This is a genomic window from Geodermatophilus amargosae (assembly GCF_900116515.1).
Lineage (GTDB): Bacteria > Actinomycetota > Actinomycetes > Mycobacteriales > Geodermatophilaceae > Geodermatophilus > Geodermatophilus amargosae.
Map to the genome: position 1 here is coordinate 57,488 of NZ_FPBA01000010.1, position 115,343 is coordinate 172,830.

The 115,343-nt window shown below is 76.2% G+C and carries 107 protein-coding genes and 2 riboswitches (2 of these 109 running past the window's edge); of the genes, 70 read left to right on the plus strand and 37 right to left on the minus strand.

Annotated features, from left to right (window positions below; translation table 11 throughout):
* The 5 genes from BM414_RS14495 to BM414_RS14515 form a co-directional block, all read left to right on the plus strand.
* Positions 1-972: the 3' portion of an NlpC/P60 family protein gene (locus BM414_RS14495; protein WP_139245852.1), read on the plus strand. 771 nt of this gene lie to the left of the window's left edge; 972 of the gene's 1,743 nt are visible here — the last part of the coding sequence; the start codon falls outside the window, past its left edge; the stop codon is at positions 970-972.
* Between the two features lie 111 nt (positions 973-1,083).
* On the plus strand, positions 1,084-1,371 hold the full coding sequence (locus BM414_RS14500) for a hypothetical protein (protein WP_093580239.1): 288 nt from the start codon (positions 1,084-1,086) through the stop codon (positions 1,369-1,371).
* A 161-nt stretch (positions 1,372-1,532) separates the two neighbouring features.
* Positions 1,533-1,713, plus strand: a riboswitch (cyclic di-AMP (ydaO/yuaA leader).
* 17 nt (positions 1,714-1,730) lie between these two features.
* Positions 1,731-3,008, plus strand: a complete 1,278-nt coding sequence (locus tag BM414_RS14505) for a C40 family peptidase (protein ID WP_245784730.1) — start codon at positions 1,731-1,733, stop codon at positions 3,006-3,008.
* 103 nt (positions 3,009-3,111) lie between these two features.
* Positions 3,112-4,377 carry a M48 family metallopeptidase gene (locus tag BM414_RS14510; RefSeq protein WP_093580241.1) on the plus strand — a complete coding sequence of 422 codons (1,266 nt, stop codon included), beginning with the start codon at positions 3,112-3,114 and terminating at the stop codon, positions 4,375-4,377.
* Complete coding sequence (locus BM414_RS14515; RefSeq protein WP_093580243.1) at positions 4,374-5,513, plus strand: glycosyltransferase family 4 protein; 1,140 nt, start codon at positions 4,374-4,376, stop codon at positions 5,511-5,513. The genes BM414_RS14510 and BM414_RS14515 overlap by 4 nt, the downstream gene beginning before the upstream one ends.
* Before the next feature lie 42 nt (positions 5,514-5,555).
* Here BM414_RS14515 and BM414_RS14520 read toward each other — a convergent pair whose 3' ends face one another.
* Positions 5,556-7,355, minus strand: a complete 1,800-nt coding sequence (locus BM414_RS14520) for an AMP-dependent synthetase/ligase (RefSeq protein WP_093580245.1) — start codon at positions 7,353-7,355, stop codon at positions 5,556-5,558.
* Between the two features lie 156 nt (positions 7,356-7,511).
* Here BM414_RS14520 and BM414_RS14525 point away from each other — a divergent pair, with 156 nt between their 5' ends.
* From BM414_RS14525 to BM414_RS14540, 4 genes are read left to right on the plus strand one after another with little or no spacing between them, the layout of a single operon-like run.
* Positions 7,512-7,943 carry an SRPBCC family protein gene (locus BM414_RS14525; RefSeq protein ID WP_093580247.1) on the plus strand — a complete coding sequence of 144 codons (432 nt, stop codon included), beginning with the start codon at positions 7,512-7,514 and terminating at the stop codon, positions 7,941-7,943.
* 5 nt (positions 7,944-7,948) lie between these two features.
* Positions 7,949-9,190: an ArsA family ATPase gene (locus BM414_RS14530; protein ID WP_175551596.1), complete on the plus strand. Its 1,242-nt coding sequence runs from the start codon at positions 7,949-7,951 to the stop codon at positions 9,188-9,190.
* A complete protein-coding gene (locus BM414_RS14535; protein WP_093580249.1) occupies positions 9,187-9,501 on the plus strand; it encodes a hypothetical protein in 315 nt (104 codons plus the stop codon). Before BM414_RS14530 ends, BM414_RS14535 begins: the two co-directional genes overlap by 4 nt.
* The gene (locus BM414_RS14540) at positions 9,502-10,503 is read left to right on the plus strand and encodes an ROK family glucokinase (protein WP_093580251.1); all 1,002 of its coding nucleotides are present in this window, start codon (positions 9,502-9,504) and stop codon (positions 10,501-10,503) included. It abuts the gene before it with no gap.
* A 20-nt stretch (positions 10,504-10,523) separates the two neighbouring features.
* Here the strand turns inward: BM414_RS14540 and BM414_RS14545 are convergent, their stop codons facing one another.
* Positions 10,524-11,228, minus strand: coding sequence for a hypothetical protein (locus tag BM414_RS14545; RefSeq protein WP_093580253.1), 705 nt, complete (start codon positions 11,226-11,228; stop codon positions 10,524-10,526).
* A 159-nt stretch (positions 11,229-11,387) separates the two neighbouring features.
* On the opposite strand from BM414_RS14545, the gene BM414_RS14550 reads away from it, so the two are divergent.
* Positions 11,388-12,149 carry a lysophospholipid acyltransferase family protein gene (locus BM414_RS14550; protein WP_245784731.1) on the plus strand — a complete coding sequence of 254 codons (762 nt, stop codon included), beginning with the start codon at positions 11,388-11,390 and terminating at the stop codon, positions 12,147-12,149.
* On the opposite strand, the gene BM414_RS29430 is transcribed toward BM414_RS14550, so the two are convergent.
* On the minus strand, positions 12,146-12,316 hold the full coding sequence (locus BM414_RS29430) for a hypothetical protein (RefSeq protein WP_175551597.1): 171 nt from the start codon (positions 12,314-12,316) through the stop codon (positions 12,146-12,148). The genes BM414_RS14550 and BM414_RS29430 overlap by 4 nt on opposite strands.
* Here BM414_RS29430 and BM414_RS14555 point away from each other — a divergent pair.
* From BM414_RS14555 to BM414_RS14565, 3 genes are all read left to right on the plus strand, one after another.
* The gene (locus tag BM414_RS14555; protein ID WP_093580255.1) at positions 12,309-12,587 is read left to right on the plus strand and encodes an SDR family oxidoreductase; all 279 of its coding nucleotides are present in this window, start codon (positions 12,309-12,311) and stop codon (positions 12,585-12,587) included. The genes BM414_RS29430 and BM414_RS14555 overlap by 8 nt on opposite strands.
* A 154-nt stretch (positions 12,588-12,741) precedes the next feature.
* On the plus strand, positions 12,742-14,037 hold the full coding sequence (locus BM414_RS14560) for a cation:proton antiporter domain-containing protein (protein WP_217644729.1): 1,296 nt from the start codon (positions 12,742-12,744) through the stop codon (positions 14,035-14,037).
* Between the two features lie 26 nt (positions 14,038-14,063).
* A complete protein-coding gene (locus tag BM414_RS14565; protein ID WP_139245854.1) occupies positions 14,064-14,549 on the plus strand; it encodes a polyadenylate-specific 3'-exoribonuclease AS in 486 nt (161 codons plus the stop codon).
* A gap of 7 nt (positions 14,550-14,556) precedes the next feature.
* Here the strand turns inward: BM414_RS14565 and BM414_RS14570 are convergent, their stop codons facing one another.
* Entirely contained in the window at positions 14,557-16,734 is a 2,178-nt protein-coding gene (locus BM414_RS14570; protein ID WP_245784732.1) for a methyl-accepting chemotaxis protein, read from the minus strand.
* Positions 16,735-16,812: 78 nt separating this feature from the next.
* Positions 16,813-17,208, minus strand: a complete 396-nt coding sequence (locus BM414_RS14575) for a PaaI family thioesterase (RefSeq protein WP_093580415.1) — start codon at positions 17,206-17,208, stop codon at positions 16,813-16,815.
* 98 nt (positions 17,209-17,306) lie between these two features.
* Between BM414_RS14575 and BM414_RS14580 the strand changes: the two genes are divergently transcribed.
* The 3 genes from BM414_RS14580 to BM414_RS14590 are packed head-to-tail and all read left to right on the plus strand — an operon-like array spanning position 17,307 to position 20,762.
* Positions 17,307-18,329 carry a 6-phosphofructokinase gene (locus BM414_RS14580; RefSeq protein ID WP_093580259.1) on the plus strand — a complete coding sequence of 341 codons (1,023 nt, stop codon included), beginning with the start codon at positions 17,307-17,309 and terminating at the stop codon, positions 18,327-18,329.
* Positions 18,330-18,356: 27 nt separating this feature from the next.
* Positions 18,357-19,694, plus strand: coding sequence for a class II 3-deoxy-7-phosphoheptulonate synthase (locus BM414_RS14585; protein ID WP_093580261.1), 1,338 nt, complete (start codon positions 18,357-18,359; stop codon positions 19,692-19,694).
* Positions 19,695-19,751: 57 nt separating this feature from the next.
* Positions 19,752-20,762: a threonine aldolase family protein gene (locus tag BM414_RS14590; protein ID WP_245784733.1), complete on the plus strand. Its 1,011-nt coding sequence runs from the start codon at positions 19,752-19,754 to the stop codon at positions 20,760-20,762.
* Positions 20,763-20,822: 60 nt separating this feature from the next.
* Here the strand turns inward: BM414_RS14590 and BM414_RS14595 are convergent, their stop codons facing one another.
* The 4 genes from BM414_RS14595 to BM414_RS14610 all read right to left on the minus strand — a co-directional run bounded on the left by BM414_RS14595 (position 20,823) and on the right by BM414_RS14610 (position 27,087).
* Positions 20,823-21,713: a deoxyribonuclease IV gene (locus tag BM414_RS14595; protein ID WP_093580265.1), complete on the minus strand. Its 891-nt coding sequence runs from the start codon at positions 21,711-21,713 to the stop codon at positions 20,823-20,825.
* A complete protein-coding gene (gene pknB, locus BM414_RS14600) occupies positions 21,710-23,695 on the minus strand; it encodes a Stk1 family PASTA domain-containing Ser/Thr kinase (RefSeq protein WP_093580267.1) in 1,986 nt (661 codons plus the stop codon). Before pknB ends, BM414_RS14595 begins: the two co-directional genes overlap by 4 nt.
* A gap of 143 nt (positions 23,696-23,838) precedes the next feature.
* Entirely contained in the window at positions 23,839-25,293 is a 1,455-nt protein-coding gene (locus BM414_RS14605; RefSeq protein ID WP_175551598.1) for a glycine hydroxymethyltransferase, read from the minus strand.
* A gap of 25 nt (positions 25,294-25,318) precedes the next feature.
* A riboswitch (ZMP/ZTP riboswitch) is annotated at positions 25,319-25,402 on the minus strand.
* Positions 25,403-25,437: 35 nt separating this feature from the next.
* Positions 25,438-27,087, minus strand: a complete 1,650-nt coding sequence (locus tag BM414_RS14610; RefSeq protein ID WP_093580268.1) for an amidohydrolase — start codon at positions 27,085-27,087, stop codon at positions 25,438-25,440.
* Between the two features lie 205 nt (positions 27,088-27,292).
* Here BM414_RS14610 and BM414_RS14615 point away from each other — a divergent pair, with 205 nt between their 5' ends.
* Positions 27,293-27,616, plus strand: coding sequence for an Rv2175c family DNA-binding protein (locus BM414_RS14615; protein WP_093580419.1), 324 nt, complete (start codon positions 27,293-27,295; stop codon positions 27,614-27,616).
* A gap of 9 nt (positions 27,617-27,625) precedes the next feature.
* Here BM414_RS14615 and BM414_RS14620 read toward each other — a convergent pair whose 3' ends face one another.
* From BM414_RS14620 to BM414_RS14630, 3 genes are read right to left on the minus strand one after another with little or no spacing between them, the layout of a single operon-like run.
* Entirely contained in the window at positions 27,626-28,549 is a 924-nt protein-coding gene (locus BM414_RS14620) for a phytoene/squalene synthase family protein (RefSeq protein WP_093580270.1), read from the minus strand.
* The gene (gene crtI / locus BM414_RS14625; protein ID WP_093580272.1) at positions 28,546-30,033 is read right to left on the minus strand and encodes a phytoene desaturase family protein; all 1,488 of its coding nucleotides are present in this window, start codon (positions 30,031-30,033) and stop codon (positions 28,546-28,548) included. The genes BM414_RS14620 and crtI overlap by 4 nt, the downstream gene beginning before the upstream one ends.
* 2 nt (positions 30,034-30,035) lie before the next feature.
* Positions 30,036-31,169 (minus strand): polyprenyl synthetase family protein, encoded by a 1,134-nt coding sequence (locus tag BM414_RS14630; RefSeq protein ID WP_245784734.1) that lies wholly within the window; start codon positions 31,167-31,169, stop codon positions 30,036-30,038.
* A gap of 159 nt (positions 31,170-31,328) precedes the next feature.
* Here BM414_RS14630 and metF point away from each other — a divergent pair, with 159 nt between their 5' ends.
* Positions 31,329-32,261, plus strand: a complete 933-nt coding sequence (gene metF / locus BM414_RS14635) for a methylenetetrahydrofolate reductase [NAD(P)H] (protein WP_093580274.1) — start codon at positions 31,329-31,331, stop codon at positions 32,259-32,261.
* Here the strand turns inward: metF and BM414_RS14640 are convergent.
* Entirely contained in the window at positions 32,258-32,899 is a 642-nt protein-coding gene (locus tag BM414_RS14640) for a hypothetical protein (protein WP_093580423.1), read from the minus strand. The genes metF and BM414_RS14640 overlap by 4 nt on opposite strands.
* 131 nt (positions 32,900-33,030) lie before the next feature.
* Here BM414_RS14640 and BM414_RS14645 point away from each other — a divergent pair, with 131 nt between their 5' ends.
* The 3 genes from BM414_RS14645 to BM414_RS14655 are packed head-to-tail and all read left to right on the plus strand — an operon-like array spanning position 33,031 to position 35,893.
* Positions 33,031-34,155, plus strand: coding sequence for a transcriptional regulator (locus BM414_RS14645; RefSeq protein WP_245784735.1), 1,125 nt, complete (start codon positions 33,031-33,033; stop codon positions 34,153-34,155).
* Entirely contained in the window at positions 34,152-35,069 is a 918-nt protein-coding gene (locus BM414_RS14650; RefSeq protein ID WP_093580275.1) for an ABC transporter ATP-binding protein, read from the plus strand. Before BM414_RS14645 ends, BM414_RS14650 begins: the two co-directional genes overlap by 4 nt.
* Complete coding sequence (locus BM414_RS14655) at positions 35,066-35,893, plus strand: ABC transporter permease (protein WP_093580277.1); 828 nt, start codon at positions 35,066-35,068, stop codon at positions 35,891-35,893. Before BM414_RS14650 ends, BM414_RS14655 begins: the two co-directional genes overlap by 4 nt.
* On the opposite strand, the gene BM414_RS14660 is transcribed toward BM414_RS14655, so the two are convergent.
* Positions 35,883-36,731 (minus strand): helix-turn-helix transcriptional regulator, encoded by an 849-nt coding sequence (locus BM414_RS14660; RefSeq protein ID WP_425432355.1) that lies wholly within the window; start codon positions 36,729-36,731, stop codon positions 35,883-35,885. The genes BM414_RS14655 and BM414_RS14660 overlap by 11 nt on opposite strands.
* A 114-nt stretch (positions 36,732-36,845) precedes the next feature.
* On the opposite strand from BM414_RS14660, the gene BM414_RS14665 reads away from it, so the two are divergent.
* Entirely contained in the window at positions 36,846-37,595 is a 750-nt protein-coding gene (locus BM414_RS14665; RefSeq protein ID WP_093580281.1) for an SDR family oxidoreductase, read from the plus strand.
* Here the strand turns inward: BM414_RS14665 and BM414_RS14670 are convergent.
* From BM414_RS14670 to BM414_RS14680, 3 genes are all read right to left on the minus strand, one after another.
* Entirely contained in the window at positions 37,576-38,169 is a 594-nt protein-coding gene (locus tag BM414_RS14670) for a maleylpyruvate isomerase family mycothiol-dependent enzyme (RefSeq protein WP_093580283.1), read from the minus strand. The two genes, BM414_RS14665 and BM414_RS14670, sit on opposite strands and share 20 nt — an antisense overlap.
* Positions 38,145-39,026 (minus strand): ArsR/SmtB family transcription factor, encoded by an 882-nt coding sequence (locus BM414_RS14675; protein WP_245784736.1) that lies wholly within the window; start codon positions 39,024-39,026, stop codon positions 38,145-38,147. Before BM414_RS14675 ends, BM414_RS14670 begins: the two co-directional genes overlap by 25 nt.
* A 69-nt stretch (positions 39,027-39,095) precedes the next feature.
* Complete coding sequence (locus BM414_RS14680; protein WP_093580286.1) at positions 39,096-39,905, minus strand: lipase family alpha/beta hydrolase; 810 nt, start codon at positions 39,903-39,905, stop codon at positions 39,096-39,098.
* A 68-nt stretch (positions 39,906-39,973) separates the two neighbouring features.
* On the opposite strand from BM414_RS14680, the gene BM414_RS14685 reads away from it, so the two are divergent.
* On the plus strand, positions 39,974-40,681 hold the full coding sequence (locus BM414_RS14685; protein ID WP_093580288.1) for a CDP-alcohol phosphatidyltransferase family protein: 708 nt from the start codon (positions 39,974-39,976) through the stop codon (positions 40,679-40,681).
* 90 nt (positions 40,682-40,771) lie between these two features.
* Entirely contained in the window at positions 40,772-41,749 is a 978-nt protein-coding gene (locus BM414_RS14690) for a carbohydrate kinase family protein (protein ID WP_093580290.1), read from the plus strand.
* Between the two features lie 122 nt (positions 41,750-41,871).
* On the opposite strand, the gene BM414_RS14695 is transcribed toward BM414_RS14690, so the two are convergent.
* The 6 genes from BM414_RS14695 to BM414_RS14720 are packed head-to-tail and all read right to left on the minus strand — an operon-like array spanning position 41,872 to position 47,279.
* The gene (locus tag BM414_RS14695) at positions 41,872-42,546 is read right to left on the minus strand and encodes a flavin reductase family protein (protein WP_245784737.1); all 675 of its coding nucleotides are present in this window, start codon (positions 42,544-42,546) and stop codon (positions 41,872-41,874) included.
* Between the two features lie 18 nt (positions 42,547-42,564).
* Positions 42,565-43,665, minus strand: coding sequence for a glycosyltransferase family 2 protein (locus tag BM414_RS14700; RefSeq protein ID WP_093580292.1), 1,101 nt, complete (start codon positions 43,663-43,665; stop codon positions 42,565-42,567).
* Positions 43,662-44,483: a carotenoid biosynthesis protein gene (locus BM414_RS14705; RefSeq protein WP_245784738.1), complete on the minus strand. Its 822-nt coding sequence runs from the start codon at positions 44,481-44,483 to the stop codon at positions 43,662-43,664. The genes BM414_RS14700 and BM414_RS14705 overlap by 4 nt, the downstream gene beginning before the upstream one ends.
* Positions 44,480-46,126, minus strand: coding sequence for a phytoene desaturase family protein (locus tag BM414_RS14710; RefSeq protein WP_093580296.1), 1,647 nt, complete (start codon positions 46,124-46,126; stop codon positions 44,480-44,482). Before BM414_RS14710 ends, BM414_RS14705 begins: the two co-directional genes overlap by 4 nt.
* On the minus strand, positions 46,123-46,719 hold the full coding sequence (locus BM414_RS14715; RefSeq protein WP_245784739.1) for a GNAT family N-acetyltransferase: 597 nt from the start codon (positions 46,717-46,719) through the stop codon (positions 46,123-46,125). Before BM414_RS14715 ends, BM414_RS14710 begins: the two co-directional genes overlap by 4 nt.
* Positions 46,716-47,279: a YbaK/EbsC family protein gene (locus tag BM414_RS14720; RefSeq protein WP_093580300.1), complete on the minus strand. Its 564-nt coding sequence runs from the start codon at positions 47,277-47,279 to the stop codon at positions 46,716-46,718. The genes BM414_RS14715 and BM414_RS14720 overlap by 4 nt, the downstream gene beginning before the upstream one ends.
* 233 nt (positions 47,280-47,512) lie before the next feature.
* On the opposite strand from BM414_RS14720, the gene BM414_RS14725 reads away from it, so the two are divergent.
* From BM414_RS14725 to BM414_RS14750, 6 genes are all read left to right on the plus strand, one after another.
* Positions 47,513-47,830: a DUF6504 family protein gene (locus tag BM414_RS14725; RefSeq protein WP_093580301.1), complete on the plus strand. Its 318-nt coding sequence runs from the start codon at positions 47,513-47,515 to the stop codon at positions 47,828-47,830.
* The gene (locus BM414_RS14730; protein ID WP_093580303.1) at positions 47,830-48,342 is read left to right on the plus strand and encodes an SAV_6107 family HEPN domain-containing protein; all 513 of its coding nucleotides are present in this window, start codon (positions 47,830-47,832) and stop codon (positions 48,340-48,342) included. Before BM414_RS14725 ends, BM414_RS14730 begins: the two co-directional genes overlap by 1 nt.
* Positions 48,339-52,109, plus strand: a complete 3,771-nt coding sequence (locus tag BM414_RS14735) for a DNA polymerase III subunit alpha (RefSeq protein WP_093580304.1) — start codon at positions 48,339-48,341, stop codon at positions 52,107-52,109. The genes BM414_RS14730 and BM414_RS14735 overlap by 4 nt, the downstream gene beginning before the upstream one ends.
* A gap of 222 nt (positions 52,110-52,331) precedes the next feature.
* Positions 52,332-52,814: a VOC family protein gene (locus BM414_RS14740; protein ID WP_093580306.1), complete on the plus strand. Its 483-nt coding sequence runs from the start codon at positions 52,332-52,334 to the stop codon at positions 52,812-52,814.
* Positions 52,815-52,871: 57 nt separating this feature from the next.
* A complete protein-coding gene (locus tag BM414_RS14745; protein WP_093580308.1) occupies positions 52,872-53,621 on the plus strand; it encodes a class I SAM-dependent methyltransferase in 750 nt (249 codons plus the stop codon).
* Entirely contained in the window at positions 53,618-54,805 is a 1,188-nt protein-coding gene (locus BM414_RS14750; RefSeq protein ID WP_093580310.1) for an alkaline phosphatase family protein, read from the plus strand. Before BM414_RS14745 ends, BM414_RS14750 begins: the two co-directional genes overlap by 4 nt.
* A gap of 12 nt (positions 54,806-54,817) precedes the next feature.
* Here BM414_RS14750 and BM414_RS14755 read toward each other — a convergent pair whose 3' ends face one another.
* The 3 genes from BM414_RS14755 to BM414_RS14765 all read right to left on the minus strand — a co-directional run bounded on the left by BM414_RS14755 (position 54,818) and on the right by BM414_RS14765 (position 57,526).
* Entirely contained in the window at positions 54,818-55,663 is an 846-nt protein-coding gene (locus tag BM414_RS14755) for a ferredoxin family protein (protein WP_245784740.1), read from the minus strand.
* Positions 55,664-55,802: 139 nt separating this feature from the next.
* Positions 55,803-56,927, minus strand: coding sequence for a cupin domain-containing protein (locus tag BM414_RS14760; protein WP_342716188.1), 1,125 nt, complete (start codon positions 56,925-56,927; stop codon positions 55,803-55,805).
* Between the two features lie 287 nt (positions 56,928-57,214).
* A complete protein-coding gene (locus BM414_RS14765; protein ID WP_093580431.1) occupies positions 57,215-57,526 on the minus strand; it encodes a BatC protein in 312 nt (103 codons plus the stop codon).
* Between the two features lie 254 nt (positions 57,527-57,780).
* Between BM414_RS14765 and dinB the strand changes: the two genes are divergently transcribed.
* Both dinB and BM414_RS14775 read left to right on the plus strand, forming a co-directional pair.
* Positions 57,781-58,953, plus strand: a complete 1,173-nt coding sequence (dinB, locus tag BM414_RS14770; RefSeq protein WP_245784741.1) for a DNA polymerase IV — start codon at positions 57,781-57,783, stop codon at positions 58,951-58,953.
* A gap of 169 nt (positions 58,954-59,122) precedes the next feature.
* Positions 59,123-59,533 carry a DUF3040 domain-containing protein gene (locus tag BM414_RS14775; RefSeq protein WP_093580316.1) on the plus strand — a complete coding sequence of 137 codons (411 nt, stop codon included), beginning with the start codon at positions 59,123-59,125 and terminating at the stop codon, positions 59,531-59,533.
* A gap of 111 nt (positions 59,534-59,644) precedes the next feature.
* Here BM414_RS14775 and BM414_RS14780 read toward each other — a convergent pair whose 3' ends face one another.
* Genes BM414_RS14780 through BM414_RS14790 form a run of 3 tightly spaced genes read right to left on the minus strand, consistent with a single transcriptional unit; the run spans position 59,645 to position 64,478 of the window.
* Entirely contained in the window at positions 59,645-62,083 is a 2,439-nt protein-coding gene (locus BM414_RS14780; RefSeq protein ID WP_245784742.1) for a transglutaminase TgpA family protein, read from the minus strand.
* Positions 62,080-63,489, minus strand: a complete 1,410-nt coding sequence (locus tag BM414_RS14785; RefSeq protein ID WP_093580318.1) for a DUF58 domain-containing protein — start codon at positions 63,487-63,489, stop codon at positions 62,080-62,082. Before BM414_RS14785 ends, BM414_RS14780 begins: the two co-directional genes overlap by 4 nt.
* 5 nt (positions 63,490-63,494) lie before the next feature.
* Positions 63,495-64,478 carry an AAA family ATPase gene (locus BM414_RS14790; protein ID WP_245784743.1) on the minus strand — a complete coding sequence of 328 codons (984 nt, stop codon included), beginning with the start codon at positions 64,476-64,478 and terminating at the stop codon, positions 63,495-63,497.
* A gap of 326 nt (positions 64,479-64,804) precedes the next feature.
* Between BM414_RS14790 and mraZ the strand changes: the two genes are divergently transcribed.
* The 18 genes from mraZ (at position 64,805) to BM414_RS14880 (ending at position 84,761) form a co-directional block, all read left to right on the plus strand.
* A complete protein-coding gene (mraZ, locus tag BM414_RS14795) occupies positions 64,805-65,239 on the plus strand; it encodes a division/cell wall cluster transcriptional repressor MraZ (RefSeq protein WP_093580320.1) in 435 nt (144 codons plus the stop codon).
* Between the two features lie 402 nt (positions 65,240-65,641).
* A complete protein-coding gene (gene rsmH, locus BM414_RS14800; protein WP_093580322.1) occupies positions 65,642-66,604 on the plus strand; it encodes a 16S rRNA (cytosine(1402)-N(4))-methyltransferase RsmH in 963 nt (320 codons plus the stop codon).
* A 73-nt stretch (positions 66,605-66,677) separates the two neighbouring features.
* Positions 66,678-67,265 (plus strand): cell division protein FtsL, encoded by a 588-nt coding sequence (ftsL, locus tag BM414_RS14805; protein WP_093580324.1) that lies wholly within the window; start codon positions 66,678-66,680, stop codon positions 67,263-67,265.
* 1 nt (position 67,266) lies between these two features.
* Positions 67,267-69,228, plus strand: coding sequence for a peptidoglycan D,D-transpeptidase FtsI family protein (locus BM414_RS14810; RefSeq protein WP_245784744.1), 1,962 nt, complete (start codon positions 67,267-67,269; stop codon positions 69,226-69,228).
* Between the two features lie 69 nt (positions 69,229-69,297).
* Entirely contained in the window at positions 69,298-70,869 is a 1,572-nt protein-coding gene (locus BM414_RS14815) for a UDP-N-acetylmuramoyl-L-alanyl-D-glutamate--2,6-diaminopimelate ligase (RefSeq protein ID WP_093580326.1), read from the plus strand.
* Complete coding sequence (locus BM414_RS14820) at positions 70,866-72,362, plus strand: UDP-N-acetylmuramoyl-tripeptide--D-alanyl-D-alanine ligase (protein ID WP_093580328.1); 1,497 nt, start codon at positions 70,866-70,868, stop codon at positions 72,360-72,362. Before BM414_RS14815 ends, BM414_RS14820 begins: the two co-directional genes overlap by 4 nt.
* A complete protein-coding gene (mraY, locus tag BM414_RS14825) occupies positions 72,359-73,438 on the plus strand; it encodes a phospho-N-acetylmuramoyl-pentapeptide-transferase (RefSeq protein WP_093580330.1) in 1,080 nt (359 codons plus the stop codon). The genes BM414_RS14820 and mraY overlap by 4 nt, the downstream gene beginning before the upstream one ends.
* Positions 73,439-73,533: 95 nt before the next feature.
* Complete coding sequence (ftsW, locus tag BM414_RS14830; RefSeq protein ID WP_245784745.1) at positions 73,534-75,042, plus strand: putative lipid II flippase FtsW; 1,509 nt, start codon at positions 73,534-73,536, stop codon at positions 75,040-75,042.
* Entirely contained in the window at positions 75,039-76,154 is a 1,116-nt protein-coding gene (gene murG, locus BM414_RS14835; RefSeq protein ID WP_245784746.1) for an undecaprenyldiphospho-muramoylpentapeptide beta-N-acetylglucosaminyltransferase, read from the plus strand. Before ftsW ends, murG begins: the two co-directional genes overlap by 4 nt.
* Positions 76,144-77,709 carry a UDP-N-acetylmuramate--L-alanine ligase gene (gene murC / locus BM414_RS14840; RefSeq protein ID WP_139245856.1) on the plus strand — a complete coding sequence of 522 codons (1,566 nt, stop codon included), beginning with the start codon at positions 76,144-76,146 and terminating at the stop codon, positions 77,707-77,709. The genes murG and murC overlap by 11 nt, the downstream gene beginning before the upstream one ends.
* Complete coding sequence (locus BM414_RS14845) at positions 77,706-78,503, plus strand: cell division protein FtsQ/DivIB (protein WP_175551600.1); 798 nt, start codon at positions 77,706-77,708, stop codon at positions 78,501-78,503. The genes murC and BM414_RS14845 overlap by 4 nt, the downstream gene beginning before the upstream one ends.
* Positions 78,504-78,865: 362 nt before the next feature.
* Complete coding sequence (gene ftsZ / locus BM414_RS14850) at positions 78,866-80,155, plus strand: cell division protein FtsZ (protein WP_093580332.1); 1,290 nt, start codon at positions 78,866-78,868, stop codon at positions 80,153-80,155.
* A gap of 115 nt (positions 80,156-80,270) precedes the next feature.
* Positions 80,271-81,002 (plus strand): peptidoglycan editing factor PgeF, encoded by a 732-nt coding sequence (pgeF, locus tag BM414_RS14855; RefSeq protein WP_217644730.1) that lies wholly within the window; start codon positions 80,271-80,273, stop codon positions 81,000-81,002.
* Between the two features lie 91 nt (positions 81,003-81,093).
* Positions 81,094-81,843: a YggS family pyridoxal phosphate-dependent enzyme gene (locus BM414_RS14860; RefSeq protein ID WP_093580336.1), complete on the plus strand. Its 750-nt coding sequence runs from the start codon at positions 81,094-81,096 to the stop codon at positions 81,841-81,843.
* Positions 81,843-82,706: a cell division protein SepF gene (locus BM414_RS14865; RefSeq protein ID WP_093580338.1), complete on the plus strand. Its 864-nt coding sequence runs from the start codon at positions 81,843-81,845 to the stop codon at positions 82,704-82,706. The genes BM414_RS14860 and BM414_RS14865 overlap by 1 nt, the downstream gene beginning before the upstream one ends.
* Positions 82,707-82,775: 69 nt before the next feature.
* On the plus strand, positions 82,776-83,072 hold the full coding sequence (locus BM414_RS14870) for a YggT family protein (protein WP_093580340.1): 297 nt from the start codon (positions 82,776-82,778) through the stop codon (positions 83,070-83,072).
* A gap of 61 nt (positions 83,073-83,133) precedes the next feature.
* A complete protein-coding gene (wag31, locus tag BM414_RS14875; protein WP_281246732.1) occupies positions 83,134-83,865 on the plus strand; it encodes a DivIVA-like cell division protein Wag31 in 732 nt (243 codons plus the stop codon).
* A 104-nt stretch (positions 83,866-83,969) separates the two neighbouring features.
* On the plus strand, positions 83,970-84,761 hold the full coding sequence (locus BM414_RS14880) for a hypothetical protein (protein WP_093580344.1): 792 nt from the start codon (positions 83,970-83,972) through the stop codon (positions 84,759-84,761).
* Here the strand turns inward: BM414_RS14880 and ileS are convergent.
* Positions 84,758-87,943: an isoleucine--tRNA ligase gene (gene ileS / locus BM414_RS14885; protein WP_093580346.1), complete on the minus strand. Its 3,186-nt coding sequence runs from the start codon at positions 87,941-87,943 to the stop codon at positions 84,758-84,760. The genes BM414_RS14880 and ileS overlap by 4 nt on opposite strands.
* Positions 87,944-88,038: 95 nt before the next feature.
* On the opposite strand from ileS, the gene BM414_RS14890 reads away from it, so the two are divergent.
* Positions 88,039-89,550 (plus strand): potassium/proton antiporter, encoded by a 1,512-nt coding sequence (locus tag BM414_RS14890; RefSeq protein WP_093580348.1) that lies wholly within the window; start codon positions 88,039-88,041, stop codon positions 89,548-89,550.
* Positions 89,551-89,655: 105 nt separating this feature from the next.
* Here the strand turns inward: BM414_RS14890 and mqo are convergent, their stop codons facing one another.
* A complete protein-coding gene (gene mqo, locus BM414_RS14895) occupies positions 89,656-91,149 on the minus strand; it encodes a malate dehydrogenase (quinone) (protein ID WP_093580349.1) in 1,494 nt (497 codons plus the stop codon).
* A 104-nt stretch (positions 91,150-91,253) separates the two neighbouring features.
* On the opposite strand from mqo, the gene lspA reads away from it, so the two are divergent.
* From lspA to BM414_RS14925, 6 genes are all read left to right on the plus strand, one after another.
* A complete protein-coding gene (gene lspA, locus BM414_RS14900) occupies positions 91,254-91,973 on the plus strand; it encodes a signal peptidase II (RefSeq protein WP_245784747.1) in 720 nt (239 codons plus the stop codon).
* A 26-nt stretch (positions 91,974-91,999) separates the two neighbouring features.
* Positions 92,000-92,935, plus strand: coding sequence for an RluA family pseudouridine synthase (locus BM414_RS14905; protein WP_217644731.1), 936 nt, complete (start codon positions 92,000-92,002; stop codon positions 92,933-92,935).
* Between the two features lie 29 nt (positions 92,936-92,964).
* Entirely contained in the window at positions 92,965-93,771 is an 807-nt protein-coding gene (locus BM414_RS14910; protein ID WP_093580351.1) for a CPBP family intramembrane glutamic endopeptidase, read from the plus strand.
* A complete protein-coding gene (locus BM414_RS14915; protein WP_093580353.1) occupies positions 93,768-94,220 on the plus strand; it encodes a GNAT family N-acetyltransferase in 453 nt (150 codons plus the stop codon). Before BM414_RS14910 ends, BM414_RS14915 begins: the two co-directional genes overlap by 4 nt.
* A 215-nt stretch (positions 94,221-94,435) precedes the next feature.
* Positions 94,436-97,996, plus strand: coding sequence for a DNA polymerase III subunit alpha (gene dnaE, locus BM414_RS14920; RefSeq protein WP_217644732.1), 3,561 nt, complete (start codon positions 94,436-94,438; stop codon positions 97,994-97,996).
* 35 nt (positions 97,997-98,031) lie between these two features.
* Positions 98,032-98,664, plus strand: a complete 633-nt coding sequence (locus BM414_RS14925; protein WP_093580355.1) for a DUF2567 domain-containing protein — start codon at positions 98,032-98,034, stop codon at positions 98,662-98,664.
* Here the strand turns inward: BM414_RS14925 and BM414_RS14930 are convergent.
* Entirely contained in the window at positions 98,661-99,506 is an 846-nt protein-coding gene (locus BM414_RS14930; protein ID WP_093580357.1) for an LON peptidase substrate-binding domain-containing protein, read from the minus strand. The genes BM414_RS14925 and BM414_RS14930 overlap by 4 nt on opposite strands.
* Before the next feature lie 116 nt (positions 99,507-99,622).
* On the opposite strand from BM414_RS14930, the gene hisD reads away from it, so the two are divergent.
* From hisD to hisH, 6 genes are read left to right on the plus strand one after another with little or no spacing between them, the layout of a single operon-like run.
* A complete protein-coding gene (gene hisD, locus BM414_RS14935) occupies positions 99,623-100,927 on the plus strand; it encodes a histidinol dehydrogenase (RefSeq protein WP_093580359.1) in 1,305 nt (434 codons plus the stop codon).
* The gene (locus BM414_RS14940; protein WP_093580361.1) at positions 100,924-102,027 is read left to right on the plus strand and encodes a histidinol-phosphate transaminase; all 1,104 of its coding nucleotides are present in this window, start codon (positions 100,924-100,926) and stop codon (positions 102,025-102,027) included. Before hisD ends, BM414_RS14940 begins: the two co-directional genes overlap by 4 nt.
* A 5-nt stretch (positions 102,028-102,032) precedes the next feature.
* Positions 102,033-102,644 (plus strand): imidazoleglycerol-phosphate dehydratase HisB, encoded by a 612-nt coding sequence (gene hisB / locus BM414_RS14945; protein ID WP_093580363.1) that lies wholly within the window; start codon positions 102,033-102,035, stop codon positions 102,642-102,644.
* Between the two features lie 4 nt (positions 102,645-102,648).
* Complete coding sequence (locus BM414_RS29435; protein ID WP_175551601.1) at positions 102,649-102,825, plus strand: hypothetical protein; 177 nt, start codon at positions 102,649-102,651, stop codon at positions 102,823-102,825.
* Positions 102,822-103,394: a nucleotidyltransferase family protein gene (locus BM414_RS14950; protein WP_175551595.1), complete on the plus strand. Its 573-nt coding sequence runs from the start codon at positions 102,822-102,824 to the stop codon at positions 103,392-103,394. The genes BM414_RS29435 and BM414_RS14950 overlap by 4 nt, the downstream gene beginning before the upstream one ends.
* 49 nt (positions 103,395-103,443) lie before the next feature.
* A complete protein-coding gene (gene hisH / locus BM414_RS14955) occupies positions 103,444-104,079 on the plus strand; it encodes an imidazole glycerol phosphate synthase subunit HisH (protein WP_093580453.1) in 636 nt (211 codons plus the stop codon).
* 1 nt (position 104,080) lies between these two features.
* On the opposite strand, the gene BM414_RS14960 is transcribed toward hisH, so the two are convergent.
* On the minus strand, positions 104,081-105,115 hold the full coding sequence (locus BM414_RS14960; protein ID WP_093580365.1) for a molybdopterin-dependent oxidoreductase: 1,035 nt from the start codon (positions 105,113-105,115) through the stop codon (positions 104,081-104,083).
* Positions 105,116-105,179: 64 nt separating this feature from the next.
* Here BM414_RS14960 and BM414_RS14965 point away from each other — a divergent pair, with 64 nt between their 5' ends.
* Together BM414_RS14965 and BM414_RS14970 are read left to right on the plus strand one after the other, a co-directional pair.
* Positions 105,180-107,495, plus strand: a complete 2,316-nt coding sequence (locus tag BM414_RS14965) for a M20/M25/M40 family metallo-hydrolase (RefSeq protein ID WP_093580367.1) — start codon at positions 105,180-105,182, stop codon at positions 107,493-107,495.
* A gap of 324 nt (positions 107,496-107,819) precedes the next feature.
* Entirely contained in the window at positions 107,820-109,307 is a 1,488-nt protein-coding gene (locus tag BM414_RS14970) for an HNH endonuclease signature motif containing protein (protein WP_139245858.1), read from the plus strand.
* A 21-nt stretch (positions 109,308-109,328) separates the two neighbouring features.
* Here the strand turns inward: BM414_RS14970 and BM414_RS14975 are convergent, their stop codons facing one another.
* Positions 109,329-110,276, minus strand: a complete 948-nt coding sequence (locus BM414_RS14975) for a helix-turn-helix transcriptional regulator (protein ID WP_093580371.1) — start codon at positions 110,274-110,276, stop codon at positions 109,329-109,331.
* Between the two features lie 107 nt (positions 110,277-110,383).
* Between BM414_RS14975 and BM414_RS14980 the strand changes: the two genes are divergently transcribed.
* Positions 110,384-110,785, plus strand: coding sequence for a VOC family protein (locus BM414_RS14980; RefSeq protein WP_093580373.1), 402 nt, complete (start codon positions 110,384-110,386; stop codon positions 110,783-110,785).
* 6 nt (positions 110,786-110,791) lie between these two features.
* Here the strand turns inward: BM414_RS14980 and BM414_RS14985 are convergent, their stop codons facing one another.
* Both BM414_RS14985 and BM414_RS14990 read right to left on the minus strand, forming a co-directional pair.
* Positions 110,792-111,550 (minus strand): SDR family NAD(P)-dependent oxidoreductase, encoded by a 759-nt coding sequence (locus BM414_RS14985; RefSeq protein WP_093580375.1) that lies wholly within the window; start codon positions 111,548-111,550, stop codon positions 110,792-110,794.
* Positions 111,551-111,589: 39 nt separating this feature from the next.
* On the minus strand, positions 111,590-112,189 hold the full coding sequence (locus BM414_RS14990) for a nitroreductase family protein (protein ID WP_093580377.1): 600 nt from the start codon (positions 112,187-112,189) through the stop codon (positions 111,590-111,592).
* Between the two features lie 58 nt (positions 112,190-112,247).
* Here BM414_RS14990 and priA point away from each other — a divergent pair, with 58 nt between their 5' ends.
* Genes priA through hisF form a run of 3 tightly spaced genes read left to right on the plus strand, consistent with a single transcriptional unit; the run spans position 112,248 to position 114,156 of the window.
* Positions 112,248-112,982 (plus strand): bifunctional 1-(5-phosphoribosyl)-5-((5-phosphoribosylamino)methylideneamino)imidazole-4-carboxamide isomerase/phosphoribosylanthranilate isomerase PriA, encoded by a 735-nt coding sequence (priA, locus tag BM414_RS14995; RefSeq protein ID WP_093580379.1) that lies wholly within the window; start codon positions 112,248-112,250, stop codon positions 112,980-112,982.
* Positions 112,979-113,365 carry a RidA family protein gene (locus tag BM414_RS15000; RefSeq protein ID WP_093580381.1) on the plus strand — a complete coding sequence of 129 codons (387 nt, stop codon included), beginning with the start codon at positions 112,979-112,981 and terminating at the stop codon, positions 113,363-113,365. Before priA ends, BM414_RS15000 begins: the two co-directional genes overlap by 4 nt.
* Positions 113,362-114,156, plus strand: coding sequence for an imidazole glycerol phosphate synthase subunit HisF (hisF, locus tag BM414_RS15005; RefSeq protein WP_093580383.1), 795 nt, complete (start codon positions 113,362-113,364; stop codon positions 114,154-114,156). Before BM414_RS15000 ends, hisF begins: the two co-directional genes overlap by 4 nt.
* Before the next feature lie 110 nt (positions 114,157-114,266).
* Here hisF and BM414_RS15010 read toward each other — a convergent pair whose 3' ends face one another.
* On the minus strand, positions 114,267-114,902 hold the full coding sequence (locus tag BM414_RS15010; RefSeq protein ID WP_093580385.1) for a TIGR03085 family metal-binding protein: 636 nt from the start codon (positions 114,900-114,902) through the stop codon (positions 114,267-114,269).
* A gap of 116 nt (positions 114,903-115,018) precedes the next feature.
* Here BM414_RS15010 and BM414_RS15015 point away from each other — a divergent pair, with 116 nt between their 5' ends.
* Positions 115,019-115,343: the start of an ABC transporter ATP-binding protein gene (locus BM414_RS15015; RefSeq protein ID WP_093580387.1), read on the plus strand. Its footprint extends 1,451 nt past the window's final position; the window shows 325 of its 1,776 coding nt (coding positions 1-325); the start codon lies at positions 115,019-115,021; its stop codon lies off the right edge, out of view.

A 115,343-nucleotide genomic window follows, 5' to 3' on the forward strand; every position in this document is an offset into this window, starting at 1 on the left:
CCGGTCCGGAGCCTGCGCGCCGGGCTGACGCCGATCGGCGCGGCCGCCGGCGGGGTGCAGCGGGGTGCGGCCCAGTTCCCGCGCGAGCCGACGTCCCTGCTCGTGCTGCCCGCCGAGACCATCGCGGCGGTCAGCGCGGCGATGGACGCCCTGGGCAAGCCCTACGCGCCGGGGACGGCCGGGCCGGACTCGTGGGACTGCGGGTCGCTGGTGTCCACGGTCTACGGGGCGGCGGGCATCGACCTGCCCGACGAGCAGTCCGCCCTGTTCGCCGTCAGCACGCCGGTCGACCAGGCCGACGTCCTGCCCGGTGACCTGGTCTTCCTCGGCACCCCCGAGTCGGGGCTGGGGCACGTCGGGATCGCCCTCGACGGCCGGACGATGCTGGCCGCCGACGGGCGGGCCGGCGCGGTCGTCGTCCGCCGGCTGCCCGCCGAGCAGGTGGTCCACGTCGGGCGGCCCAGCCTGGGCCCGCGGCCGCAGGAGCCCGCTCCCGGGCCGTCCGGTGGCGCGCTGCGGGTGGAGTGCGGCAACGCCGTCTACCCGCCGACCTTCGACGGCGCCCGCTCGTGGGGCGGCTACCCCAACGGGCTGATCCCGCCGAGCGCGCTCTGCCCGCTCGGGGTGGGCGGCCACTCGCTGCGCTGCGACGCAGCCGCGGCCTACCGTGCGATGAGCGCGGCCTACGCCGAGGCCTTCGGCCGGCCGGTCTGCATCACCGACTCCTACCGGACCTACGCCGGCCAGGTGCGCCTCTACGGCGAGAAACCGGCGCTGGCCGCGGTCCCGGGCACCAGCAACCACGGCTGGGGCCTGGCGGTCGACCTGTGCGGCGGCATCGACGGCTTCGGCACCCCGCAGTACGCGTGGATGGTGGCCAACGCCGGCCGGTTCGGATGGCTGCACCCCACGTGGGCCGACCCGGGCAACGGCCGCGAGGAGCCCTGGCACTGGGAGTACGCGGGCAGCTGAGCCGGGACTGTCGGTGGTCGTCCCTAGCGTGCGGACAGACCGACAGGGAGACCCGTCCCGACCGCGGCCCGGCACCGGGCGGAGCGGCCGGGACACCGGAGGGACACGGCCATGCTCATCGACTGCGACTCGTGCACCGCGCGCGGTGTCGGCTGCGCCGACTGCGTCGTCACCGCCCTGCTGGGCGCTCCGCCGGGAGAGCGGGACACCACCCCGGTGCTGCTCCCCGTGCCCCCCGTCCCGGCGGCCCGGACGGCCGACGTCGCCGTCCCGCGGCCCGGCGTGGTGGTCGAGCTCGACGACGTCGAGCGCCGGGCCGTGCGGGCGCTGGCCGAGGGGGGTCTGGTGCCCCCGTTGCGGCACCGGCCGTCGGGGGACGGGCGCCGACGCACGGGCTGACGACCAGCGGGGACACCGGATCCGGGTGCGCACCGGAGTGGCGCGGCTGCCGACCGTGTGTGTTCTCACAGTCCCCGCACCCCACGTTTGTCACAACTGCATCACGTCCGTACTGTGGCCGCGTCCAGCCGGGTGGTCGTCACCCGCCACGAGGTGACCTCGGCCGGGCACCGCCGAGTCACCGGACGGCCCCTCCCGGGGGTGCGCGAGGTGAGCCGGGGACCCACCGCAGCACTGGGGTGAGTTCTCGTGTGCGCCGGTCCCGACCGGTGTACGGAGATAGGGCACGTCTTCCCAGCCCGAACCCGTCAGCTAACTCGGTAGGCGGTAGCTGAGGAAGAAACGGAGAGCCGCCGCCCGTGGCGACCCCCCGCCCCCTCCTGGGGCATGCCCGCGCACAGTCCACTGCCACCACCCGCATCGCCGGGCCGCACCGACCGTCGCGGGCCCGCCGCCTCGGCCGGGTCGCGCTCGTCGGCACCACCGCGGCGCTGACCATGAGCCTCCTGCCCGGCACGGCGGCCGCCGATCCGGAACAGGCCACCACCTCCGAGCAGGCCGCCCAGCTCGCCGCCGAGGCCGGCCACCGCCTCGAGGTCCTCAGCGAGCAGGTCAACGAGGCCCGTGAGGTCCTGACCCAGCAGCAGGCCGCCGCCGACGAGGCCGACCGGGCCGCCGCCGACACGCAGGCGCAGCTGCAGGACCTCGACGGCCAGATCCGGCAGGTGGCCCGCAGCGCGTACACCGGCGGGCACAGCGACACCCTCGCCGGGCTCGACCTGCTCATGAGCAGCGACTCGGCCGAGGACTTCGTCAGCTCGCTGGCCACGCTCGACCAGATCGCCGGCCACACCAGCTCCGTCCTCGACCAGGTCTCGCAGGCGGCGGCCGCCGCGCAGCAGGCCCAGGCCGACGCCGAGGAGGCGGCGGCCGCCGCGCAGCGCACCCTCGACGACCTCAGCGCCCAGGAGGGCCGGCTCGAGGACGACATCGCCGACTACCAGGCCCAGGTCGCCGCGCTGACCGAGGCCGAGCGGCAGGCGGCCCTGGCCGCGCAGGAGGCCGGTCGGGCCGCCGCCGCTGCTGCCGCTGCCGCGGAGGCCGAGGCGGCCGCCGGGGCGTCCGACAGCTCGGCCGGGGACTCGGCCGGGGACACCGCCAGGGACACCGCCGGGGACACCGCCGGGGACACCGCCCGCACGAGCGTTCCTGCTCCCGCACCCGCGGCCACCCGGGCGGCGGCCCCCGCCCCGGCGCCGGCGGTCTCCGCGGGCAACGGTGGCAGCGGCGCCGCGCAGGCCGCGGTGCAGACGGCGCTGGCCCAGGTCGGCGACCCCTACGTGTGGGGCGCCGGCGGGCCGAACGCCTTCGACTGCTCCGGCCTGACCCAGTACGCCTACGCGGCGGCCGGGATCAACCTCCCGCACTCCAGCAGCATGCAGTCGCGGATGGGCACCGCCGTCTCGCGGGCGGACCTGCAGCCGGGCGACCTGATCTTCTACTACAGCCCGGTCAGCCACGTCTCGATGTACATCGGCAACGGGCAGATGGTGCACGCCTCCACCTCGGGTCAGCCGGTGAAGGTCGTGTCGGTCGACTCGATGGGCGGCATCACCGGCATGCGCCGCATCGCCTAGGGACCTCCACCTCACCGAGGGCCGGTGACCTCCTCGGGTCGCCGGCCCTCGGTGTCGTCAGGGGCCGGTCGACGCCCGGACCGGCCCGCCTAGGATCGGCCGGGTGAGCCCACGCCGGGCCGCCCTGCTGGTCGCGGCCGTGCTCGGCGCAGCGCTCGTGGTGGTCATCGCCGTCCGTACGCCCTGGACCCTGCTGCCCACCCCGCCCGGCGGAGCCGTCCCGGTCAGCGACGACGCCGGCCTGCCCGCCGCTGTCGTCGCGCGGGCCGAGGCGCTCGCCGGCGCCATCCGCCCGGCGTCCCTGGCCAACCTGCTGCTCGGGCTGGCCGTCTCGGCGCTGCTGGGCCTCACCCGGCTGGGCAGCCGCCTGGTCGGTGCGCTCGCCCGCCCGGTCGGGGGCCGGTGGGCGCTCACCGTGCTGCTGGGCACCGTGGCGCTCGTCGTCGTCGGCCGGCTGGTGACGCTGCCGATCGCGGCCTACGGCGAGATGGTGCGGCACCGCTACGGGCTGTCCACCCGCTCGTGGCCGCTGTGGCTGCGCGACGTCGCGGTCTCCGCCGCCATCGACGCCGCGCTCACCGCGCTCGCCCTGCTGGTGCTCGTCGCCCTCGCCCGGCGCGCGCCCCGCACCTGGTGGGCCTGGGCCGCCGGCGGCGCGGCCGCGCTGGTCGTGGCCGGCTCCTTCCTCTACCCGGTGGCCATCGAGCCGGCGTTCAACTCCTTCGCCCCGCTGGAGGCCGGCCCGCTGCGCACCGACCTGCTCGCGCTCGCCGAGGAGAGCGGCACACCGGTCGACGACGTCCTCGTCGCCGACGCCTCCCGGCGGACGACGTCGCTCAACGCGTACGTGTCCGGGTTCGGGTCGACCCGCCGGGTGGTCCTCTACGACACCCTGCTCACCGACGTCCCCGACGACGAGATCGAGTCGATCGTCGCCCACGAGCTCGGGCACGTGGCCACCGACGACGTCCTCACCGGCACGCTGATCGGTGCGCTCGGCGCGGCCGCCGCCGTCGCGCTGCTCGGCTGGCTGCTCACCTGGGCGCCGCTGCTGCGCCGCGCGGGCGCGGACTCCCCGGGTGACCCGCGCGTGGTCCCGCTCGCGATGCTGCTGATCGCGCTGGGCACGCTGGTGTCCACACCGGTGCAGAACCTCGTCTCGCGGCACGTCGAGGCCCGGGCGGACCTGCACGCGCTCGACCTCACCCAGAACGCCGCGGCGTTCGAGGAGATGCAGCGCCGGCTGGCCGAGACCAACGTCTCCGACCCGAGCCCGCCGGTGCCGTGGCAGTGGTGGTTCGGCTCGCACCCGACGGCGGCGCAGCGGATCGCGATGGCCGAGACCTGGCTGCGGCTGGACGGCCGGTGAGCGCCGGGCGCACCCTCGTCGTCACGAACGACTTCCCGCCACGGCAGGGCGGCATCCAGACCTTCGTCGCGGCGCTGCTCGAGCGCCGCCCGCCGGAGTCGCTGGTCGTGCTGGCCTCCCGCTCGCCGGGGTGGGAGCGGTACGACGCGCAGCTGCCCTACCCGGTGGTCCGGCAGCGGACGGCGGTGCTGCTGCCCACTCCGGCCACCTCCCGCGCCGCCGTGGCGCTGGCGGCCGAGCACGGCTGCGACACCGCCTTCTTCGGCGCCGCCGCGCCGCTGGGCCTGATCGCGCCCGCCCTGCGCGCCGCCGGCGTGCGCCGCCTGGTCGGGGCCACCCACGGCCACGAGACCGGCTGGGTCGCGCTGCCCGGCGCCCGGCAGCTCATGCGCCGGATCGCCGGCGGTCTGGACGTCCTGACCTACATCAGCGACTACACCCGCACCCACCTCGAACCGGCCCTCGGCGGGCGGACCCGGCTGGCGCAGCTGTCGCCCGGGGTCGACGTCGACCGGTTCACCCCGTCCGCCGACGGGAGGGCGGTCCGCCGGCGGCACGGGCTGGGGGAGGCGCCGGTCGTCGTCTGCGTGTCCCGGCTGGTGCCGCGCAAGGGACAGGACGCGCTCGTCGCCGGGTGGCCGCGGGTCCTCGCCCGGCACCCGGACGCGCGCCTGCTCCTGGTCGGCGGCGGCCCGGACGAGGGCCGGCTGCGCCGCGCGGTGGCCGACCGGGGACTGGGTGGCTCCGTGGTGCTGACCGGCCCGGTGCCGCCGGCGCAACTGCCCGAGCACTACGCGGCCGGCGACGTGTTCGCCATGCCCTGCCGCACCCGCCGCGGCGGGCTCGACGTCGAGGGCCTCGGGATGGTCTACCTCGAGGCGGCCGCCGTGGGGCTGCCGGTGGTGGCGGGTACGTCCGGCGGCGCCCCGGAGGCGGTCCGCGACGGCGAGACCGGCACCGTGGTGGCCGACCCCCGCTCCCCGGAGGCCGTGGCCGCCGCCGTCACGGCGCTGCTCGACGACCCCGCCCGGGCCCGCGCCATGGGCGCCGCCGGGCGGGCGTGGGTGGAGGAGCGCTGGTCGTGGACGACGATCGCGGCCGACCTCGCCGCGCTGCTGGACCCCGGGGAGGACTGAGCCCCGCCCCGCGCGACGGCGGGGCGGGGCTCAGAGGTGGGCTCAGCGGGAGTACAGCGCCTCGACCTCGGCGTCGAACTCCTTCATGACCACCGAGCGCTTGAGCTTCAGGCTCGGGGTCAGCATCCCGTTGTCCTCGGTGAAGTCCGTGGCGAGGACGCGGTACTTCTTGATCGCCTCGGCCTGGGACACGGCCCTGTTGGCGTCGGCGACGGCGGCGTCGATCTCCGCCGTGACGTCCGGGTCGTCGGCGAGCTGGGCGACCGGGGTGCCGGCCGGCTTGCCCTTGCTCTCCAGCCAGCCCGGCAGCGCCTCCTCGTCGAGCGTGATCAGCGCGGCGATGAAGGGCCGCTGGTCGCCGACGACGATGCACTGGCTGACCAGCCGGTGCGCGCGCAGGCGGTCCTCCAGCACCGCCGGGGCGACGTTCTTGCCGCCCGCGGTCACCAGGATCTCCTTCTTGCGGCCGGTGATCCGGGTGAAGCCGTCGGTGTCGATCTCGCCGATGTCGCCGGTGTGGAACCAGCCGTCGGCGTCGATGGCCTCGGCGGTGGCCTGCTCGTTCTTCCAGTAGCCGCGCATGACCACGCCGCCGCGGATGAGGATCTCGCCGTCCTCGGCGATGCGGAACCCGACGCCGGGCAGTGGGCGGCCCACGGAACCGATCCGCAGCGCGCGGTCGTGGTTGACCGAGGCGGCGGCGGTGGTCTCGGTCAGGCCGTAGCCCTCGAAGACGGTGACGCCGGCGCCGCGGAAGAAGTGGCCCAGCCGGTCGCCGAGCGGGGCGCCGCCGGAGATGGCGCCCAGGCAGCGGCCGCCGAGCGCGGCGCGCAGCTTGCTGTAGACGAGCCGGTCGAACAGCGCGTGCTGGGCGCGCAGCGCGAGCCCGGCGCCGCCGGTGTCCTGCGCGCGCGACCAGGCGATGGCCACCTGGGCGGCCCGGCCGAAGATCTTCCCCTTGACCGGGCTCGCGCCCTCGGCCTTGGCCTTCGCCTGGTTGAAGACCTTCTCGAAGACCCGCGGGACGGCGAGGACGAAGGTCGGCTTGAACCCGCCGAGGTCCTCCACCAGGTTCTTCACGTCGGGGGTGTGGCCGATGACGGTGCGGGTCTTGACCGCGCCGACCTGCATGACCCGGGCGAGCACGTGCGCCAGCGGGATGAACAGCAGCAGCGAGCCCTGCACGTTCATGAACCGGTCGAGCAGGCTCATGCCGTTGCCGACCTCGAACAGGAAGTTGCCGTGGGTCAGCTCGCAGCCCTTGGGCCGGCCGGTGGTGCCCGACGTGTAGATGAGCGTGGCCAGGCTGTCGGCGCCGAGCGTCGCCCGCCGGGCCTCGAGCTCACTGTCGGGGACGTCGGCGCCCGCGGCGGTCAGCGTGCCGACGGCGTCGTCCTCGATGACGTAGAGCGGGCCGAGGTCGGGTGCCTGGTCGCGCACCGAGTCGACGGCGGTGGCGTGTTCCGCCTTCTCCACGATCGCGGCGACCGCGCCGGAGTCGGAGAGGATCCAGGCGACCTGGTCGGGGCTGGAGGTCTCGTACACCGGGACGGTGACGGCACCGGCCGTCCAGATGGCGTAGTCGATGACGGTCCACTCGTAGCGGGTCTTGGCCTGCAGGGCCACGCGGTCGCCGGGCTGCACGCCGGCGGCGACCAGTCCCTTGGCCACGCCCGCGACCTGCTCGCCGAACTCCCGCCAGGTGACGTCCACCCAGCGGCCGTCCCGCTGGATGCGCAGGCCCACCTCGTCGCCGTGCTCGGCGACGTTCTCGGCCAGCATGTCGGTGAGTGCCTCCGACGGGCCGACCTCGGTCGTCGCCGGGACGCTGTACTCGCGCACGCTCGGTCCTCCTCCTCCGCGCGGCCGGGGCGCCGCTGCCCGCGGTCCCGCGCGGGACACGTCCTGGGAAATCTACCGGCTGGGGCTACTGGGGAGTAGCCGTGCCCGCCCCGCCCCCCCTGCAGTGGGAACGGGGACCGCTCTAGCCTCTGGCGCATGGCCGAGCAGTCCACCCAGTCGATCGTCGTCTCCGCGCCCGCGGCCGACGTCATGGCGGTGATCGCCGACTTCGAGGCCTATCCGCAGTGGGTGGGCGCTGCCCGCACCGTCGAGGTGCAGGAGCGCGGGCCCGACGGCCGCGCCCGCCGGGTCCGGTTCGTCATCGACGCCACCGTCCTCACCGACGAGTACGTCCTCGACTACACCTGGGACGACGACCGGCAGGTCTCCTGGACCCTGGTGACCAGCAAGCTGATGAAGCGGCAGGACGGCTCGTACACCCTGCGCGAGACCGGCGACACGACCGAGGTGACCTACCGGCTCACCGTCGACATCGCGATGCCGATGCTCGGGATGATGAAGCGCCGCGCCGAGAAGGTCATCCTCGACACCGCGCTCAAGGAGCTCAAGAAGCGCGTCGAGGGGTGACCTCCGTGCGCACCCTGCTGTTCACCGGCCCCGGCGGGGCCGGCACGACCACCCTCGCCTCCGCCGCCGCGGTGCGCGCCGCCCGGACCGGCCGGCGGGTGGTCCTGGTGACCCGCCAGGAGGTCCCCGGGGGGACGGCGGACGACGTCGAGGTGGTGCGCGTCGAGCCGACGGCCGCGTTCGAGGCGCTGTGGGCCGCCCGGGCGGCGGAGCTGGCGGCCACGCTGCCCGACCTCGGGCTGCCCCCGGCGACGTCGGTGGTGCCGCTGCCGGGCGCCGGTGAGCTCGCCGTCCTCGCCGCGCTGGGCCGCGTCGGGCCGGCAACCGACCTCGTCGTCGTCGACGGCGGGCCGCTGGGGACCGGTGCCGGGCTGGTGGCGCTGCCGGGTGCGCTGCGCTGGTGGCTGGACCAGGCCTTCCCCGCGCGGGTCCGCGTCCTGGCCGCCGTGCGCACTGCCGCGGTGCGGGCCGGCACGGCGCGCCGGGGCGCGGTCGACCTGGCGCTGGCGGCGGTCCCCGAGCTCGAGGCGCTGCTGGACCGGCTGGCCCTCACCGACCCGGCCGGGACCGCCGTCTGGCTGGTGGGCCGGCCTCGGCCCTCCGCCGTGGCCGCGCTGCGGACCGCCACCACCGCGCTGGCCGTGCACGGGCAGCGCCCGGTGGGCGTGCTCGCGCGCTGGTCGCCCGGCGGCGGGCCGGAGGACTGGGCGGCCGCCCGTGCCGCCGAGCAGGAGGCCGCCATGGTCGCGCTGGCCGACGTCGCCCCGGTGCAGGAGGTCGCCGAGGCCGCGGTCGAGCCGGCCGGCGCCGACGCGCTCGCCGCGCTGCTGCCCGACCTGCCGGGGCCCGCCGGGGAGCCGGCCGTGCTCGCCCCGGAGCGGGTGGAGGGCGGCTGGCGGCTCACGCTGCCGCTGCCCTTCGCCGACCGGGAGGGCGTGCAGCTCACGCGCTGGGAGGACGACCTCGTGGTGACCGCGGCCGGCAGCCGCCGCTCGGTGCGGCTCGACGCGCTGCTGCGCCGCTGCGTGGTGACTTCGGGCGGGCTGGTCGACCAGGGGACCGCCACGGCGCGGCTGGAGGTCGGGTTCGCGGCCGATCCGCAGCAGTGGCCGGCCGACCTGCTGGCGGCAGCAGGACAGGACACGGGGTCGCAGGACACGGGGTCGCAGGACACGGGGTCGCAGGACACGGGGTCGCAGGACACGGGGTCGCAGGACACGGGGTCGCAGGACAGGGGGACGGAGTGAGCGAGGGAGCCGACTGGCTCGACCAGGCACGGCGGCTGGTGACCGGTCTGGGACAGGCGTGGGCCGAGTCCGGTGCCGGCGCGGCCGCGGGGCACGCGGGCGCCGAGCACGTGCCGGGCGGGGACTGCCAGTGGTGCCCGCTGTGCCGGGCGGCGACCGTCGCCCGGCGGCCGGAGGTGTCGGAGGCGCTGGCCGACCTGCTGACCTCCGCCGCGGTCGCGCTGCGGACGGTGGCCACCCCGTCCGAGGCGCCGGGCCGGCCGGAGGAGCCCCCGCCGCCGGCACAGGTGCAGCACATCGAGCTCGGCTGAGTGGCCGCCGAGCGGACCGACCCCGGCGGCCTGCCCGCCCTGGGTGTCGACGTCGGCGGCACCAAGGTGGCCGGCGGCGTCGTCGCTCCCGACGGGACGGTGCTCGGCACCGCGCGCCGTTCGACGCCGACCGCGTCGGTGGCCGAGGCCGAGGCCGCGATCGCCGGCGTCGTCGAGGAGCTGGCCGTGTGGCACGGCGGGCCGCTGGTGGCGGTGGGTGTGGGCGCGGCGGGCTGGTTCGACCGCACCGGCGACGTCGTGCTGTTCAGCCCGCACCTGGCCTGGCGGCACACCTCGCTGCGGCGTGACCTCGCCGCCCGGCTGCAGCGGCCGCTGTGGGTGGGCAACGACGCCGACGCCGCGGCCTGGGCTGAGTACCGCTTCGGCGCCGCGCAGGGGGCCGAGCTCGCGCTGTGCATCACCCTCGGCACCGGCATCGGCGGCGGGATCGTCTCCGGCGGGCGGCTGCAGCGCGGCGCGCACGGGGTGGCGGGGGAGTGGGGGCACATGCGCGTGGTCCCCGACGGGCGGCTGTGCGCCTGCGGCAACCGCGGCTGCTGGGAGCAGTACGCCAGCGGCAGCGCGCTGGCCACCACCGCGCGCGAGGTGGCCACCCGCTCGCCGGCCGCCGCGGCCCGGCTGCTGCACCGCGTCGACGGCGACGCGGCGCGGCTGACCGGCGAGGACGTGGCCCGTGCCGCGGCCGACGGCGACCCGGTGGCGCTGAGCCTGGTCAACGACGTCGGCGAGTGGCTCGGGCAGGGCATCGCCGACCTCGCCACCGTCCTCGACCCGGACGTCGTCGTGATCGGCGGCGGGGTCAGCGTGCTCGGCGACATGGTGCTCGACCCCGCGCGCGAGCGGCTCGGGCGGTCGCTGCCCGGTCGTGGCTTCCGGCCCGGGCCGCGTGTGGTCGCCGCGGCGCTCGGCGCCCAGGCCGGCCTGGTCGGTGCGGCCGACCTCGCGCGCGGTGCCGTCTGCGCCGAGGCGCGGAGGGCCTGACCCCTGCAGGGGTCCTCCCGCTAGACGACCGCGCCGTCGTCGCCGTCGTCGTCGCGGTCGCGCATCCGGGACAGCGCCAGCGCGGCACTGCCGACCAGCGCCGCGACACCCAGCACCAGGCCCGTCTCGCTGGCCAGACCCAGCACCCCGGGAGCACCCACCAGCACGACGCCGGCCGCGGCCAGCAGCACGGCGTACAGGGTCGACGGCGAGGGCATCGGGACCGGCGGCGCGGGCGGCGGCTCGTAGTGCTCCTCGGCGAGCAGGTCGTCCACCTCGTCGACCGGGGGCGCGACCGGCCGGGGTGCCGGCGGCTGCGCGGGCTCGGCGTCCTCGACGACGGTGCGCCCGTGCTCGGCCTCGTAGGCGGCGACGATCCGCGACCACTCGGCGTCCTCGTCGAGGTCACGGCGCAGCGGGCGGCGCTCGGCCGCGGGACCGCGGGCGGGGGCGTGGTCGTCGGCGTGCCGGTCGACCAGCGAGCGGCCCTCGCCCAGGCGGGTGCGGTCGACGAACAGCCGGTCGGCCGGCGGGCTGGGGAGGAAGACGGTGCGCGTGTAGGGGCCGACGTCGGCGGCGGGCTCGAGGTAGGCGGGGATCCCGGCGTCGCGGAGGACGTCGAGCAGGTGCTCGCCCACCCGCGGATCGACGTCGCGGAGGGGAGCCCAGAGCGCGGCGTCCAGGCCGTTGTCGCGCCGGCCGCGGCCGCGGCGCGGGCCGGTCACGCGGCGGCTCCGCGGGTGCGGGCCCGGTCCCCGGTCGGCCGGTCTGCAGCCACGGTGGTCCTCCTCCGGGGTCGGGCGGGGTGCCGTCGGGAGCCGACGCGCGGGGCGGATTGTCGCCGGGGCACCCGGCTCCCTAGTCTGGCATTTCCCCAGGGAGGCGTGTTGTTCTACTGGTTCCTCAAGTACGTGGCGATCGGTCCGGTCGCGAAGCTGGTGTTCCGTCCCCGGGCGGAGGGCCGTGAGCACGTGCCGGCCGGTGGAGCCGCGATCCTGGCGAGCAACCACATCTCGGCCGCGGACTGGATCTTCATGCCCATGTCGCTGCGGCGCCGGGTCACCTTCCTGGCCAAGCAGGAGTACTTCACCGGCACGGGCCTCAAGGGCATGCTGCAGCGGGCCTTCTTCACCGGCGCCGGCCAGGTCCCCATCGACCGGTCCAGCGCCACGGCCGCCGAGGACGCCATCCGCATGGGCATCCGGATGCTCGAGCAGGGCCGGGTGCTGGGCATCTACCCGGAGGGCACCCGGTCGCCCGACGGCCGGCTCTACCGCGGCAAGGTCGGGGTGGCGCGCATGGCGCTGGAGACCGGCGTCCCGGTCGTCCCGGTGGCGATGACCTACACGCCGCGGCGGATGCCGTTCGGCAGGAAGCTCGTCCGGGTCCGCGTGCGCTTCGGCGAGCCGCTGGACTTCTCCCGCTACGAGGGCCTCGCCGGTGACCGCTTCGTCGAGCGGTCGGTCACCGACGAGATCATGTACGAGATCATGACGCTGTCGGGCCAGGAGTACGTCGACGTCTACGGCGCCACGGTGAAGAAGACGATGGACGCCACCGGCGCCAGCGCCTCCGACGTCGTCGGCCGGCTGCAGCCGCCCGCCGGCGAGGCCGGCGACCGAGCCCCCCAGTCCCTCGCCGGCTAGTCCGGCAGGCGCTCCAGCAGATTGGTGAGGGCCGGCGGCTCGTCGCCGCTGGTGACGGGCCCGCGCACCCACCGGTGCACGAGGTCCTCGGTGGAGGCGGACCGGGACCGCACCAGCTGACGGCGCGCGCAGGGGTCCTCCAGGCCGCCCGGCGCGCCGATGTCCACGTCGACCAGCGCCTCCCGCGTTCCCCCAGCGTCGGTCGGGGAGTGCACCGAGGCGCTGGCGGAGAACCTCGAGACCCGCGGCCGCCGGGTGTTCGTGCCCGGCTCGGTCGGCGTCGTCTCGGCGCTGCGGCAGGTGGTCACCGGCGCCGTCGCGGAGAAGGTGGTGCTGAAGCCGTCGGCGGCCCGGGTGCCGGGCCTCGAGCGCGACGTCGCCGCGCTGCAGGGCCAGGAGTCCGGCCGGTCCTCGGTCGAGGGCCGCCCGGCGGGCTGACCGGCCCCGTCACCGGTCGTCGCCGTCCGGTTGCACCCCACCGAGCCGGCCGCGTCCGGTCCCCGCAGGATGAGCGGGTGAGTCCGGCTCCCCGACCCCAGACCCGTCGCACCAGGACCGGCGGGCGCCCCGTCGACCCGGCGGGTGCCCGCCGGTGACCCTGGACCCCACCGGGCTCGCCTACGCGGGCGCCGGCCTCGCCGCGCTGCTCGCCGCGCTGCTGCCCCGGCTGCTCGACCGGCGGCCGCTGTCCCTGCCGATGGTGTTCGTGGCGCTCGGGGTGGTCCTGTTCGCCCTGGTCGAGGGGCTGCCCTCGCCCGACCCGGTCGAGCACGAGACGGTGACCCTGCACCTCACCGAGCTCGTCGTCATCGTCTCGCTCCTGGGGGCGGGCCTGGCGCTGGACCGGCAGGTCGGCTGGCGGCGCTGGGGTACGACGTGGCGGCTGCTGGCCGTGACGATGCCGCTGACCGTGGTCGCCGTCGCCCTGCTCGGGGGCTGGCTGCTGGGGCTCGGGGCGGCCGCCGCCGTCCTCCTCGCCGCCGCGCTCGCGCCCACCGACCCGGTGCTGGCCACCGAGGTCCAGGTGGGCGAGCCGACGGAGGACTGCAACAGCGAGGACGAGGCGCGCTTCGCGCTGACCTCCGAGGCGGGCCTCAACGACGGCCTGGCGTTCCCGTTCACCTACGCCGCCATCGCGATCGCCGCCGCCGGGGCCGCTCCCGGTGGGTGGCTGCTCGAGTGGGTCGCCGTCGACCTGGCGTGGCGGATCGCCGCGGGCGTGGCCGGAGGTGCCGCCTGCGGATGGCTGCTGCGGGTCCTGTTCTTCTCGCGGCCGGCGGAACGGGCGGGGCTGGCCGAGCGTGCGGAGGGGTTCGTCGTCCTCACCGCCGTCCTGCTCACCTACGGCGTGACCGAGCTGGTCGAGGGCTACGGCTTCATCGCCGTCTTCGTCTGCGCCTGCACCATCCGCGCGGCCGAGCAGGCCCACGGCCGGCACCAGGTCCTGCACGCCCACGTCGAGCAGCTCGAGCGCTTCCTCACGGTGGTCGTCCTCGTCCTGGTCGGTGGCTCCCTGGCCCGCGGTGTCCTCGCCGGTGTCGGCTGGGCCGAGATCGTCCTGGCCGCTCTGGTCCTGCTCGTCGTCCGGCCCCTCGCCGGCTGGATCGGCCTGGCCCGCGGGCGCACCGGGCGCGGGGAGCGGTGGGTCATCGCGTTCTTCGGGGTGCGGGGCATCGGCTCCCTCTACTACCTCGCCTACGGCCTGTCCGAGGCCGACGTCCCGGGCGGCGAGCAGCTGTGGTCGGTGACGGTCCTGGTCGTCGTGGGCTCGGTCGTCGTCCACGGCGTCACGGCCGGGCCCGTGATGGCCTGGCTCGACCGGCGCCGGGTGGCCCGGGCGCGGGCGACGACCGGCACCGCGGAGGCGGCGCCCGTGACCGCGGTCTGAGACCGGCCGCACCTACGGTGGTCGGCGTGCGGCGCTTCTTCTACGACACCGAGTTCATCGAGGACGGGACGACGATCGACCTCGTCTCCATCGGCGTCGTCGACGAGACCGGCCGGGAGTTCTACGCGGTGAGCACGGAGTTCGACGAGCGGAAGGCCATCCCGTGGGTCCGCCGCAACGTGCTCGACCAGCTCCCGCCGCCGGCCGACCGCGCCTGGCGCAGCCGGCAGCGCATCCGCGACGACCTGCTGGCCTTCCTCACCGGCCCGGGGGAGGAGGTCGAGCTGTGGGCGTGGTTCGCCGCCTACGACCACGTCGCGCTGGCCCAGCTGTGGGGGCCGATGACGGCGCTGCCGCGCCCGGTCCCCCGGTTCACCCGTGAGCTGCGGCAGCGGTGGGACGACGTCGGCCGGCCGGAGCTCCCGCCCAAGCCGGCCGGCACGCACGACGCGCTCGTCGACGCCCGCTACAACCTCGCCCGCTGGCAGGTGATGGAGGCGACCCGCGACTGAGCCCCGCTCAGACGGTGAAGACGGCGAGCAGGCGGGTCAGCTCCTGCGACAGCCCGTCGAGCTCCACCGCGGCGGCGTGCGCCCGGCCGACGTCGTCGGCGCTGTCGCGGGCGTCGGTGCTCACCGCCGTCAGCGTGGTCGACACCGAGCCGGCGCCCTGGGCGGCCGCGGCCACGCTGCGGGTGAGCTCGCGGGTGGTCGCCGACTGCTCCTCCACCGCGCTGGCGATGGTGAGCTGGTGGTCGTTCATCGCGTGCACGACCTCGGCGATGCGGGTGATCGAGCCGACGGCGGTGCCGGTGTCGGCCTGGATGGCCTCCACCCGGCGGGCGATGTCGTCGCTGGCGCGCGAGGCCTCCTGGGCCAGCTCCTTGACCTCGTTGGCCACAACCGCGAAGCCCTTGCCCGCCTCGCCGGCCCGCGCGGCCTCGATGGTGGCGTTGAGCGCCAGCAGGTTGGTCTGCTCGGCGACCGCGGCGATCACCCGCACGACCTCGCCGATCTCCGCGGAGCTGGTGCCCAGCGCCGCGATCGCTCCCTCGGTCCGGCGGGCGAGCTCGGCGGCCTGGCGGCCCACCTGCGCGGCCTCGGCGGCGCTGCGGGCGATGTCGGTGATCGACAGCCCCATCTCCTCGGCGCCGGCGGCCGCCGCGGACACGCTCGCGCTGATGTCGCTGGCCACCGTGTGCGCCGACTGCGCCTGGTCACGGCTGCGGGCCGCCCGTGTGGCCAGCCCGTCGGCCACGCCGGCCACCCCGGAGGCCGACTCCGCCACCTGGCGGGCGCAGCGGCCGATGTCGCGGACCGTGCCGGCCACCTTGTCGACGAACCGGTTGAACGCCGCGGAGAGCTGGCCCACCTCGTCGTCGCCGGTGACCGGCATGCGCTGGGTCAGGTCGCCCTCGCCGTCGGCGATCTCGGCCATGCGGGCGCGCAGCTGCTCCAGCGGCGCGGTGAGCCGGCGGGCGACCTGCCAGGCCAGCACCCCGCCCAGCAGCGCGACCAGGACGGCGGCGAGGACGAGCGCGGTGACCATGGCGGAGCGGCCGTCGGCGAGCTGGTCGACCGGGCCGGTGAAGTCGGCGTCGCGGGCGAGGGTCACCAGCACCCAGTCCCACGGTGCGTAGTAGGTGACCTGCGCGGTCGTCGGGCCGGCGTCGGCGTCGTCGAAGTGCACGGTGGCCTGCTCGCCGTCCTCCAGCGCGACGGCGGCGTCGACGATCTCCCGCACGTAGGGGCGGCCGTCGACGTCGGCGGCGTCGATCAGCTGCTCGCCGTCGCGGGTGCCCTCCGGGCTGACCAGCACGGTGCCGGCGCGGTCTCCGGTGCCGCCCCACACCTCGACGTGCCCGTGCGCGCCGACCTGCGTGGCCTCCAGGCTCTCCCGCAGCGCCGGGATCGCCTGCTGCTGCTCGCCGACGTAGAGCATGCCGACCAGCTGGCCGGCCGGGTCGAGCAGCGGGGTGTAGGCGGCGACGTACCAGGAGTCGACGACGAAGGCGTTGCCGCGGTAGGTCTGCCCGGAGGTGACCGCGGAGACCACCGGGTTGGGCTGCCCGTCGGGGTTGACGGCCGGGATGTAGGTGCCGATCGCCCGGCTGCCGGTGGCGGCGGTGACGTTGGTGGCCACCCGCAGCATGTCCCCGGACGGGGTCCGCTCGAAGATCGTCGCGGTGCCGCCGACCAGGGCCTTGACCTCGTCGACGACGGCCGTGGGCACCGCGGGGTCGGCGTTCTGCCCGAGCCAGGCGCCGCCCACGGTCACCCGGGGAAGGTCGAGGGGCGTGACCTCGCCGGAGAGCTGGTTCTTGGCCTCCCAGCGCACGAGCCCGCCGGGACCGCCGACGGCCAGCCCGCCGGAGTCGGCGAGCACGTCGAGCGCGACGGCGAGCTGGCTGTCCACGCGCGCGGCGGTGGACTGCCCCTGGGTGGCGACGACGTCGTGCACGCCGGCCGCGGTGCGCGCGACGCTGGCCTCGACCAGGTCGGTGACCGAGTCCTGCGTGGTGTCGGCGAACCGGGCGCTCTGCCAGGCGCTCACCCCGGCCATCGCCCCGCCGGTGACCGCGACGCCGGCGACCGCGAGCGCGACCACCTTCGTCCGGATGCCCCACTGACCGAGCCCGCGCACGTCGTCCCCCTCCCGGCCGGGCGGTTCCCCGGCACTGCGCCGCAGCGTCGGCACGGGGCGGCCGTCCCTGTACCGGAACCTGCCGCGGCGGGGCGGCTGGGACGGGTGGGACGAGTCGTGACGGCGGTGTGGTCAGGCGCCGGCGAGGACGGCCTGGGTCTGGGTGACCGAGGCCACCGGGCGGCCGTCGTCGTCAGTCACCTCGGTGAGGACGACGATCGTCGAGCGGCCCACGTGCAGCGGCCGGGCCGTGGCGTGGGCCGTGCCCCCGCGGACGGCGCGCAGCAGCGACGTCGCCGAGGCGAGGGTCGACGTCGAGGCGCCGGCGGGCAGGTTGAGGAAGGCGCAGACCGCCCCGACGGTGTCGGCCAGGGTCATGAGCGCGCCGCCGTGGAGAACGCCGCCGGCGGTGCACCGCTCCGGCGCCCACGGCAGCCGCCCGGCCACCTCGCCGGGGCCGGCCCGGTCCAGCTCGATGCCGGTGGTGACGGCGAAGGGCATGAGCGCGAGCAGGGGGGCGGGGTCCATGCGCGGATCCTGCCGTGTCGCGCCGGCGGACGTGACCACGGTCACGTGCATGGGGCAGGATCGGTGCTGACCTGCGGTTCGTCCTCACAGGAGGCGTCGTGCGCATCGGCATCCTGACCGGCGGCGGCGACTGCCCCGGCCTCAACGCGGTCATCCGCGCCGTCGTCCGCAGCGCGGTCGCGAACGGGGACGAGGTGGTCGGCTTCCGCGACGGCTGGCGCGGCGTCCTCGACGACGACGTCGTCTCGCTCGACCTCGCCGCCGTGCGCGGCCTGCTGCCCCGCGGCGGCACCGTGCTCGGCACCTCCCGCACCAACCCGTACGCGATCGAGGGCGGTCCGGGGCGGCTCGTGGCCACGCTCGAGAGGCAGCGCATCGAGGCCCTCGTACCGGTGGGCGGCGAGGACACCCTCGGCGTGGCCGCGAAGCTGGCGGCCGACGGGCTGCGGGTGGTCGGCGTCCCCAAGACGATCGACAACGACCTCGACGGCACCGACTACACCTTCGGCTTCGACACCGCCGTCGGCGTCGCGATGGAGGCCATCGACCGGCTGCACACCACCGGCGACAGCCACCACCGCACGCTCGTCGTCGAGGTGATGGGCCGGCACGCCGGCTGGATCGCGCTGCACGCGGGCATGGCCGGCGGGGCCACCGTGGTGCTGCTCCCCGAGCGCCCCTTCGACGTCGAGGCGGTGGTCGGGCACTGTCTGCACCGCTTCGAGTCCGGATACTCGCCGATCGTCGTCGTCTCCGAGGGCGCGCGGCCGGCCGACGGCGCACTGGTCACCGCCTCCGGGCAGACCGACGCCTTCGGCCACGTCCGGCTCGGCGGCATCGGCGCTTCGCTGGCGGCGCTGCTCGAGGAGCGCACCGGGCGGGAGGCCCGCGCGGTCGTGCTCGGCCACGTCCAGCGCGGCGGCACGCCCTCGGCCTTCGACCGGGTGCTGGCCACGCGCTTCGGCCTGGCCGCGGTCGCCGCCGTGCGCGAGGGGCGGTCCGGTGTCATGGTGGCCCTGCGCGGCACCGACGTCGTCCTGGTGCCGATCGCCGAGGCCACCGCCCGCCTCAAGCTGGTGCCGCTGGAGCGGTACGCCGAGTCCGAGGTCTTCTTCGGCTGACCGGCGGGCCCGCCGTACGCTCGGGGCGTGAACCTGCCCGAGTCCGCATCGCTCGTCCCCGGTCTCGACGGGTGGCGGGAGCTCCCAGCCGCCCAGCAGCCGCAGTGGCCCGACCGCGCCGCCCTCGACGGTGTCCTGACGACGCTGGCGACCGTGCCGCCGATCGTGGCGCCGAGCGAGGTCGACGAGCTGCGCGGGCGGCTGGCGGAGGTGGCCCAGGGACGGGCGTTCCTGCTGCAGGGCGGGGACTGCGCGGAGACCTTCGACCTCAACACCGACGCCCACCTGCAGAGCACCACGCGCACGCTGCTGCAGATGGCCGTCGTCCTCACCTACGGCGCGAGCGTGCCGGTGGTGAAGGTCGGCCGGGTGGCCGGGCAGTACGCCAAGCCGCGCTCGTCGGAGCTCGACGCCCTGAACCTGCCGTCCTACCGCGGCGACATGGTCAACTCGCTGGAGCCGGTGCTCGAGAAGCGCATCCCCGACCCCAACCGGCTGGTGCGGGCCTACGCGAACTCGGCCGCGGCGATGAACATGATCCGCGCCTACGCCCGCGGCGGCCTGGCCGACCTGCACGCCGTCCACGACTGGAACCGGGACTTCGTCGCCCACTCGCCGGCCGGCGTCCGCTACGAGGTGATCGCCCGCGAGATCGACCGTGCGCTGGCGTTCATGCGGGCCTGCGGCGTCGACGACACCGCGCTGCGCGGCGTCGAGCTCTACAACAGCCACGAGGCGCTGGTCCTCGACTACGAGGCCGCGCTGCTGCGGGTGCACGAGGGCCGGCCCTACGCCTCCTCGGCGCACTTCGTGTGGATCGGCGAGCGCACCCGCCAGCTCGACGGCGCGCACGTCGAGTTCATGTCCCGGGTCGCCAACCCGATCGGCGTCAAGATCGGCCCGACGACGACGCCCGAGCAGGCCACCGAGCTCGTCGAGCGGCTCGACCCCGACGGCATCCCCGGGCGCATGACGCTGATCAGCCGCATGGGCAACGGGAAGATCCGCGACGTCCTCCCGCCGATCGTGGAGAAGGTCACCGCCTCCGGCCACCAGGTCGTGTGGCAGTGCGACCCGATGCACGGCAACACCCACGAGTCCTCCACCGGCTACAAGACCCGGCACTTCGACCGGATCGTCGACGAGGTCCTCGGCTTCTTCGACGTGCACCGGGCGCTGGGCACCTGGCCCGGCGGCATCCACGTCGAGCTGACAGGTGAGGACGTCACCGAGTGCCTCGGCGGGGCGATGGAGATCAGCGACGAGGACCTCAACAGCCGGTACGAGACCGCCTGCGACCCGCGGCTGAACACCGGTCAGTCCCTCGAGCTGGCCTTCCTCGTGGCGGAGATGCTGCGTGGGTGAGAACCCCGTCCTCCTCATCCCTCGCAGGCTCGGGACGAGCCTCTGGACGGGGCCGCAGTGACGGCCGTCATCGACCTGCGCTCCGACACCGTGACCCGCCCGACCCCGGCGATGCGCCGGGCCATGGCCGAGGCCGAGGTCGGCGACGACGTCTACGGCGAGGACCCGGCGATCCGGGCGCTCGAGGAGCGGGTCGCGGACCTGTTCGGCCACGAGGCGGCGCTGTTCGTGCCCTCGGGGACGATGGGCAACCAGATCGGGATGCGGCTGGTCTGCGAGCCGGGCCAGGAGGTGCTCTGCGACGCCGACGCGCACGTGGTCACCTACGAGATGGGTGCCGCAGCCGCGGTGTTCGGCATCTCCACCCGCACGGTGGTGTCCGCCGGCGGGCTCCTCGACGCGGACGCGCTGATCGACCAGGTGCGCCCGCGCGGGGACTGGCACCTCACTGCCACGGCCGCCGTCGCCGTGGAGAACACGCACAACCGCGGCGGCGGGCGGGTGCAGCCGCTGGCCGAGCTCGAGCGGCTGTTCGCCTGGTCCCGCGGGGCCGGCGTCGCCGTGCACCTCGACGGCGCGCGGATCTGGAACGCCTCCGTGGCCTCCGGTGTGGACCTGGCCACGTACGGGCGGCTGGCCGACACCGCGTCGGTGTGCCTGTCCAAGGGGCTGGGCGCGCCGGTCGGGTCGGTGCTGGTGGCCTCCGCCGAGCGGATCGCCGCCGGCCGGCTGTGGCGCAAGCGCCTCGGCGGCGGGATGCGCCAGGCGGGGGTGCTGGCCGCGGCCGGGCTGCACGCCCTCGACGCCCACTTCCCGCGGCTGGCCGAGGACCACGAGCACGCGCGGCTGCTCGCCAAGCGCCTCGGCGTCGACCCCGCGACGGTCGAGACCAACATGGTCGTCGTCGACGACGTCCCCGCGCCGCTGGTCGCCGAGGCCGCCAAGGCGCGCGGCGTGCGCGTGTCGCAGGTGAGCCCGCGCCGGATCCGGCTGGTCACGCACCTCGACGTCGACCGTGCCGCGGTCGACCGCGCCGGCGACGTCCTCGCCGACCTCCTCGACCGCTGAGACGGCGAGGCATAGGAGGCTCTCCCCACGTTCTCGAGCTGAGGACGTGGGGATCGCTTCCTATGCCGCAGTGGCCTCGGGGACGGGCAGGCCGTCGCGCAGGGCGCAGAGCAGGGCGATGTCGCGGGCGTGGCCGCGGTCGGCGCTCGGCGTCTCGACGACGACCGGCACCCCCGCCATCGACGGGTGCGCCATCAGCTCGGCGAAGGCGCCCACCCCGATCGAGCCCTCGCCGATGGTGGTGTGCCGGTCCCGCCGGGACCCGCGCTCGTCGAGGGAGTCGTTGGCGTGCACCAGCCCGAGCCGGCCGGGGCCGACGGCGGCCTCCAGCGCGTCCAACGTGGCGCTCGTGCCGCCGGGCGCGGCCAGGTCGTGCCCTGCCGCCCACGTGTGGCAGGTGTCCAGGCACACGCCGACCTTCGGGTGCATGTCCAGCGCCGCCAGGTAGGGGCCGAGGTCCTCGACGGTGGCCGCCAGCGACCGGCCGCCGCCCGCCGTCGGCTCGACCAGCAGCCGCGGGCCGTCGTCGGGCAGGGCGTCGAGCACCGGCAGCAGCCGCTCGTGCAACTGCCGCAGCGCGGCCTCGTAGCGGTCCTCGTCCACGGCGGACCCCGCGTGGACGACGACGCCGCGCACGCCGAGCCGCACCCCGCGGGCGAGGTCGGCGGCGATCGTCTCGATCGAGCGGTCGACGGTGGCCGGCGTGGGCGAGCCGACGTTCACCAGGAACGGCGTGTGCACGAACGACGGGACGCCGCGCTCGGCCAGCCCCGCGACGAACGCGGCGTCCTGCGCGGGGTCGCCGGCCGACCGCTTCCAGCCGCGTGGGTTGCCGACGAAGACCTGCACCGCCTGCGCGCCGACGTCGTCGGTGTAGCGGAGCCCGCCGGTGGCCAGCCCGCCGGCGACCTGGACGTGCGCACCGACCGGGATGGAGGGCGCGCCGCTCACCCGAAGCTGAGCAGCAGGCTGACCTCGCTGCCCTGGTCGACCACGGTGCCGGCGCCCGGGCTCTGCCGGTACACGCGGTCGCCGGTGATGAAGGTCGAGGTGGTGACCTCCAGCCCGGCCGCCTCCAGCGTCGCGATGGCGTCGGCGGCGCGCTCCCCGCCCACGTCGGGCACGGTCACCTGGGGCACGCCCTCGGAGACCTGGACGGTGACCTCGCTGCCGTACGGCGCCTGCGTGCCCGCCGCCGGGCTGACGGCCATGACCGCCCCGGTGGGGACGTCGGCGCTGCGGCCCACGGTGCGGGCGACGCTGAAGCCCTGGGCCTCGAGGTTGGTCTGCGCGGCGTCGGCGGGCTGGCCGACGACGTTGGCGATCGCCACCGGTGCGCGGCCGCGGCTGACGTAGACGGTCACCGGGTCCCCACGCTTGACCTCCGTGCCGGCCTCGGGCTCGAAGCCGGTGACGGAGCCGACGGGGATCTCGTCGTTGTAGTCCTGCTGCTCGGTGGGGACGACGGGGATGCCCCTCAGGGCGTCGCGCACCGCCTCGATCGGCTGCCCCACCAGGTCGGTCGGCACGGTGAAGCGCTCGGGGCCCTTGGAGACGACGAGCTCGACGTCGCTGTTGCGGATGGCCTCGCCGCCCTCGGGGTCGGCGGAGATGACCACGCCCTCGGGCACGGTCTCGCTGAACTGGTCCTCGGCGAAGACGGGGTCCAGGCCCGCCTCCTGCAGCAGGTCGACGGCCGCGGCGCGGTCGCTGCCCACCAATGAGGGGACCTCGGTCCACCGGCCCGAGCCCATCCACCAGCCGACGGCGCCGATGGTGATCGCCAGCAGCAGCACGACCGCGACCGCCAGCCGCGCGCGGCGGCGCCGGACGTGCGGCGAGACGCCGGTGCGGTGCGGGGGGACCGGCCGCCGGCCGCCGACGTCGGCGGTGGACCCGGTGCCCACGGGGGGCAGCAGGCTGGTGCGCCCGGCGCGTGAGGAGCGGCCGCCGAGCACCTCGGTGCCCGGGTCGCTGCCGTCGCCGGGCTCGCTGGGGTGCCGCCGCGAGGGCCGGTTGGTCGGCCGGATGGTGGCCGGCCCGGCCGAGCTGCGCCCGGTGGGCACCGGCACGCGGGCCAGGCCCAGGTCGCTGCGGACGTCCTCGAGGTCGGCGAGGAAGGAGCCGGCGTCGAGCGGGCGGACGGCGGGGTCGCGGCGGGTGGTCCGCTTGACCAGCTCGTCGACCTGCCAGGGCACGGTCGGCGCCTCGGACGAGGGCAGCGGGACGTCGTGGTGCACGTGCTGGTAGGCCACCGCCAGCGGGGTGTCCCCGCCGTAGGGCGGGTGGCCGGTGAGCATCTCGAAGAGCACGAGGCCGGCGGCGTAGACGTCGCTGCGGGCGTCGGCGCGGCCGCGCTCGAGCTGCTCGGGGGAGAGGTAGGCGACCGTGCCGATCAGCACGCCGCCGGTGTGGCTGGTCTGCCCGGTGCCGGTGAGCGCGCGGGCCAGGCCGAAGTCGGCGACCTTCACCGTGCCGTCGTGGCCGATGAGGACGTTCTCGGGCTTGACGTCGCGGTGCACGATCCCGGCGCGGTGCGCGGCCGACAGCCCGGCGAGCACCGGCTCGAGGACGGCGAAGGCCTCGGCGACGGTCAGCCGGCCGCGGGCCTGCAGCAGGTCGCGCAGGGTGCGGCCGCGGACGAGCTCCATGACGAGGAAGACCAGGCCCTGGTCGGCGCCCTGGTCGCTCACCGAGACCACGTTGGGGTGGCTGAGCATGGCCGCCGCCCGCGCCTCGCGGGTGAACCGGTCGACGAACGTCGGGTCGTGCGCCAGGTGCTCGGCCATGACCTTGACCGCGACGGTGCGGTGCAGCCGCAGGTCGGTGGCCGCGTACACGGTGGACATGCCGCCGCGCGCCAGCCGCTCCTCGAGGCGGTAGCGCCCCTCGAGGACCAGGCCGACCACGGGGTCGGTCACGGCGGTGTCCACGGGGACGAGTCTAGGAGCGCCCGGCCCCGAACAGGTCGGCACACGCGCAGGCGGGCGGGCCGGCACACCCTCCCGTCACACCGGTCACGACGACACCGGCGTCCTCCCCGCGCCGGGGTGCCGGGCGGGGAGGACCGGTCCCCCTACAGCTCCAGGCCCGGGTACAGCGGATGGGCGGCGACCAGCTCGGACGCGGCCGCGCGGGTCTTCTCCGCCAGACCGCTGTCGACGGCGTACCTGGCCTTGGACGGCGAGCCGTCCTTCGTCGCGGTCGGGGTGGTGTTCGACAGGACGTCGACGATGAGCTCGGCGGTGCGGTCGAACTCGGCCGCCCCGAACCCGCGGGTGGTCAGCGCCGGGGTGCCCAGCCGGACGCCGGAGGTGTACCAGGCGCCGTTGGGGTCGGCCGGGACCGAGTTGCGGTTGGTGACGATGCCGGCGTCGAGCAGCGCGGACTCCGCCTGCCGGCCGGTCAGGCCGAAGCCGGAGACGTCGAGCAGCACGATGTGGTTGTCGGTGCCGCCGGTGACCAGCGTGGCGCCGCGCCGCGAGAGGCCCTCGGCGAGGGACACGGCGTTGTCGACGACGGCCTGCGCGTACGTGGCGAACTGCGGGCGGCGGGCCTCGGCGAAGGCGACGGCCTTGGCGGCCATGACGTGCGGCAGCGGGCCGCCGAGCACCATCGGGCAGCCGCGGTCGACGGCGTCGGCGTACTCGGGCTGGCTGAGCACGAACCCGCCACGCGGGCCGCGCAGCGACTTGTGGCTGGTGCTGGTGACCACGTGGGCGTGCGGCACCGGGTCGAAGTCGCCGCTGAACACCTTTCCGGCGACCAGGCCGGCGAAGTGGCTCATGTCCACGATCAGCGTGGCGCCGACCTCGTCGGCGATCTCGCGCATCCTCGCGAAGTCGACCTTGCGCGGGTAGGCGGAGTAGCCGGCCATGAGGATCAGCGGGCGGAACTCGCGGGCGCGGGCGGCGACGGCGTCGTAGTCGAGCAGCCCCGTCTGCGGGTGGGTGCCGTAGGAGGACTGGGCGAACATCTTGCCGCTGATGTTGGGGCGGAAGCCGTGGGTGAGGTGGCCGCCGGCGTCGAGGCTCATGCCGAGCATCCGCTGGTCGCCGAGGGCGTGGCGCAGCGTGGCCCAGTCCTCGTCGGTGAGCTCGTTGACGTGGCGGACGCCGGCGCGCTCCAGCGCCGGGGACTCGATCCGCTGGGCCAGCACCGCCCAGAAGGCGACCAGGTTCGCGTCGATGCCCGAGTGCGGCTGGACGTAGGCGTGGGGGGCGCCGAACAGCTCGCGGGCGTGCTCGGCGGCCAGCGCCTCGACGGTGTCGACGTTCTGGCAGCCGGCGTAGAAGCGGTGCCCGACGGTGCCCTCGGCGTACTTGTCGCTGAACCAGTTGCCCATGGTCAGCAGCACGGCGGGGCTGGCGTAGTTCTCGCTGGCGATCAGCTTGAGGGAGGCGCGTTGGTCGGCGAGCTCCGCGCCGATCGCGTCGGCGACCCGCGGCTCGACCTCGGCGATGACCGACAGGGCGCTGCGGTAGGCGGTCGACGCGGCGGAGGCGTCGAAGGAGGGGGTCACGTCACTCATGGGGGCTCCTGGCGGGTGTCGGCGTCAGCGGTGCCCAGGCGCCCGGCGGGGGAGTGCAGGCCGCTCCCCGGTGGTGACCCACCTCGATGCGCCAGTCACGGCCCGGGGGTGATGGTACCGGGGCGCGGCCCGGCCCTGCGGCGTTCACGCCTCGACGAGCTGTCCCTCGGCGTCGTGGCCGAACACGCCACCGACCATGGTCGCCCGGACCTGCACGTCGCGGATCCGCTCCGGTGCCACCGCGAGCAGGTCGTCGGACAGGACGACCAGGTCCGCGAGCATGCCCCTGCGCAGCGTGCCCTTGCGCGTCTCCTCGAAGACCGCGTGGGCGGAGCCGACCGTGTAGGCGCGCAGTGCCTCGCGGGCGGTGAGCGCCTCGTGCGGCGCGATGGGGGTCCCGCCGGCGGACCGGCGGTTCACCATGTCGTGGATGCTCAGGATCGGCTCGCCGGGGACGACGGGCGCGTCCGTCGAGCCGGGCAGCTCGACGCCGGCGTCGACGAAGGACCGCATCCGGTAGGCGAGGTCGATCCGCTCCGGGCCGAGCGCCGCCAGGAACCCGTCGCCGAGCGCGGAGAGGAACCTGCCCTGCGGCACCGGGACGAGCCCCGCCGCGACGATCCGCGCGACCTGCTCGTCGGAGGCGACCCCCACGTGCTCGATCCGGTGCCGGGCGTCGGTGCGGGGTGCCCGCCGCTGCGCCTCCTCGTAGGCGTCCAGCACGACGTCGAGCGCGCGGTCCCCGATGGCGTGGGTGGCGACCTGCCAGCCGTTCCCGTGGCTGCGCACGATGCTCTCGCGCAGGGCGGCGGCCTCCGTCTGCAGGTAGCCCGCGTTCCCCGGGCTGTCGGCGTAGTCGCAGCACATCGCGGCCGTCCGGCCGATGAGGGAGCCGTCGGACATGACCTTCACCGGTCCCAGCCGGAACCACTCGTCGCCGAGGCCGGTGCGGATGCCGAGGTCCAGACCCCAGCCCTCGAGCCCGTCGTCCACCCGGCCGAGCTCGTGCAGGGCGTCGACGAAGGGCATCGCGGTGATCCGCGTGCGCAGCACCCCCCGCTCCCGCGCGACCTGGAAGGCGCGGGCGTCCGCGGGACCGTGCCCGATCAGCCGTCCGCCGATGCCGGGTTCGGTCGCGCTCGTGAGGCCGTGGCGCAGAGCCCAGGCCGACGCCGCCCCGAGCGCGGCCACGATGTCGTCCTGGGGCACGGGGCGCAGGACGGAGCTCACCAGCGCCATCGCCTGCTCCTGCAGGAGACCGGTGCTGACGCCGTCGACCCGCACGATGCTGCCGCCCGCCGGCGCCTCGACTGCGTCCGGATCGGGATGGCCCGCGAGGCGAAAGGCCTCCGTGTTGGCGACCGCCATGTGGTTGGAGGCATGGACGAGGTAGACCGGCCGGCCGCCGGCGACCCGGTCCAGGGCCTGCCGTGTGGGGTGCTCGCCGAGCTTGTTCTGGTCGTAGCCGTTGCCGACGACCCAGGCGCCCTCGGGCTTCGCGGCGGCCCACTCACCCACACGCCGGTAGAGCGCGTCGAGGGTGGGGGCGGCCTCGGCGGAGAGGTCGAGCTGCGTCATCTCCCTGCCGAGCACCGAGAAGTGCAGGTGGGCGTCGTTGAAGCCCGGCACCACGGGGGCGCCGCCCAGGTCGTGGCGCACGTCCGCGGCGATCCCGTCGAGCTCCTCGTCGAAGCCGACGACCCGGCCGCCGAGGACGCCTACCGCCGAGGCCGTCGGCCGCGCCGGGTCCAGCGTGGTGATGCGGGCGTTGGTGAGGACGGTGTCGATGCGCATCGTGGGCAGTTCCTCGGGTCCGGAGGGCGACGGGGACCGTGCTCGGCTCGCGGCCGCACGGCCGTGCCGGGCGACCGCCGACGGCGCCCGGTCTGCGATGGTGCGCGCCGGGCACGGGGGAGCGGAAGCCCGACCCGGGATGCCGCCGACGGGGACCGCCACCGGTGCCCGCCCCGTCCACGGCCCCCACCTAAGCTCGGTGCCCATGGAGACCCTTCAGCCCGCGGAGGTGGCCGCGGTCCTCGGCGTCTCGCCGAACAAGGTCCGGCAGCTGATCCGGGAGGGCAAGCTGATGGCGGTGCCGGGCAGCGGCAACAGCCGCATCCCCGCCGACTTCCTCCAGGACGGCGCGGTGCTGCGGCACCTGCCGGGACTGATCACCGTGCTCAAGGACGGCGGGTACACCGACGCCGAGGTCTTCGACTGGCTGTTCCGGGACGACGAGTCGCTGCCGGGCACGCCGGTGCAGGCGCTGCGCGACGACCGGCACACCGAGGTCACCAGGCGCGCGCAGGCCCTCGCCTTCTGACCGGGCCGGCTAGCGGCGCCGGGTCCTGAGCCGCACGGCCTGGGCGCCGGCGAGGCGGCGGGCGAAGATGCCCAGCCGGCGCGGCTTGGACACCGTCACCCGGCGGTCGAGCACCCGGAACTCGGCCCGCTCGATCTCGGTGAGGATCCCGCCGTAGAGGGCGGTGGCCGCCCGCACGCAGTCGCGCGACTCCGGCGCCAGCATCGGCGTCCCCGGGGCGGCGTCGTCGTAGCGGCGCCGCACGATGGCCACCATCTCCTGCATCAGCGCGCGGAAGCGGGCGTCGTGGCGCTTGGCCTCGATCTGCTCGCGGGTCACGCCGTGCGCGGCCATCACGTCGGCGGGCAGGTAGACCCGGCCGCGGTCGGCGTCCTCGGCGACGTCGCGCAGGAAGTTGGTGAGCTGGAACGCCTCGCCCAGCGCGATCGCGTGCGGTGCGGCCTCCTCCCGCGCGATGCCGGGCGCGGTGCCGAGCACGGGCAGCACCTGCAGGCCGATCACCGACGCCGAGCCCCACATGTACCGGTCGAGGGCGGCCATGTCGGCGTAGCCGGTGACGGTGAGGTCGCTGGTCATGGCGGCGAGGAAGTCGACGAGGTGCTCGACCGGGATGCGGTACCGGCGGTAGGTGTGCACGGTGGCCAGCCGCACCGGGTCGTCGGACCAGCCGGCCTCGAGCTCGGCCAGCAGCGCCCGCGACCAGTCGGCGAGGTCGCCCTCGGGGTCCGCGCCGGGGTGGTCGACGAGGTCGTCGGCGGTGCGCGCCGCGGCGTAGAGGGCGTGGACGGCGGGGCGGCGGTCGGCGGTGAGCAGCCGGGTGGCCAGGTGGTAGCTCTTGCCGTGCTCGGCGTTGACCGCGGCGCAGAAGCGGTAGGCGGCGTCGAGCCGTTCCTGCCGCTCGGCCATCGTCAGCGGCCGCTCGGTGGCGGTCATCGCACGGGCCCGGTGATGCGCTCGGCGGCGAGCCGGCCGCTGATGACCACCATCGGGACGCCGACGCCGGGCTGCACCGACGAGCCGGCCAGCACCACGTTCTCCGGCCCGCGCCGGGGCAGCGTCGGCGTCCGGAACGGGCCGGTCTGGCCGAAGGTGTGGGCGAGGGCGAACGGCGTGCCGGCGGCCATGCCCTGCCGTGCCCAGGTCAGCGGGGTGTCCACGTGCTCCACCTCGATCGCGTCGGTCAGTCCCGTCCAGCCGCGGGCCTCCAGGGTGCCCAACACCTCCTCGCGGTAGCGCGGGGTCAGCGCGTCCCAGTCGATGCCGGGGTTGCCGCCGCTGTGCGGGTCGAGGTTCGGCGCCGGCGCCACCACGCTGAGCACCTGGCCGCCGTCAGGGGCCAGCGACCGGTCGGTGCGCGAGGGCATGCTCACCAGCAGGCTCGGGTCGCTCATCGGCCGGCCGGTGCGGGTGAGCTCGTCGAAGACCTGCTCCCACGCGGCGCCGAAACTGATCGTGTGGTGCGCCTGCCCGGGCAGCTCGCTGCGAACGCCCAGGTGCAGGGCCACGCAGGACGGCGAGTAGGTGGGCCGGCGGCGCCGGAACCCGGGCACCAGCCCCTCGGGCACGTCGGTGGTGACGACGACGGCGTCGGCGGGCAGCCGCTCGCCGCCCTCGAGGCAGACGCCGGTCACCCGCCCGCCGCGGACGTCGAGCTGCTCCACCGTCGCGCCGTACCGGAACACGACGCCGGCGTCCCCGGCGGCGGCGGCCATCGCTCGCGGTACGGCGCCGATCCCGCCGACCGGGTGCCAGACGCCGGCGCCGATGTCGAGCTGGGCGATGACGGCGTAGGCGGCGATGGCGCGGAACGGGGAGACCCCGGCGTAGAGCGCCTGGAAGCTGAACAGCCGCCGCAGCCGGTCGTCGTCGAAGAACCGCGCCACGTGGCTGGACAGCCGGCCGAACCCGCCGCGGCGGGCCAGCGCCCACAGCTCCGGGCCGAGCAGGTCCAGCGGGGTGTCGAGGTTGCGGTCGATGAAGGTGGTCAGCTGCAGCCGGTACAGCTCGGCGAGGTCGGCGAGGTAGCGGCGCAACGCGGCGGCCTCGGCCGGCCCGGCCAGCGCCTCCACCTCCGCGGCGAACCGGTCGACGTCGGCGTGCACGTCCAGGTGCGAGCCGTCGGCGAACTGCGCCCGGTATGTGGTGTCCAGCGGCACCAGGGTGAGCCGGTCCTCCAGCCGTTCGCCGACGGCGGCCAGCGTGTCGGCGACCAGCTCCGGCGCGGTGAACACCGAGGGGCCGGTGTCCAGGACGTAGCCGTCGCGGGTGACCACGCCGGCCCGCCCGCCCGGCCCGTCGCCACGCTCGACGACGGTGACCTCGCGCCCGGCACCGCGCAGCCGCAGTGCGGTGGCCAGGCCGGCGAGGCCGGCACCCACGACGACGACCCGGTCGGTCCTCCCGGGGACGGTCCGCACGCTCAGGCCGTGCGCGAGGTCGCGGCGACGGCGAGCGCGTCCAGGGCGGCGCGGGCCTCGTCGGCGATCGGGGCGTCGGCGATCGCGCCGCGGGCGGTGGCGGTGCGCTCGGCGATCCGCTCCTCGACCCGGGCCCGGGCGCCGGTGACCTCGATCAGCGTGCGCAGCGCCGAGAACTGCTCCTCGCCGGCGTCGGGGTCGCCGAGGGCCTCGCGCAGCAGCCGGCGTCCGGCATCGTCGGCCTCCTCCTCGGCGAGTGCGATGAGCAGCGTCTGCTTGCCCTCGCGCAGGTCGTCGTCGGCGGACTTGCCGGTGACGGTGGGGTCGCCGAAGACGCCGAGGACGTCGTCGCGGAGCTGGAAGGCCTCGCCCAGCGGCAGGCCGATGGCGGTGTAGACGTCGGCCGCGCGGGGACCGGCGCCGGCGATCGCGGCACCGAGCTGCAGCGGGCGCTGCACGGTGTAGCCGGCGCTCTTGTAGCGGGCCACGGTGAGGGCGCCCTGGGCGCCGGGCAGGCCGCCGGCGGCGCGCAGCAGGTCGAGGTACTGCCCGGCGGTGACCTCGGTGCGCATGGTGTCCCACACCGAGCGGGCGCGGGTCAGGGCGGGACCGCTGATGCCCGAGCGGCGCAGCAGCTCGTCGGACCACACCAGCGCGAGGTCGCCGACCAGGATGGCCGCGCCGATCCCGAACGTGTCGCCGTCGCCGGACAGGCCGCCGTCGCCGTGCCGGGTGGCGAACCCGACGTGCGTGGCCGGGCGGCCGCGGCGGGTCAGGGCGCCGTCCATGACGTCGTCGTGGACCAGGGCGCTGGCGTGCACGAACTCCAGCGCGGCGACGGCGCGCAGCACCGCGGCGTCGTCCTCGGCCGGGCCGCCCAGGTCCTCGGTGACGCCGCGCCAGCCCCAGTAGGCGAAGGCCGGGCGCAGCCGCTTGCCGCCGTCGGCCAGCGCGCAGACCTCGTCGACGACCGGCGTCAGCGAGGGGTCCATCGCGGCCAGCGTGGTGCGCTGCTCCTCGAGGAAGCCGGTCAGCGCGGCCGACACCGCGCCGCGGACCCGGCCCAGGTCGGCGGCCGCGAGCGACGGGGCCAGGGCGCGGACCACGGGGTTCCGCTGCGCAGCGCCGGTGATCACCCGACCAGTATCGCCCCATCGAGTCGCGCGCGTCCTGTCCAGGGGGTGGGGCTGCCTGCTCACCGGCTCCTCCTCGGGGTCGCTCTCCGGGTGTCTTCCGCCCCGGGTGCCGGGGCGGATGCACGGCAGCGCCCGGTACCGCACGTACCCTCGGTCCCCGTGACCCGAAGCGTCCGCGAGCTGCTCGCCTCGTCGCGGCCCACCTGGTCGTTCGAGTTCTTCCCTGCCAAGACGCCCGAGGGCGAGGCGCAGCTGTGGACGGCGCTGCGCCAGCTCGAGCGGCTGCGGCCGTCGTTCGTCTCGGTCACCTACGGCGCCGGCGGCTCCACCCGCGAGGGCACCGTCGCCGTCACCGAGCGGATCGCCGCCGAGACCACGATGACCCCGCTGGCGCACCTGACCGCCGTCGACCACTCGATCGCCGAGCTGCGGCACGTGGTGAGCCGGATGGCCGCCGCCGGCGTGCGCAACCTGCTGGCGCTGCGCGGGGACCCGCCCGGTGCCGACCCGCAGGCCGACTGGGTCAAGCACCCCGAGGGGCTGGAGTACGCCTCCGAGCTGGTCGAGCTGATCCGCTCGATGGGCGACTTCTCCGTGGGCGTCGCGGCGTTCCCCGAGCGGCACCCGCGCTCACCGGACTTCGAGACCGACGTCGCGATGTTCGTGCGCAAGTGTCGCGCCGGCGCCGACTTCGCGGTCACGCAGATGTTCTTCCGCGTCGAGGACTACCTGCGGCTGCGCGACCGGGTGGCCGCCCGCGGCTGCGACGTCCCGCTGATCGCCGGGGTGATGCCGGTGACCAACGCCCGGCAGATCACCCGCATCGTGCAGCTGTCGGGCCAGGCGTTCCCCGAGGAGCTGGCCGCGCGGTTCGCCGAGCTCGACGGCGACCGGCCCGAGGACAAGGCGGCCGTGCGCGCCTACGGCGTCGAGGTGGCGACGGAGATGTGCCGGCGGCTGCTGGACGAGGGCGTGCCCGGCATCCACTTCATCACCATGAACCGGTCGACGGCGACCCGTGAGGTGTTCCTGAACCTCACCGACGCCGACACCGGCACGTCGGTCCCCTCCACGCTGGCCGCGACCTCCTAGACGGTCACCGGGCGGCCGGGCTCGAGCAGCTCGGCCGTCCGCCGCGCGGCCTTCCGCAGCCCCTCGCGCTCGGCCGCATAGCCGCCCAGGACGCCGACGACCGGCAGCTGGGACAGCGCCCGCGCGCCGAGACGCCCCTTCGGGCGGGCGTCGAGCGCCTCGTCGATGCGGCTGAGCAGCCGGGCGGCCCGCCACACGGTGCGCGCCGCGCCGGCCAGGCCCGCCCGCTGCTCGCGCGCGCCGAAGGCGGCCTCGGCGTAGCTGCCGCGGACCCGCTCCAGCAGCGGGCGGACCCGCTCGACCGGCAGGTCGCGGTCCAGCAGCACCGTCGACAGCAGTGACACCCGCTCGGCCGGGTCGGTGACGCCGTGCTCGCCGGCCACGCCGAGCACCACCAGCGACTGCACCGCCGTCCCGACGGTGTTCTGCAGCGGGAGCAGGTCGGCAAGCCGGCCGGCCAGCCGCGGCAGGCCGCCCGCGACGGCACCCACCTGCGCGGCCCGCTGTGCCCACCAGTCGTCCCGTGCGGCGGCCGGCATCTCCGGCGGGCGGCCCAGCCGCCGCACGAGGGGCGAGGTGAGCCGGTCGAGCCGGCGCAGGACGTCGACGACGACGGCGTCACTGAGGGGAGGTGCCATGCCGGACACCTACCCGCCGGATCCCGGGTGATCACCTCCCGTCCCGGGTGGTCGCGGCACGACGGGGACCACCGTGGACGGGAGGTGATCACCCGCAGCCGGGCTCGCGCGGCGCTCGTACCGTGTCGGCCATGGCCGCACGCGGGTACGGGCGGGCCCGCCGCTGGTCGGTCGTGGTCGCGCTGGTCGCCGTCCTCGCGTCGCTGCCCGCGCTCGTGGGCGCGCTGCCGGCCGACGACGCCGACGTGGGCGCCGCCGAGCTGCGCGCGGCCGTCCTCGCCAGCGGCGGCGTCGGGTTCTCCGGTTACGCGGTCTCGGCCGGCGGGCTGGCGCTCCCGGTGGGCGACCAGCTCCCCGCCGTCGCCGACCTGCTCAGCGACCGCAGCTTGCTGCGGGTCTGGTGGCGGGGCCCCGACGAGCACCGCGTCGACGTCGTGTCCGCGGCGGGGGAGACCGGCGTGCACGTCGACGCGGGCGGCACGTGGACGTGGGAGTACGAGTCGGCCACCGCCACCCGTACGGCACCGGCCGCGCTCACGCTGCCCGCCCCACCCGACCTGGTGCCCGCGAGCCTGGGCCGGCGGCTGCTGTCGGAGGCCGCCGACGACGAGCTGTCGCGCATCGGCGCCCGCCGGGTGGCCGGTCGCGATGCGCTCGGCCTGCGGCTGGTGCCCGCCGCGCCCGCCGCCTCGGTGGCCCGCGTCGACGTCTGGGCCGACGCCGCCACCGGCCTGCCGCTGGCCGTCGAGGTGGTGGCCGTCGAGGAGGTGGGCGGGGACGCGTCCCTGCCCGCCCTGGACACCCGGTTCCTCGACCTCGACCTCACCGTCCCGCCGGCGGGCGTCATCGCCTTCACCCCGCCGGCCGACGCGCGGGTCGGGACCGGCGAGGACCCCGCGGGCCTGCTGCGGGAGGCGGCCGACCGGGAGCTGTCGCCGGTCCGGCTCCCCGTCGAGCTGGCCGGCCTCGGCCGCCGCGACGTGGCCGGGGCGCCGGCCGCGGTCGGCCTCTACGGCAGCGGGGTGACGCTGCTGGCCGTGGCCCCCGTGCCCGGCCGGCTGGCCGCGGGGCTGCGCTCGACGCTGACCGCCGCGCCCGACGCGGTCACCGACGAGCTCGGCACCCGGGTCGCCGCCGGCCCGCTCGGGCTCATGCTGGTCGAGCCCCCGCGCAGTGGCGCGTACGTCCTCACCGGCACGGTCACCCTCGACGCGCTCGCCGACGCCGCGGCCGCGCTGCCCGGGATGACGTCGTGACCTCGGTGATCGTCACGCGGGGGCTGGTCAAGCAGTACGGCCGGGTGCGCGCGGTGGACGGGATCGACCTCGACGTCCGCGCGGGCGACGTCTACGGCTTCCTCGGCGCCAACGGCTCGGGCAAGACGACGACGGTGCGCATGCTGCTCGGCCTGGTGCTGCCCACCCGCGGGGAGGTCGAGCTGCTGGGCGGGCGGATGCCGCGGGCCGGCCGGCGGGTGCTGCCGCGCGTGGGCGCGCTCATCGAGGGACCGGCGCACCACCAGCACCTGTCCGGCGCGGCCAACCTGGCGCTGCTCGACGCCGCCGGGCCGGGCGGGTCGCGCCGCACGCGGAAGCACCGGATCGCCGAGGTGCTCGACCAGGTGGGCCTGGGCGGCGTGGGGCGGCGGAAGGTCGGCGCCTACTCCCTCGGCATGCGCCAGCGCCTCGGGCTGGCGGGGGCGCTGCTGCGGCGGCCGGAGCTGCTGGTCCTCGACGAGCCGACCAACGGCCTGGACCCCCAGGGCATCGCCGAGGTCCGGGAGCTGCTGCTGGACCTGCACCGCGGCGGGACGACGGTGTTCCTGTCCAGCCACCTGCTGGCCGAGGTCGAGCAGCTGTGCAGCCGGGTGGGCGTGCTCGACCGCGGGCGGCTGGTGCTCCAGGACGGCATGGCGCACCTGACCGCGCCCACCGGCGCCACCGTCGTCGACACCCCGGCGCCCGAGCGGGTGCGGTCGGTGCTCGACGGGCGGGTGCTGGGGACCTCCGGCGAGCGGGTGGTGGTGCGCGGGACCGACCCGGCGGAGGTCAACGCGCTGCTGGTCGGCGCGGGCGTGCCGGTGACCGGCCTGGCGCTCCAGCGGCCCACGCTCGAGGAGGTGGTGCTCGCCGCCGCGGGCACCAGCGCCGACCGGGTGGAGCGGGCGTGATCGGGGTCGAGCTGTCGAAGATGTTCCGCCGGCCGCGGACCTGGGCGACGATCGCCGTCCTGAACGCGCTGCCGGTGCTGGTCGCGGTGCTGCTGCAGCTCACCGACCTCGCGCCGCGGCCGGGCGAGGGGCCGCCGTTCCTGTCGGCGGTGCTCACCAACGGTCAGCTCTTCCCCCTGGCGGCGCTGGCCATCGTGCTGCCGCTGTTCCTGCCGATCGCCGTCGCGGTGGTCAGCGGGGACGCCGTCGCGGGGGAGGCCCAGGCCGGGACGCTGCGCTACCTGCTTGCCCGTCCGGCCGGCCGCACCCGGCTGCTGGTGGCCAAGCTGGTCGCGGTGCTCGCCTTCGTGCTCGTCACCGTGGTGGTGGTGGCCGTCGTCGGCTACCTGGTGGGCACGCTGCTGTTCGACGCCCAGCCGGTGACGTCCGGGACGTCGGGGGCGGGGACCTCGATGTCGGGGACGCCGCTCACCCCGGAGGAGCTGGCCCGCCGGACGCTGTTGGCCATCGGCTACGTCGCCGTCTCGATGCTCGGCGTCGCGGCGTTCGGGCTGTTCTTCTCCACGCTCACCGACTCACCGCTGGCCGCCGCGCTCGGCGCGCTGGCGGTGCTGGTGACCTCCTCGCTGCTGTTCACCCTCGACGCCGCCTCGCCGATCGCGCCGTACCTGCCCACGCGGTACTGGCTGGCGTTCGTCGACCTGTTCCGCGACCCGGTCCTGTGGCGCGACGTCGTCCGGGGGCTGGCGCTGCAGGGCGTCTACGTCGGGGTGCTGCTGACCGCCGCGTGGGCGAACTTCGCCACCAAGGACGTCACGAGCTGAACGCCTGCTCGCCGATCACCGACAGCAGGGCGAGCTTCTCGGCGCTCCCGCTGCCCGGCGCCGCGGTGAGCACCAGCAGCACCTGGGCCTGGTTCTCGGTGAACAGCGCCTGGCAGTCGACGTCGATCTCGCCGAGCTCCGGGTGCACCAGCGTCTTGGCGTCGTCGAACCGGCGGGCCACCTCGTGCTGCTCCCACACGGCGGCGAACTCGGCGCTCCCGGCCAGCAGCCGGCGCACGATCTCCGCTGCCCGGGGGTCAGTCCCTCCCGCGCTCAGCGCCGCCCGCAGACCGGCCGCCTGCAGCCGGCTCTGGTGGGCGTGGTCGCGCCCGGGGTACCTGCTGCGGGCGCCGGGGTCGGTGAACCAGCGGTAGAAGGCGCTGCGGGCCAGGCCGGTGTAGCGGGTCGCGTCGCCGAGCAGGGCGGTGGCCAGGCGGTTCTGCAGCAGCGTGTCGCCGAGGTCGGGGAGCACCAGCGCCGGGGTGTCGGCCAGCCGGTCGAAGACCCGCTGCAGCGCCGGCGCCACGTGCTCGGAGCGGCGCACCCGCAGCGGCGCGGAGTGACCGGCGAGCCGGAACAGGTGGTCGCGCTCGTCGAGGGTCAGCCGCAGCGCCCGGGCGATCGCCGTCAGCATCTGCGCCGACGGCTGCGGGCCGCGCTGCTGCTCCAGCCGCGTCCAGTAGTCCGCCGACATCCCGACCAGCGCGGCCACCTCCTCGCGGCGCAGGCCGCTGGTCCGCCGGCGCGGCCCGGCGACCAGGCCGACGTCGGCCGGGCGCAGCGCCTCGCGGCGGCGGCGGAGGAAGTCGGCGAGCAGGGCGCGGTCCACGCCGGTCATCCTCGCCGCCGCGCGCCGGCCCATCCAGGGACCGCCGGTCCCCGGACACGTGCTCTCTGCCGCGCGGGCGCCGGCCGCCGCAGGGTGGGGACACCGACACCACAGGGAGGATCCATGGACACCAGCGGGAAGACCGTGCTCGTCGCCGGCGGCACCTCGGGCATCGGCCTGGGCCTGGCGCTGCGTCTGCAGGCGGCCGGGAGCACCGTCGTCGTCGCGGGGCGGCGTCAGGAGGAGCTCGACCGGATCGCGGGGGAGCACCCCGGCATCGGGACGGCGGTGCTCGACGTCACCGACCCGGCCTCGATCACCGCGTGCGCAGCCGCCGTGACGGCTGCGTACCCGGAGCTCGACGTCCTGGTCGCGATGGCCGGGATCATGCTGCCCGAGGACCTGCGCGACCCGGCGCACCTGAACACCGCCGAGCGGACGGTGGCCACCAACCTGCTCGGCCCGATGCGGCTGGTCTCGGCGTTCCTGCCGCACCTGCTGCAGCGCCCCGACGCCGCCGTCGTCACGGTGTCCTCGGGGCTGGCGTTCGTGCCGCTGCCGGCCACGCCGACCTACAGCGCGACGAAGGCGGCGGTCCACTCGTGGACGCAGAGCCTGCGGGTGCAGCTGGCCGGCACCTCCGTGCAGGTCCTCGAGCTGGTGCCGCCGGCGGTGCGGACCTCGCTGATGGGCCAGGACGCCGCGGGCGCCGGGATGCCGCTGGAGGACTACCTCGACGGCGCTCTGCGCGCCCTGCGCGAGCAGCCCGACGCGACCGAGGTGCGCGTGCCGGAGGTCGAGTTCCTGCGGTGGGCCGAGGTCCGCGGCACCCACGACGAGGTGCTGGCGGCGCTCAGCTCCCGGGCCCGCTGACGCCGGGCGCCACGGGGAGCGCCGCGGGCCGCCGGCCGAGGAAGGCCACCAGGCGGTCCTCTGCCGGCGCGGTCGCGGGCAGGTCGACCGGCGCGGCGAACAGGTGCGGCCGCACCCCGTCGGGCAGCGACGACGTCGCGACGGCGAGCAGGTCGGCGGCCAGGCCGGGCGGCACGGGGCGGGTGGAGCCGCAGGCCCGTGCCACGTCCCAGCCGTGCGCGGCCACCTCCACGGCGCCGGCCCGTGCCGCCGCGCCGGCCCCGTCGTCCCCGGCCGACGTGACGGCGTCGAGCAGGGCCAGCAGGCGGGCCCGGGCGACGGCGGCCGGGTCGGCGTCGCCCGCCCTGGGCGGGTCCGGGAGTGCGAGCTCCCCGCCGCGGGCGAGGGCCGTCAGGCCGTCGGCGGAGTCGGCCAGGTGCAGCAGCAGCGCGCGCAGGTCCCAGCCGGCGCAGGGGGTCGGCCGGTCGAGGTCGGTGACCTCCGCGAGGGCCTCCAGCGCGTAGCCGGCGGCGCGGGCGAACAGCGCGACGTCGCCGGCCGGGCCGGGGCTCATGCCCGCACCGGCATCGCCCACGGCTCCTCGGGCAGCACCTCGCCGGTCTCCAGCAGCGACTTGAGGTTGGCGAGGACGGCCGGCCAGCCCAGCGAGATCTCGCGCAGCGCCTGGCCGTCGGCGAGGTTCTCGTGGGTGACGGTCAGCCGCACGATGCCGCCGTGCTGCTCGACCAGGAAGGTGACGACCGAGGCGCCGCCCGGCGGCTCCTCGCCGCCGGGGTCACCGAAGGTCATCACCAGCCGGTGCGGCGGGTCGGCCTCCAGCACCCGGCCGCCGGCGTCCACCTCGCCCGACCCGTCGGTGCGGCGGTGCTCCCAGCGGCTGCCGGGCTGCCAGTCGGACACGTTGCTGTGCCCCCAGTAGCGGGCGGTGAGGTCGGCGTCGGTGAGGGCCTGCCACACCTGCTGGGCATCGGCGCGGACGTAGGTGACGTAGACGTAGGTGGGGACGGTCTCAGCGTCGGCGTTCTCGGATTCGGTGCTCCCGGATTCGGTGCTCCCGGACACGGTCTTCCCGGACACGGTCTTCTCGGACACGGTCTTCTCGGACATGGCGCGCTCCTCTGCTGCGTCGCGGATGGCGGCCAGCGCCTGCAGGCGGGGCCGGTCGAACGGAGAGATCCAGCGCTCCCCGATCCCGGAGATCGCCGCCGGGTTGAGGAAGTGCAGCCGCTCGCGTCCGCGGCGGACCACGGTGACCAGGCCGGCGCCGACGAGGACGTCGAGGTGCTGGGTGGCCGACTGCCGGGCCATGCCCAGGCGCGCGCACAGCTCGCCGAGGGTCTGCCCGTCCTGCTCGCGCAGCCGGTCGAGGAGCAGCCGGCGCGTGCGGTCGGCCAGGGCCTTGAAGACCGCGTCGACGTCCGGTGCGTCCACGCCTCGGATCATGCAGGTGTTTGCCTGCATGTGTCAACGCACCTGCCGATGAGGTCCCCGCAGGAGCGCTCAGCCGCCGAGACGGGCGCAGTCGGCCGCCCCCAGCGGCACCGGGTCGCCCGCGGCGAGCTGCGCCAGCACGATCGCCTGCACCAGCGGGTCGCGCGGCAGGTCGCCGTGGCCGACCTGCGCCGTCGAGCACACCGACTGCACCTCGAGGTTCAGCGCGCCGTCGAGGCGGGCGGAGTCCGGCGGGGTCACCGTCTCGTCCTGCCTCGTCCACACCGACACCCACGTCGGGCCGGCCGGTGTCTCGTCGCCGTCGTTGAGGCCGGCGAGCAGGTCGCTGGCGGTGGCCAGCTGCCGGCACGCTTCGGGGCACTGGCCCGGAGCGACGCCGGCGGCGAGGTCGGCCAGCGTCGTCCCGTGGTGCGGCGAGCCCAGCGTCAGCACCCGCCGGGCGAGGCCCGCCCCGCCGTCGGCGATCCACAGCCGCGCGACGACGCCCCCGGCCGAGTAGCCGACGACGTCGACGCTGCCGGCTCCCGTCCGCTCCAGCGCGGCGCCGGCGGCGGCGTCCAGCGCGTCGGCCGCGGCCGCGAGGTCGCCGGTGCCGTTGGCGGGCAGCGCGACCAGCGTGACGTCGCGGCCCGCGGCGGTCAGCCGGTCGGCCAGCCCGCGCAGCGAGCCGGTGCCGCCGCCGTAGCCCGGCACGAGCAGCACCGGGCCGGGCTCCTCCTGCGACACCGGCGCGGCCGGGCCCGGGGCGTCGTCGCGGGTGACCAGCACCAGGAGGACCGCGGCGAGGGCGGCGACGACCAGGAGGGCCAGCGCGGCGAGGACCAGGCGGCGGCGGGCGGGGGCGAGGCCGGCGAGCACCTCCCCACTGTCCCCGGTCTGGCCGCGGCGGGGCCGGGCTGGTGGACTGCCCGCGTGCCGAGGACGCCGTGCTGAGCCGCGACGAGTACCTCGCCGAGTGGTCGCGGTGGCACGGCGGCACCGACCCGGCCGCGAGCCGCCTGGTGCACGGCTGGCTGTCGCTGGCCTACGCGCTGGCCCGCACGGTGTCGTGGCTGCCGCCGCTGGCCGCCACCGCGCTGGGCCTGCTGGTGTCGCTGGCCGCCGTCGGCCCGGCGCTGGCCGGCGGTGCCTGGCTCGTCGCGGGCGGGCTGCTGGTCGGGCTGTCGGGGCTGCTGGACTCCCTCGACGGCGCCCTCGCGCTGGCCGGCGGGCGCGCCTCGCGCCGCGGGTACGTGCTCGACTCCGCCGTCGACCGGCTCACCGAGGCCGCGTACGCGCTCACGCTGTGGGTCGCGGGGGCACCGGGCTGGCTGGCCGCCGTCTTCGGGGCGCTGTGCTGGCTGCCGGACTACCTGCGCGCCCGGGCCGGTCAGGCGGGGGTGTCCGAGACCGGGTCGATCTCGGTGTGGGAGCGGCCCACCCGCGTGGCGATGACCGGGTTCACCGTGGGCGGCGCCGGGATCGTGGCGGCCACCGGGCTGGCCGAGGCGGCGGGCGTGTCCGGTGGCCCCGCCGTCGTGGTGACCACCGGGACCGCCGTGGGCGCCGTCCTCGGGCTGGTCGGCACCGCGCAGCTCGGCTTCTCGCTGCGCCGGGCGCTGGGGGACCAGTCGCCTCCCGGCCCGGTCGGCTGAGGTCGGGCACCCCGCCGGGGCGCGGGCCGTCGCCGGCGCCTCTTAGGGTTGCGCTGCTCGCCGTCCTCCCGCAGCTCCCGAGGAGCCACCGTGCCCGTCGTCGTCACCGGCTCCATCGCCACCGACCACCTGATGACCTTCCCGGGTCGGTTCACCGAGCAGTTCGTCGAGGGACAGATGGAGAACGTCTCCCTGTCCTTCCTGGTCGACGACCTCATCCAGCACCGCGGCGGTGCCGGCGCCAACATGGCCTTCGGCCTCGGGCTGCTCGGTCTCTCGCCGGTGCTCGTCGGGTCGGTGGGCAGCGACTTCGCCGACTACGACGCCTGGCTGACCCGCAACGGCGTGGACACCGCCGACGTGCGCTGGTCGGAGCTCAAGCACACCGCGCGGTTCGTGTGCACCACCGACGCGGTGAACAACCAGATCGCCAGCTTCTACTCGGGCGCGATGAGCGAGGCGGGGGAGATCGAGCTGGGGCCGGTGTGCGAGCGGGTCGGTGCGCCCGACCTCGTCGTCGTCGGCCCCAACGACCCCAAGGCGATGGTGCGGCACACGCGCGAGTGCCGGGACCGCGGCTACGCCTTCGCCGCCGACCCCAGCCAGCAGCTGGCCTGGGCCGGCGGCGAGATGATCCGCGAGCTGGTCGACGGCGCGGACCTGCTGTTCACCAACGAGTACGAGGCGGCGCTGCTGATGCAGAAGACCGGCTGGGACGCCGCGGAGATCCTCGGGCGGGTGGGCACCTGGGTCACCACGCGCGCGGCCAGCGGCGTGCTCGTCCGCCAGGCCGGCGCCGACCCGATCGAGGTCATCGCCGTCCCCGAGACCAAGCCGGTCGAGCCCACCGGCGGCGGCGACGCGCTGCGCGCGGGCTTCATCGCCGGCCGCATGTGGGGCCTCGGCCTCGAGCGCGCAACCCAGCTGGGGTCGGCGGTGGCCACGGAGGCCGTCGAGGTGGTGGGCACCCAGGAGTACGAGCTGCGCCGGGAGCCCTTCCTCGAGCGGTTCGCCGCGGCCTTCGGGGACGACGCCGCCGCCGAGGTGGCCGAGCACCTGCCGCGCTGACCCTGCGGTCGGCCCCGGGACGATCACGGAGCCGCAGGGGCGACACGCCGTCGACGGACGGCGTGTCGCGCATCCAGCTCCGTGATCGTCGGAGGAGGGGAGTGCGCCGGCCCGGCCGGCGGTCAGCTGCCGCGGACCTGCTCGCCGATGGAGGGGTCCTCGGCCCACCTCGTGTAGGGGATCCGCGGGATCTCGCGGAGGTCGCCGACGGTGCACCACTCGTTGCCGCCGAGGCGCGCCAGCGGCCGGAGCTCCTCGATCCGCGGGCGGCCGTCACGGACGGCGCGGGAGAAGACGCTCACCCACTCGACCCGGCCGAAGACGACGGTGCTGTCGCCCAGCCGCAGCGTGGAGTGCAGCGTGCACTCGATGCTCACCGGTGACTGCGCCACCCGCATGGCGGCCACCTTCTCGCTCGGCTCCAGCCGGACGCCGGCGGCCTCGGCCTCGCTCTGGTCCGGCGGGAAGTCGGTGCCGGTGGCGTTGGCCTGCTCGAACAGCTCCTCGGGGACGAGGTTGACGGTGAAGTCGCCGGTGGCCTCGACGTTGTTGAGCGAGTCCTTGCGGCCCACCGAGGTGAACTGCACGACCGGCGGCTGCACGCAGGCCACCGTGTAGAAGGAGTGCGGCGCCAGGTTGTGCACGCCCTCGGCCGAGCGGCTGCACACCCACGCGATCGGCCGCGGGACCACCACGGAGTTCATCACCCGGTAGAAGTCCGAGGGGCGCATGTCCCCGGGGTCGAAGGCGGTGCGGGGCGGGCTGCCGGCGGGCGGGCTGGTGTCGGGCGAGGTCACGCCCCATCCTCGCCCCGGTCAGGCCAGGGCGCGCCCGCGCCAGGTGAGCGTGCCCCGCCGGCGCCCGGCCACCGATCCGGCCAGCAGCACGTCGAGGGCCAGCAGCGACATCGGGTGGGCCAGGGCGTCGGGCCACACCCGCCCGCCGGTGGCCGCCGCGCTCACCGCCCGCCCGGCCACGCCGGCCGCCCAGCCGGTCAGCCCTGCCCGCGACCCGCGCAGCGCGGCCAGCGGGGGGACGACGCCGACGGCGGTCAGCACCGCCGCCGCGGCCGCCGACGCCGCCGGCGACCCGCCGACCGACGCCCACAGCGACTTGCCGTAGCCCTCCCGCATCGCCGTCCAGCCGTCGTACATCCGGCACTCCGCCAGCGCCGCACCGCCGGCCGGCACCGCCCGCCCGCCGGACCGCTTCACCGCCCGCGCCAGCGCGACGTCCTCCACCACCTCGTCGCGGACCGCCGCGTGCCCGCGGGCGCGCAGGTAGCCGCGCCGGGTCAGCGCCAGGAACTGGCCGTTGGCGGCGGTGAGCGAGGGCCGCGGGGAGCGCTCGGCCAGCCGCAGCGGCAGCGTGGTCATCCACAGCCACGGCGACAGCGGCTGCACCAGCCGCTCGGCGAGCGTGCCCGCCACCGGCCGCGGCCAGGGCGAGACCAGGTCCAGGCCGTGCGCGTCGAGCAGTGCGACGGCGGAGGCCACCGCACGCGGGGTCACCCGGACGTCGGCGTCGAGGAAGACGAGGTACCCGTCGTCGCGCACGGTCTGCGCGCCCACCCAGCAGGCGTGCGGCTTGCCCAGCCACCCGGCCGGCGGGGGAGGGGCGGTCACCAGCCGCACCCGGGGGTCGCCGACCGCGCGCACGACCGCGGCGGTGCCGTCGGTGGAACCGTCGTCGACCACCACCACCCGCAGGTCGGGCACGCCGGTCGAGGCCAGCAGCGCGGCCAGGCAGCCGCCGACCTGGGCCTCCTCGTCCCGCACCGGCAGCACCGCGGTGACCGGCCGGGCCACCTCCGGCGGGTCGGCCGGCGGGCGGCGCAGCAGGACCGCGTTGACCGCCGCGTGCACCGCACCGGCGACCGCCAGGCCGGACAGGACCCGGACGACCGGGCCGCTCACCGGCGGCGGGCCTGCACCGCGAGCACGGCCAGCACGACCGCCGACAGCGCCGCGCCCCACGCCGCCGAGCCGGGCAGGTCCAGCCAGACGGCGTGCGCGAGCGCCCCGCCGGCCACCATCCAGGCGATCACCAGCAGCGGAGCGGCCTCGGTGCCGGGGGCGTCACCGCGGGCGGTGCGCGCGACGACGAGCTCGAGCAGCGTCATCAGCACCAGCCCGGCCAGCAGCCAGCCGGCGAGGTTGGTCAGTGGCACGGTGTCGATGCCGGGCAGCCCCGGGGCGGGGTGCGCCCACGTCCAGTAGCCGGCCTGCACGAGCTGCGGGTCGAGGACGACGTCCCAGCCCGCGAACACCGCCGCGGCGACGGCGACCCGCGCGGCCCGCCGCCGGGCCGGCCGCACCCGGCGGGTGAGCAGCGCGGCCAGCACCCGGCTCGGCCAGGCCATCATCAGCCAGGCCAGCGGCACGAGGAACGGGACGCCGAGCAGCGTGGGGCCCAGCGCGTCGCTGTAGGTGTACTCGCCGTAGGGGTACCCGGTGCCCAGCCCGACCGCCTCGAACGCCACGGCGGTGACCGCCACCGTCCCGAGCACCGCCGCGCCGGTGCGGGCGCCGTGCGCGGCCGCGGCGGAGGTCACCGACACCGCCGAGCCGAGCAGCACGATGGACCAGGACACCGCGTCGCGGGCGGCGCCGCCGGTCAGCGGATAGGCGACTGCGGCGAGCACCAGCAGCACGGCGAGGGCCAGCGGGAGCCGCGCGGCCGGTGCCGTGGCCCGCCGGACGGCCGCCGGGCCGGAGCCCACGGGAGCGCTCACCGGGTGCGGGCCGCGCGCACCGCCCGGCCGGCGGCCGCTCGCGCGCGGGCCAGCGGACGGCGGTCGGCCAGGACCGTGCGCGCCGCCGTCCGGCCGGAGTTGCCCGAGACCCCGCCGCCAGGGTGGGTGGAGGCGCCGGTGAGGTACAGCCCGGCCAGGCCCGGTACCCGGTAGTCGGCCAGTGCCGGCGTGGGGCGCAGCGAGAACATGCTGGCCAGGCCCATCTCCACGTGCATGACGTTGCCGCGGAGCAGGGACAGCTCGCGTTCCAGCAGCAGCGGCGTCTGGACGTACAGCTCCTGCACCGAGTCGGCGAAGCCGGGGGCGTGGCGGTCGACGGCGGCCACCAGCCGCTGCGCCTCGGCCTGGGCGAGGGCGTCCCAGTCGCCGCCGTCGGCCAGCTCGTAGGGGTACCACTGGCCCCACACGGTGACCACGTGCTGCCCGGGCGGGGCGAGGGTGTCGTCGCTGGCGGAGAACGACATCGCCAGCGGCACCGGCTCGCGCGGCAGCCGGCCGCCCAGCCAGTCGCCGTGCGCGGCGGCCAGCTGCGCGCGGTCGGTGCACAGCAGTTGCAGGCCCTGGCTGGACACCGCCGGGTCGACGCCGGGGTAGGTGGGCAGTGCGTCGGTGAGCGCCCGCAGGACCAGGCCGAAGCCGTTGCCCACCGGCGGCGCCGCGTCGGCCAGCGCCGGCGGGGCGTCCGCGCCGGCGAGGTCGCGGGTGGCCAGTACGTGGCAGGCGGCCACGACGACCGGCGCGTGCAGCCGCCGTCCGGACACCGTCTCGACGCCGGTCACGCGGCCGTCCTCCACCAGCAGCCGCGCGGCGCCGTCCCCGAGGGTGACGGTCCCGCCGTCGGCCTCCAGCCGGGCCCGCAGGGCCTGCGTGAGCCCGCCGGAGCCGCCCACCGGGTGGCCCGGCGGGGTGTCGTGCAGCAGCGCCACCCAGGCGACCATCGCCGCCGTCCCCGGCTCGGACATCGGCGGGCCGGACTGCGCGCCGAACCAGGCGAGCGCCGCCTTGAGTCGCTCGCTGGTGAACCAGCGGTCGAGCAGCGCGTCGCCCGAGCCGAGGAAGTCGACGGCGAGGTCGCCGCCGGGGGTGCGCGGGGCGTCGCCGCTGGGCGCGCCCAGCGGCCAGAACGCCCGGGCCAGGCCGAGCGGGGTTGGCCGGCGGCCGAAGGAGTCGACGACGGCGCGGCTGCGCGGCCCCCACACGCCGACGAACCGGCGGTAGGCCGCGGCGTCGGCGTCCCCGCAGGCGGCGGCGATCGAGGCGCAGGTGGCGTCGAGGTCGACGGAGAAGACCAGCGGGCGGCCGTCGGGTCCGGGGTCGCCGGGGACGGGCGCGGGCGCGAAGCCCCACGGGTCGCAGTCGAGGTAGCGCAGCCCGGCTGCGGCCAGGTCGAGCTCCTCGACGACGCCGCTGTGCCGGACGATGACGTGCGCGCTCGAGCCGCGGTCGACCCGCACGCCGGGCCAGCGCTCAACGGTGGACACCGCCCCGCCGAGGACCTCGTCGCGCTCGACGACCTCCACCGACAGCCCCGCCCGGGCCAGGTAGCAGGCGGCGACCAGCCCGTTGTGGCCCGCGCCGACGACGATGGCGTCGACGGCGAGGTCCGGCGCCGGGGCGCTCAGGACGGACCCGCGCCCGGGCGCAGCGGCAGGCGGGCGCCGAGGATGGCGAAGGGGCGGGCGTCACCCGGGAAGTGGTGGCCGCGGGCGAGGTCGATGAAGCCGTCGGCGTGATAGAGCCGGAAGGCCTTGGTGTCGGCGTCGGGCGTGGACAGCAGCGCCACCGGCGCCGGGACCCCCTCGACCAGCGCGTGCAGCAGCTGGCGGCCCAGCCCGCGGCTCTGCGCGTCGGGGTGCACGTGCAGCTCGCAGACCTCGAAGGCGCCGGGCAGCCAGCGCTTGGCGGTGCGCCGGTCCAGGGCCGCGCGCACCTGGTCGTGCCACCACTGCCCCGGGGCGATGAGGTAGCCGTAGCCGAAGCCGACCAGCCGCTCGCCGTCGGGTGTGGCCTCGAAGCCACCGACGGCGCGGAAGCCGGGGCGCTCGGTGTGCTGGACGGCGTAGCCGTAGCGGCCGGCCACCACCGACGCGTCGTAGCCCATCGCCTCGCCGTAGATGGTCAGCGCCTCGTGCATGTGCTCGCGCAGCCAGCCGGCGGGCAGTTCGGTCACCCGCGTCGCGGGTGTCGTGCCGGTCACGGGGGTCTCCTCGCTCACGGGCCCACCGTGGCTGGGTGGGTCACGGTGGCCAGGCTGTCAGGTGGGGGGCCGTCGGTCGTCGGGCCGTCGGTCGGAGGGCCGTCGCCGACCTCGGCGGGGGTGCCGCCGGTCAGCTGCAGCAGCTCGTCGAAGGTCGTGGGGAAGACGGCCGACGGGTGGCCGGCGGCAGCCCAGACCCGCTCGTACCTGGCGAGCTCGACGTCGACGAGCGTCCCGATCGGCGCGGGGTGGCCGACCGGGGCGACCCCGCCGATCGGCTGGCCGGTGTGCTCGCGGACGAAGTCGGCCGAGGCGCGCCGCACGCGGGGGACGCCGAGGAGGGTGGCCACCCGGCCGACGTCGACCCGGTGCGCGCCGCTGGTGAGCACGAGCAGGGGCTGCCCGCCGACGTCGAAGACCAGGCTGTTGGCGATGGCCCCGACCGGGACGCCGAGCCCTGCCGCGGCCGCGGCGGCGGTGTGCGCACCCTCGGCGAGCTCGTGGACCCGTCCGGGGATCCCGGCCTCGGCGAGCAGGCCGGCGATCGCGGCCACCCGGGGGTGGGTGGGTCGGCTCATGCGTCGATCCTGCCACCGCTGTCAGACCCCCGCCGTACCGTCCGGCGCGCGGGCGGGAGGGGGCCTCGTGCCCGGGAGGACCGCGGCGGCGCGTCCGGCTTGACGCGACCGGCGGGGTCGGGTGTACTCGACCTGTTCGAACAGGTGTTCGAACGGGTCGACCACCGTTCCCGGGACCTTCCCCGCCCGGGCCGGTGGGCAGACCGTCAGCGGCACGGGGTGGGGAGTCGGACATGAGCCGGGTGCTGGGTGACGTCGGCGAGCGGGTCGGCGAGGAGGTGCAGGTCGAGCGCGGTCCGCTCGGGCCGGCGCAGTTCTGGCGCGGGCAGGGCCGCTACGTCGTCGGCGAGCTGCTCGACTCCTGGGTCGAGACCTCGCCGTGGTGGGAGCGTGCCGCCGGCGGTGCCTCGGCCGACCTGGTCGCCCCCCGCGAGGTGTTCCGGGTCGAGGCGCTGCGGGCCGGGCGCTCGCGGACGAGCTTCGCCGGCGTCTACGACCTGTGCTGGGACGCGGCGGACAACCGCTGGTCGCTCGTCCGGGTGCACGACTGATGGGCGCCGCGTACGCCATGACCCACGACCGGGCCGATCAGCTGCCCCTGCCCCCGCCGCTCCCGGCGGCCGCGGCCCAGCTGCTCGACCAGGCCACCCGGGCGCTGGCCGAGGCCACCCGCGCCACCGACGCGCGCGAGCGCTACGCCACCGCCCACCTCGGCGCGCTGCGCGCCGCCGCGGCGGTGCTGGCCGCCCGCACCCGGCCCGAGAGCGGCCGCCGCCGGCCGCGCAGCGCCTGGGTGCTGCTGGAGCAGGTCGCCCCCGAGCTGGGGGAGTGGGCCACCTTCTTCGCCGCCGGCGCGGCCAAGCGCGCCGCGGCCGAGGCGGGGCTGTCCCGCGCGGTCACCGAGCGGGAGGCCGACGACCTGGTCCGCGACGTCGGGGCCTTCCTCACCGTGGTCGAGAGCGTGCTCGCCAGCACGCCCGAGCCCGCGCCCGCACCCCGGCCCCGCGTGGTCGGTGGCACCCAGATGCGCGGCACCGCCTCCCGTCCCGTCCGCGGGCGGTGAGCGGGGACCCCTTCGTCCACCTGCACGTCGCCTCCGGCTACTCCCTGCGGTACGGGGCCAACCACCCCGCCGACCTGGTCGCGCGCGCCGCCGAGCACGGCATGACGGCGCTGGCGCTGACCGACCGCGACGGCCTCTACGGCGCGGTCAAGTTCGCGCTGGCCTGCCGGTCGGCCGGGCTGCGGCCGGTGTTCGGGGTCGACCTGGCGGTCGCCCCCGCGGTGGACACGGCCGTGCCGCCGGCGCGGGCGCACGTGCTGGGTCAGGACGAGTTCTCCCTCCGCCGCACCGGGGGCTCGGTGCGGCCGGCGCCGGTGCGCCGCAGTCCGGTGCGCGGCGGCGCCAGCGTCGACCCCCGGCTGCCGCGGGTCACCTTCCTGGCCCGCGACGGCGCCGGCTGGCGCTCGCTGTGCCGGCTGACCAGCGCCACGCACCTGCGCGGCACCCGCGGCGAGCCGGTGGCCTCGCTGGCGCTGGCCGCCGAGCACGCGCCGGGGCTGGTCGCGGTCCTGGGACCGGACTCGCCGGTGGGCCGGGCGCTCGCGGCCGGGCGGGCCGACGTCGCCTCGGCGCGGCTGTCGGCCTGGCGGTCGGTGTTCGGCCCCGGCTCGCTGGTGGTCGAGCTGGTGCACCACCGCGGCCGGGGCGACCGCTCCCGCGCCCAGCGGCTGCTGCGCTTCGCCGACGAGGAGGGCGTGCCGGTGGTGCTCACCAACGCCGTCCGCTACGTCGACGCCCTCGACGCACCCACCGCCGACGTCCTCGACGCCTCCCGGCGGCTGGTCGCCCTCGACACCCGGCACGTCGACCGGCGCACCGCCGAGGGCCACCTCAAGTCGGGCAAGGAGATGGCCGAGGTCGCCGCCGACCTCGTCGGCCCCGACCGCGACGCGGCGCTGCGGCTGACCGAGCGCACCGCCCGGCTGGCCGAGCAGTGCGTCGTCGACGTCCGGGAGGACCTGGGCATCGGCACCGTGCGCTATCCCGAGCTCGACGTCGTCACCGCACCCGGGGAGCGGGGGACGGGCCCCTCCGAGGTGCTGCGGTCCCGCTGCGAGGCGGGGCTCGGCCGGCGGGGGATGGCGGCCACCGCGCAGGTCACCCGGCGTCTGGAGGACGAGCTGGCGGTGATCGACCAGCTGGGCTACCCGTCCTACTTCCTCACCGTCGCCGACGTGGTCGACCTCATCAGGGGCCTGCGGGTCCGCGCCGCGGCCCGAGGGTCGGGCGCCGGCAGCCTGGTCACCTACCTCCTGGGCATCTCCGACGTCGACCCGATCCGCTACGGCCTGCTGATGGAGCGGTTCCTCTCCCCGCTGCGCCACCAGCTGCCCGACATCGACATCGACGTCGAGTCCGCCCGGCGGATGGAGGTCTACGACGCGGTCATCGACCGCTTCGGCGCCCACCGGGTCAGCTGCATCTCGATGATGGACACCTACCGGGTCCGGCACGCCATCCGCGACGTCGGCGCCGCGCTGGGGCTGCCGCCGGCCGAGGTGGACGCCGTCGCCAAGGCCTTCCCGCACATCCGGGCCAACCAGGTGCACGCCGCGCTCAAGGACCTCCCGGAGCTGCGGGCCAGTCGGCTGGGGTCCCGGCGCGGCGGCGGCACCGGCGACCTCGACCTGCTCTTCGACCTGGTCGCCCGGCTCGACGGCCTGCCCCGGCACATCGCGCTGCACCCGTGTGGGGTGCTGCTGTCCGACGCCACGCTGCTCGACCGCACCCCGGTGGAGAGCAGCTACCTCGGCTACCCGATGAGCCAGTTCGACAAGGACGACGTCGAGGAGCTCGGGCTGCTCAAGCTCGACCTGCTCGGCATCCGGATGCAGTCGGCGATCGCGCACGCCCTCGACGAGGTGGCCCGGGTCGACGGCGCCGACGTCGACATCGACGCCGTCCCGCGCGACGACCCGACGACCTTCGAGCTCATCCGCAGCACCCGGACCCTCGGCATGTTCCAGATCGAGTCGCCGGGGCAGCGCGAGCTGGTCGGCAAGTTCGGGCCGGAGACGTTCGAGGACATCGTCATCGACATCTCGCTGTTCCGGCCCGGGCCGGTGAAGAGCGACATGGTGACGCCGTTCCTGCTGGCCCGGAACGGCTGGCGGGACCCGGTCTACCCGCACCCCGACCTCGCGCCGTTCCTCGAGCAGACCGCCGGCGTCGTCGTCTTCCACGAGCAGGTGCTGCAGATCGTGGCGCAGATGACCGGCTGCGACCTCGCCCAGGCCGACGAGGCGCGCCGGGCGCTCGGTGACAGGGAGCTGCACCCGGAGGTGCGGGCCTGGTTCATGCCGGAGGCGCTGCGGCGCTATCCGGTCGAGGTGGTCGAGCAGGTGTGGGAGGTGCTGGTCGCCTTCGGCTCGTTCGGTTTCTGCAAGGCACACGCGGCGGCGTTCGCGCTGCCCACCTACCAGTCGGCGTGGCTCAAGACCCACCACCCGGCGGCCTTCCTCGCCGGGGTGCTCACCCACGACCCCGGCATGTACCCGAAGCGGCTGATCCTCGACGACGCCCGCAACTTCGGGATCCGCGTCCTGGGCCTCGACGTCAACGCCTCGGCCGGCACCTACCGGGTGGAGCGGCTGGCCGAGGACGACCGCCGGGAGGACTGGCGGCGGCCGGACTGGATGCCGCCGTCGATGGCCGACCCGTCGGGCCACGGCATCCGGCTGTCGCTGACCGACGTCAAGGGCATCAGCGAGGACGAGGTGGAGCGGATCGTCGCCGGGCAGCCCTACCGGTCGCTGACCGACTTCTGGTCGCGGGCCTCGGTGTCCCGCCCGGTGGTCGAGCGGCTCGTGCTCGCCGGCGGGTTCGACTCGCTCTACGGCTTCGGTGTCCGCGACCGCGAGGCCGGCCGGCCCACCCGCTCACGCCGGTCGGTGACCCGCCGCGACCTGCTCCTGCAGATCAGCGAGCTCGACCGCTGGAGCCGCAGCGGGAAGAAGGCCGGCGCGGTCGGGCAGCTCAGCCTGGACCTGCTCGGCCTCGACTTCGGGGGCGGAGAGCTGCCGGGCGAGGACCGGGGAACGGACGGGTCGGGCCCCGAGGAGACCGGGCCGGGGTGGGCCGGCGGCAGCGGGCTGCCGGAGTTCACCGACGCCGAGCTGGTGCGCGCCGAGCTCGAGGTGCTCGGGCTCGACGCCAGCCGGCACGTCGTCGACTTCTACCGGCCCTTCCTGTCCGCCATCGGGGCGGTCCCGGCCGGGGAGCTGCTCGGCTGCCGCAGCAGTGCCGAGGTGCTGGTGGCCGGGGTCAAGGTGGCCACCCAGACGCCGCCGATCCGGTCGGGGCGCCGGGTGGTCTTCGTGACCCTCGACGACGGCACCGGCTGCACCGACTCGACCTTCTTCGAGGACGTGCAGGGCCCCTACGCGGCGACGGTGTTCCACTCGTGGCTGCTGGTGATCCGCGGGGTGCTGCGGCGCACCGGCCCGCGCGGGGTGTCGATCCGGGCCACCGGCGCGTGGGAGCTGCCCGCACTGCACGAGGCGTGGGAGGCCGGCGGCCTGGCCGCGGTGGCCGAGCACATGGCCGCGCCGGGGGAGTACACCGACCAGGCGATCGCCGGGGCGGCGGCCTCGCACGGCGCGCGGCCGGTGGTGGTCAAGCCGGTGCTCGTGCACCCGACCGGCTTCCGGATGTCGCCCTACGCCGACATCAAGCCCGCCGGCGAGGACGCCGCGACCGCCGCCCGGCGCGCGGCGTCGGCGCCCCGGAAGCTGTGGCACTCCAGCCCCGGCAGCTCCGGTCACTGACGACGGACCCCGCTGCCCCCACCACTCGGCACGGGCCGAAACGATCATGGAGCTGCTGCGGCGGCACACCGGTGCCGGCCGGCGTGTCGCCGCCGTGGCCCCGTGATCGCCGGGGCGGGCGCAGGTCACCCCCGAGCGCCGCACCGATGACTCCCGGCCCGCCGCGGCGTCAGAACCGGTGAGCGCCGGCATCCCGCCGGCACCTCCGGAGAGGACGCAGCCATGCCGAAGCAGATCCCGTGCCTGTGGTTCGACACCGAGGCCGAGGAGGCCGCGCGGTTCTACACGTCGATCTGGCCGGACTCCGAGATCCTCGGCACCCTCCGCTACGGCTCCGAGAACCCCGAGCGCGAGGGCCAGGCCATGACCGCGCACTTCCGCCTCGGCGACACCGAGTACGTCGCCCTCAACGGCGGCCCGGCGGACTGGCACTTCAGCGAAGCCGTCTCCTTCCAGATCATGTGCGCCGACCAGGCCGAGGTCGACCACTACTGGGACCGGCTCACCGACGGCGGCCAGGAGGCCCCCTGCGGCTGGCTGAAGGACCGCTTCGGCGTCTCCTGGCAGGTCGTGCCCACCCGCCTGATGGAGCTGCAGAACGACCCCGACCCCGACCGCCGGCGGCGTGCGGTCGAGGAGATGTTCACGATGAAGAAGATCGTCATCGCCGACCTGGAGCGGGCCGCCGACTCGGTCTCCGCCTGAGGGCACGGCCGGTCGGCGCGAGGGCCGGCCCGCGCGTGCGCCGCTAGGGTCGGACGGGTGACCGCCCCCGCACCGTCCTCCGGCGAGCACCTGCCCGTCCGGACCGCCGCGGTCTGGGCCGCGCTCGACGCGCTGGCCGGGAGCGGCACCCCGCTGCGGGTCCTCGACGTGGGCGGCGGGAGCGGCGTCTTCGCCGTCCCGCTCGCCCGCCTCGGCCACCAGGTCACCGTCGTCGACCCCAGCGCCGACGCGCTGGCCACCCTCGAGCGCCGGGCGACGACCGCCGGCGTCGGCGACCGGGTCCGCGGCCTGCAGGGCGACGGCGACCTGCTGCACGAGCTGCCCCTGGCCGAGGGCGACTCCGACGGCGGCTACGACCTCGCGCTGTGCCACGCCGTCCTCGAGGTCGTCGACGACCCCGCCACCACCCTCGGCGAGATCACCCGTGCGCTGCGCCCCGGCGGGCAGGTCAGCGTCGCCACCGCCAACCGGGCCGGCGCCGTCCTCGCCCGCGCGCTGAGCGGGCACCCTAAGGAGGCGCTCGCCCTCCTCGAGGACCGCGACCCCGCTCCCGGCCGCACCCGCCCGGCCCGCCGCCGCTTCGCCCCCGACGACCTGCTCGCCCTGCTGCGGAACGCCGGCCTGGAGCCGGCGGAGTGGCGCGGCGTCGCGGTGGTCTCCGACCTGCTCGACGCGACCTCCGACGCCGACCCCGAGGCCGTCCGCCGGCTCGAGCTCGCGCTGGCCGGCACCTCGCCCTACCGCGACGTCGCCACCGGCCTGCACGTCCTGGCCACCCGCCCGTGACGGCGGTGCCCCCCGGCGTGCTGCCCCCCGACCTGGTCCAGCCGGCCTACGGCGTGGCCAGCCTCGCCGACGTCCTGCCCGGGGCGGCCGCCGCCCTCGGCGTCGCTGTCGACCGCGGCGGACTGCCCGCCGACCCGCTCGGCCTGACCGACGCCCTGGCCGGTGCCCGCCGGGTGGCGGTCCTGCTCGTCGACGGCCTCGGCGCGCACCTGCTGCGCGCGCACGCCCACCTCGCCCCGGTCCTCGCCGCGCTGGCCGGCCCGGCCGGCGACCTCGCCGCCCCGTGCCCGAGCACCACGCCGGTCAGCCTGGTCACGCTCGGCACCGGCGTCCCCCCAGGCGGGCACGGCGTCCTCGGCTTCGTCACGGCCGTCCCCGGCGAGGACCGGCTGCTCAACCACGTCCAGTGGGCCGACGACCCGGACCCGCGCGACTGGCAGACCCGTCCGACCGTCTTCGAGCAGTCCGCCGCGGCGGGCCTGCCGGTCACCGCCGTGGCCCCGTACGCCTACGCCGGCTCCGGGCTGACCACCGCCGCCTACCGCGGCGCGGGCTACTCGGGCACCGTCAGCGCCGGCGACCTCGCCGCGGGGATCCTGCGGTCGCTGGCCGCCACCCCCACCGGGCTGGTCTACGGCTACACCCCCGAGCTCGACCTCACCGGCCACGTCCGCGGCGTCGACTCCGACAGCTGGCGGATGCAACTCGCGCTGGTCGACCGGGTGGTCGAGCAGGTCGTCGGCGGACTGCCCGACGACGCCGCGCTGCTGGTCACCGCCGACCACGGCATGCTCGACGTCCCCCGCGCCACCCGGGTCGACGTCGACGACGAGCCCGCGCTGCTCGACGGCGTCGCGCTGCTGGCCGGCGAGCCCCGCGCCCGCTACGTGCACACCGTCCCCGGCGCCTCCGGTGACGTCCTCGACGCCTGGCGCGGCGTGCTCGGCGACCGGGCGTGGGTGACCGGGCGCGAGGAGGCCGTCGCGAGCGGGGTCTTCGGCGCCGTCGGTGAGGGCCTGGCCGCCCGCATCGGCGACGTCGTCGCGCTGGCCCGCGGCCCGTGGGCGATCACCGCGTCGGCCACCGAGCCCGGTCCCAGCCGGCTGGCGGCCTACCACGGCTCGCTCACCGAGGCCGAGGTCGCGATCCCGCTGCTGCTCGCCCGCGGCCGGGCGCTCGGCTAGCGGCTCGCAGGCTCAGCGGACCGGCGACACCGACAGCGCCGTCCAGGTGCGCGGGTGCGCCGGGTGCAGCGCCCGGCAGGTCAGCTGCGCGGCCTCGTCCGCCGGCCGGCTCTCCACCCGCACCACCACGTCGCCGTCCGGGCCGCCGAGCACCACCTCGAACCGCTCGACGTCGTCGGCGTCCTCGGTGCCGTCGTCGGCCAGCCGCCGCGACCCGCGCACCGGCAGGTCGTCCACCCCCAGCAGGCCCAGCCGCTCGCGCGCGGCCTGCTGGGCGGCCTGCGCCGGCAGCGCCACCCCGGCGCGCCCGCGCAGCCAGGGCAGGGCGACCTCGCCGCGGGCGTGGGCGGACACCACGTCGGAGCCGTCGCCGGGCACCTGCCCGTAGGCGAACCCGTGCGGCAGCACCAGGACGTTGGTGGCGAACCGGCACCCGCCGAGGTGGCTGCACTCCCAGACGTCCGGTGCCGGCATCGACCGGGCCAGCGGCCGGCCGCGGAGCGCGCAGCAGGCGTCGTGCTGGCCGTGCGTGCACACGAGGTAGGTGGGCCGGCCGGTGCGTTCGCCGACCGAGCCGTCCCACGGCGCGTCGACCAGGTCGGCGTCGTCGGTGCGCACCGACCACCACAGGCCCTCGCGGCCGGGGCGGCCGTCGACGTAGGCCCAGCGGCGGCCGGAGTCGACCAGCCGGTCGCCGGGCCGGCGGACGAGCAGCACCCGCACACCCTCGGTCCGTGCCCGCGCCGACAGCCGGGCGGCGACCGCCTGGTCGAAGCGGGAGCCGGTGAGCGCGTCGCGGCCCCACGGTCCCGGCTGCTCGATCAGCAGCCAGCGCTGCGCCGGCCCGGCCGTGGCCACGGGGGCGTCCCCCCGGACCAGGGCCGTCACCGAGCAGCGGGTCGCGTCGAGCCGGCCGGCGCGTTCGGGAGCCGTACCGCGTCCGGGAGCTGCGCCGCGGTCGGCGACCGCGCCGCTCACCCGGGGGAGAGCGGCCCGGTCACGACCCGGTCCCGATGGCGTCGGCACGCTCCCCATCGTCCCCGCCGGCGTCGGGGGCCTGGGCGCCCGGTCCGATCGGGCCAGGTCCGGGTGCGCTGGCCGGGACGCCGTCGACCCCGTCGGCGCCCTGCACGGTCGCGTCGGCGACGAGCGCGACCGACTCGGTCACCAGCCGGCGGGCGAGGGTGAGCCGGTCGTCGGCGTCGAGTCCGGCCAGGTCGGCGACCTTGGTCTCGCCGGTGGCCAGCAGCCCGGTCAGCGCGTCGCGCGTCGAGGCGGGGAACTCCAGCCGGCGCCAGCCGGCCAGCAGCGCGACCCGCTCGCCGTCGGCGGTGGCGGGGGCGTCCCGCAGCGAGCAGCGCAGCCGGCGGCGCAGCCGCAGGACGGTGTCCGGCGACAGCGCCGCGGCGGCGGTGGCCTGGGCCAGCGGCGCGACCGGCTCGGGACGCACCTGCGACCAGGTCCGCGAGCGCACGCGGTCGGCGACCTCGTCGGGGTCGACCCGGCCGAGCCACTCCTGCAGCGCGGCGACGACGGTGCGGACGTCGTCGCGGACCGACGCCGGGTCGGACAGGTCCAGGCCCAGGGGCAGCGACCGGCGCAGCTCGCGGTCCTCGGCGGCCAGCACGCGCACCAGGTCCAGCGCCGACTCGGCGGCGGCCCAGCGGGTGACGGAGTGGATGCCGATGGTCAGGTGCGCGCTGGTCTGACCCAGCGCCACGGCCGAGTGCAGGTAGCCGCGGGGGAGGTAGAGGGCGTCGCCCGGGCGCAGCACGGCGTCGATGACCGGCTCGCGCTCGGCGGCCGCGGCGACGGCGGCCGCGCGGTCGGTCCACGGCTGCGTGCGCAGCGGGTCGTCGAGCACCGGCGCGTGGATCGTCCAGTGCTTCTTCCCGGCCACCTGCAGCACGAAGACGTCGTGGACGTCGTAGTGGGGGGAGAACCCGCGCGAGGATGGCGGCGTGACGTAGGCGTTGACCTGCGTGGGGTGCCCGAGGTCGGCGGCCAACTGGTCGGCGAACTCGATCAGCGGCGGCCAGAGCCGGTGCAGGCCCTGCAGGACCACGGTGCTGCCGTCGGCGAACAGCCGCAGCACGGCGTCGGAGGAGACCTGGTCGGCCACCTCGGCGCCGGCGCCACCGGAGGTCGTGAACCTCTTTGGGTCGACGACGGCGCCGTCCTTGGCGATCCGCAGGAACGGCGTGCGCAGGCCGCGGCGCGAGAGCAGCTCGTCGACGGCAGTCAGCGTCAGCAGGTCGGTGAACGACTCCCCAGTGTCCTCCGCGCGGGCGAGCAGCGGGCGGCGGGACCAGTACTCCTCGGCGAAGACCGCGGGGTCGAGGTGCGTGCACCGGCCCAGGGCCGGGCGGGCCTGCGCCCCACCCGGCCCCGCGACGGTCGGGTCCTGGCTCAGGCCGAACCGTCCGCGCCGCCATCGGCGCCGCCGTCGGCGCCGCCGTCCGCGCCACCGTCCGAGCCGCCACCGGCCGCGCCGCCGTCGGCCGGGCCGTGACCGGCGCCGCCGTCCGCACCGCCGTCCGCGCCACCGTCGGCGCCACCGTCCGAGCCGCCACCGGCCGCGCCGCCGTCGGCCGGGCCGTGACCGGCGCCGCTGTCGGCGCCGCCGTCCGCGCCGCCGTCCTGGTGACCGGGCGTGCCCTCGCCGGCCCCGCTGTCGGCCGGGCCCTCCACGCTGGTCATGTCGTCGTCGTCGAGCGCCATCGAGCTCCTCCGGGATCCGGGTCGGGACCGGCCGCCGGACGACGGTCGGTCGCGTCCCACCTACCTCCATCACGGGCCGGTCACACATGCGTCGACCAGCGAGTTCCCGGCACGCCGGGACACGCCGGAGGGGTCCGCGGGGACGGCGCGCCACGGGCCCGGCGGTGCCGCTACCCTCCCCGGGTCGGTGCGAACAGGTGTTCGATCAGGGAGGGCGCGTGCGGTCGTCGGGAGGGCGTACCGAGGGGTGCACGGTGCTGCACGTCGACATGGACGCCTTCTTCGCCAGCGTCGAGGTGCGCCGCCACCCCGAGCTGGCCGGCACCCCGGTCATCGTGGGCGGCGCGGGCAACCGCGGGGTGGTCACCTCGGCCACCTACGAGGCCCGCGCGTACGGCGTGCACGCCGCCATGCCGACGGCGCGGGCGCTGCGGCTGTGCCCGACGGCCACCGTGCTGCCGGGGGACCTGGCGCTCTACGCCGAGGTGTCCCGGGCGGTCATGGCGCTGTTCCGGTCGGTGACGCCGATCGTGGAGCCGCTGAGCCTGGACGAGGCGTTCCTCGACGTCGGCGGGGCCGGGCGCCGGCTGGGCGACGTCGTGCAGATCGGCGAGTACCTGCGCGCCCGCGTCTTCGACGAGCAGGGCATCACCTGCTCGGTCGGGGTGGCGGGCACCAAGTTCGTGGCCAAGCTCGCCTCCACCCGCGCCAAGCCCGACGGGCTGCTCGTCGTCCGCCCGGCCGAGGTCATCGACTTCCTGCACCCGCTGCCGGTCGGCGCGCTGTGGGGCGTGGGCGCCAAGACCGAGGAGGTGCTGCTGCGGTTGGGTCTGCGCACCGTCGGCGACCTCGCCCACGTCCCGGCGCGCACCCTGCAGCGGGCGGTCGGGCCGGCCGCCGGCAGCCACCTGCACGAGCTGGCCTGGGGCCGCGACCCGCGCCGGGTGGTGCCCGACGAGCCGGAGAAGTCGACCGGGCACGAGGAGACCTTCGCCACCGACGTCGACGACCCCGCCGTCATCCACCGGGAGCTGCTGCGGCTGTCGGAGCGGACGGCGGGCCGGCTGCGCTCGGGCGGCTGGCTGACCCGCACGGTGAGCATCAAGGTCCGCTTCGCCGACTTCACCACCATCACCCGCAGCCGCACGCTCGGCGTCCCCACCGACGTCGGGCAGGAGGTGTACGAGACCGCCCGCGCGCTCTTCGACGCCCTCGGCCTGGACCGGGCGCGGATCCGGCTGGTCGGCGTCCGCGCCGAGCGGCTGGTGGAGGCCGGCCAGACGCCGCGCCAGCTCGAGCTCGGCGCCCGCGAGCACGGCCGCCGCGACGCCGAACTGGCCGCCGACCGGGCCGCCCGCCGGTTCGGCGCCGGTGCGGTCCGCCCGGCCACGCTGCTGCGCCGCGACGGCGACCGCCGGGTGCGCTGACCCGACGCCCTCCTGACCTGGTCGGATGCCACCCGTGAGGGTGGTCACGGGGGCGCTGCGGCGGGTCGCCGCACGCTCGCCTTTCGCACCCCGCCAACGGCTCGTATCCTCGGTGTCACCCCCGGGTATTCACCCGGGGGTGTTTGGCTCCGCCCACCTGGAGGTCTCGGTGCCGCTCTCCGAGCACGAGCAGCGACTGCTGGAGCAGATCGAGCGCGCCCTCGTCGACGACGATCCCAAGTTCGCCTCCTCCGTCCGCACGGGTGACCGCAGGCTCAAGGCCCGCCGGAAGCTGCAACTCGGTGCGCTGCTGGTGCTGGTGGGCCTGGCCGTCCTCGTCGGCGGCGCGGTCGCCCCGTCCGTCCCGCTCGGCGTCCTGGGCTTCCTGGTGATGTTCGGCGGCGCCGCGCTGGGTGTCCTGAACTACCGCTCCGCCACCGGCGCGGTCGAGGCCGGCCCGGTCGGTCCGGCCGGTGGCCGCGGGGGCAGCACCGCGTCCCGCGGCCGTGGCGGCAAGCCCCGCAAGCAGCCGCTGAAGAACCGGCTCGAGGAGCGCTTCCGCCGCCGCTACGACCAGTAGCCGCACCCGACCTTCCCCGACGGCCGCCGTCCCACCCGGGACGGCGGCCGTCGGCGTTCCCGGGACCGGGCAGCAGCGGCGGAGACGGCCGTCCCTGCCGCCCGGGGCCCGTCAGGCGGTGGTACGGCGGGGGCGGCGGTCGGTGACCGCGGCGCCGAGCGCGTCGCCCAGCGAGGCCGGCCACAGCAGCGCCCACAGCCGGGTCCGGGGCGTCGCCGCGGCGGCCAGCCCCCGCCGCGCCTGCGCGAGGGCGGCCGCCAGTGCCGGGTCGGCGGCCGCGCCGGGACGGCCGTAGCTGGCCGTCTCCTCCGCGCGGGCGAGCCGCTGCACCGCCTCGCCGGCACCGGCACCGCCGGCCCGGTGCGCACCCCCGCTCCCGGGACCGGCGAGGGTGCGGGTCAGCACGGCCGCCTGCTGGCGCGGTGTGTGCGCCGGGTCCCAGGGCAGTCCGAGGTCGCGGGCGGTCGCGGCCAGCTCGTCCCACAGCGCGGCGGGGGAGCCGGTCGAGACCCGGCGGCGCCGCTGCAGCGCCCGTGCGCCCGCCGGCACCGCCGCCAGCGCGGCCAGCCCGAGCAGCACCGCGGCACCGACGAGCACCGGGCGCGCCGACGTCGACTCCTGCGCGGCGGCCTGGCCCTGCTGCGGGGCGCCGTCCACCCGGTCCACCGGCGGCGTCGTCGGCCCGGTGGGCGTGGTGGGCACGGTCGGCACGTCCTGGGGGCGCTCGAGCACCTCCTGGTCGGCCGGCCGCGGCGCCCACGGCAGCTCGACGGCGCGCTCGCTGTCGATCGGCGTCGGGTCGAAGGGGATCCAGCCGAGGTCGTCGAAGTAGACCTCGACCCAGGCGTGCGCGTCGTCGCTGGTGACCATCCGCCCGCCGCCGGGCTGGACCCGGCCGGGCGTGTAGCCCAGCGCCACCCGGGCGGGGATGCCCGCGGCCCGGACCATCGCGGCCATCGCCCCGGCGTACTGCTCGCAGTAGCCCTGCTTGAGCCGCAGGAAGTCGGCGAGGTCGTCGCCGGTGGTGCCCGGCGTGGTCGACAGGCTGTAGACGAAGCCGTTCTCCCGGGAGAAGTGGCCCTGGATGGCGAGCACCGCGTCGTACGGGGTGGCCGCGTCCGCCGTCAGGCGCGCGACCAGGTCCGTGACGGTGGGGTCCAGCGGCGGCAGTGCGGTGTCGCGCTCGAGCACCGGGGAGCCGGCCGGCAGCGGACCGGAGGCGCGCAGCTCGTCGTCGGAGGGCTGGGGCTCGACGGCGGTGACCGCCCAGGTGTCGCCGGTCGTCGTCACGTCCCGGCCGAAGACGGTGCCGGTGGCGGGGTCGAACCGCCAGGCGCCGGGGTCGGCGATGGACACCGCCAGCGGCGAGGCGAACACCGGCAGGAACCGGTCGTCGTGGCCGACGGCGGTGATCGTGGCCGTGACCTCCCGGCCCTCGCGGCGCCCGGGCAGCGGCGCGAGCTCCTCGGGCTGCGCCACCGAGGCCTCGCCGTCGAGGTTGCCGATCGTCCAGCCCTCCTCGGCGGAGTAGACGTCGAGGGTCACCACGCGCAGGTAGCCGGGGTCGAGGACCGAGGCCTCGACCTGCAGGAGGCTGATCGGCGCGGGGAGCGTGAGCTGGCCCTGCAGCGCCGCCGCGGGGTCGAGCGCGGTCCCGGTGGACCCGCCGCCACTGCCTCCGGACCCGAAGCCCTGCGCCAGCCGGCCCTCGGGCAGCGTCGGGACCACGCTGCCCACCACCAGGGCGACGGCCAGCGCGAGCACCGCGGTGCCGGTGGCGGCGAGCGCGCCGGCGCGTCCGCCCGCGCGCCCGGCGCGGGAGGCCAGCCGCCGCGACTGGTCGGACCACAGCAGCAGCGCCAGCCCGGCGGCTGGCGCCGCGACCGCCGCCAGCCCGATGCTCCCGGTCACCGTGCTGACCGGCACGCAGAACAGCACCAGCAGCCCGAGCCCGGCCAGCGCCGGCTGCCGGCCGCCGACGGCGATCAGGTCGACGACGACCGCGACGATCCCCACCAGCAGCACGGTGAGCGCGAGCAGCCCCGTGAGCGGCAGCGCCGGCGTCGACTGCTCGCGGATCTCCGCCGAGCCGTCGGTCAGCACCGCGCCGAGGTCGGTCAGCGAGTCCGGTGTGGGCAGCCAGCCCCAGGCGGCCCCGGCGGGGGAGAACAGCAGTGTCATCAGGCACAGCAGGGCGGCGAGCTGGCCCAGCGGCACGAGCGGCACGCCCACGGCGGCGGCCCGCGCGGGCAGGACGCGGCCGCCGGAGGCCCAGGCCCACAGCGCCGGGCCGGCCGCCCGCAGTGCCAGCCCGGTGACGGCGACGACGGCCACCGCAGCCAGGGACGGCGGCACCCACGCCGGACGGGTGAACACCGGCCCCAGCGCCCACGCGCCGAGCGCGGTCGCGACCGCGGCGGCCAGCGTCGTGGCGCCCTCGCGGCGCAGCGTGCCCGGGACGACGGGTGCGTCCCGGGGGAGCGGCGCGGGGACCGGCGGCGGCGGGACCGGGCCGCCGGCACGGACCGGCGGCGGGGCCAGGGCGGTCACGCCGGCACCCCCACGCCGCCACCGGGACGGGACCCGGCTCCGTTGCCCGCGAGCGCCAGGTCCGCCCACACCGCCTCGACGGTCCGGGTGGCGTCGGCGACGACGACCTGCCAGCCCGCGCCGCGCAGCAGCGAGGCCGACTGCTCCAGCTGGGCGGTGAGCGCCGCGCGGGCCGTCGCCGACAGGCCGCGCCGGCTGCGGGGGCTCGGGTCGGCCCAGCTGGTCACGTCGAGCAGGACGGCGACGTCGGTGGACGGGCCCGAGCGCAGGGCGACCAGCTCGGTGAGGTCGTCGGGGCCGACGGAGCCGAGCAGCGCCACGACCGGGCCCTCGCCGGCCGCCCGGTGCAGCTGCTGGACGGCGTGCCCCAGCCCACCGCCGCGGTTCGGGCCGAGCGAGGCGAGCCGGTCGAGCAGCTCGGGGGTGGTCAGGCCCGCGGACACCCGCGCCGCGGCGCCCGCTGTCGGGGTGAGCTCGCCGGCGGTGGTGAGCACCCGCAGCACCGCGCCGCGGCGGGCCATGGTGCTGCCGATGCTGGCCGCGGCCTCGACCAGCCACTCCAGGCTGTCCTGCGGCGGTGCCGGGTCGCCGGGCGGGCCGGGGGGCGTGCTGCGCGCGGCCGGCCCCGGTCCCGCGGCCCGGGTGAGCAGGTGCGCCCCCGCGCGGACGTCGAGCAGCAGCGCCGCCTGGGCGCGCCAGGGCCGCTCCTCCAGCCGCACCATCAGCTCTCCGGTGCGGGCGGTGGCCCGCCAGTGCACCTTCCGCAGGTCGTCCCCGTGCCGGTACTGCCGGGTGCTGACGTCGTCCTCGCCGTGCACCGCGATGGAGCGGCGGGCGCCCGCGCCGCCGCCCCCGTGCCCGCCGGCCGGGCCGCCGGGGCCGAGCGGCCGCACCCGGGGCACCACCACCAGCGGTGCGCCGTCGGTCCCGCTGGTGGTGCGCTGCACGAGCCCGAAGGGATCGACCAGCCGCAGCCGCAGCGGGCCGAGCCGGAACCGCCCGCGGCGGGCGCCGGACACCCGGTAGCGCATCGCCGCGGTGCCGCCGCCGGGCAGCCGCTCGACGACGAAGGAGGGGGTGCCGCCCAGCTCGGCCGGCAGCTGCTCCGACAGCAGCCACAGCCGGCCGGCGCGCCGGTCGGCGTTGGTGACCTCGAGCAGCACCTCGGCGTCCTGGCCGCGGGGCACCCGCGCCGGGCTGACCGTCCGCCGCACGCCCACGCGGAAGCGCTGCCGGGCGACGGCCAGCGCCGACAGCACCGGCAGCGCGAGCACGAAGACGGCGATCTGCACCAGCGGCCGCTCGCCGAGCAGCGCGCCGAGGGCCAGCAGGGTGATCCCGGCGGCGACCAGGCAGCGGCCGCGCAGGGTGAGCGACGTCAGCGCCGTGCGCAACGGCCCGCCCACGCCGGTCAGCGCCCGCGGAGGACGGGGACCGTGGACAGCAGGCCCGCCACCACCTGCTCGGCGGTGCGGCGGGCGGCCGCGGCGTCGGCGGTGAGCAGCAGCCGGTGGGCCAGCACCGGGCCGGCCATCGCCTGGACGTCGTCGGGGAGCACGTGGTCGCGCCCGGCCAGCGCGGCCGAGGCGCGGGCGGTGCGCAGCAGCTGCAGCCCCGCGCGCGGCGAGGCGCCCAGCCGCAGGTCGGTGGAGCGGCGGGTCGCCTCGACCAGCGCGACCACGTAGCGGCGGATCGCGTCGGAGACGTGCAGCCCCTGCACCGCCGTGACCAGCGCGCGCACGGTGGCGGCGTCGGCCACCGGCTGCAGGGTGACGAGGGGGTCGGTGGTGCCGCGGTCGTCGAGCATGGCGATCTCGGACTCGCGGTCGGGATAGCCCATGGACACCCGCGCGGTGAACCGGTCGCGCTGCGCCTCGGGGAGGGGATAGGTGCCCTCCATCTCCACCGGGTTCTGGGTGGCCATCACCAGGAACGGCCGGGCCAGCTCGTAGCTGACGCCGTCCACGGTGACCTGGCGCTCCTCCATGCACTCCAGCAACGCCGACTGGGTCTTGGGCGAGGCCCGGTTGATCTCGTCGGCGACGACGACGTTGGCGAACACCGCGCCGGGCTTGAACTCGAACGCCCGCGTCTCCTGGTCGTAGACGGCCACGCCGGTGACGTCGCTGGGCAGCAGGTCGGGCGTGAACTGGATGCGGCGCACGCTGGCGTCGATGGACCCGGCCAGGGCCTTGGCCAGCGTCGTCTTCCCGGTCCCGGGGACGTCCTCGACGAGCAGGTGGCCCTCGGCCAGCAGCACCACGAGGGCCAGGCGGACGACGTCGGGCTTGCCCTGGACGACGCGCGACACGTTGGCCGCGATCCGTGCGCCCTCGGCGGCCACGTCGACCGGCAGCCCCGCCGTCCCGTCAGCCGCACGCATGGTGTCGGTCACCCGACCCACGGTACGTGCCCGGAGCCGTCCGCAACGCCGATCGCGCTCCCACCCGGCCACCCCCGCCCGGTCCCCACCCGGCCCCTCCGCAAGAGGTGCCCGAGACCCCTCGGGGCGGGCCGGCACCCCACCGCGCCCCACCGCGCCACCTCCGGCCGTCCCCACGCCTCTGACCTGCACGCGAGCGGGTGGGGGAGTGCGGTCACGACATGGTGTCGAGTGGTGTCTGGTGGGGCCGAGTGGGTTAGGGTGTGGCGCGGTGGGGAGCCAGGGCCCGTCCCGGGTCCGCGGAGGACACGAGGAGGACCGATGGGGGAGGTGATCCGGTGTTCGTCGGCAGCTTCGCGTTGCGTCTGGACGAGAAGGGCCGGCTCGCACTCCCTGTGCGGTTCCGCGAGCAGGTGGCCGACGGCATGGTGATCAAGAAGGGGCAGGAGCGCTGCATCTACGGCCTCACCCTGGGCCGGGTCGCCGAGCAGAGCCGCGCCGCCGCCTCGATGGCCCCCGCCGACACCGCCGAGGCCCGCATGCGCGCCCGCATGAGCTTCGGCTCGATGGTCGAGGTCGAGCCGGACAAGACCGGTCGCATCACCATCCCGGCCAACCTCCGCCAGTACGCCGGCCTCGACCGCGACGTCGTCGTGGTCGGCGTCGACACCCGTTTCGAGATCTGGGACCAGGCCACGTGGGACGCGTACGTGGAGGAGCAGGAGGCGGCCTACGCCGCCATGGAGAGCGAGGGGATGCCCACGCTGTCCTGATCCCCCGTCCCGCCGGTCGCCCCGACCGCCGCGCGCCCCGTTTCGAGCCGTCTTCCCCGCGGCTCGACCGGATGCGGCCCGAACCGCCTTCCCCGCGGCTCGGTCCCCGCGCGGAAGCGGCGCCCCCACGCGCCGCCGGCCGGACCGGCCACCGGCAACCGGCGACCCCCGCCTCCCGCGGCCTCCTGACGCACTTCCCCGGCGCCAGGCGGTCCCGCGGGAGGTGGGGGTCTCCTCTTCTCTCCACCCGTCCCCCGCACCTCCTCTCCCAGCTGTTCTCCGCACCGGACACCGCACCTGCCGCGCGGCACGCCCGGCGAGCTCCCGCAGCCCACCCGTCGTCCGCGTCACCATGAGACGCCCGCCCCGCCCCCGCGGGGCCCGACCTGCGAGGAGGACGACGTGAGCACGCCCGCGGTGCACCTGCCGGTCCTCCTGGACCGCGTCACCGAGCTGCTCGGCCCGGCCTGCGCCGGCGAGGGCGCCGTGCTCGTGGACGCCACCCTCGGCCTGGCCGGGCACTCGCTGGCCCTGCTCGACGCCCACCCCGGGCTGCGCCTGGTCGGCCTCGACCGCGATCCGCAGGCCCGTGCCGAGGCCGCCGCCCGCATCGACGCCGCCGGCCACGCCGACCGTGCCACCCTCGTGCCGGCCGTCTTCGACGAGCTCCCCGACGTCCTCGACCGCCTCGGCCTCCCCGAGGTGCAGGCGGTGCTGTTCGACCTCGGCGTCTCCTCCCTGCAGCTCGACCGGCCCGAGCGCGGCTTCAGCTACGCCGGCGACGGCCCGCTGGACATGCGCATGGACCCCGGCACCCCGGGCAGCGCCGCCGACGTCGTCAACACCTACCCCGCGGCCGAGCTCGCCCGGGTGCTGCGGGTGTACGGGGAGGAGCGCTTCGCCTCCCGGATCGCCGCGGCGATCGTCCGCGAGCGGGCCCGCGAGCCGTTCAGCCGCACCGAGCGGCTGGCGCACCTGGTGCGCGACTCCATCCCCGCCGCCACCCGCCGCACCGGCGGCCACCCGGCCAAGCGGACCTTCCAGGCGCTGCGGATCGAGGTCAACGACGAGCTCGGTGCCCTGCAGCGGGCGCTGCCCGCGGCGCTGGACGCGCTCGCCGTGGGCGGCCGGATCGCCGTCATCACCTTCCACTCGCTCGAGGACCGCATCGTGAAGCAGACCCTCGCCGCCGGTGCCACCGACCGCACGCCGCCGGAGCTCCCGGTCCGGCTGCCTGAGTACGGCCCGGTGCTGCGGCTGCTCACCCGGGGCGGCGAGGGCCCCGGCGACGACGAGCTCGCCACCAACCCGCGGGCGGCGTCGGCCCGCGTCCGCGCGGCCGAGCGCATCCGGCGGGCCGCGTGAGCGAGCTCCCGAGCTCACCGGTGAGCACAGCAGCCCCGCGGACACGGCCGACGAGCGCCGGCGAGGAGGACTCGTGAGCGCCACCGCCCGCGCCTCGCGCGCCGAGCCCACGCCCCCGTCGGGGGACCGCGTCGCCCGCGCCGTGCCGTCCCGGGCGCTGCCGTCCCGTCCGCTGCCGTCCCGGGCGCTGCCGTCCCGTCCGCTCCGGGCCGTTCCCGGACGGACGCGGGGCACCGGCCCGGCCCCGCGCGTCCCCGCCACCCGGACCCCGGCTCCCGAGCTGCGGCTGCTGCCCGGCGGCGCCACCCGCACCCGCCGCGCGGCCGCCCGGCGGCGCGTGCCGTTCGCGCTGCTGCTCGTCGCGCTGCTGGTCCTCACCACCGTCGGCCTGCTGGTGCTCAACACCGCGATCGCGGTCAACTCGCTGCGGGCCACCGAGCTGCGGACCGCCAACGCCGAGAAGGCCGAGGAGGTTCAGGAGCTGGAGCAGCAGGTCGTCTCCGGCAGCACGCCGGCGCAGCTGGCCGCGGCCGCCGTCGCCGCGGGCCTGGTGCCCGCCGGTGCGGCCGGCCACCTGGTGATCGGCCCCGACGGCACCGCGGTGCTGCGCGGCGCTCCCGAGCCCGCCCCGGCCCCCGGTGCACCGGCGGAGGGTGACTGAGGTGGCCCCGCCCGTCCGCGGCCCCGAGCCCGGCCGCCGCACCGCACCGCGCACCGCTCCCCGGGGGAGCCGGGGCGCGGTGCCCCGTCCCGCCCCGCGCGCCGGCGCGCCCCGCGCTCCCCGCGAGCCGTTGTCGCGCGAGCCGCTGCCCCGCTCGGGGGCCTTCGCCCCGCGCCGCGCCCCCGGCAGCCGGCGGGTCGGCCGGCCGCTGACCTCCGGGCCGAGGCGGCTGTGGTGGGGGCTGGTGCTCGTCGTCGTCCCGCTGCTGGTGGTCACCGGCAAGCTGGTGCTGCTGCAGGGCGTCGACGGCGGGGCGTACGCCAACGCCGCCGAGCAGGACCGGTTGCGCACCTACCCGATCGCCGCGCTGCGCGGGGCGATCGTCGACCGGGACGGCAACCCCTTCGCCTACACCGTCGACGCCTCGCGGGTGGTGGCCGACCCGACCGTGGTCGAGGACCCCGAGCGCACCGCGCTGGCCCTCACCGCACTGCTCGACGTGCCGGTGTCCGACCTCACCGATGAGCTGACGGGGGACGGGCGCTACGTCGTCCTGGAGCGGCAGGTGTCGCCGGAGACGGTCGACGCCATCGACGCCCTCGGGCTGGCCGGCGTGTCCTTCGAGGACGACCCCGTGCGGCTGTACCCGGCCGGGACCGTCGGCGGGCAGGTGATCGGCTTCGTCGGCCGGGACGGCGAGGGCCTGGCCGGCATCGAGCTGGACTTCCAGGACGCGCTCGCCGGCACCGACGGGCAGCGCCGCGTCGAGGTGGGCAGCGGCGGCAACCCGATCCCCTCGGGCATCGACGAGTCCACGCCGGCCACCGACGGCAGCACCGTCGAGCTGACCATCGACCAGGACGTCCAGTTCATGGCCGAGCAGCGCCTCGCGCAGGCCTGCGCCGACGGCGCCACCACCCGCGCCTCCGCCGTCGTGCTCGACGTGCACACCGGCCAGGTGGTCGCGATGGGGTCCTGCCCCGGCTACGACCCCGCGCAGGCGGGCAGCACCGATCCCGAGCTGCTCGGCAACCCGCTGGTCTCCGACGTCTTCGAGCCCGGCTCGGTGATGAAGGCGGTGACCATGGCCGCCGCGATCGAGGAGGGCAGGGCCACCCCGGACAGGGTGCTGAGCGTGAACGGGCACATCCAGGCCGGCGACGCCGTCGTCACCGACGCCCACGACCACGCCCCGGTCGACTGGACGGTGACCGGCATCCTCGCCAAGTCCAGCAACGTCGGGACGATCATGCTGGCCCGCGAGGTCGGCGACGAGACGCTCGAGCGCTACCTGCGCGCCTTCGGCGTCGGCGAGCGGAGCGGCATCGAGCTGCCCGGCGAGAGCGCGGGCATCCTGCAGGACTCCGCCGACTGGACCGAGAGCCGCGCGGCCAACGTGCCGATCGGCCAGGGCGTGTCGGTGACGACGCTGCAGATGGCCTCGATCTTCCAGACCATCGCCAACGACGGCGTCCGCGTCCCGCCGCGGGTGGTCGCCTCGGTGACCGCGCCCGACGGGACGACGTCGACGCCGGCCGCGGCGGAGCCGATCCGCGTGGTCAGCGAGGACACCGCCGACGACCTCGCCCACATGCTCGAGGCCGTCGTCGGCCCGGGCGGCACCGCACCGCTGGGCGAGGTCGACGGCTACCGGGTGGCCGGCAAGACCGGGACGGCGCAGCGGGCCAACCCCGAGTGCGGCTGCTACGAGGGCGGCGGCTACGTGACCACCTTCGTCGGGTTCGCGCCGGCCGACGACCCGCAGTACGTCGTCGCGGTGGACCTCGAGCGGCCCACCAGCTCCGCCGAGGGCGGCCAGGTCGCCGCACCCGTGTTCGCCGACGTCATGCGCTACGTGCTCACCGAGGGCGGGGTGGTGCCCTCCGGCACGCCGCGGCCGGACTTCGCGCTCACCGGTGCGGACCTCGCCGAGGCCGAGACCGGCGGCCCCGCCGGCGATTAGCCCGCCGGACACCGCCGAGCGCCCGTGGGTGCGCGGAGTGGGAGGGGTCCGCCGGTAGATTGGCCCGACGTGAGCCCGACCGGACCCGGGTCGGTGCCCCGGCCAGCGGGGACCCGCCCGCTCGCCCTCAGCGCGCTGCGCGACCTGCTCGGCGACCCCGTGCAGGGGGACCCCACGACGGCGGTCACCGGCGTCACGCTGGCCTCGCCCGAGGTGCGGCCCGGTGACCTCTATGCCGCCCTCCCCGGCGCCCGCACCCACGGCGCACGCTTCGCCGCCGACGCGGCCGACCGCGGCGCCGTCGCCGTCCTCACCGACCCCGCCGGCCTGGCGCAGGCGGCCGCCACCGGCCTGCCGGTGTGCGTCGTCGACGGGCCGCGCGCGCTGCTCGGCGACGTCGCCGCCCGCGTCTACGGCGAGCCCGCCCGCCGGCTGCCGGTCGTCGGCATCACCGGCACCAACGGCAAGACGACGACGGCGTACCTGGTCGAGGCCGGGCTGGCCGCCGCCGGGCGCGGCACCGGCCTGATCGGCACCGTGCAGACCCGCGTGCGCGCCCGGGGCACCGAGACCGCCTTCCCCAGCGTCCGCACCACGCCCGAGGCGCCCGTGCTGCACGCGCTGCTGGCCACCATGGCCGAGTCCGGCGTCGACACCGTGGTCATGGAGGTCTCCAGCCACGCCCTGGTGCAGGGCCGGGTCGGCGGGGTGCCCTTCGCCGTGGCGGGGTTCACCAACCTCAGCCAGGACCACCTCGACTTCCACCGCGACCTCGAGGACTACTTCCAGGCTAAGGCGCTGCTGTTCGACGGCCGCGCGGCGCGCGAGGTCGTGGTGGTCGACGACGACCACGGCCGCCGCCTGGCCGGGATGCTGGGGCAGCGGGCGGTCACCGTCTCCGCCGAGGGAGCCTCCGCCGGGGGAGCGGACGCGGACTGGACGGCCACCGACGTCGTCCGGGCCCCCGACGGCGGCTCGGCGTTCACCCTCACCGGCCCCGGCGGCACCTGGCCCGCGCGGGTGCGCCTGCCCGGGCGGTTCAACGTCACCAACGCGGTGCTCGCCGTCGCGCTGCTCGACGCCGTCGGCGTCCCGGTGGCCGCGGCGCTCGAGGGGATCGGCGGCGCCGTCGTCCCCGGCCGCATGGAGCCGGTCGACGCCGGCCAGCCTTTCACCGCCGTCGTCGACTACGCACACACCCCCGACGCGGTCGCCTCCGCGCTCGCCGCGCTGCGCGGCGCCACGACCGGCAGGCTGGTCACCGTGCTCGGCTGTGGCGGCGACCGCGACCCCGGCAAGCGGCCGGCGATGGGCGCCGCCGCGGCGCTCGGCAGCGACCACCTCGTCGTCACCGACGACAACCCGCGCTCGGAGGACCCCGCGGCCATCCGCGCCGCCGTCCTCTCCGGTGTGCCGGACGGGCGGCGCGGGTCGGTCGAGGAGATCGGCGACCGCCGGGCGGCCATCGCCCGCGCGGTCGCGCTGGCAGGGCCCGGCGACACCGTCCTGGTGGCCGGCAAGGGACACGAGTCGGGTCAGGAGGTCGCCGGCACCGTGACGCCGTTCGACGACCGCGCCGTGCTGCGCGAGGTCATCGCCGGGACCAGCACCGGGACTCCCGCCGGGGCGGCCCACCGGTGATCACCCTGACCCTCGCCGAGGTCGCGGAGGCCGTCGGCGCAGCGTTGCCGCACGCCGCCGAGGGGACCGTCACCGGCGTCACCCTGGACTCGCGCACCGTCGGCGCCGGCGACCTGTTCGTCGCGGTGGCCGGCGAGCGCGTCGACGGGCACGACTTCCTCGACGCCGCGGCCGCCGCCGGTGCCGTCGCCGCGCTGACCACCCGCCCCGGCGGTCCGCTGCCGGCGCTGGTCGTCGACGACGCCGTCGTCGCGCTGGGCCGGCTGGCCGCCGCGGTGCACGCCCGGCTGGCCGGCGGCGGCCTGCTCACGCTCGGCATCACCGGCTCCTCGGGCAAGACCTCGACCAAGGACCTGCTCGGCCAGGTGCTCGCCGCCGCCGGCCCCACGGTCAGCCCGCCCGGCTCGTTCAACAACGACATCGGCCTGCCGCTGACCGTGCTCTCGGCCGACGAGGACACCCGCCACCTGGTGCTGGAGATGGGCGCGCGCGGCGTCGGACACATCGCCCGGCTGTGCGCCGTCGCCCGGCCCGACGTCGGCGTGGTGCTCAACGTGGGCTCGGCGCACCTCGGCGAGTTCGGCTCGGCCGACGGGATCGCGCTGGCCAAGGGCGAGCTGGTCGAGGCGCTGCCGGAGTCGGGCACCGCCGTCCTCAACGCCGACGACCCGCGGGTCGCCGGGATGGCGCCGCGCACCCGCGCCCGGGTGGTCACCACCGGTCGCTCGGAGGGCGCCGACGTCCGCGCCACCGGCGTCACCCTCGACGACGCCGCCCGCGCCCGGTTCACGCTCGTCGCCGCCGGTGAGGAGCACCCGGTGGCGCTGCAGGTCGTGGGGGAGCACCAGGTGTCCAACGCGCTGTCGGCCGCGGCCGCCGCGCTGGCCGCCGGCATGACCCCGGCCACGGTCGCCGAGGCGCTGTCGGCCGCGCAGCCGCGCAGCCGCTGGCGCATGGAGGTCACCCGCCGCGCCGACGGCGTGACCGTGGTCAACGACGCCTACAACGCCAACCCCGAGTCGATGCGCGCCGCCCTCGCCGCGCTCGCCGGCCTGCCCGCCACCCGCCGGGTCGCCGTCCTCGGCGGGATGGCCGAGCTCGGACCCGACGCCGACGCCGAGCACGAGCGGCTGGGCCGCGACGCGGTCGGCGCCGGGGTCGACCTGCTCGTCGCCGTCGGACCGGATGCGGTAGGGATGGTGGCGGGTGCCGCGGCCGCCGGTGCCCGCCACGGGGAGGGCCACGCGACAGGGGTCGTGTCCGTGCCCGACCGTGCGGCCGCCCTCGACCTGCTCTCGGAGGTACTGGTGCCCGGTGACGTCGTGCTGGTGAAGGCCAGCCGGTCCCACGGGCTGGAAGTCGTGGCCGACGGCCTGCTGGCCGCGGCCGGCGCCGGGGGCGGGGCCCCGGCCGACGGCGGGGCCGCGGCCGACGGCGGGGCCGCGGCCGACGGCGGGGCCGCGGACGGCGACCGGGCCGGGGCAGGCGCGTGAAGTCCGTCCTCATCGCCGCGGCCTTCGGGCTGATCATCTCGATCCTCTGCACGCCGGTGGCCGTCCGGGTCTTCCGCCGGCGCGGCTTCGGGCAGGAGATCCGCGACGACGGCCCCGAGTCGCACCTGTCGAAGAAGGGCACGCCCACCATGGGCGGCACCGTCATCGTCGGTGCGACCGTCGGCGGGTACCTGCTCTCGCACCTGTTCCTCATCGGCCAGCCCAACCGCGGGGTCACCGCCAGCGGCCTGCTGGTGCTCTTCCTCATGGTGGGGCTGGGCACCGTCGGCTTCCTCGACGACTACCTCAAGATCCGGTTCCGGCGCAGCCTCGGGCTGAACAAGACCTCGAAGCTGGTCGGTCAGCTGGTGATCGGCGTCGCCTTCGCCGTCCTCGCCCTGAACTTCCCGGACGAGGCGGGCGTGCGGCCGGCCTCGGAGTTCGTGTCCTTCGTCCGCGACATCGGGCCGCTGTTCCTCGGCTCGGTCGGGTTCGTGATCCTGGCCTACCTGTTCATCGCCGGGTTCTCCAACGCGGTCAACCTGACCGACGGCCTCGACGGGCTGGCGGCCGGGTGCTCGGCGATGGTCTGCGGCGCCTACACGGTCATCTCGTTCTGGCAGTTCACCCACGACTGCTCCAGTGCCCTGGTCGACGGCTGCTACCAGGTCCGCGACCCGCTGGACATCACGCTGGTGGCCGCCGCCGGGCTCGGCGCGTGCCTGGGCTTCCTGTGGTGGAACACCAGCCCGGCGCGCATCTTCATGGGCGACACCGGCTCGCTGGCCCTCGGCGGGCTGCTGGCCGGGCTGGCCGTCGTCACCCGCACCGAGCTGCTGCTGATCGTCCTCGGCGGCCTGTTCGTGGCGGTGACCCTCTCGGTGGTCATCCAGGTGGCCTTCTTCCGCGCCACCCGCCGCCGGGTGTTCCGCATGGCACCGCTGCACCACCACTTCGAGCTGGCCGGGTGGGCGGAGAACACCGTCATCGTGCGGTTCTGGCTGGTCACCGGCATGGCCGTCGCGTTCGGCCTCGGCCTGTTCTACGCCGACTGGCTGTCCATCACCGGACTGTGAGCGCGAGGTCGGGGAGCGTGCCGGTCCGCGGGGACCGCGCGCGACACGCGCGGCCGTTGACGAGGCTGCGCGCCCGCAGCGGCGACGATGGCGGGATGGACGGCCGGAGCGAGTCGACCCGCACCCGCCGCACGCCCCGCCGGGTGCCCGCCGCGGGGGCGCGGCCGCGGCTGCGCGGGCCCGCCTGGCTCGACGGGCCCATGACCAGCTGCCACCTCGTCATCGGCGCCGCCGGCCTGCTGCTGGCCATCGGGCTGGTCATGGTCTTCTCCGCCTCGTCGATCGAGGCGGCCCTGGCCGACCAGCCGGCCTGGCGGCCAGGGGTGGACCAGCTGCTGTTCGCCGCGCTCGGCCTGGTCGCCCTCGGCGTGGCGGTGCGGCTGCCCGCCGGGCTGGTCCGGCGCTGGTCGCCGATCGCGCTGATCGCCGTCGTCGTGCTGCTGGTGGCCGTGCTCGTCCCGGGCATCGGCGTCGAGTACAACGGCTCCCGGGCCTGGATCAGCCTCGGCTTCACCGACTTCCAGCCCTCCGAGCTGTCCAAGCTCGTCGTCTCGCTGTGGGGCGCGCACGTGCTGGCCGTCCGCGGGCGGCACCTGACGGTCAAGACGCTGCTGGTGCCGCTGGTCCCGGTGTTCGTCCTGCTGTGCGGGCTGCTCATGCTCGAGCCCGACTTCGGCGCGGTGATCAGCCTGCTGCTGGTCGTCATGGGCCTGCTCTACGCCGGCGGCCTGCCCGGCCGGCTCTGGGCGGTCGGCGGCGTGACCGTCGCCACGCTCGTCGTGCTGATGGTCACCACCTCGGAGTACCGGATGGAGCGGGTGACCGCCTTCCTCCACCCCTTCGACGACCCCACCGACACCGGCTTCCAGGCCATCCGCGGCTTCTACGCCCTGGCCACCGGCGGCCTGTGGGGCGTGGGCCTGGGCAACAGCGCCATGAAGTGGGACCTGCTGCCCGAGGCCGAGTCGGACTACATCTTCGCGATCATCGGCGAGGAGCTCGGCTTCCTCGGCTGCCTGGTCGTGATCACCCTCTACGCGGTGCTGGCCTACGCCGGCTTCCGCATCGCCCGCCGCTCCGCCGACCGCTTCGTGTCGCTGGCCAGCGTGGCGATCACCGTCTGGCTGGTCGGCCAGGCGGCCCTGAACATGGGCTACGTGGTGGGCCTGCTCCCGGTCACCGGGGTCACGCTGCCGCTGGTCTCCGCCGGTGGCACCTCGCTGGTGCTCACCCTCTTCATCGTGGGGCTCCTCATCCGCTTCGCCCGCTCCGAGCCCGAGGCCATCGAGCACCTGCGCCGCGCACCGCGCGGCCGGCTGGCCCGCTGGTCCCTGCCCGTCCCCGCCCACGCCGTCGACCCGGTCCGGCCGCGCAAGGCCCGGCCCGAGCACTCGCCCCGCCCGGGAGCCCGCCGCCCCGTGGAGGCACACCCGGTCCGGCGGCCCTCGGCCGAGGTGCCCCGGCCGGCCGACCGCCGCTCCACCGACCGCCGCGCGCCCGCCCCGGCCGCCCGGCGTCCCGACCGGGACCGGGCGCCCGCCCGCCCCGCCGACCGCGACCGCACTCCGGTGCGCCCGGCCGACCGCCCGGGACGGTCCCGGTGAGCCCGCTGTCGGTCGTCCTGGCCGGCGGCGGCACCGGCGGCCACATCGAGCCGATGCTCGCGCTGGCCGACGCGCTGGGCCGCCGCACCGGCCCCGGGGACGACACCGCGCCGCGGATCACCTGCCTGGGCACCGCCCGCGGCATGGAGACCCGGCTGGTGCCCGCTCGCGGCTACGACCTGCGCCTCATCCCACCGGTCCCGCTGCCGCGCAAGCCCACGCTGGACCTGCTGCGGGTCCCCGGCCGGGTGCGCCGCTCGGTCGCCGACACCCGCGCGCTGCTCGACGAGCTGGCCGCCGACGTCGTCGTCGGCTTCGGCGGGTACGTGGCCCTGCCGGCCTACCTGGCCGCGCGGCGCGCCTCCGTGCCGGTCGTCGTGCACGAGCAGAACGCGCTGCCAGGGCTGGCCAACCGGATCGGCGCGCGGATCGCCGCCCGCGTGGCGGTGACCGTGCCCGGCACGCCGCTGCACCGGGGCGAGCACGTCGGCATGCCCCTGCGCACCGCGATCAGCGGCCTGGACCGCGCCGCGCGCCGCGCCGAGGCACGGGAGACCTTCGGCCTGGACGCCGACCGGCCCACGCTGCTGGTCTTCGGCGGCTCGCAGGGCGCCGCGTCGCTCAACCGGGCCGCCACCGCCGCGGCCGACGCGCTCACCGCCGCCGGGGTGCAGGTGCTGCACGCCCGCGGCCCCAAGAACACCGACGTCACGGTGCCGCCCCGCCCGGCCGGCGCGGCGCCCTACGTCGTCGTCGACTACCTGGAGCGGATGGACCTCGCCTACGCCGCCGCGGACCTGGCGCTGTGCCGCTCGGGCGCGGTGACCGTCGCCGAGCTGTCCGCCGTCGGCCTGCCCGCGGCGTTCGTGCCGCTGCCCATCGGCAACGGCGAGCAGCGGCGCAACGCCCTGCCGGTGGTGGAGGCCGGCGGCGGGCTGCTGGTCGAGGACGCCGACCTCTCGCCGCCGTGGATCGAGGCCACGCTGCTCCCGCTGCTGACCGACCCCGCGGCGCTCTCGGGCTACGCCGCGCACGCCGCCGCGGCCGGCGTGCCCGACGCCGACGAGCGCCTGGCCGACATCGTGCTGGAGGTGGCGACCGGTGACCGCTGACGCGACGGCGGCCTGGACGGCGCCCGTGCCCTCCCTCGAGGACCTCGGCGCGGTGCACTTCATCGGCATCGGCGGTGCCGGCATGAGCGGCATCGCGCGCATCCTGCTCGCCCGCGGGGTGCGGGTCTCCGGCAGCGACCGCCGCGACACCCCGACCCTGCTCGCGCTGCGTGCGCTCGGCGCCCGGGTCCAGGTCGGGCACGACGCCGCCCACCTCGGCGACGCCGACTCGGTCGTCGTCTCCTCGGCGGTCCGCGAGGACAACCCCGAGCTCGCCGCCGCCCGTGCCCGAGGGCTCGTGGTGCTGCCGCGTGCGGTGGCGCTCGCCGCGGTCATGGCCGGGCGGCGCAGCGTCGCCGTCGCCGGGACGCACGGCAAGACGTCGACCACCTCGATGCTCACCGTCGCGGTGCAGGCCTGCGGGGTCGACGCGTCGTTCGCCATCGGCGGCGACCTCAACGAGTCGGGCAGCAACGCGCACGCGGGGGAGGGCGACGTCTTCGTCGCCGAGGCCGACGAGAGCGACCGCTCCTTCCTGCTGCTGGCCCCGTACGGCGGGATCGTCACCAACGTCGAGGCCGACCACCTGGACAACTACGGCGACCTCGCCGCGGTCGAGGCCGCCTTCGACCGGTTCCTCGGCACCGTGCACCCCGACGGGTTCGTCGTCCTGTGTGCCGACGACCCGGGCGCGGCCCGGTTGCGCGGCGTCCCGGCCCCGGCCCGGGTGCGCACCTACGGCACCGCCGCGGACGCCGACCTGCGGCTGGTCGACCTCGACGTCGGCCAGGACACCACCAGCTGGACCGCCGTCCTCGACGGCGCCGTGCTGGGCCGGGTCCGGATCCGGGTGCCCGGCGAGCACATGGCACGCAACAGCGCCGCCGCGCTGCTGGCCGGCCTCGAGCTCGGCCTGCCCGCCGAGGGGCTGATCGCGGGGCTCGGACGCTTCGGGGGAGTGCACCGCCGGTTCGAGCTCAAGGGCGTGGCCGCCGGCGTGCGCGTCTACGACGACTACGCCCACCACCCGACCGAGGTGACCGCCCAGCTGCACGCCGCCCGCGCGGTGGCCGGCGGGGGGCGGGTCGTCGTCGCCTTCCAGCCGCACCTCTACAGCCGCACCCGCGAGTTCGCGACCGCCTTCGGCACGGCGCTCGGCCTGGCCGACGAGGTCGTGGTGATGGACGTCTACGGCGCCCGCGAGGACCCGGTCCCCGGCGTCACCGGCGCGCTGGTGGCCGACGCCGTCCCGCTGCCGCCCGGCCGGGTGGCCTTCGAGCCCTCGTGGTCGGCGGCCGCCCCGGCGCTGGCCGGCCGCGCCCGTGCCGGCGACCTGGTCATCACCATGGGCGCCGGCAACGTCTCCATGCTCGGCCCGGAGGTCCTCGCCGTCCTGGGCGACGGCGTTCCCGTCGTCGGCGCCCAGGGCGACGGTGCTCCCGGCGACGGTGCTCCCGGCGACGGTGCTCCCGGCGACGGTGCTCCCGGCGACGGTGCTCCCGGCGACGGTGCTCCCGGCGACGGAGGCGCGGACACCGGGGGCAGGGCGCAGTGAGCCGCTCCGGTCGGACGACCGCCGACCGGGAGCGCGGGGCCCCGGAGGAGGTCGCCCGGCCGGCCCGGCCGGTCCGGCGCCGCCCGCGCCGCGACACCCCGGCCGACCGCCGCCGGCGCCGCATCGTCCGGGCCGCGGTCGCCGTCGCCGTCGTCGCCCTGGCGTGGTGGGCGGTGTGGGCCAGCCCGCTCTTGGCCGTGCACCAGGTCCGCGTCGACGGCGCCACGACGCTCACCGCCGAGCAGGTCCGTACCGCAGCCGGCATCCCCGACGGGACGCCGCTGCTGCGGGTCGACACCGACGCCGCCGCCGCACGCGTGGCCCGGCTGCCCCAGGTGGCCGACGTCTCGGTCACCCGCGGGTGGCCGCGCAGCGTCGTCGTCACGGTGGCCGAGCGGCGGCCGGTCGCCGTGGTCGAGCAGGCCGGCACGCGCTCCCTGGTCGACGCCTCCGGTGTGCTCTTCGACACCGTCACCGGCGCGGCGCCCGACGGCGTCGTCCCGCTGGACGTCGCCTCGCCCGGCCCCGACGACCCGGCCACCCGCTCGGCGCTGGGCGCGCTGGTGTCGCTGCCGGGCGACGTCCGCGGGGAGGTCACCGGCGCCCGGGCCACCACCGGCGAGGACGTCATGCTGACCCTCGCCGACGGCACGACCGTCGTCTGGGGCGGTGCCGACGGCGCAGACGACAAGTCCGCCGCGCTGGTCGCGCTCCTGGCCCGGGTCGCCTCCGGGGATCTCGACCCCGCGGCGACCATCGACGTCAGCGCGCCGGGCGCCGTCGTCCTCAGGTAGGGGCCGGCTGCTCGCTGAGCGTATGCGCGCGGGTGCGGAGGGCGGTCAGGGCGGCGCGGCGCCGACACGCCCACCTCCGCGACACGCCCGACACGTTGCGCGGATCGGATTCGTCTCCGTCTCACCGGAGCGGCGACTCTCGACTCGGGGATGAGGCTGGGACAGGCGGGTCGTCACTGACGGTCGTGCAGATGTGACCATCGGGTCGTCAGGTGTCCGTGAGGTGTCGTGCTCGCGACACGCCGGGCCGGGGAGGGTGCTTGTAGGGCCGGACGTGCCCCACCTAACTTCGTCCGCGTCGACCCAGTTGACATAACACTAAGTCTCCACTTGAGGATGAGGGTCGAGGTCGGGAGCCCCACATGACACCTCCGCACAACTACCTCGCGGTCATCAAGGTCGTCGGCATCGGCGGCGGCGGTGTGAACGCGGTCAACCGGATGATCGAGGTCGGTCTGAAGGGGGTGGAGTTCATCGCCATCAACACCGACGCGCAGGCGCTGCTGATGAGCGACGCCGACGTCAAGCTCGACGTCGGCCGCGAGCTCACCCGTGGCCTCGGCGCCGGCGCGCAGCCCGACGTCGGCCGCCAGGCCGCCGAGGACCACCGCGAGGAGATCGAGGAGGTGCTCAAGGGCGCCGACATGGTCTTCGTGACCGCCGGTGAGGGTGGCGGCACCGGCACCGGCGGTGCGCCCGTCGTCGCCTCGATCGCCCGCAAGCTCGGCGCGCTGACCATCGGTGTGGTCACCCGGCCGTTCTCCTTCGAGGGCAAGCGCCGCGCGGTGCAGGCCGAGTCGGGGATCGAGGAGCTGCGCAACGAGTGCGACACGCTCATCGTCATCCCCAACGACCGGCTGCTGCAGCTCGGTGACCGCAACGTCAGCGTGATGGACGCCTTCCGCACCGCCGACCAGGTGCTGCTCTCCGGTGTCCAGGGCATCACCGACCTGATCACCACGCCGGGCCTGATCAACCTGGACTTCGCCGACGTCAAGTCGGTCATGTCCGGTGCCGGCTCGGCGCTCATGGGCATCGGCAGCGCCCGCGGCGACAACCGCGCGCTGCTCGCGGCCGAGCAGGCCATCGCCAGTCCGCTGCTCGAGGCCTCGATGGAGGGCGCCCACGGCGTCCTGCTGTCGATCTCCGGTGGCTCGGACCTCGGCCTGTTCGAGATCAACGAGGCGGCCTCGCTGGTCTCCGACGCCGCGCACGCCGACGCCAACATCATCTTCGGCGCGGTCATCGACGACGCCCTGGGCGACGAGGTCCGCGTGACCGTCATCGCCGCGGGCTTCGACGGCGGCCGGCCCTCCTCCCGCAAGGACGGCGCCGTCGCGGCGGTCCCGGCGGCGGCTCCGGCCGCGCCGAGCCGGTTCAGCCCGCCGCCGCCGGTCGCGCCCGCCCCGCCGCGGGCCACGGGGGAGCGCCTCGTCGGGTCCGTCCCGCCGGCACCCGTGGCGCCGGTGGCCCAGCCCGCCCCGGCTGCGGCGCCGGCCCGGCCGGCTCCGCCCACGGGCGGCGGGATCACCGTCCCGCCGCTGCCGCCGGTGCAGAACTCCGCGGCGAGCGCCGCCTCGGCCGGCCGTCGTCCGCTGGGCAACGAGGACTTCGAGGAGGAGCTCGACATCCCGGAGTTCCTCCGCCAGTGAGAGGACCCTCCTGCCCCCCACAGCTCGCGAGCTCGCTGCGGGCCCCTGCAGGAGGGCCGCCCGTGTCTCCTACCGCTCGCACGCTCGCGGCGGGCCCCCGCACGGGGGCCACGCCGTGAGCTCGACCCCGGCCGCTCCGCCGGCGGTGCGCCCTCGACGGGTGGTCACCGACCGGCGGGGCGGCCGCTCGCGTCCGCCCTACGACGCCTTCAACCTCGGCGGACACGTCGGCGACGACCCCGTCGACGTCGCGGGCAACCGCGAGCGCCTCGCCCGCGAGATCGGCGTGTCCGGCGAGCAGCTGGTCTGGATGGACCAGGTCCACGGCACCGGCGTCGCCGTCGTCGACGGCCCGGTCGAGGGCCCGCTGCCCGGCACCGACGCGCTGGTGACCCGCACCCCGGGCCTGGTGCTGTGCGTGCTGGTCGCCGACTGCGTGCCCGTGCTCCTGGCCGATCCGGTCGCCGGGGTGGTCGCCGCCGTCCACGCCGGCCGGGAGGGTGTCCGGCAGGGCGTCGTCCCCGCCACGCTCGCCGCCATGGCGCGACTGGGCAGCCGGCCGTCCGACACCACCGCGCTCCTCGGCCCGGCCGTCTGCGGCGCGGACTACGAGGTGCCCCGGGAGATGCAGGCCGAGCTGGCCCGGGTGGCGCCCGCGGCCGCCGTCCGCACCCGCAGGGGGACACCGGGGCTGGACCTGCGCGCCGGCCTCGCCGAGCTGCTCACCCGCGCCGGCCTGCCCCAGGTGGTCCACGACCCGCGCTGCACCGTCGAGGACCGGCGGCTGTTCAGCCACCGCCGCGACGGCGTCACCGGCCGGCAGGCCGGCGTCACCTGGCTCGGCTGAGCGAGGACCCTCCTGCGTCCCGCCGCGCGCAGGCTCGCGGCGGGACCCTGCAGGAGGGCCGTTCCAGTACGTCGCCGGGGAGGATCGGCCCATGACCTCCCCGGCCGACCGTCTGCGGGCCGTCCGCGACCGCATCGCCACCGCCGCCCGCGCCGCCGGGCGCGACCCGTCGTTGGTGACCCTCCTCGCGGTGAGCAAGACCTGGCCGGCCGAGGCGGTCCGCGAGCTCGCCGCGCTCGGTCAGACGGCGTTCGGCGAGAACCGCGCCCAGGAGCTCACCGCCAAGGCCGCCGAGCTCGCCGACCTGCCGCTCGAGTGGCACTTCATCGGCCAGCTGCAGCGCAACAAGGCCGCCGCCGTCGCCCGCACCGGCGCCGTCGTCCACTCCCTCGACCGGCTGCCGTTGGCCCGCGCGCTGGCGCGGGTGGGGGAGGAGGCCGGCCGGCCGGTCGGCGTCTTCCTCCAGGTCGACCTCGGCGGCGCGGCCGGCGAGCTGGCCGAGCGCGGTGGCGCCACGCCCGACGACGTCCCGGCACTCGCCGACGCCGTCGCGGACCTGCCCGGGCTGACCCTGCGCGGCCTCATGGCGGTCGCGCCGCGCGGCGAGGAGCCCGGCCCCGCCTTCGTCCGGCTGGCCGCCCTCGCCGAGCGCGTGCGGGCCGACCACCCCGGGGCCGCGGAGCTGTCCGCGGGCATGAGCGGAGACCTCGAGGAGGCGATCGCGGCGGGCGCCACGCTCGTGCGTGTCGGTACCGCGCTCTTCGGCTCCCGACCCCTAACCTCAGCGCGAGTCACACCAGTCACAGGGGTCCCACCCGGATCCCCGGAGGAGGTCGTCTGATGGCCGGTGCCATGCGGAAGATGGGCATCTACCTCGGACTCGTCGAGGACGACGACGCCCGCGCCTACGGGCGCTACGACGTGCGCCAGTCCGACCACCACGACCGGTACGACGAGGGCCGGTACGACGACGGCCGCTACGACGAGGGCCGGTTCGACGAAGGGCGCTACGACCCGGCCCGCTACGACGACGGCCGGTACGACTCCGGGCGCTACGACGAGCGCCGGTACGACCGGCTCGGCGAGTCCTACCCCGGTGAGCGGACCGACGAGGGCCGCCGCCGCGAGTCCGACCGGCACGACGGCGAGCGGTACGACAACGAGCGCTACGACGGCGACCGCGTCGACGACGGCCGGCCCGCCGTCCGCGCCGCCGCCCCGACCGGCCCCGAGCCCGCCGTCCTCCGCCGCGCGGGCGCGACCCGCATCGGCCTGGCACAGCCGGTGTCCGGCGTCGCCCCGGCCGCCTCGGGCCCGTCCCGGATCGGTGCGGTCAGCGGCGGGGCGGGCGGGGCCGCGGCCGGCCTGGCCGCCCGCGAGCCGGTGACGGTCGCACCCGAGCCGGCGCCCGCCCCGGTGGTGCAGCCCTACCGGATCACCACCCTGCACCCCAAGACGTACAACGAGGCGCGCGCCATCGGCGAGGCGTTCCGCGACGGCAGCCCGGTCATCATGAACCTCACCGAGCTCGACCACGCCGACGCGCGACGGCTGGTGGACTTCGCCGCGGGACTCGTCTTCGGGCTGCGCGGTAGCATCGAGCCCGTCACGGCCAAGGTGTTCCTGCTCAGCCCGCGGGACGTCGACGTGACGGCCGAGGACAAGGCCAAGATCCGCGAGGGCGGGTTCTTCGAGGAGTCCTGACGCCGTCGGCCGGGGCGCTGGAGGGTAGGCAGACTCGGCACCGCTGGTGCCCCGGGACGAGCGAGGACAGTGGGCATCTTCTGGCAGGTCGTCTCATCGATCCTGCTCGTCTTCCTCATCCTCCTGTTCGCGCGCTTCGTCGTGGACTGGGTGATGGTGCTGGCGCGCAGTTGGCGCCCGTCCGGCTTCGTCGCCGCGGGTCTGGAGGTCGTGTACGCGACCACCGATCCGCCGCTCAAGGCGATCCGGAAGGTGATCCCGCCCCTGAACCTGGGGTCCATACGTCTGGACCTCGCGTTCATGGTGTTATTGATCGCCGTCTACATCCTGCGGAGCATCACGTCCGGTCTCGCCCTCACCGCGTGACCGCCGTGCGCGCGCAGCGGCGCGCGACCCGACAGACCCCGTACCCGCCGTCCGACCCGAGGTGAGCCCCTTGCCACTCACGCCAGCCGACGTGCACAACGTCGTCTTCAAGAAGCCGCCGATCGGTAAGCGTGGCTACGACGAGGACGAGGTCGACGCGTTCCTCGACGTGGTGGAGGCCGAGCTCGCCCGGCTGATCGAGGAGAACAACGAGCTGCGCGCGGGCTCCAGCACCGGCCGGGTCGCCGCCCAGCCGGTCGCCCCCGAGCCGACCCCGGCCCCGGCTCCCGCCCCGCCGCCGCAGCCGGCCGCCCGCGAGGACGACACCGCGCGCGCCTCCCGGATGCTGGCGCTGGCCTCCGAGACCGCCGACCGCTACGTCAACGAGGCCAAGTCGCAGGCCGACCAGATGGTCTCCACGGCCAAGACCAACAGCGACCGGATGGTCGCCGAGGCCCGCGCCAAGAGCGAGCAGATGGTCAACGAGGCCCGCACCCGCGCCGACTCGATGCTCAACGACGCGCGCACCCGCGCCGACACGATGGAGCGCGAGGCCCGCGCCAAGGCCGCGGCCCTCGACCAGGACGCCGAGCGCCGGCACGCCGAGGTCATGGGCGGCCTCGAGGAGAAGCGGGCCAGCCTCGAGCGCAAGATCGAGGAGTTGCGCACCTTCGAGCGCGAGTACCGGACCCGCTTCCGGTCCTACCTCGAGTCGCACCTGCGCGACCTCGACGCCCGCGGCTCGGCCGAGCCGTCGTCGGCCACCCGCCAGACGCAGCACGCCACGGCGTAACCGAACTCCCCGACAGGGCCCCCGGACTCCCCGTCCGGGGGCCCTGTCGCGTCCGGGGCCGGGAGGGGCCGGGGCGCCGGCGGAGCCGCCGCTACAGTCGCGCCGTGGTCGTCGTCGCCGGTCTCCTCGTGCTCGCCGGCCTCGGGCTGTTCGTCGCCGGCGTCCTGACCGCCGTCACGGCCTGGTACTGGGCCTGCGTCGTCGCCTGCGCCCTGGCCGCCGTGCTGCTGGTGGTCGCCCGGCTGCGGGCGCCGGCGCGGGATCTCCCGCGCACCGCCGAGCAGCCGGTCGTCCCGCCCGGGCCGGCGGTCGTGCCCGACCCGGCGACCCCGCCACCGCTCCTGCGCGCCGGCGACGAGGTCCCCGCCGAGCGGCCCGACGACCACCGTCCCGACGACCACCGTCCCGACGACCACCGTCCCGACGACCACCGTCCCGACGACCACCGTCCCGACGACCACCGTCCCGACGACGCCCGGCCCGGCGATGACCGCCCCGAACACCGCGACACCAGCGCCTACCGGCCCTACGATGCCCTGCGGCCGGCCGATCCGGCACCTCGCACCGGCGGGCAGCACGCGACCGGGCCTTCGACCGGCGCCCGCCACGCGGTGGGCGGACCGGCCGGCGGCACCGCCGGCGACGGTGACCCAGCCGAGGAGGACGTCGAGGTCACCGACCTGCTCGTGGTCGTCGACCTGGCCGACGAGGTGCTCGTTGTCGACGAGCACCCGCGCTACCACCTGGCCGACTGCGCCTGGCTGGCCGGGCGCTCGACATTCCCCATGCCGGTGCGGGAGGCCCGCACCGACGGGTTCACCCCGTGCGGCCGGTGCGGCCCGGACGGCCACCTGGCCGCCGTCGAGCGTGCCCGGAGGGCCTCCCGCCGACGCTAGGCGCGGGCGAGCCAGAACCGCGAGCCGGACGGCCCCTCGACGCCGGGGCCCTCACCGGCGGTACCCGCGTGCACGGCGCTCGCCAGCACCTCGCCGGCCAGCTGGTCGCCGGCCCCGGTGAGCGCCTCGGCCATCTGGCCGGCCGCGGGGGAGTCGTCCGTGGTCCACCACAGCGTGATCCGGTCGCTGACCGCCAGGCCGGCGTTCTTGCGGGCCTCCTGGACCAGCCGCACCGCCTCGCGGACCAGCCCGGCGCGCTCCAGCTCCGGCGTCAGCGTGAGGTCCAGCGCCACCGTGAGCCCGCCGGCGCTGGCCACCGTCCAGCCCTCGCGCGGCGTCTCGGTGACCACCAGGTCGCCGTCCTCGAGCGGTACCGCCTGCCCGTCGACGTCGACCGACGCCGTCCCCGCCCGGTAGGCGGCCACCAGCTCGGCGGGGTCGGCCGCGGCGACGGCCTTGGCCACGGCCTGCACCTGCTTGCCCCGCCGCCGTCCGACGGCGCGGAAGTCGACCTTCACGCTGACGTCGACCAGGTCGCCGCCCACCGCCGCCAGCTCGGCGAGCTCGGCCACGTTGAGCTCGTCGGCGACCTCGGCCACCAGGTCGCGGCCCATCGACGCCCACCCGGGCGCGGCGACCAGCGCCCGCGCCAGCGGCTGCCGGGTGCGCACCTTCGCCGAGGTGCGGGCCGCGCGGCCCAGCTCCACCAGCCGGCGCACCAGGTCGACCTGCGCCACCAGCAGCGGGTCGCGGGCGCCGGCGTCGACCGTCGGCCAGGAGGCCAGGTGCACCGAGTCGGGCGCGTCCGCGCCATCGCCCGTGACCAGGCCCGGGCGGACCACCCGCGACCACACCTCCTCGGTGACGAACGGGGTGAACGGCGCCATCAGCCGGGTCAGCCCGTCGAGGACCTCGTGCAGCGTGCCGAGCGCCGAGGGGTCGCCGTCCCAGAAGCGGCGGCGGGAGCGGCGGACGTACCAGTTGGACAGGTCGTCGACGAACTGCGCGAGCAACCGGCCGGCGCCCTGGGTGTCGAAGGCCTCCAGCGCGTCGGTGACGCCCTCGGTGACCGCTGCCAGCTGCGCGAGCGCCCAGCGGTCCAGCAGCGGCCGCTCGGCGCGCGGCGGCACCCGGTCGCCCTCCCGCCCGCCCACCGGGTCCCAGCCGTTGGTCTCGGCGTAGAGGGTGAGGAAGCTGGCGGTGTTCCAGTAGGTCAGCAGGACCTTGCGGACCACCTCGGACAGCGTCTCGTGCCCCACCCGCCGGGCCGACCACGGCGACCCGCCGGCGAGCATGAACCAGCGGACGGCGTCGGCCCCGTGCCGGTCCATGAGCGGGATGGGCTCGAGGATGTTGCCCAGGTGCTTGCTCATCTTGCGGCCGTCCTCGGCGAGGATGTGGCCCAGGCACAGCACGTCCTCGTAGGAGTTCTTCCCGAACACCAGCGTGCCCACGGCCATGAGCGAGTAGAACCAGCCGCGGGTCTGGTCGATGGCCTCGCAGATGAACTGCGCCGGGTAGGCGGCCTCGAACTGCTCCTGGTTGCGGTGCGGGGCGCCCCACTGGGCGAAGGGCATCGAGCCGGAGTCGTACCAGGCGTCGATGACCTGCGGCACGCGCCGGTAGGTGCCCTCCTCGCCGGGGCGGGTGAAGGTCACCTCGTCGATGAAGGGCCGGTGCGGGTCGAGGCCGGCGAGGTCCTGCCCGGTCAGCTCGGAGAGCTCGGCCAGCGACCCGACGACGACCATGCGGGAGGGGTCGGCGTCGTTGCGCCAGATGGGCAGCGGCGTGCCCCAGTAGCGGTCCCGCGAGAGCGCCCAGTCGACGTTGTTGTTCAGCCAGTCGCCGTAGCGGCCCCACTGGATGGTCTCGGGGTGCCAGGACGTCTTCTCGTTCTCGGCGAGCAGCTGGTCCTTGACCGCGCTGGTGCGGATGTACCAGGACGGCTGCGCGTAGTACATGAGCGGCGTGTGGCAGCGCCAGCAGTGCGGGTAGCTGTGCTCGTAGCGCTGCTCGCGCCACAGCACCCCGCGGGCCTGCAGGTCGACGACGAGCTCGTCGTCGGCGGCCTTGAAGAACCGCCCGCCGACCAGGCCGACCTCGGGCAGGAAGTGGCCCGAGGCGTCGACCGGGTTGACGACGGGCAGGCCGTAGGCGCGGCAGACGGCGAGGTCGTCGGCGCCGAAGGCGGGGGACTGGTGGACCAGGCCGGTGCCGTCGTCGGTGGTGACGTAGTCGGCGAGGACGACGTAGTGGGTGTCCTCCCCCTCGGGGAAGTCGACCAGCTCGAAGGGGCGCCGGTAGTGCGTGCGCTCCCAGTCGCGCCCGGTGGTGCGTGCGAGCACCTCGACGTCGTCGGTGTCGCCGCCGAAGACCGCGGCCAGCAGGGGCTCGGCGACGACGAGGGTGTCCTCGCCACGGCGCGCGACGACGTAGGTGACGTCGGGGTTCACCGCGACGGCGGTGTTGGACGGCAGCGTCCACGGCGTCGTCGTCCAGACGAGCAGGTCGGCCTTGCCGGCCCACTCGCCGTCGGTGACCGGCAGCCGGACGTAGACCGAGGGATCTGTGATCGACTCGTACCCCTGGGCGACCTCGTGGTCGGACAGTCCGGTGCCGCAGCGCGGGCAGTAGGGGGCCACGCGGTGGTCCTCGACGAGCAGGCCCTTGTCGAAGACCGTCTTGAGCGACCACCACACGCTCTCGACGTAGGCGGGGTCCATCGTCCAGTAGGCGGTGGACATGTCGACCCAGTAGCCCATCCGGCGGGTGAGGTCGCTGAAGGAGTCGACGTGCCGCATGACCGACTCGCGGCAGCGGGCGTTGAACTCGGCGATGCCGTACCGCTCGATGTCGGGCTTGCCGGCGAAGCCGAGCTCCTGCTCGACGGCGATCTCGACCGGCAGGCCGTGGCAGTCCCAGCCGGCGCGGCGGGGCACGTGCCAGCCCTGCATCGTCTTGAACCGCGGGAAGACGTCCTTGAAGGCGCGCGCCTCGATGTGGTGGGTGCCGGGGCGGCCGTTGGCGGTGGGCGGGCCCTCGTAGAAGACCCACTGCGGCCGGCCCTGCGAGGCCTCCAGGGACCGCGCGAAGACGTCGGCGTCCTCCCAGCGGCGCAGCACGTCCTGCTCGAGCGCGGGCAGGTCGACCTGGGGTGGCAGCGCACGGAACGGAGAGCTCACGCCTCCATTGTCACCGAGCCGTCGAGCGTGCCCGCGCGCAGGCGCAACGGGGCCGACACGGGGGTGCGGGAGGATGCGCCCATGGGCGGGGTGCGGTGAACACGACGGTCACCCTCGCCCTCGCCGTCGGGGCGCTGGTCGTGCTCGTCGCCGCGATCGCCCTGCGCCTGGCCGACCGCCTGGGCCTGCCCAGCCTGCTGCTGTACCTGGCGCTCGGCGTGGCACTGGGGGAGAGCGGCCTCGGCATCCAGTTCGAGGACTACCGGCTCACCCACACGCTGGGGTACGCCGCCCTCCTCGTCATCCTCGCCGAGGGCGGTCTCACGACGAGGTGGGCCGACGTCCGCCGGGCGATCGGGCCCGGGGTCGCGCTGTCCACCGTCGGCGTCGCGGTCAGCGTGGGCGCGACCGCGGCCGTGGGCGTCTGGGTGCTGGGCTTCGACTGGGGCTTCGCCCTCCTGCTCGCCGCGGTCATCAGCTCGACCGACGCCGCCGCCGTCTTCGCCACCCTGCGGCGACTGCCCCTCCCGCGCCGGGTGGCCGCCTCCCTGGAGGCCGAGAGCGGCCTCAACGACGCCCCGGTCATCCTGCTGGTGACCGCGCTGGCCGAGTCGCTCACCGGGGCGGTGGCGCAGGCGTGGTGGCTGGTCGGCCTGGTGGTCGTCGCCGAGCTCGTCGGAGGCGCCGTCATCGGGGTCGCGATCGGCTTCGGGGGCGTCGCGCTGCTGCGCCGGGTGGCGCTCCCCGTGGCCGGGTTCTACCCCCTCGCGACACTGGCGCTCTGCGTGCTCGCGTACTCGTCGGCGTCGCTGGCGCACACCTCCGGCTTCGTCGCGGTCTACCTGTGCGGGCTGGTGCTGGGCAACGCCACGCTGCCGCACCGGGCGGCCAGCATTGGGTTCGCCGAGGGCATGGCGTCACTGGCCCAGATCGGCCTGTTCGTCCTGCTCGGTCTGCTCGTGTCCCCGGGCCGGCTGCCCGAGGCCGTCGGACCGGCGCTGGTCGTGGGCGGCGCTCTGCTGCTGCTCGCCCGGCCCCTGTCGGTGGCGGCCAGCCTGGTGTGGTTCCGCTTCCCGTGGGCCCAGCAGGCGTTCATCTCCTGGGCGGGCCTGCGCGGCGCGGTGCCGATCGTCGCGGCCATCATCCCGCTGACCGCCGACGTCCCCGGGGCGACGACGGTCTTCGACACGGTGTTCGTGCTGGTCGTCGTCTTCACGATCGTGCAGGGCTGGTCGCTGCCCTGGGTGGCCCGGCGCCTGCGGATCGCCACCCCGGTGACCCCTCGCGACGTGCAGGTCGAGGCGGCGCCGCTGGGCGAGCTCGACGCCGAGATGATGCAGCTGACCGTGCCGGAGGGCTCCCGGTTGCACGGCGTGTACCTGCCCGAGCTGCGGCTGCCCGAGGACGCCGCGGTGGTGCTCATCGTCCGCGACGGCCGCTCGTTCGTCCCGGACGCGAGCACCCGGCTGATGCGGGGCGACCAGGCGCTGCTGGTCTCGGCCCGGCGGTCCCGCCCGGAGGCCGAGCGCCGGCTCCGGGCGGTCAGCCGCGCCGGCCGGCTGGCCAGCTGGCGCGGCGAGCAGGGCGCCGTCACCGAGCGCGACTGACGACCCCGCTGCAGGGGCCGGACACACGGCGAACGCCCCCCCCGGCGGACCGGAGGGGGCGCTCGTCGTGTGCTCGGCGGGAGGGCCTCGGAGGAGGCCCTGGCCTCAGCCGTTGAGCTCGAGGGTCTGCATCGTCTCCGCGCGGACGGCGGCCAGCAGGGCCGGGTCGGAGGAGAGGTCGCGGCCGTAGGAGGGGATGGCCTCCTCGAGCGCGGAGCGGCGGGCGGCCACCCGGTCGGGGAACGCCTTCTGGACGAGCGTGAGCATCGCCGAGACCGCCGTCGAGGCGCCGGGGGAGGCGCCGAGCAGACCGGCGATCGAGCCGTCGGAGCCGACGATGAGCTCGGTGCCGAACTGCAGCACGCCCTTGCCCGACCTCGGGTCCTGCTTGATGACCTGCACCCGCTGCCCGGCGGTGATCATCTCCCAGTCGGCCTGCTCGGCCAGCGGCACGAACTCCGTGAGGGTGCGGTGGCGGGCCTTGCGGTTCTGCAGCAGCTCGGTGACCAGGTACTTGGTCAGCGCCATCTCGGTGCGCGCCACGCCCAGCATCGAGCCGAGGTTGTTCGGCTTGACCGACAGCGGCAGGTCGAACATCGAGCCGGCCTTCAGGAACTTCGGCGAGAACCCGGCGTAGGGACCGAACAGGAGCGAGTACTCGCCGTCGACCAGGCGCAGGTCCAGGTGCGGCACCGACATGGGCGGCGCACCGACGGCGGCCTGCCCGTAGACCTTGGCCTGGTGCCGGCTGACCAGCTCCGGCGAGCGGGTGCGCAGGAACAGGCCGCTGACCGGGAAGCCGCCGAACCCGCGGATCTCGGGGATCGCCGCCCGCTGCAGCAGCGGCAGGGCACCGCCGCCGGCGCCGACGAACACGAACCGGGTGCGCACCGAGCGCTCCTCGCCGGTCCGCTTGTCGGTGACGGTGACCTTCCAGCGCCCGTCGTCCAGCTTCTCCAGGCCGGTGACCCGCTGGCCGGTGTGCACCTGCACGCCGCGCTCCCCGCCCTGCTCGAGCAGCAGCCGGGTCAGGGCGCCGAAGTTGACGTCGGTCCCGGCGACCGAGCGGGTCGCGGCGACGGCCTGCGCCGGGTCGCGGCCGTCCATGACCAGCGGCACCCACTGCGCCAGCTCGGCGGGGTCGTCGGTGTACTCGAGCCCCGCGAACAACGGCTCGGCCGACAGCGCCGCGTGGCGCGCGCGCATGTACGTGCGGCCGCCCTCGCCGGTGACGAAGCTGACGTGCGGGACGGGGGAGATGAAGTCCTTGGGCGAGCCGGTCAGGCCGGTGCGCACCAGGTGCGACCAGAACTGGCGCGAGACCTGGAACTGCTCGTTGATGGTGCGGGCCTTGCTCGTGTCGACCCGGCCGTCCGGCCCGCTGGGCGTGTAGTTGAGTTCGCACAGCGCCGCGTGCCCGGTGCCGGCGTTGTTCCACGCGTCCGAGCTCTCGCCGGCGACCTCGGTCGCGGACTCGAAGACGGTGATGCTCCACTCCGGCGCGACGACACCCAGCAGCGACGCCAGCGTCGCGCTCATGATGCCCCCGCCGACGAGCACAACGTCGGGGTCGGTTGCTGAACCGAGGTCGGTGGACACGACTGCCTTCCTGCCGGGTGGACGTGCGCCGTCTCCGACGATCGACCGAACGGCGGCCGAACACGCACCCGGCGGGGTGTGACATTCGTCTACCGAGGGGTGACGTGCCTCACCGGCGGGACGGTGCCACGGCCGCGCGGCGGCCCGGGGAGCACGGCGGCCGAGGCTATCGTCGCCTCGTCGGCCGCCCGACCAGCGGCCGCCCCGAGACGACCGCGAGCACGAGGAGCCCCCCGCTGAGCGAGCAGCCCGAGGACGCCGGAGACGACGGGGCCGCGGCCGCCGCGGCGCCGGTCCGCCGGGCGCGCACGCGGCTGCTGGCCCTGCTCGCGGTGACGGTCTTCCTCGCCGACCTCGGCAGCAAGCTGCTCGTCGTCGCCACCGTCGACCGGGGCGAGAACATCCGGCTGCTCGGTGGCCTGCTCCACCTCACGCACGCGCGCAACACCGGCGCGGCGTTCTCCTTCGCCGAGGGCTTCACCGTCGTCTTCACGCTGATCGCCGCCGTCGTCGTGGTGGTCATCGTCCGGACCGCGCGGCGGCTGTTCTCCACCGGCTGGGCGGTCGCGCTGGGCCTGGTGCTCGGCGGCGCCGTGGGCAACCTCGTCGACCGGGTCTTCCGCGACCCCGGCTTCCTGCGCGGCGGCGTCGTCGACTTCGTGTCGGTGTTCGCGCCGAACGGCGAGGTCTACCCGATCTTCAACGTGGCCGACTCGGCCATCGTCTGCGGCGGGCTGCTCGGCGCGGTCCTCGCGCTGCGCGGCATCGAGTTCGACGGCAGCCGTGCCCGCGACCGCGGCGACGACGCGGTCTCCCGCGGCTGACCAGCCCCACCTGTCACGATGGGGGCGTGAGCGCTCCCGGCCTGCACCGCGCCCTCCCGGTGCCCGACGGCCTCGAGGGGCAGCGGGTCGACCAGGCGCTGACGCGGCTGTTCGGCCTCTCGCGCACGGTCGCCGCCGAGCTCGCCGACGCCGACAAGGTGTGGGTCGACGGCCGCGTGCGCGGCAAGGGCGACCGGCTCAGCGGCGGCAGCTGGCTGGAGGTCGAGCTGCCCCCGCCCCCGGTCGAGGCCCCGCCGCCGGAGCCGGTGCCCGGCCTCACCGTCGTCCACGACGACGACGACGTGGTGGTCGTGGACAAGCCGGTGGGCGTGGCCGCGCACCCGAGCCCCGGCTGGGAGGGCCCGACCGTCGTCGGCGGCCTGACCGCGGCCGGCTACCGCATCTCGACCTCCGGCGCCGCGGAGCGGCAGGGCGTGGTGCACCGCCTGGACGCCGCCACGACCGGGCTGATGGTCGTCGCCAAGAGCGAGCGGGCCTACACCGTGCTCAAGGCGGCGTTCAAGGAGCGGACCGTCGACAAGGGCTACTCCGCGCTCGTGCAGGGCCACCCCGACCCCTCGCGCGGCACCATCGACGCCCCGATCGACCGGCACCCACGGCACGACTGGAAGTTCGCCGTCGTCTCGGGCGGGCGGCCGTCGGTCACCCACTACGAGGTCGTGGAGGCCTTCGCGGCGGCCAGCCTCGTCGACGTCCACCTCGAGACCGGCCGCACCCACCAGATCCGGGTGCACTTCTCCGCGCTGCGCCACCCCTGCGTCGGCGACACCACCTACGGCGCCGACCCGACGCTGGCCGCCCGCCTCGGGGTGTCCCGGCAGTGGCTGCACGCGGTCCGGCTCGGGTTTGCCCACCCCGCCGACGGCCACTGGGTCGAGTTCACCAGCGACTACCCGGCCGACCTCGCCGGCGCGCTGGCGATCCTGCGCGCCGAGTCCTGACCGTGCGCCCGCAGCCCTGACCGCCGCCCGTGACCGGACTGCCCACCTCTCTCGCCGACTACGGCCCCGCCGCGCTCTCGGCCGTCGTCGTCGGGGTCTACCTCGTCCTCGGCGAGCCGCTGGCCGGGCACGTGCTGCACCGCCGGTTCGAGGGCCGGCTGCGGTCGGACCCGGCCGCGCGCCGCTCCTTCTACCTGCGGCTGCTGGTCCTCGAGTGGGGGCTGGCGCTGCTGGCGCTGGTCATCTGGCTGGCCGCGACGGACGTCGACGCCGCCGCCGTCGGGCTGGCCTGGCCCACGGGGCTGCCGGGCCCGGTGACCGGCGCCGCCGCGGTGCTGGTCCTGGTCCTCGGGCTGGCGTCGGTCCGTGCGCTGCGCGGCGGCGCGCTGGCCCGGGCGAGCACGCAGCCGCGGCCGGGGGAGGGGCGGCACGCCGAGCCCCCGGTGCACGCCACGCTGGCGCTGCTGCCGCGCAGCCGCTCGGAGCGGCGGCTGTTCACGGTCGTCGGCGTCACCGCGGGGGTGTGCGAGGAGTGGCTCTACCGCGGCTTCTTCCTCGCGGTGGTGGCCGCGGTCGCCGGCGGCCTGCCCGACGTGGTGCTCGTCCTCGTCGGGGCCGTGGCCTTCGGCCTGGCGCACGCCTACCAGGGCCTGTCCGGGATCGTGCTCACCGGCGTCCTCGGCGGGGTGTTCGCGGCGCTGTACCTGGAGACGGGGTCGCTGCTGCTGCCGGTGCTGCTGCACGCCGCCGTCGACCTGCGGTTCCTGCTGGTCCCGTCGTCGGCGCTGCCCGAGGTGCTGCACGCCCCGCGGGCCCCCGGCGGGGCGCTCGCGTGAGCGCCGCGACGGCCGCCGTCGCCACCGCCGCCGACTGGCCGGAGGTGGTGGCGCTGCGCACCCGCGTCTTCGTCGAGGAGCAGGGCGTGCCGCCGGAGGTCGAGCGGGACGCCGCCGACGCCACGGCCGTCCACGCGCTCAGCCGGGATGCCGGCGGCCGCGTCGTGGCCACCGGCCGCCTCCTCGAGCGCGACGGGCGGGCGGTCGTCGGGCGGATGGCCGTCGACGCCGCCGTCCGCGGCCGCGGCCACGGGGCGGCGGTGCTCGACGAGCTGCACCGGCAGGCCCTCGCCCGGGGGCTGACCGAGGTGGAGCTGCACGCGCAGGTCACCGCGCGCGGCTTCTACGAGCGGGCCGGCTACACCGCCGTCGGCGGCGAGTACGAGGAGGCCGGGATCGTGCACGTCACGATGCGGCTACTCCTGGGACACGGCGCCCTGCGGACGTGACCGGCGCCTCTCCCGGATAGAAGACACGTCCTGTCAGACCCTCGGCGTAGGACGTCCCCGGTGCGAGGATCGCAGGGACCGGCCCGGACCGCGTCGGTCGCCCGGCCGGAGGACGTCCCCGAGCCCGCACCGCACCGCCCGGTCTTCCCCGCCGGTCGCCCGCCGGAGCACCCGACGGCCGGGCCAGCACGACCCGTGAGGAGCACCGCACCGCCGTGAGCAGCCCGTCAGACTCGTTCGTGCACCTGCACGTCCACACCGAGTACTCGATGCTCGACGGGGCGGCGAAGCTCCCCGAGGTCACGAAGGCCGCCGCCGAGCAGGGCATGCCGGCGCTGGCGATGACCGACCACGGCAACGTGTTCGGCGCCTACGACTTCTACAAGCAGGCCAAGGGCGCAGGCGTGAAGCCGATCATCGGCATGGAGGGCTACTACACGCCCGGCTCGCGCTTCGACCGCGCCCCGTTCGACTTCGGCGACAAGCTGATCGACGAGGAGGGCGACGGCGGGTCCAACCGGGGCAAGGCCGCCTACACCCACATGACCCTGCTGGCGCGCACCACCGAGGGGATGCACAACCTCTTCCGCATCTCCTCGCTGGCCAGCCTCGAGGGGCAGTACCGCAAGCCGCGCTTCGACCGCGACCTGCTCGAGCGCTACGGCAAGGGCCTCATCGCCACGACCGGCTGCCCCTCCGGCGAGGTCAACATGTGGCTGCGCGCCGGCAAGCACGACCGCGCCCGGCAGGCGGCGGCCGACTTCCAGGACATCTTCGGGCGGGAGAACTTCTACGCCGAGCTGATGGACCACGGGCTGTCCATCGAGCAGAAGACCCGCCCCGCGCTGCTGGAGATCGCGAAGGACCTCGGCATCCCGCTGCTGGCCACCAACGACCTGCACTACACGCACAAGGAGGACGCCGAGGCCCACGACGCCCTGCTGTGCATCCAGACCGGGTCGCGGCTCAACGAGACCAACCGCTTCAAGTTCAACGGGGACGGCTACTACCTGAAGACCGCCGCGGAGATGCGCGCGCTGTTCCCCGGTGACCTGGCCCAGGCCTGCGACAACACGCTGCTGGTCGCCGAGCAGTGCGAGGTGTCCTTCACCGAGAACGCCGACCTCATGCCGCGCTTCCCCCTCCCGCCGGGGGAGGACGAGACGTCCTGGTTCGTCAAGGAGGTCGAGCGCGGCCTGCACAAGCGCTGGCCGGGCGGCATCCCCGACCACGTGCGCAAGCAGGCCGACTACGAGGTCGGGATCATCACGCAGATGGGCTTCCCGGGGTACTTCCTCGTGGTCGCCGACTTCATCAACTGGGCCAAGGACAACGGCATCCGGGTGGGGCCCGGCCGTGGCTCGGCCGCCGGCTCGCTGGCCGCCTACGCCATGGGCATCACCGACCTCGACCCGCTGGCGCACGGGCTGATCTTCGAGCGGTTCCTCAACCCCGAGCGCGTCTCCATGCCCGACGTCGACATCGACTTCGACGACCGCCGCCGCGGCGAGGTCATCCAGTACGTCTCGCAGAAGTACGGCGAGGAGCGGGTCAGCCAGATCGTCACCTACGGCACCATCAAGGCCAAGGCCGCGATCAAGGACGCCGCGCGGGTCCTCGACCGGCCGTACTCGGTGGGCGACGAGCTGACCAAGCTCATGCCCCCGGACGTGATGGGCAAGGGCATCCCGCTGTCGGGGGTCTTCGACCCGGCCCACCCGCGCTACAAGGAGGCCGCGGAGTTCCGCGCCCGCTACGAGTCCGACCCGGGCGCGGCCGAGGTGGTCGACCAGGCGCGCAAGCTCGAGGGGCTCAAGCGCCAGTGGGGCGTGCACGCCGCCGGGGTCATCATCGGCCGCTACCCGCTGATCGACTCGATCCCGATCATGCGGCGCGAGGCCGACGGCGCGGTCATCACGCAGTTCGACTACCCGACCTGCGAGACGCTCGGCCTGCTGAAGATGGACTTCCTGGGGCTGCGCAACCTCACGGTCATCGACGACGCGCTGCGCAACATCGTCGCGAACGGCAAGGAGCCGATCGACCTCGACGAGATCAGCAAGGACCTCACCGACCCGGCCACCTACGCGCTGCTGGCCCGCGGTGACACCCTCGGCGTCTTCCAGTTCGACGGCGGGCCGATGCGCTCGCTGCTGCGGCTCATGCGGCCGGACAACTTCGAGGACATCTCCGCCGTCGGCGCGCTCTACCGGCCCGGCCCGATGGGCGCGAACTCGCACACCAACTACGCGCTGCGCAAGAACGGCCAGCAGGAGATCACGCCGATCCACCCCGAGCTGGCCGAGCCGCTCGAGGAGATCCTCGGCGGCACCTACGGCCTGATCGTGTACCAGGAGCAGGTCATGGCGATCGCGCAGAAGGTCGCCGGGTACTCCCTCGGCAAGGCCGACCTGCTGCGCCGCGCCATGGGCAAGAAGAAGAAGTCGGTCCTCGACGCGGAGTTCGTCGGCTTCGAGGGCGGCATGAAGGAGCGCGGCTACTCCGACGCCGCGATCAAGACGCTGTGGGACATCCTCGTCCCGTTCGCCGACTACGCCTTCAACAAGGCCCACTCGGCCGCCTACGGGCTGGTGTCGTACTGGACGGCGTACCTCAAGGCGAACTACCCGGCCGAGTACATGGCCGGGCTGCTCACCAGCGTCGGCGACGACAAGGACCGCCGCCCGGTCTACCTGGCCGAGTGCCGGCGGATGGGCATCAAGGTGCTCCCGCCGGACGTCAACGAGTCCTCCTGGGACTTCACCGCCGTCGGCACCGACATCCGCTTCGGCCTGGCGTCGGTGCGCAACGTCGGGCACAACGTCGTCGACTCGATCGTGCGGGCGCGCGAGGAGAAGGGGGCGTTCAAGGACTTCGCCGACTTCATGCGCAAGATCGACACCGTCGCCTGCAACAAGAAGGTGATCGAGTCCCTCGCCAAGGCCGGCGCGTTCGACTCGATGGGCCACTCGCGGCAGGGCATCGCGGCCGTGCACGCCCAGGCCGTCGACTCGGCGATGGCGCTCAAGCGCAAGGAGGCCGAGGGGCAGTTCGACCTGTTCGGCAGCTTCGGTGCCGACGCCGGCGACGACGACCCGTTCGGCGGTGCGCTGGACATCGTCGTCCCGACCGCGGACTGGTCGAAGTCCGAGCGGCTGGTCTTCGAGCGCGACATGCTCGGCCTCTACGTCTCCGACCACCCGCTGCACGGCGTCGAGCACGTGCTGGCGGCCAACGCCGACACCCCGATCGCCGAGATCAACGCCGGCGGCGTGGAGGACGGCGCCAACGTCACGATCGCCGGCATCCTCACCGCGGTCTCCCCGCGCACCAACAAGCAGGGCGCGCCGTGGGCGATCGCCACGCTGGAGGACCTCGAGTCCGGCATCGAGGTGCTGTTCTTCCCGAAGACGTGGGCGGAGGTCTCGGAGAAGGTCGTCCGCGACCAGATCGTCGTGGTCAAGGGCCGGATCAGCCGGCGCGACGACCAGCCCTCGCTGTTCGGGTCGGAGGTCACCGTCCCCGAGCTCACCGAGGGGCCGCGCGGCCCGGTGCTGGTGCAGATGGCCGCGGCCCGCTGCACCCCGCCGGTGGTCGAGCGGCTGCGCGAGGTCCTGGGCAGCCACCCGGGCACCACCGAGGTGCACCTGAAGCTGGTCAACAACGGCCGGGAGACGGTGCTGCGGCTCGACCAGGGCCTCCGCGTGCGGCCGAGCACCGCGCTGATGGGGGACATCAAGGCGCTGCTCGGACCCACGAGCGTCGCCCTCCTGTGAGCGAGGACCCGGGGAGGCGGGGTTCACTGGGGTCCGTGAGCAGCCCCTCCCCGCTCCCGGACGGCGCGTACGCCCCGCCCGGCGCGGTGATGACGAACACCGCCCGCGCCGGCACCGGCGCCGTCGCGGTGCCGGCCTGGCCGGTCGCCGGCGCGGTCCTCGCCGAGGTGCGGCGGGACCTGCGCGGGGCCGTGGTGTGGGCGCTCGCCCTCGCCGTCGCCGGGATCCCGGCCGGCCTGCTGTGGGTGTGGCTGGCCCCGCGCGCCCGGTTCGAGGTCGTCAAGGGCGGCGCGGTGCCGGTGGGCAACCCGTCGGCCGAGCTGCTGGTCGCCGACGACTCGGTGCTCGTCCTCGTCCTCGCCGGCCTCGGGCTGCTCGCCGGGGGCATCGCCTGGGCGATGCGCCGCCGGCGGGGGGTGGTCACCCTCGTGGCCACCGCGGCCGGCACCGCACTGGCCGCCGTCCTGGCCTGGCAGCTGGGGGAGCTGCTCGCGCCCGGGCCCACCGCGGCCCAGCTCGGCGACGTCGGCGCCTACGTCACCACCGGCCTGGACCTCTCCAGCCTCCCGGCGCTGGCGGTGGCCCCGTTCACCGCGCTGCTCGTCTACGTGGTCGCCGCGCTGTTCTCCAGCGCCGACGACCTGGGCCGCGGCGAGACCCGCGCCTAGTTCAGGCTGAGCGGGCCGGCGAACTGCTGCAGGGGCGCCGGGACCGCCCCGACCGTCTTCAGCAGGGTCAGTTCCCGGCGCAGCATCCGCGTCTCGGTCAGCAGCCGGCGGCGGGTCGCCGACTCGGCCAGCAGCGCCTGCCGGTCCTCGGTGGTCAGCAGCGCCGCTGACGCCACCAGGTACGACAGTGCCCGCGGGTCCCCGGCCACCGCGTCGAGCAGCGCCGCCGCGCCGCCCAGCTCCTCCGCCTCGCCGGCGACCGCGGTCTCCTCGCGGCCGGTCTGCAGCCCGGCGACGGCGGTGACGTAGCGGGTGAACAGCCGGCCCACCCCGCGCTCGAGCAGGCCGAGCGACCCGCGGGCCGCCTCGGCGACCAGGCCCTCGTCGAGCCCGGCGGCGGGCGGTCCTCCGAGCACCTGCTCCTGGTCGCCGGCCGCCTCCTCGGCGGCCTCCTCGTCGGCCAGCCACTCCACCTCGGCGCGCAGGTAGGGCGGAGCACTCTCGGCGTCCTCCCCGGCACCGCCGCCGACCAGGACGTCGAGCAGCCGGAACCGGTCCCCGCCCACGGTGACGATCCGGAACCCGCCGTCGGGCTGGGGCCGGACCACCTGCACCCGCGCGGTGCAGCCGACGTCGTAGAGCGCCTCGGCGGGGGCGACCCGCTCGACCTCCCAGCCCTGGCGGATGGCGACCACCCCGAAGAACCGCCGGTCGCCGTCCTCGGGCAGGGCCAGCAGGTCCTGCACCAGCACCCGGTACCGGGGCTCGAAGACCTGCAGCGGCAGCACGATCCCGGGGAACAGCGGCGACCCGAGCGGGAACAGCGGGATGAGGTCGCCCACGCAGCCGAGACTAGAGGGGTCGGCGCGGGCCCGGGCGCTGGCGGCAGGCCGCCGCGGCGCCCCGACTACCCTCGGGGGTCGCCGTCCCCCCGCTCGTCGTCCCCGGAGGCCCGCCCGTGCTCGCCCGCATCGACCTGCGCGGTTCCGCGCTGCCGGGGGTCCGCGACCTGGCCGGCCTGCTGCCGCGCGCCGCCACCGACATCGACGCCGTCCTGGCCACCGTGCGCCCGCTGTGCGAGGACGTGCGCGTCCGCGGCGCCCAGGCGGTCCGCGAGATCACCGCCCGCCTCGACGGCGTCGACGCCGAGGACTTCGCCGTCCCGGCCGAGGCCATCCGGGCCGCGCTCGACGGCCTGGAGCCGGCCGTGCGCGCCGCGCTCGAGCAGTCGATCGCCCGGGTGCGCCGGGTGCACGCCGACCAGGCCCGCAGTGACGTCACCACCCAGGTCGTCCGCGGCGGCACGGTCACCGAGCGCTGGGTGCCGGTGCGCCGCGTGGGGCTGTACGTGCCCGGCGGCCTGGCCCCGCTGCTGTCCAGCGTCGTCATGAACGTCGTCCCGGCGCAGATCGCCGGCGTGCCGTCGATCGCCGTCGCCTCCCCGCCGCAGCGCGACCACGGCGGCCTGCCCGACCCCGGCGTGCTGGCCGCGTGCGCGCTGCTCGGCGTCGACGAGGTCTACGCCGTCGGCGGGGCGCAGGCGATCGCCGTCTTCGGCTACGGCGCCGGGTCCTGCGAGCCGGTCGACCTGGTCACCGGCCCGGGCAACGTCTACGTCACCGCCGCCAAGCGGCTGCTGCGCGGGCTCATCGGCATCGACTCCGAGGCCGGCCCGACCGAGGTCGCCATCCTCGCCGACGACACCGCCGACCCGGTGCACGTCGCCGCCGACCTGATCAGCCAGGCCGAGCACGACCCGCTGGCCGGCGCGGTCCTGGTGACCACCAGCGAGCAGCTCGCCGACGCCGTCCTCGACCTCGTGCCCGGCCAGGTCGCGGCCACCAAGCACTCCGACCGCATCCTCACCGCGCTCGACGGCAGCCAGTCGGGCGTCGTCCTGGTCGACGACGTCGACGCCGGCCTCGCGGTGGTCGACGCCTACGCCGCCGAGCACCTGGAGATCCAGACCCGCGACGCCCGCGGGGTGGCGATGCGGGTGCGCAACGCCGGTGCGGTGTTCGTCGGCGCCTGGTCGCCGGTGTCGCTGGGCGACTACATCGCCGGCTCCAACCACGTGCTGCCCACCGGGGGCTGCGCGCGGCACTCGTCGGGCCTGTCGGTGCAGACGTTCCTGCGCGGCATCCACCTGGTCGAGTACGACGAGCAGGCCCTCGCCGAGGTGGCCGGGCACGTCGACGCCCTCGCCCACGCCGAGGACCTGCCCGCGCACGCGGCCGCCGTCCGGCTCCGGCAGCAGCAGTGACGCCTCTCGACGCGCTCCCGCTGCGGCCGGAGCTGCGCGGCCGCACCCCCTACGGCGCCCCGCAGCTGCAGGTCGCCCACCGCCTCAACACCAACGAGAACCCGCACCCGCTGCCCGCCGAGCTGCTCGCCACCCTCGGGGAGGCACTGGGGCACGCGGCGCTGGAGCTCAACCGGTACCCCGACCGCGACGCCGTCGCGCTGCGCACCGACCTCGCCGCCTACCTGTCGCGCGGCGGGGAGCGGGTCGAGCCGGCGCAGGTCTGGGCGGCCAACGGCTCCAACGAGGTCCTGCAGCAGGTCCTGCAGGCCTTCGGCGGGGCCGGACGGACGGCGCTGGGCTTCACGCCGTCGTACTCGATGCACCCGATCATCTCGGCCGGCACCGGGACCGCGTGGGTCGACGGGCACCGGCGCGCGGACTTCACCATCGATCCCGCCGCGGCCGTCGCGCAGGTGCGCGAGGTCCGCCCCGACGTCGTGTTCGTGACCAGCCCGAACAACCCCACCGGCACCGCCGTCGCGCTCGAGACGGTCACCGAGCTCTACGACGCCACCGAGGGCGTGCTCGTCGTCGACGAGGCGTATGCGGAGTTCGCGCGCACCGGGACGCCGTCGGCGCTGACCCTGCTGCCCGGCCGGCCGCGGCTGCTGGTCAGCCGCACGATGAGCAAGGCGTTCGGCATGGCGGGCCTGCGGCTGGGCTACCTCGCCGCCGACCCCGCCGTCGTCGACGCGCTGCAGCTGGTCCGGCTGCCCTACCACCTGTCCTCGCTGACCCAGGCCGCCGCCCGCGCCGCGCTCGCGCACACCGACGCGCTGCTGGCCACCGTCGACGCGGTCAAGGAGCAGCGCGACCGGATCGTCGCCACGCTGCCCTCGCTCGGGCTGACCAGCGTGCCCAGCGACGCCAACTTCGTCCTGTTCGGCCGGTTCGCCGACGCCCCGGCCGCCTGGAAGGCGCTGCTCGAGCACGACGTCCTCGTCCGCGACGTCGGCATCCCCGGCTGGCTGCGGGTCACCGCCGGCACGCCTGCGGAGACCGACGCCTTCCTCACCGCGCTGGGTGAGGTCGCCCCCGACCACCGCCTGGGAGACTGAGACCCATGAGTCGCCCTGCCGTCAGCCGCCGAGCCCGCGTCGAGCGCGCCACCAGCGAGACCAAGCTGGTCGTGGAGCTCGACCTCGACGGCACCGGGAAGAGCTCGATCAGCACCGGCGTCGGCTTCTACGACCACATGCTCACCGCGCTGTCCAAGCACAGCGGCATCGACCTCACCGTCCGGGCCGACGGCGACCTGCACATCGACGCGCACCACACCGTCGAGGACGTCGCGATCGCGCTGGGCCAGGCCTTCGCCGAGGCGCTGGGGGACAAGAGGGGCATCACCCGCTACGGCGACGCCACGATCCCCATGGACGAGGTGCTCGTCCAGGCCGCCGTCGACCTCTCCGGCCGGCCGTACTTCGTGCACGCCGAGCCCGAGACGATGACGCCGATGATCGGGCCGGACTACCCGACGTCGCTGACCAAGCACGTGCTGGAGTCCTTCGCCTTCAACGCGCGGATCACGCTGCACGTGCGGGTGCTCTACGCCGGCCGCGACGCCCACCACATCGTCGAGGGCCAGTTCAAGGCGCTCGCGCGGGCGCTGCGCACCGCCGTGGCGATCGACCCGCGGGTGGCCGACGTCCCCTCCACGAAGGGCGCGCTGTAACCGCATGGACTTCGGCGTCGGCCTCATGATCCTGGGCGGGTTCCTCCTCGGCGGGGCGTGGAGCATCTGGAGGGCCGACCACGACACCGAGGGCCGCACGGGTCCGCAGGTCCTGTTCGCGGTGATCCTGCTGGTGGCGGCGCTGCTCGCCACGGCGTCGGGCATCCTCCGCCTGGTGTGAGCGCCGAGGAGCGCTTCCTCGGCCTCGTGCTGGCCGACCCGACGGTGGCCGCGGTGCTCGAACGGGCGCCGGCGCTCGGCGTCGGCGACTGGTGGCTGACCGCGGGCCTGCTGTTCCAGACGGCCTGGAACGCGCTCACCGGGCGCCCGCCGGGCACCGGGATCCGCGACGCCGACCTCGTCTACCTCGACCCCGACCCGTCCTGGGACGCCGAGGACGCCGTCATCCGCCGCGGCGCGGACCTGTTCGCCGGCCTGCCGGTGCCGGTGGAGATCCGCAACCAGGGGCGGGTGCACCTCTGGTACGCCGACCGCTTCGGCGCCGACCCGCCCGCGCCGTTCCGCGACTGCCGGCAGGCGATCGCGGCGTTCGAGGCGACCTGCTGCGCGGTGGGCTTCACCGTCGACGGCGACGGCCCGCGGCTGTACGCGCCCCACGGCCTCGACGACCTGCTCGGCCTGGTGGTCCGGCCCAACCCGGCGAGCCCCGCGCGGCGCGACACCTTCGAGGCCAAGGTCGCGCGCTGGCGGTCGGTGTGGCCGGAGCTCACCGTGCTGCCGTGGTCCTGACGGGGAACAACGACCGGGCCGTCCTGCGCTGCTCGGTACCGTGGCAGCCGTGAAGAAGGTGGTCGTCCTCGACTACGGGTCGGGCAACCTGCGCTCCGCCGAGCGGGCACTGACCCGCGTCGGCGCCGACGTGACCGTCACCGCCGACCGGCAGGCCGCGCTCGACGCCGACGGGCTCGTCGTCCCCGGCGTCGGTGCCTTCGCCCACTGCATGCAGGAGCTGCGCGCCGTCGACGGTCCGCGCACCATCGGCCGCCGTCTGGCCGGCGGCCGCCCGGTGCTGGGCATCTGCGTGGGCATGCAGGTGCTGTTCGAGCGGGGCGTCGAGCACGGCCACGACGCCGAGGGGTGCGGCGAGTGGCCCGGCACGGTGGAGCAGCTGAAGGCGGCGGTGCTCCCGCACATGGGCTGGAACACCGTCGCCGCGCCGCAGGACACGGTGCTGTTCGACGGACTGGCCGACGAGCGCTTCTACTTCGTGCACTCCTACGGCGTCCGCGACTTCCCGCTCGGCCAGGACGGCCGGCCCGGCCCGCTGGCGCCGCCGAAGGTGACCTGGGCCGAGCACGGCGACCGGTTCGTGGCCGGCGTCGAGAACGGCGCGCTGTCGGCGACGCAGTTCCACCCGGAGAAGAGCGGCGACGCCGGCGCCCAGCTGCTCACCAACTGGCTCGGGACCCTCTGACCTACTGGAGGGGGACGGGCGGCTGGAGCCACCACGGCGCGTCGACGACCTCCACCCGGCGCACCCACTTCACCCACCAGTAGCCGCGGCGGCCGGGGGCGACCAGCCGCACCGGCGCCCCGTGCCCGGCCGACAGTGGGCGGCCCGCGCAGTGGGTGGCCAGCAGCAGTGACCCGGCGTCGGCCAGCGGCAGCCGCCGCCGGTAGCCGGTGACGCTGACGACGTCGACGCTGCCGTCCCCCGGCAGGTCGAGCCCGGCCAGGAGCCGGTCGAGCCGCACGCCGCGCCACTCCTGGACGGCGAACCAACCGCCGGTGCAGTCGAGGACGGCCTCGACGGTGTCGCCGCGGTCGAGGTCCCGCCGCCGCAGCCGCGCCGTGCGCCCGCCCGCGACCAGCTCGAGCCCACCGTCGTCGTCCCCGGGCACCGTGTCGGTGAACCACTGGGTGACGGGCATGGCGTCCGGGTCGCCGCTGCCGCGCTCGTGCGAGCCGGTGCTGCGCCGCCGCGCGCCGGGCGCCCCGGTGAGCCGCAGGCCGCCCTCCACCGCACCCCACAGCGCGGCCGCGCCGACGGCCAGCCCGCCGGTCTGCAGGAGCGCACGGCGGGAGGCGTCGGTGCGCCGGGGACGCTGCCTGCTGCCGACGGCGTGCACCACCACCAGCACGGCGGTGCCGACGGCGGCGGCCACGTGCACCTGCAGCACGCCGACCCCGGCCACGGTGGTCCCGGCGACGGTGTGCAGGACGCCGGTGACGACGGTCAGCCCCAGCAGGACGACGAGCGCCCACGCGGCGGTGGGGTCGCGGCGGCCCTGGGTGCGGCGCCACGAGCGCCGGACGACGACGGCCTTCCACGGGACGAGCAGGAGCAGCCCGAGGCCGGCGGCCCCGTGGACGGCGGCCACGACGCGGGAGGGCAGCGGCGTCCCGACGCCGAAGGCCAGCACGCCCGACGCCCCCGCGACCAGCAGGAGCGCGAGCAGGCCGAGGTCGGTCCGCCGCCCGGCACGACGAGGGAGCGCAACGGACGGCATCCCTGGAGTGTGCGCTCCACGCACCTAGGGTGACGCGGTCCCGCACCAGGTCGAGGAGGACCCGTTGCCCGCGTCGCGCCCGCCCGCCCCCGCGCCCGAGAGCCGCGGGCGGCTGCTCGGGTCGCTGGTCGTCCTGCTCCTGCTGGCCGGTCTGGCGGCGTGGAGCGTGCTGGCGCTGGACCCGCCGGCACCCGCTGCGGCGGACGCACCCGCGACGTCGTTCAGTGCGGAGCGGGCCTTCGTGCACGTCGAGCAGATCGCCTCGGAGGTGCACGTCACCGGCAGCCCGGCGCACGAGCGCGTCGTCGACGGCCTGGTCGCCACGCTCGGCGGGCTGGGGCTGGACACCCGCGTGCAGAACGCCGTCGGCACCTGGCAGTCCGGGCCGGGAGCGGCGGAGATGGCGCGGGTGCGCAACGTCGTCGCGGTGCTGCCGGGCACCGCCAGCACCGGGCGGCTGTTCCTGATGGCGCACTCGGACTCGGTGGAGACCGGGCCGGGGGCGAGCGACGACGCCGCCGGCGTGGCCACGCTCCTGGAGACGGTGCGGGCGCTGACCGAGGGCGAGCCGCTGCGCAACGACGTCGTGGTGGTGCTGACCGACGCCGAGGAGGCGTGCCTGTGCGGCGCGGAGGCGTTCGCGGAGAGCCACCCGCTGGCCGCCGAGGGCGGCGTGGTGCTCAACCTCGAGGCCCGCGGCACGACCGGCCCGCCGATCACGTTCGAGACGTCGCGGGGCAACGCCGGGCTGGCCGCGCGCTACGCCGCCGCCGTCCCGCACGCGGTGGCCAGCAGCTTCGCCGTCGAGGTCTACCGGACGCTGCCCAACGACACCGACTTCAGCGTCCTGCTCGCCGACGGCGACTTCACCGGCCTGAACACCGCCTTCATCGACGGCAACGCGGCGTACCACACCCCGCAGGACACGCCCGCGCGACTGGACCGGGGCACGCTGCAGGCGCTCGGCGACAACACGCTGGCGCTCACCCGGGAGCTGGGCGACGCCGACCTGACCGACCTCGCCCGGCCCGGCGACGGCGACGCCACGTACTTCCCGTCGCCGATCGGGCTGGTGCGTCACCCCGGGTCGCTGGTGTGGCCGCTGGCGGGGGTGGCGGTGCTCGGCGTCGTCGTGCTGGCGGCCGTGGACCGGCGCCGCGGGTCCTCGCTGCCGCGCACGCTGCTCGGGACGCTCGCTGCGCTGGTGCCCCTGGTGCTCGCTCCGCTGGCCGTCGTCGGGCTGTGGCGGTTACTGGTGCTGGTCCGGCCGGCGTACGCCTCGATGATCGACCCCTGGCGGCCGGGCTGGTTCCGGCTGGCGGCGGTCGCGGTGGTCGCCCTCGTGGTGCTCGCGTGGTACGCGCTGCTGCGCCGCCGGCTGGGCGCGCCCGCGCTGCGGACGGGGGCGCTGGCGCTGCTCGCCGTCCTCGCCGGAGTCCTCGCCGCGCTGGCGCCGGGCGGGTCCTACCTGGCCGCGCTGCCGGCGCTGGCGGGGGTGCTCGCGGGGCTGCTGCCGCGGCGCGTGCAGCTGCCGGGGGCGCTGCTGGCGGGGGCGGTCGCGGTCGTCGTCCTGGCGCCGACCGTGGCGCTGTTCTTCCCGGCGCTCGGGCTGGCCGGCGGGGCCGCGCCGGCGGCGGTCACGACGCTGCTGGCCCTCGTCCTGCTGCCGGCGCTCGAGGGGCTGTTCCCGGCCGGGCCGGCGCCGGCGCGGGCACTCGCGGTGCCGGGCGTCGCCGTCGTCCTGGTGGTGCTGCTGACGGCGGTCGGGCTGGCGGTGGACCGCTTCGACCAGCAGCACCCGGTGCCCAGCCAGCTCGTCTACGCGCTGGAGGCCGACACCGGCGAGGCGTGGTGGGCGAGCACCGAGCAGCAGCCGGGGGAGTACACCTCGCACTACGTCGGCACCCCGCGGACGCTGCCGCACGACTACCCGTACCTGTCCGGCCGGGCGGTGGCGGCCGGCCCCGCGGAGGTCGCCGGCCTGCCGACGTCGACGGTCGAGGTGGTCGACGACCGGTCCTCCGGCGGGCAGCGGACGGTCACCGTGCTGGTCACGCCGCAGCGCGACGTCCGGCTGGTGGTGCTGGACCTGGATGCCCCCGGGGGGACGGTCACCGCCGCCCGCGTGCAGGCGCGCGAGGTACCCGTTGACGCGCTGGGGGAGGACCGGCTGTGGGTCACCTTCCACGCGCCGCCGGCCGAGGGCGTCGAGGCGACGTTCGCCGTGGACGGCGCCGGGCCGCTGTCCCTGCGGGTGGTCGACGGCAGCGACGGGCTGACCGGGCTGCCCGGCTTCGAGCCGCGCCCGGCCGGTGTCGACGCGGCCGGCACGCACAGCTCCGACCTCGTGGTCGTGGGGGCGACGACGGACCTCGGGTAGGCCTGCGCTGTCGCGCGCCGACAGCAGCCGCCCTGCCATCCCACGCAGCCGCACGGGCAGGACAGGCCACGGTCGACCATGGACCGACGACCCGGGAGTCTGCGTCCGAGCCCGACGGGTCCCCGCTCACGGCGTCCAGGTGGCGAGGCGGCGACCGGTCCACGGTGGCACTCGACCCCTGCCTCCGTCAGCTCGATCCGTCCCTGGCCGTGGGGCTTGCGCCGGTGGCACAGGCTTGTCCAGGGCAGCTCAGGATCTGTGGACAGCGTCGTGAGCTGGACATTCGCCTCGTGCACGGCGTCCGGATCCACTACCCTCGTACACGTGTTCGAGTGTGCGGAGGTCTCCGCCGACGGGGGCGTGCGGCCCCTTGGCTGCTTCGCCGACGACGGCACACCGGTGTCCCGGGACGAGCTGTTCTCAGCCACCGACGAGCTGCCGTCCACCGACGAGTTCATGGCGGCCGCGTGCCCACCGGGCAGTCCCGAGCGAGCAGCCCTGCCCGACCGGTGGCTCGTCCGGCTGCTCCAGCTGGGGGAGCGCCGCGCCGCTGCGCTGGCCGCCGACCGCGCCGAGATGATCGGGCTGCTGGCCGCGCAGCGTCCCGGCGAGGGTGAGCCGGGCGTCCCCGAGGTCATGGACGTCAGCGAGTGGCTGCCGTGCGAGCTCGCTCTCGTGCACTCCTACGGCGAGCGCCGGGCAGGGCGGCTCATCAGAACGTCGCTGGCGCTGACGGGCCGCTTCCGGGCCACGTTCGCCGCGCTGCGCCGCGGCGAGATCGACGAGGCGCACGCCGACGCCGTCGTCGACCTGCTGGAGCCGCTGGAGGCGGACCTCGCCGCCCGTGTGGAGGCCGACGTCCTGCCGCGGGCGGGCGACCGGACGCACGCCCGACTGCGCGACTCCCTCCGCCGGCGGATCGACCGGCTCGACCCCACGGCGCGCGAGCGGCGCCACCAGCGTGCCCGTGCCGCCGCCGACGTCCGCTGGTGGGCGACGGAGGACGGCATGGGCCGGCTCATGGGGGACCTGCCGCTGCCCGAGGCCGCCGCGTGCGGCACGGCGATCGACGCCTGGGCGCGCCAGTTGCGCGACGCCGGCGATCGGCGGCCGATCGGGCAGTTGCGCGCGGAGGTACTCCGCGACCTCGTGCTGCGGCCCTGGGAGCGGCGCCCGGCGGTGGGCGTCTCGCTCGTGGTGCACACGCAGCTGTCCACGCTGGGTGGCGGGGACGAGCCGGCCGAGGTGGACGGGCACCCGGTCAGCGCGGCGCAGTGCCGCGCGCTGCTCGCCGAGGTCGACGCGCTGGGCCTGCAGCGCCCCGACGGCGGGACGCTCGAGTTCGCCGTCCACGACGCGGCCGGGGACCTGGTCGCCGTGGGCACGCGGCGGGCGGTCGAGCGGGGCGCCCGGGGCACGGGCCTGCGGCGTCCCCCCGACACGACGCACTACCGCCCGCGTTCAGGGCAGCGGCGGTTCACGGCGATCCGCGACCGCCGGTGCCGCCATCCGCACTGCACCCGCCGGCTGGGCCGCACCGACCTCGACCACTGTGTCCCCTGGCCGCGCGGCGCCACGAGCTGCGACAACCTCTGCTGCCTGTGCCGCCGGCACCACCGGCTCAAGACCCACGCCCGCGGCTGGCGCTTCCGGATGCTCCCCGGCGGCCGGCTCGAGGTGACCACGCCCTCGGGTGTCACCCGGGCCACCGATCCGCCCCGGGTGGTCGATGAGCCGCTCGTCCGGACCGGCGTGCACCTGCACGAGGTCGCCGGTACGGATCCGCCGGGTGCGGCCGACTGCTTCTTCTGACCGACGGCGCGAGCGGTGGACTCAGGCGGAGCCGTGGTGTGCGACCAGCTCGGCGCCGAGGCTCGCCAGCTCGGCGCGGACGGCCGGAGCGTCGAGCACCTCCACCGCGCCGCCGAAACCGGCCAGCTGCTCGGCGACCGACCGCGTCGTGTGCGCGGCGACCCGCAGCCGCACCCGCCCCTCGTCGTCCGGTCCGTCCTGCGCCGCGCAGTGCCGGCCGAAGCGGTCGCGCAGCACCGGCACCAGCCGCGCCGGTGCGCGCACCGTCGCCGTCACCAGCGACCGGGAGCGCTCCATCTCGCCGACCACCTCGTCCCACACCCCGGGCAGGTCGAGGTCGGCCGGCCGCTCGAAGCCCTCCCCGGTCACCTCGGGCGCGCCGATGCGGTCCAGGCGGAAGGTGCGCCGCCCGGCCGGCGTCCCGGCGACGAGGTACCAGGTGCCGTCCTTGTCCACGAGCCCCCACGGCTCCGCCCGCCGGCGTCCCGCCGCACCGCCGCGGCCCGCGTAGTCGAACTCCACCACCCGCCGGGCGACGACGGCGTCGAGCAGCAGCGCGAGGTCGGGCCGATCGCGCACCCGCTCACCCCAGCCCGCCGGGTCCACCACGACCGCAGCTGCCGCGGCTGCCGCGTCCGCGCGGAAGGTCCCCGGCAGCGCCCGCAGCAGCTTGCGCAGCGCGCCCCGGGCGTCCGGCCCGGCCGAGGACGCGGGCCCCAGCAGCAGGAACAGCGCCCGGGCCTCCGGTGCGGACAGCCCGGTCAGGTCGGTCCGCGCGCCACCGACGAGCTGCCACCCGCCGCCGCGGCCCGCCTGCGGGTACACGGGCACGCCCGCGCCCGACAGGGCCTCGAGGTCCCGCCGGGCCGTGGCCACTGAGACCCCCAGCTCGCCGGCGGCCTCGGCGGCGGTGACCCGGCCCCGGGTCTGCAGCAGCAGGAGGAGGGCCACCAGCCGGTCGGCGCGCATGCCGCCGAGGATGCCGTGGAAAGTGCTCAGGAGGTGAGCACTTCGACCGGCAGAGTCGACCTCGAGCGGACCGCAGCCGGCGGACCGCCCGACGGAGGGACCCTCCCGTGCTCCGAGGCCTGGCCACCGTGACCCTGCTCGCCGACGACGTGCCCGCGGCCGCCCGCTGGTACGCCGGCGTGCTCGACGTCGAGCCGTACTTCACCCGCCCCGTCGAGGGACCGCCCGCCTACGTCGAGTTCCGCATCGGCGACGACGAGGACGAGCTCGGCATCATCGACGCCCGCTACGCGACCTGGGCCGCGGGACAGTCGGCCGGCGTCGTCGTCCACTGGCACGTCGACGACCTGCCCGCCGCGGTGCAGCGGCTCGAGACCGCCGGCGCCACCGTCGTCTCGCCGCCCACCGTGCGCGGCGAGGGCTGGACCACCGCCGTCATCGCCGACCCCTTCGGCAACCTGTTGGGCCTGATCACCAGCCCGCACTGGGCCTCCGCCCACGGCGGCTGACCCGGCTCAGCTGCGCAGGTAGGAGCCCCCGTTGACGTCGACGATCGTCCCGGTGCTGAAGCGGGCCTGCGGCGAGGACAGCCACAGCACCGCGGAGGCGACCTCCTCCGGCCGCGCCACCCGGCCGAACGGCGACTGGGCCCGGACGGCGTCCCCGCCGGGCCCGTCGAGCACCTCGCGCGCCATCTCGGTCTGCACGAAGCCCGGCGCCACGCAGGTCACCGAGATCCCCAGCGGCGCCAGCGCGAGCGCCATCGACTGCGCGAAGGCGTTCATGCCGGCCTTCGAGGCGCCGTAGGCCGGGTTGTCCGGCTCGCCCCGGAACGCGCCGCGGCTCGACACGTTGACCACGGCACCGCCGCCGGCGGCCCGCAGGTGCGGCACGGCGCGGAAGGTCGCGTTGGCCGCGCCGACGAGGTTCACCGCGAGCGTCTGTGCCCAGACCTCCTGCCACTCCGCGTACGACGACGTCAGCGGCGGGGAGGCCACGAAGACCCCGGCGTTGTTGACCAGCACGTCCAGCCCGCCGAGCGCGTCCGCGGCGTCGTCGACCATCGCCCCCACCGACGCGGCGTCGGCCATGTCGGCCTGCACGAGCACGTGGCCGGACCCGGGCAGCCCGTCGAGGACGGCCTCGGCCCGCTCCCGCAAGCTGCCCCAGTGGACGGCCACCCGGTCGCCGCGCTCGGCGAAGGCGCGGGCGATCGCCCGGCCGATGCCGCGGGACCCACCGGTGACGAGGACGGCGCAGGAGGAGTCGGTCACGGGCGGGGAGTCAACCAGCCGGCGTCCACCGGCCGCGCCTCACCAGTGACCACGGTGCACCACCTCGTCCAGGCCCCGCCGCCCGCGGCGCAGCGACGGGGAGCGCCGGTCGCCGTCGCCCGGGTAGCCGACGGACACGACGCCGACCGGCCGGTGCGACGACGGGACGCCGAACGCGGTCCGGAACGCGTCCACCCGCTCGGCCGGGATGCCGAACAGGCAGGCGCCCAGCCCCTCGTCGACGGCGGTCAGCAGCACCATCAGGGCCGCCATCCCGGCGTCGACGTCCCAGTAGGGGACCGGCCAGCGGGCCTCGTCGCGGTCGGTCCAGCCCTTGTCCGGCTCGGCGTAGCGGTCGAGGTAGGCGTCCTTCGACGAGAGCGGGACGACGAGCAGCGGCGCGCGGCGCATCCGGGTCAGCCACGCGTCGGGCGCACCGCCTGCGGCGGTGACCGACCAGAACAGGTCCCGCTCGGCGGCCGACTCCAGGACGAGGAACGCCCAGCCCTGGGTGAACCCGGCCGACGGTGCCCGGATCGCGTGCGCGAGCAGGCGCTCGCGCACCTCCGGCGGCACCGGCCGGTCGGGGTCGTAGTCGCGCACCATGCGGCGCCTGCGGACGACGTCGGCGAACTCCACGGCTGCAGCCTGCCCGGGGTGCCCAGGGCTCCGCCCGGCCGGTCCCTAGGCTGGCCGGGTGCCGACCCTGCAGCTGCTCCCCGCCGTCGACGTCGCCGACGGCCGGGCCGTCCGTCTCGTGCAGGGGGAGGCCGGCAGCGAGACCTCCTACGGCGACCCGCTCGACGCCGCCCTCCAGTGGCAGCGCGACGGCGCCGAGTGGGTGCACCTGGTCGACCTCGACGCCGCCTTCGGCCGCGGCAGCAACCGCGAGCTGCTGGCCCGCGTGGTCGGCGAGCTCGACGTCGACGTGGAGCTCTCCGGCGGCATCCGCGACGACGAGTCGCTCGCCGCCGCGCTGGCCACCGGCTGCCGCCGCGTGAACCTGGGCACCGCCGCGCTGGAGTCACCCGAGTGGTGCGCCCGCGCCATCGCCGAGCACGGCGACCGCATCGCCGTCGGCCTCGACGTCCGCGGCACCCGGCTGGCCGCGCGCGGCTGGACCCGCGAGGGCGGGGAGCTCTACGAGACCCTCGTCCGTCTCGACGCCGAGGGCTGCGCCCGCTACGTGCTCACCGACATCACCAAGGACGGCACCCTGCGCGGCCCCAACCTCGACCTGCTCCGCGAGGTCTGCGCCGCCACCCCGCGCCCGGTGGTCGCCTCCGGCGGCGTCAGCTCCCTCGACGACATCCGTGCCCTGGCCGCCCTGACCGCGGTCGGCGTCGAGGGCGCCATCGTCGGCAAGGCCCTCTACGCCGGCGCCTTCACCCTGCCGGAGGCGCTGCAGGTGACCCGCGAGGCGTCGTCGTGACGGTGCGGCGGATCGGCTCCGGCGGGCCGTGGGAGGACTTCGTCGGCTACAGCCGCGTCGTCGTCGCCGGGGACCAGGCGTGGGTCAGCGGCTGCACCGCCACCGTCGACGGCGCCGTCGTGCACCCCGGTGACGTGGCCGCGCAGGCCCGCGTGGCCTTCGGCGTGCTGGTCGACGCGCTCGCCTCGGCCGGGTTCAGCCCCGCCGACGTCGTCCGCACCCGCATGTACGTCACCGACACCTCCCGCTGGGAGGAGGTGGGCCGCGTGCACGGCGAGGTCTTCGGCGCCGTCCGGCCGGCCACCGCGATGATCGGCGTGGCCTCCCTGCTGCACCCGGACATGCTCGTCGAGGTCGAGGCCGACGCGGTGAGGCCGGCATGAGCCTCGCCGTCCGCGTGATCCCGTGCCTCGACGTCGACGCCGGCCGGGTGGTCAAGGGCGTCAACTTCGTCGACCTGCGGGACGCCGGCGACCCCGTCGAGATGGCCCGCGTCTACGACGCCGAGGGCGCCGACGAGCTGACCTTCCTCGACATCACCGCCAGCTCCGGCGACCGCGAGACCACCTACGACGTCGTCCGGCGCACCGCGGAGAGCGTCTTCATCCCGCTCACCGTCGGCGGCGGCGTGCGCAGTCCCGACGACGTCGACCGGCTGCTGCGGGCCGGCGCGGACAAGGTCGCGGTCAACACCGCCGCCGTCGCCCGGCCGGAGCTGATCAGCCAGATCGCCGACCGCTTCGGCAACCAGGTGCTGGTGCTCTCCCTCGACGCCCGCCGGGTACGGAACGGCGCGGTCACCGACTCCGGCTTCGAGATCACCACCCACGGCGGGCGCCGCGGCACCGGCCGCGACGCCGTCGAGTGGGTGGTCCAGGCAGCGCAGCTCGGGGTCGGGGAGGTGCTGCTCAACTCCATGGACGCCGACGGCACCCGCGCCGGCTTCGACACCGAGCTCATCCGCGCGGTGCGCCGGGAGGTCAGCGTGCCGGTCATCGCCAGCGGCGGCGCCGGCGCGGTCGAGCACTTCCCGCCCGCGGTCGAGGCCGGCGCCGACGCGGTGCTCGCCGCCAGCGTCTTCCACTTCGGCACGCTGCGGATCGGCGAGGTCAAGGCTGCACTGGCGCAGGCAGGTGCGCCCGTCAGGGGGGAGCGGCACACGCCGCTGCGATGACACCGTGATCCTCCGGATCGCACCGCGGCCGGGTGCCGTCCCCCTGCTGAGCGGGGCGCCTCCGGCACGCCTGCGCGGACCCCTCCGGGGCCCACTCGGCGCGACACCGCTCAGCTGGCGGGCGCGCCGCCCCGGACGGCGACCCGGGCGACGTCGCGCCCGGTCGCCCACAGCAGGACCTCCAGCGGCTCGCCCTCGACGGTGGTGACGTCCGAGCCCGCGCGGATCCGCTTGCCCGGCCCCGGGACGTCGCTGCGCTGCAGCACCAGGCCGCCGGGGTACCGCGACGCCGCCGTGCGGGCGAACAGCTGCGCCGCGCTCCACAACCGGTCGGCGTCGGGCAGGGGGAGGGGGCGCGGTTCCCAGCCCGGCTGGGCGCGCCGCACGTCCTCGTGGTGGATGGCGAACTCCGGGCCGTCGACCAGCTGCGCCACCGGCCACCCGCCCGGCAGCCATCCCGGCGGGCCCTTCCGCACGCGGGACACCAGCTCCGGGTACGGCGTCGCCGTCCGCAGCCGGTCCTCGACCCGGTCCGAGTACGCGTGCAGCCGCGCGCCGACCGGTGTGCGCTCCAGCGCGTAGCCGGGCATCGCGTCGGGGCGGCGGTCGCGGGTCACCAGGTGGGCGGCCAGGTGCGCCGTCGTCCACCCCTCGCAGCACGTCGGCGCGTCCGGTCCGAGGTCGTCGAGCAGGTCCGCGAGGGCCGCGCGCTCGCGGGCGGCGAGCGGGCGGGAAGCATCGGTCACCGTGCCGGGTTACCGATCGTGACCAGCACCGAAACCGCAGGCTGCCTGTCGGGGGTGCCGGTCAGCCTGGCCAGCGACGTGGGGGGACCCCGCCGTCGTCGATCCCGAGGAGACCCGTGCCCCGCGCCCGAGACGCCGTCGTCCGGCGGGGCCTGCGCCACGTCCTGCTGTCCATCCGCGAGCAGCCGGGCATGTTCACCCTCGCCGTGGTCGCCAGCAGCCTCTACGCCGCCATGACCGTGCTGTCGGCCTTCGTCATCGGCGGCATCACCGACCGGGTGATCCTCCCGGCCTTCGCCGAGGGCGACACGACCGGCGGCGCGCTGACCCCCACCGTCGTGGTGCTCCTGGGCGTCGCGCTCCTGAAGATCCTCGGCATCCTCGGCCGCCGGCTGTTCGCCGGGATCATGGCCTACCGGCTGCAGGCCGACTACCGCCGCC

What these genes read in the sequence shown, in the direction of transcription:
- BM414_RS14500 (WP_093580239.1), top strand. Translation starts at nt 1,084, where the DNA reads ATGCTCATCGACTGCGACTCGTGCACCGCGCGCGGTGTCGGCTGCGCC.
- BM414_RS14525 (WP_093580247.1), top strand. Translation starts at nt 7,512, where the DNA reads ATGGCCGAGCAGTCCACCCAGTCGATCGTCGTCTCCGCGCCCGCGGCC.
- BM414_RS14555 (WP_093580255.1), top strand. Translation starts at nt 12,309, where the DNA reads ATGTCCACGTCGACCAGCGCCTCCCGCGTTCCCCCAGCGTCGGTCGGG.
- BM414_RS14575 (WP_093580415.1), bottom strand. Translation starts at nt 17,208, where the DNA reads ATGGACCCCGCCCCCCTGCTCGCGCTCATGCCCTTCGCCGTCACCACC.
- BM414_RS14605 (WP_175551598.1), bottom strand. Translation starts at nt 25,293, where the DNA reads ATGAGTGACGTGACCCCCTCCTTCGACGCCTCCGCCGCGTCGACCGCC.
- BM414_RS14610 (WP_093580268.1), bottom strand. Translation starts at nt 27,087, where the DNA reads ATGCGCATCGACACCGTCCTCACCAACGCCCGCATCACCACGCTGGAC.
- BM414_RS14615 (WP_093580419.1), top strand. Translation starts at nt 27,293, where the DNA reads ATGGAGACCCTTCAGCCCGCGGAGGTGGCCGCGGTCCTCGGCGTCTCG.
- BM414_RS14620 (WP_093580270.1), bottom strand. Translation starts at nt 28,549, where the DNA reads ATGACCGCCACCGAGCGGCCGCTGACGATGGCCGAGCGGCAGGAACGG.
- BM414_RS14640 (WP_093580423.1), bottom strand. Translation starts at nt 32,899, where the DNA reads ATGGCACCTCCCCTCAGTGACGCCGTCGTCGTCGACGTCCTGCGCCGG.
- BM414_RS14645 (WP_245784735.1), top strand. Translation starts at nt 33,031, where the DNA reads ATGGCCGCACGCGGGTACGGGCGGGCCCGCCGCTGGTCGGTCGTGGTC.
- BM414_RS14660 (WP_425432355.1), bottom strand. Translation starts at nt 36,731, where the DNA reads ATGACCGGCGTGGACCGCGCCCTGCTCGCCGACTTCCTCCGCCGCCGC.
- BM414_RS14665 (WP_093580281.1), top strand. Translation starts at nt 36,846, where the DNA reads ATGGACACCAGCGGGAAGACCGTGCTCGTCGCCGGCGGCACCTCGGGC.
- BM414_RS14720 (WP_093580300.1), bottom strand. Translation starts at nt 47,279, where the DNA reads ATGAGCCGACCCACCCACCCCCGGGTGGCCGCGATCGCCGGCCTGCTC.
- BM414_RS14725 (WP_093580301.1), top strand. Translation starts at nt 47,513, where the DNA reads ATGAGCCGGGTGCTGGGTGACGTCGGCGAGCGGGTCGGCGAGGAGGTG.
- BM414_RS14730 (WP_093580303.1), top strand. Translation starts at nt 47,830, where the DNA reads ATGGGCGCCGCGTACGCCATGACCCACGACCGGGCCGATCAGCTGCCC.
- BM414_RS14740 (WP_093580306.1), top strand. Translation starts at nt 52,332, where the DNA reads ATGCCGAAGCAGATCCCGTGCCTGTGGTTCGACACCGAGGCCGAGGAG.
- BM414_RS14765 (WP_093580431.1), bottom strand. Translation starts at nt 57,526, where the DNA reads ATGGCGCTCGACGACGACGACATGACCAGCGTGGAGGGCCCGGCCGAC.
- ftsW (WP_245784745.1), top strand. Translation starts at nt 73,534, where the DNA reads ATGGACGGCCGGAGCGAGTCGACCCGCACCCGCCGCACGCCCCGCCGG.
- ftsZ (WP_093580332.1), top strand. Translation starts at nt 78,866, where the DNA reads ATGACACCTCCGCACAACTACCTCGCGGTCATCAAGGTCGTCGGCATC.
- BM414_RS14860 (WP_093580336.1), top strand. Translation starts at nt 81,094, where the DNA reads ATGACCTCCCCGGCCGACCGTCTGCGGGCCGTCCGCGACCGCATCGCC.
- BM414_RS14865 (WP_093580338.1), top strand. Translation starts at nt 81,843, where the DNA reads ATGGCCGGTGCCATGCGGAAGATGGGCATCTACCTCGGACTCGTCGAG.
- hisB (WP_093580363.1), top strand. Translation starts at nt 102,033, where the DNA reads ATGAGTCGCCCTGCCGTCAGCCGCCGAGCCCGCGTCGAGCGCGCCACC.
- BM414_RS29435 (WP_175551601.1), top strand. Translation starts at nt 102,649, where the DNA reads ATGGACTTCGGCGTCGGCCTCATGATCCTGGGCGGGTTCCTCCTCGGC.
- BM414_RS14960 (WP_093580365.1), bottom strand. Translation starts at nt 105,115, where the DNA reads ATGCCGTCCGTTGCGCTCCCTCGTCGTGCCGGGCGGCGGACCGACCTC.
- BM414_RS14975 (WP_093580371.1), bottom strand. Translation starts at nt 110,276, where the DNA reads ATGCGCGCCGACCGGCTGGTGGCCCTCCTCCTGCTGCTGCAGACCCGG.
- hisF (WP_093580383.1), top strand. Translation starts at nt 113,362, where the DNA reads ATGAGCCTCGCCGTCCGCGTGATCCCGTGCCTCGACGTCGACGCCGGC.